Origin of the sequence: Methylobacterium sp. BTF04, assembly GCF_010692745.1 — a bacterium.
Lineage (GTDB): Bacteria > Pseudomonadota > Alphaproteobacteria > Rhizobiales > Beijerinckiaceae > Methylobacterium.
Genome location: NZ_JAAHTB010000016.1, coordinates 1 through 103303 on the forward strand (window position 1 = coordinate 1; position 103303 = coordinate 103303).

Sequence of the window (103303 nt, forward strand, 5' to 3'; positions counted from 1 at the left end):
TCATAACCTGAAGGTCACAGGTTCAAATCCTGTCCCCGCAACCAAAACTACAGACTAGACCAAACCACACACACAAACGGCGGAGCCTCCAAGCTCCGCCGTTTTTGCGTTCTGAGGCGTGCCGCTCACCCGAATCGCGTCACGCTCCGGAATGCGCGTCGATGTAATGCCCCAATGCGCTCGCGGCGTTGAGCATGTGGGCGCGCATCCGGCGTGCGGCGGCCTCGCCGTCTCCCTCGGCGATGGCGGCCAGGATCTCGCCGTGCTCGGCGCGGGAGCGGCGGATGCGGTCGCCGTGGCGCAGCTGTGTGCGGCGAAACCCCGAGAGGCGGGTGCGCAAGGCCAGCGCCTGTTCCAGCAGGAAGCCGTTATGGGTCGCGCCGTAAAGCGCCTCGTGGAAACTGCGGTTGAGCGAATCGTAGGCGTCGAAATCGCCGGCTTCCACGGGAGTCCCGGAGCGGTCGTGGAGATCGATCAGGGCGCTGCGCTCCAGCGGAGTCATCCGGTAGGTGGCGAGACGCACGCACATCGCCTCGAATTCGGCGGTGGCTTCGAACATGTCCATGACCCGCTCCGGCGTCATGCGGGTGACGACGACGCCCCGCCGCGGGCGCAGCTCCACGAGGCCGTTGAAGGCGAGCTGGCGCAGGGCCTCCCGCACCGGCGTACGCGAGGCCCCGAAGCGATCGGCCAGATCCTGTTCGTCGAGGGCGGTGCCGGCACTCAGCGTGCCGGCCGCGATCTCGTCGGTGAGCGCATTGCGGATCTGGTCGGAGAGGAGTTCGCGCTCCGCCACGTGTTCGTCCACCACACTCTCCCCTGCCGATCCCTGTCCAGAGGCTGGACGGATGACGCCCCCGGTCTCATCCCACGATGGCCCGCACGATCAGGTAGAACAGCGACGGGCCGACGAGACAGCCGATGCCGGTGTGGAAGGTCGCCGTCAATGCGCCGTACGGCACCAGCTTCGGATCGGTGGCGGCCAGGCCTCCGGCGACTCCGCTCACGGTGCCCATCAGGCCGCCGAAGGCCATGGCCGAGCGCGGGTTGTCGAGGCCGATGAGCTTGGCCACCAGCGGCGTTCCCACCATCACCATCACCGCCTTGGTGACACCGGTGGCGATCGAGAGCGCCATCACGGCAGAATCGGCGCCGAGCGCCGCCCCGGTCACCGGGCCGACGATGTAGGTGACCGCCCCGGCGCCGATGGTCGTGATGCTGACGGCGTCGGTATAGCCGAAGGCCACCGCGGTGAGGGCCCCGACCACGAACGGGATGATGGTGCCGAGCGCCAGCGCCACCACGCCGAGCAGCCCGGCGCGTTTCGCTTCCACCACGTCGACCTCGAAGGCGGTGGCGACGATGGCGAAATCGCGCAGCATCGCCCCGCCCATCAGGCCGATTCCGGCAAAGACCGGCAGGTCGGCGACCCCCTTCTTGCCGCCGGTATAGAGGCCGGCGACGTAGGCGAGCACCAGCCCGAGCACGATGGCGATGGCCGAGCCGTGGACGCGGCCGGCGGTGAGCGTCTTTCCCGCGAAGTTCGAGATCAGCATCAGCGCCCCGACCACCGCGAAGGCGGCCACCAGGCTCTGTTCGACGAAGACGTGTTCGATCATGTGCAGCATGGGATCACGCCTTTGTGCCGGGACGGGAATGCGGGGCGGAGAGGGGCCGCGGCGCGGGCGCCGGTGTGTCGTCGATGTCGCCGGCGATCACCGCGCCGCCGTGCCGGACCTGCTCGCTCGCCTCCGCCTCCTCCCGGCGGCCGAACCGACCGAGCAGGGCCACGCAGCCAAAGCACAGCAGGAGCGAGACCGTGGCGGCGATGAGCACGATCGGGCCGCCGCGCACCGCCGCCACCACGTTCTGCTGCGCCGCCATGGCGACCACGATGGGGATGTACATGGTCGACCAGAACTCGACCCCGAGCTTCACCCCGTGGCCGAGCTTTCCCTTGGCGACGAGCCAGGACCGGGCGGCGATGAGCAGGATCATGGCGAGCCCCACCCCGCCGACATTGGCCTTCACCCCGAGGGCGACGCCCAGGAGATCGCCGAGGAACACCCCGATCAGGGTGCAGAGGGCCAGCAGCGCGACGCCGAAGATCGTCATCGTCCCGCCTCCCCTGTACGCAGTCGGGTGGCGTGGGGCGGGCTCTCGTATGCGCAGGCCATCTGGTGGCTCCTTCCCGTGTTCGGCGATTCGTTTTTTATTTCGTTCAGTATACCCAGGATTGACATTTCCGCAATTCGGAATACCAAAAGACCCAGAATTGCGGCTCGCGGATATCGAGTCGGGCAAACCACGCGTTCGGCGCATACGGGCCGGAGCGTCAGCGCGAGGAGCGGATCGGATGACCGATTGGCGTCAGGAACGGACCGCCCGCGATGCGCGCATCGCGCGGGCCGGCCCGCATGCGGACGGCAAGGTGGTGCCGGCGGCTAAAGCCGTGGATCTCCTGGAGGCGATCCTCCAGCCCGGTGACCGGGTCTGTCTCGAGGGCGACAACCAGAAGCAGGCCGATTGCCTCGCCCGCGCCTTGAGCGCCTGCGATCCGGCCCGCGTCCACGACCTGCACATGGTCCAGTCCGGCATCGTGCTGCCGGAGCATCTCGATGTCTTCGAGCAGGGGATCGCCCGGCGGCTCGACTATTCCTATTCCGGTCCGCAGGGCGCGCGCATCGCCAAGATGCTCTACGGCGGACAGATCGAGCTCGGGGCGGTGCACACCTACCTCGAACTCTTCGCGCGCTACTTCATCGACCTGACGCCCAACGTGGCGCTCATCGCCGGCGTCAGCGCCGACCGGGACGGCAACCTCTATACCGGCCCCAATACCGAGGACACGCCCACCGTGGTGGAGGCGACGGCCTTCAAGAACGGGGTCGTGGTTGCCCAGGTCAATGCGATCGTCGACAAGGTCCCCCGCGTCGACATCCCCGGCGACCGGATCGATTTCGTGGTGGAGGCCGACCGGCCGTTCTACGTAGAGCCTCTGTTCACCCGCGATCCCGCTGCCGTCACCGAGACGCAGATCCTGATGGCCATGATGGCGATCAAGGGGATCTATGCCGAGTACGGCATCCGCCGGCTCAACCACGGCATCGGGTTCGGGACCGCCGCCATCGAATTGTTGTTGCCGACCTATGCCGAGCGGCTCGGCCTCAAGGGCCGGATCGCCACCCATTGGGCGCTCAATCCGCATCCGAGCCTGATCCCGGCCATCGAATCGGGCTGGGTGAAACAGATCCACTGCTTCGGCTCGGAAGTCGGCATGGACCGCTACATCCGCGCGCGGCCGGACGTGTTCTTCACCGGATCGGACGGCAGCCTGCGTTCCAACCGCGCCTTCTGCCAGACGGCGGGGCTCTATGCCTGCGACCTGTTCATCGGCTCGACCCTGCAGATCGATCTCCAGGGCCATTCCTCCACCGTCACCACCAACCGGGTGGCGGGCTTCGGCGGCGCGCCGAACATGGGCTCGGACCCGCACGGACGGCGCCACCCCTCCGATACCTGGATGAAGGCCGGCCGCGAGGCCGGGGGCGAGGGCGATCCGGCCCTGCGGCGCGGGCGCAAGCTCGTGGTGCAGCTCGTCGAGACCTTCGGCGACAAGCTGGTGCCGGCCTTCGTCGAGAAGCTCGATGCCCTCGAACTCGCCCGCAAGCTCAAGCTCGAACTCGCGCCCGTCATGATCTACGCCGACGACGTCACCCACATCGTCACCGAGGAGGGTATCGCCAACCTGCTGCTGTGCCGGACGCTGGACGAGCGCGAGCAGGCGATCCGCGGGGTGGCCGGCTATACCGAGGTCGGGCGCGGGCGGGACAAGGCGATGGTGGAGCGCCTGCGCCAGCGCGGCATCATCCGGCGTCCCGAGGATCTCGGCATCGAACCGCTGGACGCCGACCGCTCGCTCCTGGCGGCCAAATCGATCAAGGATCTCGTGCACTGGTCGGGCGGCCTCTACGAGCCGCCGGCCAAATTCCGGAACTGGTGAGGGATTGTCGCGATGGAAAAGCTGAACTTTCGCCATTCCACCACCCAGGCCCTCCCCGGCACGCGCCGTCAGGCGATCGTCGGTGTCGTGGCCTCCGGCAATCTCGAAGTGCTGCTCGAACGCAGCCTGCCGCCCGACGAGTTCACGGTGGAAATCGATACGGCGATCGACGGCTTCGGCGATGTCTGGGAGGCGGTGGTGGCCGATTTCGTCGATCGCCGGCAGCCGGGAGGGCTGCGCATCACCATCAACGACGGGGGCGCCCGCCCCGATACCGTCGCCCTGCGCCTGGCCCAGGGCGCGCGCCTGATGGAGGCGATGTGATGGCCCTGAAACCCGTCACCTTCTCCGCCGACCCGGGCGACCAGAGCTGGTACGAGGCGAGTGCCCGCGCCCGCCTCGCCGGCCTCCTCGACGCCGAGTCCTTCCAGGAGTTCATCGGCCCCGAGCAGCGGATGATGAGCCCGCACCTGCCGCTGTTCGATCTGCCGCGCGCCTTCGATGACGGCATGATCGTCGGGCGCGGCCGCCTCGACGGGCAGGCGGTGCTGGCCGCCGCCCAGGAGGGCCGCTTCATGGGCGGCGCCTTCGGCGAAATCCACGGCGCCAAGCTCGTCGGCCTGCTGCGGGCCGCGCTCGCCGAGGCCCCCGCCGCCTTGCTGATCCTGTTCGATACCGGCGGCGTCCGGCTGCAGGAGGCCAATGCCGGCGAGACCGCCATCGCCGAGGTGATGCGGGCCATCGCCCAGGTGCGGGCCGCCGGGATTCCGGTGATCGGTCTCATCGGCGGCCGCGCCGGCTGCTACGGCGGCGGCGGCCTCATCGCCGGCACCTGTTCGCGGCTGGTGGTCTCGGAGAGCGGGCGCATCAGCGTCTCCGGCCCCGAGGTGATCGAGACCAACAAGGGCGCGGAGGAATTCGATTCGCGGGACCGGGCGCTGGTCTGGCGCACCATGGGCGGCAAGCATCGCCGGTTGCTCGGAGGCGCCGACGCCTTCGTGGGCGACACCATCGGGGCGTTTCGCGATGCGGCGCTCACCCAGATCGCCAAGGCCCCGGCCTTCGACCTCGCGACGCTGGAGGCGGAACAGGCACGGCTCGAGGCACGTCTCGCGCGTTTCGGCGATTGTCACGACGCCACCGAGGTCTGGGGCCGGCTCGGCGTCAACGACCCCGACGCGGTACCGGGGATGACCACCGAGGCGTTCGACGCGCTCCTCGCCCGCTTGCCGGAGGCACCCCATGACGCTCGCTGAGATCCTGACCTCGCTGTTTCCCGACGGCCATGAGGTCGGCGTCGCCGACGGTCTCGTCGCCGGCCATGGCCCGTTCGACGGCAAGTCCCTCGCGGTGATCGGCATCGACGGCAACACCCCCTTGGGGATCGAGGGCGCCTGCACCCTCGCCGGCCACGTCCTCGCCGTGGTGCGGGCGGGGGGCGATACGCCGATCCTCGTCGTGGTCGATTCCGACAGCCAGCGCATGAGCCGCCGCGACGAGCTTCTGGGGCTCAACGAATACCTCGCCCATCTCGCCAAGGCGCTGCTCCTCGCCGATGCGAGCGGGCATCCCACCGTCGGGCTCGTCTACGGGCACACGGCGGCGGGCGCCTTCATCGCCACGGCCCTCGCCACCCGCGTGCTCGCCGCCCTGCCCGGTGCCCATCCGAGCGTGATGGACCTGCCATCGGTGGCCCGCGTCACCAAGCTGCCGCTCGACAAGCTCGAGGCCATGGCCAAGACCACCTCGGTTTTTGCGCCGGGGCTCGACAACATGGTCAAGGCCGGCGCCGTCCATGCGGTGCTCGATCCGGAGACGCCCCTCGGGCCCCAGATCGCGGCGCTGATCGCCGGGATCGCCCCCGACGACGTGCGCGACACCCTCGGCCGCGATCGCGCCGGCCGGCCGCAGGCCCACGCCATCGCCGCACGGGTGATGCGGGAAGCCCATGGTGGCTGAAGCCGGATGTCGGCGTCACGACCTCCTCGACGTGGCGCCGGAGGCATGGGCGGCGCTTCTCGCCACGCGCCCCGACCTCGACGGCGTGCCGCATCTCGCCGGATGGGCGCGGGCCGGCCGGCCGGTGATCCTGCGCCGGCGCGGCCCGGGCGAGGCCGCCGCCGCCCTCCCCGTCGGCCTTCCACTGCCGCCGGGCGACGGCAAGCGCCGCATCGGATTCCTGCTGGAGCCCGGGAGCGCCACCCCGCGCCCGCCCGTGACCCTCGCGGCCGCGCGCCGTGCGGTCCCGGATGCGTGGCAGCCGACCTGCGACGCGCTGATCGCGCTCGGGGCCGCGCACGGCATCGCTCCGTGCGTGTTCGGCGGGTTGCTGTGGCAGGCGCTCACCGGCCTGCCCTACCTGACCGGGGCGTCCGACCTCGACCTGCTCTGGCCGGTGACCGACGCCGTCGATCGCCGCCTGCTCACCGCCCTGGCGGAGATCGAGGCGCGTGCCCCCATGCGCCTCGATGGCGAGATCGTCCTGCCGGACGGATTCGGTCTCAACTGGCGCGAAATCCACGCCGCCGAGGCGGGTGGACCGGTTCTCGCCAGGAGCGTTGAGCGGATGGACTTGCGCGCACTGGTGGTCGGCCCCGACGATCGCCTCGTTTTCGCGCGCGCTGGCGCATGAACGCCCTCGCCCAAACCCGCCGGTCGCTCGACCCGGACGATCAGGCGCTTCGCATTGCGCGTCTCGCCGCCGAGGCCCTGCGGGGCGAACTCGCGACCTATCCCAAGCCCGGCCTCGTCAGCCACGTCGACCGCGGCAGCCATGCGGACATGGATGCGGACACGTTCCGCCGGAGTGCCGCCGCCCTGGAGCCGTATTTCGCCGACCTCGCCCGCGCGGGCGCCGGAGGGGCCGCGATGCCGGCCCTGCGCCGGATCGGCCTCGACGCGGAGGCCGCCATGCGGGCGGCGACGGGGGGCGTGAACACCCATCGCGGCGCGATCTTCGGCCTCGGCCTGCTCAGCGCCGCCGCCGGCGCCCTCCCCGGCTTGCCGCGCCCCGGTGCGCTCGGCGACCGCGTGCGCACCCGCTATGGGGCAGACATCCTGGACGGCCCGGTGCTGCTGCATGCCCCCGGCGCCCGGGCGCGCCGCCGTCACGGCGTCGGCGGCGCCCCGGCGGAGGCCGCGGCCGGGTTCCCCACCCTCTACCGCGTCGGGCTGCCGGCCCTGCGCCGGGGGCGCGTCCTGCGGCCCGACGACGAGGAGGCCGCGCGGGTCGAGGCCTGCCTCGCCCTGATCGCGCATCTGGAGGACACCAACCTGCTGCATCGCGGCGGCGTCGAAGGCTTCGCCTTCGCCCGCGCGGCAGCGGCGCGGTTCATCGCCGAGGGCGGCATCGCGCGCGACGACTGGCGTGCCCGGGCGACAGCGCTGCACCACGCCTTCGTCGCCCGGCGACTCAGCCCCGGCGGGGCGGCCGACCTCCTGGCCATGACCCTGTTCGTCGACGGGATCGAGGGGTCGCCATGACCCTCGCGGTCCTGCTGTCCGGCCAGGGCGGCCAGCATCCGGAGATGTTCGCGCTCACCGCCGATCATCCGCCGGCGCAGGCGATCTTCGCCGCCGCCACCCCGCTCCTCGGACAGGACCCGCGCGATTTCGCCCGCGCCGGCGGCCCGGCGCTCCACGTCAACCGCGCCGGCCAGATCCTCTGCTGCGTGGCCGGGCTCGCCGCCTGGACCCTGGTCGCGGAGGCGCAGGGCGCCCGGATCGTGCTGGCCGGCTACAGCATCGGCGACCTCGCCGCCTGGGGCTGCGCCGGGCGCTTCAGCCCCGCCACCCTTCTGGCCCTCGCCGCCGCCAGGGCCGAGGCGATGGATGCGGCGGTCGGCCCCGGCTACGGCCTCGCGGGGATTCGCGGATTGCCCGCCGACCGGGTCGCCGCGATGGCGCAGGCCCGCTCGTGCCATCTCGCCATCCGCAATGCCGCCGACAGCGTCGTGGTCGGCGGTCCCGACGCGGCCCTCGAACCGCTCTGCCGGGAGGCGATGGCGGCGGGTGCCGCGCGGGCGGTGGTTCTGCCGGTGCACATCCCCTCGCATACCCCGCTCCTGGCGGAGGCCGCCGCGCGGTTTCGCGCGCAGCTCGCCGCCGCCGAGGCGGTCGCGCCGGCGCGCCCTGCCCCGCGCCTTCTCAGCGGCCTCGACGGGGCGCCGGTCTTCGACTTGGCGGCGGGTCTCGACAAGCTCGCCGGCCAGATCGCGCAGACCATCGACTGGGCCGCCTGCCTCACCGGCGTGCGCGAATACGGCGCCACCCGCGTGCTCGAACTCGGCCCCGGCCATGCCCTGGCGACCATGGCCCGCGACGCCCTGCCCGGCGTGCCGGTCCACGCGGTGGAAGACTTTCGCTCCGTGGCCGGCGTCGCGCGCTGGCTCGCCGGGCCGGACTAGGATCGGCTGCTACGGCATCCGGTGGGCGGCGAGCGCGGCGCGATCGCCGATCTCGATCACGCCGCGGCGGAGCACCACCAGGCCGGCATCGGCCCATTCGCCGAGCATCCGGCTCACGACTTCGCGGACGCTGCCGACGTCGGAGGCGAGCTGCTGGTGGGTCTTGACCACCCGCCCCTGCCCGTCCGCCTCGATCAGCAGCCGCCGGGCGAGGCGCTGTTCGAGGGGCGCGAAGGCCACCTCTTCGATCAACGTGAGCAGGCTCGCCAGGAGCCGCGTGTAATCGTCGAGGACGAAGTCGCGAAACGCCGTGCTCTCGCGCATGAGCTGGCGGAAGGTGTCGCTCGGCAGTGCCGCGAGTTCGGTGCGGTCCTCGGCGATGCTCTCGGCCGGGAAGTTGCCGCCCGACAGCAGGCACTGGGTGGTGAGCACGCAGGTGTCGCCGCCGCCGACCTTGTAGATCAGCATCTCGCGGCCGCTCTCCGAGGTGCGGAACACCCGGGTCCGGCCGTCGATGCACATCAGGTAGTTCGCACAGGGGCCCTGGAGCGCATACGCGACGGCGCCGGCCTCGAGCTGGACGAAATGCACCGTCCCGCGCGCGATCTGAAGATGCGCGGCGCTGAAACCGGCGATGAGCGGAAACCGCTCGATCCAGCGCTCGATCGTGTGGCGCGTGCTCATGGGCTGTCCCGTCTCCTCGCACCCGGTGGTCGTGAGATGCCGCCGTGGTGTCGTTCGCTCGCGTGGTCTCGCGCGCGCGGTTCCCTGTGCGCACGAATTCGTCATCGGTGACCTGGGTCACAGACGCGGTCCGCACGATATCATAAGCTTCGTCTAAAGAGCCGCTGCGAACGCCGGATTGGGGCGATCGTCAAGACGGCTCGTACGTCAGCGAGGAGACAGCGCCCATGCGGATATCACGCCACACCACCGCCCTGACACTGGGTGCCGTCCTCTCGGCCATGGTCGTGGGCGGCCACGCCCAAGCCGCTGCCGGCGACGACGAGACCGAGCGCGCCGCGCGCTGGACGGAGCTACAGCAATCGATCTTCGGCGACCGCAAGGTCGAGACCGGCCCGGCGCTGGTGACGATGGACCTGCCGGATCGGGCGAGCGACGCCTCCCTGGTCCCGCTGACCCTGACGATGCCGGGCAAGGACAAGATCCAGGGCCTCTATCTCGTCATCGACGACAACCCGGCGCCCCTGGCCGCCCACTTCGTCTTCGGCCCGGCCGCCGACCCCGACACGCTGAAGATGCGGGTCCGGGTCAACACCTACACCAACATCCACGCGGTGGCCGAGACCAAGGATGGCCGCCTCGTCGAATCCGCCAAGTTCGTCAAGGCCTCCGGCGGCTGCTCGGCGCCCATGGGCATGAGCGACCAGGAAGCGATGCAGGGCATGGGCGACATGCGGATGAAGTTCGCCGATTCCAAGCCCGGCAAGCCGATCGAGGCGACGCTGATGATCCGCCACCCGAACTTCAGCGGCATGCAGATGAACCAGGTCAGCCGCGACTACACGCCCGCGCGCTACATCAACAAGATCGCCGTCACCTATGGCGACAAGAGCGTCTTCACCATGGACGGCGATATCTCGATCTCCGCCAACCCGGTGATCAACTTCGCGATGCTGCCCGAGGGCAAGGGCCCGATCAAGGTGGTGGCCGGCGACAACCAGGGTGGACGCTGGGAGCACAGCTTCGACGCGCCGGCGGCGAGCAACTGAGTCCATCACCATGCGCCGCTCCCCCCTCGCCCTCCCGCTTGTAGCCCTGGCCGCGTTGGTCCTCGGGGCGGCGGCCCCCGCCGATTCGCCGGTCAACGTGCCCGAGCCCGCCGGCTACTGGGAGGGCGCGCTCAACGGCTACACGCCGAAAACCCTGGCAGGGGCCGGACTGGTCGATGCGGCGGGGCTGGCGGCGCTGATCGCGGCGGAGAAGCCCGTCCTCCTCGACGTGTCGGAGGCCGACCGCAGGCCGCCGGACATGGCGCCGGGCCGGATCTGGCTGCCGGTCCATCGCGACATTCCCGGAAGCGTCTGGCTGCCAGGCGCCGGGGAGGGCGTGTTGTCTCCGGCTTTGGAGGCCGCCCTGACGGCGCGGATCACCGCCCTCACCGGCGGCGACCGCGACCGCCCGGTGGTCGCCTATTGCCACCCGGATTGCTGGGGCAGCTGGAACCTCGGCAAGCGCCTCGTCCGGCTCGGCTATCGCCGCGTGTCGTGGTTCCCGGAGGGGATCGAGGGTTGGCAAGATGGCCGCGAAGATGGCCGCGATACGGCGACGATCCGCGCGGATGCCGAGTGGTCCGCCGCGCGCAAGGCCTCTGCCGGACGGTAACTTCCGGCGCTCCCGATCGAACTGGATTTCATGATGATGCTCCGCCGCTCCCTCCTCGCGCTCGTCGCCCTCGCTCCCTTGAGCCTCGCCGCCCCGGCTCTGGCCGGGGAATCCGTGCCCTACACCCCCGAAGCCTTCGCGGCGGCGCAGAAGGCCGGCAAGCCGATCCTCGTCGAGGTCAGCGCGCCGTGGTGCCCGATCTGCAAGACGCAGAAGCCGATCCTGTCGAAGCTGTCGGCCGATCCGCGCTTCAAGGAGCTGCAGATCTTCGACATCGACTTCGACAGCCAGAAGGACGCCCTGCGCACCTTCAACGCCCGGATGCAGAGCACCCTGATCGCCTTCAAGGGGGCCACCGAGACCGGCCGGTCCGTGGGCGAGACGCAACCGGAATGGATCGAGGGCCTCGTCGAGAAGGCGCTCTGAGGCCGTCGCGATGGGCGCCAGTCTCGGCCTCGCCTTCCTCGCCGGCATCCTCTCGGTGCTCTCGCCGTGCGTGCTGCCGTTGCTGCCGCTTGTGCTCGGTGCCGCCGCCTCCGAGCATCGGTTCGGGCCGGCGGCGCTGGCCGGAGGGCTGGCGCTCTCCTTCATGGTGATCGGGCTGTTCGTCGCCACGGTGGGCTTTGCCATCGGGCTCGACACCGACATCTTCCGCACCGTCGCGGCGATCCTGCTGGTGCTGCTCGGCCTGGTGCTGATCGTCCCGGTGGCCCAGACCCGGCTCGCGGTGGCCGCCGGCCCGATGAGCAACTGGGCCGAGACGCGGTTCGGCGGGTTCTCCACCACGGGGCTGCCGGGCCAGTTCGGCGTCGGCCTGCTCCTCGGCGCGGTCTGGAGCCCCTGCGTCGGCCCGACCCTGGGCGCCGCCTCGCTGCTCGCCGCGCAGGGACGCGATCTCGGCGTCGTCGCGCTGACGATGGTGCTGTTCGGCCTCGGCGCCGCCCTGCCGCTCCTCGTCCTCGGCACGCTGTCCCGCGAGGTGATGGTGCGCTGGCGCAACCGGATGATGGGCCTCGGCAAGGGTCTGAAGGCCGGGCTCGGCCTGATCCTGGTGGCAACCGGAGCCGCCATCCTGCTCGGCGCCGACAAGGCGCTGGAGACCGCCCTGGTCAACGCCTCGCCCGACTGGCTGACGCACCTGACGACGCGGTTCTGAGGCCATTTTCGTTGGGTTGGAGCCGAGTGGTCCCACCCATGGCCTCGTCCTGAGGCGCCGCAGCGCAGCGGAGGCTTTGAGGGAGGGCTCCGGGGATCACGGAGCGCACTAAGCCCTCCTTCGCGGCCGCTGACCCGGCGCCTCAGAATGCGGTGGCGGGTGGGACCGCGCCGCTTCGATCGGACACGAAAAAGCCCGCTAAGTCATTGACCGAGCGGGCTGAAGACGTTGGCTGGGGGACGAGGACCCGAAGCGCCTATCCGAAAACCCTAGACTTTCCAATGCCCTAGCGTTGCCCGATTTGGACCTGTGGGTACATTGTGGACCGGCGTCGTGGACCCGTCAACGGCCTCCGAATGCCCTTACGGTCAGGGGTTCGTCATCGGTGACATCCTGGCCGGGTTTCAACTGATTCCTACTTCCGGCGATGCGATAGCCCATCTTTAGAAGCCCCGAAGGCCCCATGCGTCCAAGGTCCGGGCGTTGAAAGAGAAGCTCCAAGGCGGCTTCGATCGCGGCGATGCGCTCCGGCGCTCCCTTAGCTTCTGCCTCCCAACCTTGGCGGAATGCGCGATCAGCAACCGTGTGAACGGAGATTAGCGTTGCGAGGCGGCGCTCGGCCTTCGAGGAGACAAGGTTTGCAGCCTCCATATCAGCCTCTGCCTTGGCCTTCCGCCCTTTTAGGTCTGTGCCAATTCTTTGGTGCCGCTCGGCTGCTCCGGTCATCCATGCCATGAGCCCTCGCCAACCCGATTTCGGCGGAGCACTAAACAGGTGGCATTTGAGTTCGACAATTGCGGGGGTCACGGCAGCACGGAAAGGGGCCGCAGCCTTTTCGGCACGTTCGAGGGCTGCTCTTGCCGCCTTCAAGTCCTCGGGTTCAGCGAGCGTCGCTGATTGCGCCATGACGCGAGCATAAGCTGCGTTGTCTCTCAGTTGGACTAACGCGTCTCTGGCGTGCTCCTCGTTAGGGCAGGTCAACTTGCGGGACTGATGGACAAGGTCGCAGAGGTTAGAAATGTGGGCCGGGCGATGGAGGGAAATCACCATCCCGATTTCTAACGCCTGATTACCAAGGCTCAGCCTTTCACGGCCGCCTTCAACGCCTGTTCGAGGCTGGGTTGGTCCATCCGGGAATGAAGCCCTTCGATGCTCGTCCGAAGTGCCTCCTGGCTGGTCAGGACGTTGCGCAACAGGTCGAGGATCATCGTGACCGGACTGTCCTCGGGCTCCGAACCCTGGGCTTGGTCGGCCAAGCCCTTCAGCGGCTCCAGTTGCCGCAGGATGTTCTCGGTGTTCCTGTGGATCGCCTGTTCGATGGTCATTCTGGGGCGAGGTGGCGACGTTCCTGCGGTCGGAGCCGTCGTCGATGGCGTTGACTGGTTGGTCATCTTGCTTCCCCATTCGTGAAAGAACGTCCACCTTCCGGGACTTTGTCAGCCGGGCAAGCGAGCCCACAAAATCGCCATCCCGAGTGACGACCTTCAGGACCCCTGCCTTGGTGGCGGCATCAATGAACAGGCCATGACGGCCGATGGCGAGTTCGAAATTTGATCGGGTATCGGTGGAGCGCCATGCCACGGCGACGGCTTCACGGGCCGCTGGAAGGTCGATGCCCAGCCGCCTCGCTTGATGGTGCGCCGAGTGCGTGAACGCCTGTCGAGGCACCGTTCCGGGCTCTGGGAAGGCTTGGTCGAGTGCGTTCGCGGCGTCGCCATGTCCGTCCCGGCGAAGGGCGGCTAGGACTGCCTTGTGATGGGCGCCATGTACGAAAGGATGGCCCCAGCCGTGTTCACAGAGCCGGGCAACCTTTTCCTGACGCGGAAACGAGTGGGCGGAGGATAAGCCCTTGCCAGTTCCGGGATCAGCCTCCGGCACCAACGCGTGCAGGTGACGGTCGAATGCTGTGTCGGATACCCTGGACTTACGGTGTTCGATGACCACTGCGGTTTCAGGGTCGAACCCGAATTCCGCCCCGAGGCGGTCCACGACGGCCAGCATGGCGTCGGTCCCAACCGCCTGACCTGGCGCGATGATCCAGTGGCGGACCGCGTATTCACGGGAGAGGCGGCGAGCGTCCAGAAACGCATCGGCAACGTCCTGCTCGGTACCACGCAGCACGTTGACGGTTTCGTTCTCGTCACCTCGCCAGAGGTGATCCTGAAGGCGGCCGCGCGAGCCGCCGCGCGTCTTGACCCGGAAAGCTTTGAGGATCATCGCGCCACCTCACCCGACACTGAGATGACGGCTGAGGATCGCCTGCATGGCGGCGGCGGCCTGTCCAAGGCGACGGGCGTCCTCCCGGCTGAGCCCGCCATCGGCGGCATCGTTCGCGACGCTCGCCACGGCGTTGGCGTAACGCCGTAGAGCGGTTAGGTCGGCGCGGGTAGTAATCGGATCAACGCCCATAACCGCTTGGTCGCATGCCCGACGCATGAAGGCCGAGAGATTGCCCCCAACCTGGCCTGCGGCGGCCAAGTAGGTGGACTTGCGGCGCTCCGAGAGACGCACCTTCGCGATCGTATCGTGAGCCATGATGCCTTGCTCCTGGGGGTTGCACAGGGGGGCGGAGCCCCCCTTGCCCAGGCTGCCGTCCTACGGACGGCATGGCTGGCACCCTCTCAGCCTGTTTCGATGCCTGGTCTTCAATATGATCGACGCGAACGATTCGGTCGCAAGAGGCGTGTGGACACAAGACGACGGGCGACATCGGGCGAACCCTTCGGTTGTGCCGTTGTCCGCAGGCCTTCTATGGTGTTCCAGTGGACGGAAACGGTCGTGACGGAAGCGGCGGCGCAGGCGTGGGCATGGTCGAGGCGTTCATTAAGCGTTGGCAGGGGCGAGAGGGGGGGCAGGAGCGGGCCAACTATGGTCTGTTCCTATCGGAACTCTGCGACGTCCTAGACGTGCCGCGCCCCGATCCCGCCGGAGCAACGACGGAAGGCAACGACTACGTTTTCGAGCGCGGCGTCCGTGAGCCGAACGGTGACGGCACTTATACGAACCGGCGCATCGACCTATACAAACGCGGCGCATTCATCCTGGAAGCGAAGCAATCTCGGCAGGTTGGCGGCTCAAAGGAGGTTCCCGGTGCCGGGGCGGTGAAGGAGCCTGCGCCTCGGGGACGCCGTGGTGCCGAACGTGCCTGGGACGTTCTGATGCTGAATGCCCGTCGACAGGCTGAAGGCTACGCTCGGTCCCTTCCCTCGGATCACCCCTGGCCGCCTATCATCCTGGTCTGCGATGTCGGCAACGTCATTGAGGTCTTCGCCGACTTCTCCGGGCAGGGACGCAACTACAGCCAGTTTCCTGACCGCCAAGGCTTCAGGGTGTATCTAGAAGATCTCCGTCGCCCTGAAATCCGGGAACGCTTGCGAGCCGTGTGGCTCGACCCTCACTCCCTGGACCCGGCGCGCCAGAGTGCCCGCGTCACGCGAGAGGTCGCCAAACGCCTTGCTGCCGTCTCCCGAGCGCTCGAAGGACGGCACGACCCGGAAGAGGTGGCCATGTTCCTCATGCGTTGCCTGTTCACGATGTTCGCGGAGGATGTGTCGCTGCTCCCAGAGCGCTCCTTCCGCGATCTTCTCGCACGGTGCGAGGCCGATCCGTCCAAGCTCCAACCTCTCGTCGGACAGCTATGGGAGGCTATGGATGGAGGCGGCTACGCCTATGGCATCGAAGCCCAGGTCCGCCGTTTTAACGGCGAGTTCTTCAAGCGCCGCACCGTCCTTCCGCTGGGACCTGAGGAAATCAGGAACCTGAAGGAAGCCGCCGACGCGAACTGGAAGGAAGTCGAGCCGGCGATTTTCGGGACGCTGCTCGAACAAGCTTTATCGGATCGTGAGCGGGCCAAGCTGGGGGCGCATTACACGCCACGGGCATATGTCGAACGGCTGGTGGTCGCCACGGTGATCGAACCCCTACGAAGCGATTGGGCGACGGTACTGTCCACTGCGGAACGGCAGAAGGCTGAGGGACGCACCAAGGATGCGATTGCAACCGTACAAAAGTTCCAAAACGGAATCTGCGCAACCCGAATTTTCGATCCGGCATGCGGAACGGGCAACTTCTTGTACGTCGCCTTGGAACTGGTGAAGCGCCTCGAAGGCGAGGTTCTGGAGGCCCTCGCTGACCTTGGGGGCCAGGAGGCCCTATCGGGCCTGGAAGGGTCCACTGTGGACCCGCATCAGTTCCTCGGCCTGGAGTTGAACCCACGGGCGGCGGCCATCGCTGAACTAGTTCTGTGGATCGGCTTCCTGCAATGGCACTTTCGCACCAAGGGGGCCGCCCCATCTGACCCCATCCTCAAGGCGTTTCGCAACGTGCGGGGGGCCTTCGACGCGGTGCTCGACAGCCACCGTGAACTTAGGAAGGACGAGGCTGGTAAGCCGTTGAGCCGCCTGGACCCTGACGGCGAGCGGGAGCCCGTTTACGTCTATCGAAACCCGCGCCGCCCGGATTGGCCCACGGCTGAGTTCATCGTAGGCAACCCACCGTTCATCGGTGGCAAAGACCTCCGGATGCGCCTGGGAGACGCCTACACCGAAGCCCTCTGGGCAGCGCATCCGAAGATGCCCGAGAGCGCCGATTTCGTGATGTTTTGGTGGGATCGCGCGGCGGAACTTCTCACCCGCAAGGGGACCGCCCTACGTCGATTCGGATTCGTGACGACGAATTCGATCAGCCAAGTTTTCCAGCGGAGGGTTATGGAACGGCACCTTAATGCCAAGCGACCCATCTCCCTTGTTATGGCGGTCGCAGACCATCCCTGGACGAAAGCGACACGTGACGCAGCAGCGGTACGGATTGCCATGACGGTGGCAGAGGCAGGTCGGCAGGAAGGCACTTTGCACGAAGTCGTGCGAGAAACAGGCCTCGACACTGACCAGCCGGTGGTCGATCTCGACGAGCGATATGGGACGATCAATTCTGACTTGACCGTGGGCGCCGATGTAACCCTTGCGCTGCCGCTACGCAGCAACGAGGCCATTTGCTCTCCGGGGGTTAAGCTCCATGGTGCAGGTTTCATAGTTTCTCCCGAGATCGCGAGAAAACTTGGACTAGGTAGGCGGCCCGGTCTTGACCGGCATATACGTCAATATCGCAACGGCCGTGACCTTACATCTCGGCCTCGGGATGTAATGGTCATCGATTTATTTGGTCTCTCCATCGAAGAGGTGCGTTCGCGCTTTCCTGAGGTCTATCAGCACGTCTTGGTTACGGTAAAGCCCGATCGGGAGAAACAGTTTGCTAGGTCGCCAACAAAAGACGCAGAGGCTTATCTTCGAATGTGGTGGCTTTTTGGGAAGCCTCGCCAAGAGTTGCGGCCGGCCCTGGAAAATCTTGCCCGCTATGTAGTTACAGTAGAGACTACTAAACACCGGGTATTTCAGTTCCTAGATGCTACTATTCTGCCAGACAACATGCTGGTAGCTGTCGGAACAGACAATGCCTTTCATCTCGGGGTGCTATCGTCACGGTTCCACGTGGTTTGGACCCTAGCGCAAGGTGGAACATTAGAGGATCGACCGCGCTACTCGAAATCGCGTTGCTTCGACCCCTTCCCCTTCCCAGATGCAACCCCGACGCAGGTGGATCGCATCAGGCAGGCGGCGGAGGCCTTAGATGCGCACCGCAAGGAACGGCAGTCCCTTTTCCCAACCGTCAGCCTGACGGATGCCTACAACGTCCTGGCCAAGCTACGAAAGGGTGCCACGCCCTCGACCCTGGACGGTGTGGACCAAGGCATCCTCGATAAGGCCCTGGTTCTCATCTTGCGCGAGTTGCACGATGAACTCGATGCAGCCGTCGCAGCCTCCTATGGCTGGCCCCTGGACATGACAGGGGACCAGCTTCTCGGGCGCCTGGTGGCCCTCAACAAGGGGCGAGCCGCCGCTGAGAGGCGGGGCGAAGTGCAGTGGCTCCGTCCCGCATTCCAGATTCCCCGCCTCGGATCCCCGACACAGAAATTGGGTGTCCAGATCGAAGCGGAGCTGTCGATGGCGGAAGAGGCGACCGGGCGGCCGACGTTTCCCACGGACGATATGGCCCAAACCGCTGCCGTCATGGCGGCACTCGCTGTCGCGCCCGCCGCTATTGGAGCCTCGGACATCGCGGGTGGGTTCCGACGCGCCAAGCGGGTGGTGGAGCGTATCGAGGCCGTTCTGTCCTCCCTGGCGCGCATGGGCTTCATCGCGTCTCCTGACGGTGGGCGCTCCTATGTCCTCCGCCGGGCGGCCTAATCAAAGCAAGCCCCGTCCGCGTCGCTAGATGTCACTCGGCAGTTGGGGTTTGGGCAACATTGATTGCGAGACGCCCAATGTGACGCTTGCAACTTTCTATCGGTACCTCGATCCTCTTGTCACGCAATCGACCGTTTGGGTGACGCGATGATCATTGGCTACGCGAGAGTTTCGAAGGCGGACGGTTCGCAGTCCATCGACCTCCAACTCGATGCCCTTAAGGCGGAGGGCGTCCTAGAACGGGATGTCTACATCGACAAGGCATCGGGAAGCCGCGATGATAGGCCGGGGCTTGAAGCCTGCCTGAAGGCCCTTCGGGAAGGCGATACGATTCTGGTATGGAAGCTGGATCGCCTCGGCCGTGATCTGCGGCACCTCGTCAATATCGTCCACGACCTCAACGGGCGCGGTGTAGGGCTTCGTGTCATCACGGGCCATGGTGCGGCCATCGACACGACCACACCAGCCGGTAAGCTCGTCTTCTCGATCTTCGCGGCCCTGGCCGAGTTCGAACGGGCGCTCATCATCGAAAGGACCAACGCGGGTTTGACCGCTGCCCGGGCACGGGGGCGAGTAGGAGGGCGACGGTTCAAGGTCACCCCCTCCATGGTGCGCCGTGCGGAGGCGGCGATGGGTAAACCGGGGACCAACGTCGCGGATCTCTGCGCCGAGCTCGGGATCACGCGACAGACCCTCTACCGCCTCGTCGGGCCTGATGGTGGCATCCGGCCCGATGGGGAGAGGATCGTGGGGGGCGGGGTTAGCCGCCGCCTCCAAGGCACGGGAAACGGCGCGTAGACGGTTCTCCTCGAAGCGGCGAATGCGCCTGACGATTGGCCCCCTTGGCTGTTCATGCAGGCCCTCGATCCCTGCTACGGGCTTCCTGGCAGACGGCCAAGCCTTTCCCCACCAGGCGAGCTTACGGGCAGGGATGCGGTCCCGGCTCAACTTGGCCTTTCTCACCTGGGCAGTCCCCTCCTTGCGGGACCCTGCTTCCGAGCAAAGGGGCTTTGCAGCTTCTTGGTGTGCGAACGGATTGATAGGCGCTAGAGTTGTATTCTGAGTTGTGGCCACAATTGCTGAGGGCGAGGTAACGAGCCCTTCGCGCGCGCGAGCGGGATCGTCGATCACGGCCTTGAGAGAATTTGCGCAGGAGGTCGATCCAGAAGCCGAAGGATGGCATTCGACGAGCAGGCAACGTCGCTCACGCTTGTGACGGGTCGTTCGTACAATCGCCAGCACTTGGTCGCCCATGGGGCTCCTAGGGCCATCGTAGGCCGTCTCAGAGCGATGAGCGCGCCTCCTAGCTTTCTCCTCTCTGAGGTGTGGGTCCGCGAGAAGGCTGGCCTCCTTGGCGGCGTCTTCCTCAGCTTTCCTAAATTTCGCGAATTCGCCTCCCGTGCGGACGAGATGTGCCTTCGACAAGGTCAATTGCCATGTCGCGGTAAACGCATCTTCAGGCCAATTGATGAAATCATTAGTATCTATAATTCCAGATAAAGCGTAATTCGCGCAAGCCATGGGATCGATTATGGGTTCCCCGACAACATATACTTTAGAAAATGCTTTATTAATTTTGCTTTGTACATAGTCGAGATTATCTTTTTCTACACGACATATGATATGGGCATGAAGATCAATCAAATGTGTTGACCAATCATATCTAATTTGTATTACTATTAGATATATTTCTATAAAATCGGAATTCCTCAATAAGGAAAACTCGATATTCATCCTTCGATTAAATCTTTTTAATTCTTCCTTCAATTTCTTTGGATCAGCTTTTCGGTCTTGAATTCCGAAATTCCAAGAATAACAATTAGAGAAATCTCGAGATTTCGAAAACATTTCAAAAGACTCAAGCATTTCGATGCGACGTTTACGGGCCTTGCTTGGAAAACATCTTGAGCCGCGCAGTGGCCTTCCAATACGAAATATTTCCCCTGGATTATCATCAATCGTATACAGATACCGTTCGAATTCCGAGGCATAAGGTGTATCGCCTGAGGCTAAGACACGCTTGGCAATCGCCTCTGTTACGGAGGCTCCGCCGTGGGATGTGAAGGGGAACTCTAGGTCTGCCAAGCCGGGCGATGGTAAGAGCCCATCAGTCATTGCCGGCTCCTGTCCTGGCCCCTGGTGCGACGGGATGAGTGCTTGCCCGTCGATAGGCTCTCGTTTGGGGCGGACGGTTCACGGCCTTGCGCTTCTCCCGTTCGGCTAGACCAACGGCCTCAGCGATGATCTTAGCGGCATTGGGAGCCCGCCCCCCTCTAGGTCCGTCGTAAGCGAGGCTTGAAAGGTCCATGGGGATCGGTACGGATTCGATAGCCGCCTTGAGATTCTCGATGTAGATAAGCTTGGTGTAGCGGTCTCGTTCGCTCTTGCGTGTTTCGGAGTGGTGACCGGTCAGTTCGTCTGCGAACCCTAAGTTCATGCCCTGGACGTTGCTGATCGCGGTTGAAAAGTTGCCTCGCATAGAATGGAAATCCATACGAGGAACGTAGACCCCGACGTCCTGACGATACCGCGTGAACCATCCGCTGAAGGTTGGAGCCCTCTTCCCCGTCTGCGGGTCCGGGAGAAGCTCAGGGAATAAAGGTGCATCAGTATCGCGACCATGCACTCGGTATTCCAGAAATCCGAGGCGCAATAGCGCTTCCGGGAGAGGGATGTCGCGCTCGCTGCCGTCCGTTTTTGATCCTGTGATCGAGAGGATCGGGGTCAGGGTCCCGTTCCCACTTGGCAGTTGGACGAACGAGATGTCGCCAACACTCCTCGCGCAAAGCTCGTTTTCTCGGGCTCCCGTCAGCAGGCCCATGATCGTCACCCAAAAGCGGGCATCGCGAATGATAAGGTCGCCGGGTGTAGAGCGCCGGTGAATGGACAGGCATCCCGTGAAGAGCGGTGAGGCAAACAGTTTGGCTGTTAGATCCTCGGACCAGATAAGACGCTCGCTTCTTGCCTTTCGCCCACGCTTTCTCTTCCCTCTAAATCCAAGAAATGGATTTTCGGTAGATTTTTCGACCTTACCAAATATCGATAGATACGACCAGTATTGTTCAAAAAAGTTGAAATGCTTGTCTGCTGTTTTTGGCGATATCCTTTGAAGATTTTTATCATCCTTCGTAAGTGCAATAACATCAATAGGCATCATTTTATGCCATGGCTTTGCTTGCGCATATTTTGGTGGCAAGCTCAATATCTGACTTCGAAATGTCCCAGCGAGATCGCGCGTCATAGACGATAGCTGAGGGTTACCAATTAGATCCTCGAACAACCTACGGGTCGAAGGTGCGTCGGCAACGGTCTCCGTTCCCCAGGCCTTCTCGGCCACCTTGCTGGCTGCGAAGTCGTCCCACCAGGTCAGGAAAGGCTTGGTACCGTTCCCAACGGCAAGATAATCAGCAACGGCAGGCGGCGGCGGCGGCGCGGGCGGCGGGGGCGGGGGCGTCACGTCAGGGAGAAGGCGCTCAATAGGTGCCAGGTCGCCGTTCTCGGCTCGGGTCATCTCCTTCTGGACCGTCAACCATCCTCGAAGCGCGAGCGAGGCCACATGACGTCCAAGGACGCTATCTTGAGCTACGCCTGGGGCTGCGGCACTGATCGCGGATGCGACGATGGGATCGAACTTTGCCTTAGCCCCAGGAGCCAATCCCGTCAGTGCCGCTCTCACATCCAGAGCCTCGGCGGGACGTGCAACATGCTGGGCTACAAAACGGAGTAGGCCGTCGAGGCTAAGCGCATCCTCGGGCAACATGCGGGCTGCCTCGTCAGGATCGAGGAAGGCAGTGCCATTCATGGCGATACGCGTTTCCCAGCGGGTCGAGCATGTATCTACCCAGCCCGAAATCCGGCGGCGGATATCGACCACGGAGGTCGAGAGAGTTAGGTCGGTCATCAGGGCGTCCGCGGCGAGACGCACGATTCGGGCACGCTGCAGGGCAGTAGCACGCGAATTCGTGGCGAGGTTCACCACAAGTTCGCCCGGAACCTTGAAAGTCGAAAGCGTTTTCGGAAGCCGCATCCGAAATCGGTAGCGGTCGCCTCGTCGCTGAAGGTAGTGCCCGTGACCGACCGCGCGCATCATGTGGACCACTTATGTGGACCATCTGCGGGCTGAGGCGGGGTGCCTCCGCTAAGGGTTTTTCGGGCCTACGGTTTCCTGACAAGTGGCTGGGGGACGAGGATTCGAACCTCGACTAGAGGAGTCAGAGTCCACTGTTCTACCGTTAAACTATCCCCCAAAATCCCCAGGATCACCAGGGACTTGGAACGGGTGCGACGCGGCCCGACCCGTGCGTTGCGCGGGGCGATCCGGTGCCGGTCCGTCCGGTGGAGGGGCGATAGCATGGACATCCGGCAGCATGCAACCCTCCCGTTGCAGCGCCGTCACGCGGAGGCCAGCATGGCGAGCGGGGGCGGGGCGATGGAGGTGTCATCCCCGGCCGGGGTCGCTAAGGATGGTCTCGCACCGACCCGAGGACTCGAATGCCGATCGACAGCGCACGCCCCGCACAACGCCATGCGGATCTCGGTCCCGCTTTCTACGATGTCGTCGCGCCCGCGCGCTTTCCCGAGACCGTCCTGCGCTACCGCAACGCCGCGTGGGCGGCGCGCGTCGGCCTCGACACGCTGACGCCGGAGGAATGGCTGGCGCATTTCGGCCGGTTCGAGCCGCTGCCCGGGAGCTTTCCCGCGCCGCTGGCCTTGCGCTACCACGGCCACCAGTTCCGCTCGTACAATCCGGATCTCGGCGACGGCCGCGGCTTCCTGTTCGCGCAGGTGCACGACCTCCTGGACGGGCGCCTGCTCGATCTCGGCACCAAGGGCAGCGGGCGCACCCCGTGGTCGCGCACCGCCGATGGGCGCCTCACCCTGAAGGGCGGCGTGCGCGAGGTGCTGGCCACCGCGATGCTCGAAGCGCTCGGGGTCTACACCTCGAAGACCTTCAGCCTGATCGAGACCGGCGAAGCGCTGGAGCGCGGCGACGAGCCCTCCCCCACCCGCTCGGCGGTGCTGGTGCGGCTCAGCCACTCGCATCTGCGCATCGGCAGCTTCCAGCGCTTCCTGGCCCTGGACGAGCCCGACAACATCCTCCGGCTGATGGATCACACCATCCGCACCCATATGCCCGACCTCTGGCGGGACGACGTCCCGGCCCGCGCCACCGCCTTTATGGAAGAGGTTTGCCGGCGCGTGGCCCGCACCGGCGCGCAGTGGATGGCGGCCGGATTCGTTCACGGGGTGCTCAACACCGACAACATCAACGTCACCGGCGAGAGCTTCGATTACGGCCCGTGGCGCTTCGTGCCGGTCAACGATCCGGCCTTCACCGCCGCCTATTTCGACGTGCAGGGGCTCTACAGCTTCGGGCGCCAGCCCGAGACCCTGTTCTGGAACCTGAGCAGGCTCGCCGAATGCCTGGCGCCGCTGGCGCCGCAAGCGGCCCTCGAGGCGGCGCTCAAGCAGTTCGGCCCGAGCCTGCAGGAGGCCTTCGCCGACGCAATCCTGGGCCGGCTCGGCCTCGTCCGGACCGACGACGAGGCGCCGCACCGCTTCGTGGCGGCGTTCTGGGGCTTCCTCGCCCGCAGCGGGGCGCCGTTCGAGCAGACCTTCTTCGACTGGTATGGCGGTCTCGCCAGCGCCGAGCGCGCGGCGCGCAGCCCCTCGGCGGCATTCTACGCCTCCGAGGCCTTCGCCCCGGTGCGGGCGAGCCTGGAGGGGCTCACCCCCGTGGATGCCGGGCGCCTCGCGCATCCCTATTTTGCCGGCGACCGGCCCTGCACGATGCTCATCGAGGAAGTCGAGGCGCTGTGGGCCCCGATCGCGGAGCGGGACGATTGGTCGGCCTTCACCGACACCCTCGCGCACATCGAAGCCATGGCGGAGGCCTATGGCACCCGCCCGGCAGCGCCGAACGGATCATCGCGTGAGGAGTGAGGTGTCGTCTTCCTTGGCGAGTTTCAGCAGGTTTTGGCCGTAGGCGGTCTTGGCGAAGAGGTTGCCGCGGGCGATGAGCTGGTCCTTGCCGATGAAGCCCTGGAGATAGGCGATCTCCTCCAGGCAGGCCACCTGCAATCCCTGCCGGTGCTGGAGGGTCCGCACGAACTCGGCCGCCTCGAGCAGGCTGTCATGGGTGCCGGTGTCGAGCCAGGCGTAGCCGCGCGACATCCGCTCCACATGGAGCTGGCCGCGCTGGAGATAGACCTCGTTGACGCTGGTGATCTCGAGTTCGCCGCGCGGCGACGGGGTCACCGCGGCGGCGATGTCGAGCACCTGGTTGTCGTAGAAGTACAGGCCCGTCACCGCCCAGGGGCTCTCGGGCTCGGGCGGCTTCTCCACGAGGCGGAGCGGGCGCCCGTCCTTGTCGAGGGTCACCACGCCGTAGGCCGACGGATTGTCCACGTGGTAGGCGAACACCGTCGCGCCCGACGTGCGGGTGCGGGCGCGGGCGAGCAGGTCGCTCATCCCGGAGCCGAAGAACAGGTTGTCGCCCAGCACCAGGGCGACGTCGTCGATGCCGACGAAGTCGCGCCCGATCACGAAGGCCTGGGCGAGGCCCTCGGGCCGCGGCTGCACCGCGTAGGAAAACTGCAGCCCGAATTGCTCGCCGGTGCCGAACAGGCGCTTGTAGTTGTCGAGATGCTCAGGCGACGAGATGATCAAAATTTCGCGGATGCCGGCCAGCATCAGCACCGAGACCGGATAGTAGATCATCGGCTTGTCGTAGACCGGCAGCAGCTGCTTGTTGATCGACAGCGTCGCCGGGTGCAGCCGGGTGCCGGAGCCTCCGGCCAGAACGATGCCCTTCATGCCCGTGTCTCTTTCTGTTCGTGAATCGGCCCGACCAGGCGGTCGAGCAGGTCTTCGAGGGCCTCCTCCCACGGACGGGGTCTGAGGCCGTAGGCCTGCGTCAGGCTTGCGGTGGAGAGCTGCGAGTTGGCCGGGCGCCGGGCCGGGGTCGGGTAGGCGCTGGTGGGGATGCCGTCGACGGACACACTGCGTCCGCCGCGGCGGGCCGCGCCCGCCACGATGGCCCGGGCGAAGCCGCACCAGGTGGTGGCGCCGGCATTGACGTAATGGTGCGTGCCGGTGGCCCCCTCGGGTTCGCGCACGAGACGCTGGGCGATGGTGGCGAGCCCGTGGGCGAGATCGGCTGCGAAGGTCGGGCAGCCGTGCTGGTCGTCGACCACCGTGAGCGTGTCGCGTTCGGCCGAGAGCCGCAGCATCGTCTTCACGAAGTTGCCCCGGTCCGGGCTCACCACCCAGGCGGTGCGGATGATGGCGTGGCGCGGGTTGGCGGTGCGCACGGCGATCTCGCCCGCCGCCTTGCTACCGCCGTAGACGCTCTGCGGATTTACCGGCGCGTCCGGCGCATAGGCGCCCGACCCCGTTCCGTCGAAGACGTAGTCGGTGGAGACGTGGACGAGGGGGATCCCGGCCTTGGCCGTCTCGGCCGCGAGGATGGCCGGAGCCAACGCGTTGAGCGCCCAGGCCGTGGCGACCTCGCTCTCGGCCTTGTCGACGGCGGTGTAGGCGGCGGTGTTGATCACGGCGGCGTAGGAGCGCTCGGCCAGCGCCCGCGCCACCGCCGCCGCGTCGGTGATGTCGAGGGCGTCGCGCGAAGGCGCGTGCAGGCGCACCCCGGGCTCCCACAGTCCGGGGGCCTGCAGCGCGGTGCCGACCTGACCGGCGCCCCCGAGGATCAGGATATCCATCTCAGGACGCGGCCTTGGCGGCGCCGAGGCCGAGGCGCTCGCCGGTGTAGCGGCCCTCGCGGATCGGGCGCCACCACGCCTCGTTGTCGAGGTACCAGCGCACCGTCTCCTCCAGCGCCTGCTCGAAATCCTTCGTCGGCGTCCACTCGACCTCGGCCTCGGCCTTGGACGGGTCGATGGCGTAGCGCCGGTCGTGGCCGGGACGGTCGGCGACGTAGGTGATCAGACGGGCGTGCGGCGCCTGCTCCGGCCGCAGCCGGTCGAAGGCGGCGCAGAGCGCGTGGACCACCGCGAGGTTGTTGCGCACCGAGCGGCCGCCGAGCAGGTAGGTCTCGCCGAGGCGCCCCTTCTGCAGCACCGCCACGAGGCCGCGGGCATGGTCCTCCACGTGGATCCAGTCGCGCTCGTTGAGGCCGTCGCCGTAGACCGGCAGCGGCTTGCCCTCCAGGGCGTTGAGGATCATCAGCGGGATCAGCTTCTCGGGGAAGTGGCGCGGCCCGTAATTGTTCGAGCAGTTCGTCACCAGCACCGGCAGGCCGTAGGTCTCGTGCCAGGCGCGGGCGAGATGGTCTGAGGCGGCCTTCGAGGCGGAATAGGGCGAGCGCGGATCGTAGCGGCTGTCCTCGGTGAAGAACGCATCCGGCGGCAGCGAGCCGTAGACCTCGTCCGTCGAGACGTGGAGGAAGCGGAACGCCGCCTTGGCGTCGCCGGCGAGCCCGTCCCAGTAGGTCCGGGCGCCGTCGAGCATCACCTGGGTGCCGACCACGTTGGTGCGGATGAACGCGCCCGGATCGGTGATCGAGCGGTCGACATGGCTCTCGGCGGCCAGATGCATCACCGCGTCCGGCCGGAACGCGGCATAGAGCGCGTGGACCGATTCGGGATCGCAGATATCGGCCTCGACGAGGCGATGGCGCGGGTCGTCCGCCAGCGGCTGCAGCGAGATCGGATTGGCCGCATAGGTCAGCGCATCGAGCGTCGCCACCTCGTGCCCGAGATCCTGCACCAGGTGCAGAACGAGGGCCGAGCCGATGAAGCCGCAGCCTCCGGTCACCAGGATGCGCATGCGTGTCCTCTCTGTCAGGGCGATGGGCGTGGTCACGGCGACGGACCCGGTGGTCGTCTCCATGGGGTGCCGACCGGAAGCCGGACGGCCCATCGATTCAGTCGTGGTCGAATCCCGGTCCGATCAGAAGACGTAACCGAGTGCGTTCAGGCGTGGCGCCGCCTTGTCCTTGTCCGACAGCATCGCCTGCGCCGCGTCGACGGGCCAGGCGATGGCGAGATCGGGGTCGTTCCAGAGCAGGTTGCGATCGTGCGCCGCGCTGTAATAGGCCGACACCTTGTACGCCACCATCGTGTCGGGTTCCAGGGTGCAGAAGCCGTGCGCGAAGCCGACGGGGACGTAGAGCTGCTCGGCCGTTTGCGCATCGAGGCGCACGGCCACGTGGCGACCATAGGTCGGCGAGCCCTGCCGCAGGTCCACGGCGACATCCAGGATGGCGCCGGACAGCACGCGCACCAGCTTGGCCTGGGCCGCGGGAGCGAGCTGGAAATGCAATCCGCGCAGGGTCCCGGCCTGGGCGGAGAACGACTGGTTGTCCTGAATGAAGGTATCGGCGATCCCGCCCGCCATCAGGGCATCGGCGCGATAGGTCTCGGAAAACCAGCCGCGATCGTCACCGAAGCGCTTGGGGACCACGCGCTTGACCGCGGGGATCTCCGTCCCGATCACCTGCATGTGCGCTGCACCTTCCGAGTTCGGCCTACCATGAGCGGCGCCCCAGGAGCGGCGCGTCAAGGGCGGCGCGTCAGGACCTGGATTTGCCGCTTTAAGGGAAGGCTTCCGGCCGTATGTCAAGGGTTGGGGCTGGCTTTTGCGAAGCACCGATTACGCAGCGCCTGTCCGGGCAAATCCGGGATGCGGCCCTGTTTCCGACACATGCGGCGGTAGTTTGCCTGTACGGCAGCGCACCATGAGTGCCGGGAAGTCACGATGAGCGAGATCAGGATCACGGCGGGGACATGGGACGCGGAGCCGGCCGCCTATGCGGAGGGTCTCCTGCGCCTGCCGAACGGCAACATTCTCGGGGTCGAGGATCTGTCGGACCTGTCCGTCACGGACAACCCCGAGACGGGTCCGCAGCGCCGCGTGGCGGTGGTGCGCGGCCTGCGTTCGGCCCTGAGCGCGGTGGGTCCCCTGCCCCGACCGCTCAACCTCGCCGCGTCGTTCGTCGGGCTCGGCCTCGGCGTCATCGGCGGCGACGTCCAGGCCGGCGTGTCGCTGCAGGCCCGCTTCCCCGACGGGACCCGCGTCGTGATCGTCGCCGATCCGGCCACCGCCGCTCAGATGATGCGCGACCGCGAGGTGATCCGGCTCGCCGCCCTGCGGCGGACGGCCATTCCGCCGGCTCCGGTGGTCCTGGCCCTCCCCGCCCCCGAACCCGAGCAGGCCGCGGAGCGGGCCCTGACCTCGATCTTCGAGTACGAGAAGCGCAAGGGCCGGCTCCGCCGCCTCGCCATCGCCAAGGCGCCGGGCGAGAGCGAGTGCTGAAAATCCGACGGATCGTACCCACCCGAAATGTCCGAGACGGGTAGCAACCGGGTCTTGGGGTTCGCCCCGAAGCGGACGTTCCGCCTCCGACCCGGTTTGGTCGAAGCAGGCAACGCGCTCGCTTCCTGAAAGCGGACACCAGCGACGAGACGCGCAGCGGTGTCGTCCGCAGGTCGCGAAACCGCTTCACGCACTTGCGTGATTTCTTTGGCGAAAAAATGCGAAACGCCTCTAGACGACCGGTCTAATTCAAGCTATCTCATCGTCATGGCACGCGTCACCGCACATACCGACACCCGCCAGGGGATCCTCGACACCGCCTACGGTCTTGTCGGCGCGAAGGGGTTCTCCGGTGTCGGGCTCAATGAGATCCTCACCACGGCCGGCGTGCCGAAGGGGTCGTTCTACCACTACTTCGGCTCCAAGGAGGCTTTCGGAGAGGCTCTCTTGGCGGACTACTTCGCAAGCTATCTCGCTGACCTTGATACGACGCTTGCCGAGCCTGGGTTGAACCATGCCGAGCGCCTGATGAATTACTGGCGCAAGTGGCAGGCGACGCAAGGGAGCATCGAATACCAGCGCAAGTGCCTTGCGGTAAAGCTCGCGGCGGAGGTCTCGGACCTATCCGAGGCGATGCGCCTCGCCCTCAAGGGCGGCACCGCTGCGATCATCGAACGGCTGTCGCGATCCATCGCGGCGGGCGTGACGGAGGGCTCGCTCACGATCGAGAGCGAGCCGCATACGACCGCCGAGGACCTGTATCACGTCTGGCTCGGTGCGAGCCTGATGGCCAAGATTGTCCGCACCGACGCACCGTTCGAGGCTGCGATAGGGACGACCCGGCGCATCCTCGGTCTCGCGTCACACTGATCAACCCAGTTCCGACGTTGCCGCCAACGACCATTCGTTTCGTTTAGAATTGAGACGACCGGTCTACTCGAAGCTTGAGCCTACCCATCCCCTGGGTCCGTGGGGGAATAGCAGCCCGACGGAGAGAACCGATGCCCCACCCCAAAAAGACATCCGTGGCCGCTACCCTCAGCGTCGCCGGACTGATGGCGCTCCTCACTCCGGCAAAAGCGACGGCGCAGGAGCGGATCACCCTGGAGACCATCGGCGCGGTCCGCATGGCCCGGGTCGACGAAGTTCGCGGTGCGAACCCCGGCTTTCACCCCGCGCGAACGTCACTGGCGCGCGACCCAGCCGCGGGACGGACCGCGAACCCCCGATAAAGCCGATCCGCCGACCTCAAGCCGGCGCAAGCGAACGGTCCGAAACTCAAGTCTGTCCACTCACCCAAACGAAAAACCCGGAGAACGACGATGAAGATCCTGATGGTGCTGACCTCGCACGACCGGCTCGGCGACACCGGCCGGAAGACCGGCTTCTGGCTGGAGGAACTCGCGGCCCCCTACTACGTGTTCAAGGACGCCGGCGCGGAGGTGGTCCTGGTATCGCCCAAGGGCGGCCGCCCGCCGCTCGACCCGAAAAGCGCCGAGCGGAGCTTCCAGACCGACACGACGCGTCGCTTCGAAGCCGACGCGGCGGCCATGGCGGTGCTGGCCGAGACGGGCCGGCTCGACGCCGTCGGCCACGAGGGCTTCGACGCCGTCTTCTATCCCGGCGGACACGGGCCCCTTTGGGACCTCGCCGAGGACCCGGCCTCGATCAGGCTGATCGAGACGACGCTCGGCGCCGGCAAGCCCCTCGCCCTGGTCTGTCACGCCCCCGGCGTCCTGCGCCACGCCAAGGCGCCCGACGGGAAGCCGCTGGTCGAAGGCCGGAACGTCACCGGCTTCACCAACACCGAGGAGGAGGCCGTCGGTCTCACCCAGGTGGTTCCGTTCCTGGTCGAGGACGAGCTCAAGCAGAACGGAGGCCTCTATGCCAAGGGTGCCGACTGGGGACCCTTCGTCGTGACGGACGGCCTGCTCATCACCGGCCAGAACCCGGCTTCCTCCGGCCCCGCAGCCGAGCGTCTCGTCGCACACCTCGCGAGTCGCTGAGGACGCGGGCGCTCCCGGCGCCCGCACCCGACTGCCCGCCCAACCCATGATCGTCGCCCGGCCGAGCGAGGGCGATCCGCACGCATCGGCGACCTCGAAGGATCCGAGCCCATGACCACCGACATCATTTTCTCGGACGCGACCCGGCTCGCCGACTTGATCCGCACCCGGCAGGTCTCGCCGGTCGAGGTCGTGCAGGCGCACCTCGACCGCATCGCGGCGGTGGACCCTAAGGTCAACGCCATCGTCACCGTCGCCGAAGGGGCGCTCGCCGCGGCGAAGGACGCGGAGGCGGCCGTCATGGCGGGTAAGGCACTCGGACCGCTCCACGGCGTGCCCTTCACCGTGAAGGACTCCATCGACACCCAGGGCGTGATGACCCAGCGCGGCTCGCCCATCTTCAAGGGCCGCACCCCCGACACCGACGCGACCAGCGTCTCTCGCATGAAGAAGGCCGGCGGCATCCTGCTCGCCAAGACAAACCTTCCCGAATTCTCCTACTGGATCGAGAGCGACAACCTGCTCTCCGGCCGCTCGAACAACCCCTGGAACCTTGAGCGCACACCCGGCGGGTCGAGCGGCGGCGAGTCGGCGGCCATCGCGGCGGGCATGTCACCCCTCGGTCTCGGTACCGACCTTGCCATCTCGGTGCGTGGGCCGGCCGCTCAGACCGGCATCGTCTCGCTGAAGGCGACCCACGGGCGCGTTCCGATGACCGGCATCTGGCCGCGCGCCCCCCGACGCTTCTGGCATGTCGGTCCGATGGCGCGCTCGATCCGCGATCTCGCGCTCGCCTTCTCGCAACTGGCCGGCCCCGACGGCCTGGACGGCTTCGCGACCAGCGCCGTCCCGTTCGACGCCGGCTTTGGCACTGCGCCGGACCGCAAGCTCCGCGTCGGCTGGATGATCGGGCCGGGCTTCGGCCCCATCGACACGGAGGTCGCGGCGACGGTTCGCGCGGCGGCCGAGGCCCTCAAGGGCGAGGGTCACCACGTGGAGGAGGTACGCATCCCGGCGCTGGAGCGCGACTTCGCCCTCGACGTGTTCAACAAGCTCCACATCATGGAGATGAAGCCCGCCTTCAGGGAGGCGATTGCCGGCCGTCCCGAGGACGAGATCTACAAGATGGCCAGGACCATGCTGTCGCTGCCCGACACGTCGATGGAGGACTACGTCGCGGCCGAGCAGGCGGCCGAGCGGCTCCGGGACGGCTATGCCGCCTACTTCCGAGACCACGACGTCCTCCTGACCCCGGTGCTGCCGATCCCGGCCCACAAGCACGGCATCGAGGAACTCGTCGTCAACGGCGAGACCGTCGACCTGACCTACCTCCAGGGCGCCACCGTACCTCTCAACGTGACGGGCCTGCCGGGCCTGTCGATGCGCTTCGGGACGAGCCGCGAGGGTCTGCCAATCAACGTGCAGCTGGTAGGCAGCTGGCAGGCGGAGACTACGATCCTGCACGCCGCCTCGGTGCTGGAGGGCGTGAGCCCGGTCCGCGACCTGCACGCAAGCCTCTGACAGGAAGGACCTGCCGGGGAGCGCTACTCTTTGCCCGGCCATGAGAGGACGTCGAATGGCTGAAGTGAGAACGTAGCGGCCAACCTTCGCTTCCCGAGTAAACGCCCGCCTCTTGTGTTTTGTTTTCCGAGACCGGACCGGCAGAAATCCACCCAACTCGGTCGTCCTCTCTGTTCGGCTAAGTGGCCTGAAAGCGGCCCTTCCCAAGGCGTGGGCAGCATCCGTTAGATTTAGACCACGCGACGCTCAGCGCGTTCTCCTCCGGCTTCGTTCGCACCGATGACGCTCACGTTCCCTTAGGGCTCGTTCGCGTCGCTGACGCTCAAGTTCGGTATCATGGCGCAAACGCCACAAGCGCTCCGAAGGGGTCGCTTCCACCTCAACGGCCTCAAGTCAGGTCGGAGGTTCGGTCGTGAGGGTCGCGGCGCGGTGCGCGCTAAATCAATGTGTGAGATCTCTTTACTTGGGGAAAATACGCCAAGCCGGCTCTACGACAATCCAAATAATGTCATCGCTCGGCAACAAAGGGCAGGTCGCAAGCCCAACATCGTTTTCGCCGATCCCCTGTCTTAGCCCATCTGTTAGCGATAAAAACGGAGTGTCCGGTCTATCGCTTATTGGCTTTTCAAAAGCAGCAGCCTCATCTTCTGACATTTTTTTTGATAGGACGACAACGCCTCCAAGGCCAACGCACCGCGCAATATCGCTAGTGCACTGACTCAGACGGATGGTTCAGGGGATCGGCTGACAGCCGCGAGGATGTCGGTGGCTGGCTTGGTCCAGACGAAGGGTTTGGCGTTCCGGTTGTGCTCGGCGATATAGCGTTTGATCGCTGCTTGCAGGTCGACGACGCCGGTGAAGGAGCCTCGCCGCAGCCGACGACGGGTCAGCGCTGAGAAGAAGCCCTCAACGGCGTTGAGCCAGGAGGCTGAGGTCGGAGTGAAGTGGAAGGTCCAGCGCGGGTGCCGGGCGAGCCAAGCGCGTACCTTCGGATGTTTGTGGGTGGCGACGTTGTCGAGGATCGCGTGGATCGCCTTGCCGGGCGGGACAGTGGCCTCGACGGCGTTGAGGAACCGGATGAACTCACCGTTCCGGTGGCGCTGCATGCAGCGGCCGAGCACGGTGCCCGCCAGGACGTCGAGGGCGGCAAACAGCGTCGTGGTGCCGTGACGGGTATAGTCGTGGGTCTGGGCGAGGGGATGGCCTGGGGCGAGCGGACGGTCAGGGCGGGTTCGCTCCAGTGCCTGGATCTGGCTCTTCTCATCGAGGGACAGCACCACCGCATGGTCGGGTGGAGCCATGTAGAGGCCGACGACATCCTCGACCTTGGCGGCGAAGGCGGGATCGCGCGAGCGCTTGAACGTGCGCAGTCGATGCGGCTGGAGGCGGTGAGCGTCCCAGATCCGTTGCACGGCGCGCAACGAGATCCCGACAGCGCGGGCCACGGCACGGCCGGTCCAGTGCGTGACCTCGCCCGGCGGCTCCGAGCAGGTCAGCGCCAGCACCTCGGCCACCGTCTCGGTCGAATGGGGCGGCGTGCCGGGCGGACGCGTCTTGTCGCGCAGCAGACCTTCGACGCCCGCCTCGGCGTAGCGCCGCTGCCAGCGCCATACGGCCGGGCGACTGACGCCCGCCCGCCGAGCGACGTCTTGGACACTCAAGCGCTCGGCCGAGAGCAGGACGATGCGGGCGCGCTGAGTGTGTTTGAGCGGGCGGGAGCGGTCGCTGGCAATCGCAGCCAACCGTGCCGCGCAGGTCGCATCGAGGAGCACGCATACCGTCTGAGCCATCGCCCAGACTCGCACGTCTCATCGTACGCGTGAATCCTCTGTCCGCGTCACTGCACTAGGCGTTTCTCCTGGCATTGTCAGCGGCCAACCCGCTCGCGTTAGGGCGCCAGAGATTTGCAGCGATAAGAACGATGAGTCAGGGTCTCTTTCCCGCCATGATAAAACAATCTGTTTCTTAGGGGTGTCCTTTATTCGCTTAAGAAAAAGCTCTTCTCTAAGCTGGCGTGGGTTCAATTTTTGTCGCATTTCTTCTAGCTTTAACTCAGCGGTAGCCGTCCGTTCGTTGGACGCTGCTGCTCTTTCGTTGGCTTTTGCAGTCTCTGCTTCAAGCGCAGCCGATCGCTCTCCAGCGCTAGACTTATATTCCTCAAGTTCTCGCTTGGAATTTTCATTTTCAGAGCGTGTTAGTAATACTACGGATCTTGTAGTCCAAACTACAGCGACAGCGGCAAGCGCTGCGACCGTGAGAGATACAAGCATTAGCTGTTCCCAAGAGCGCAGATCTATGCCAAACACCGTCAGCCTCTCTCTCTTGGACGAGCTACTTTTTCTGATTTGCAGATTATCTGTCTTAGGCATTATCGTTGCCCCGCTTGCGATCTCTGTACGTAACAAAGAGCGTCATTATTAGGCCGACGAGATAAAGCTTTGGTCACAAGCTTGATAGATCTATTGCCTCGCATTCTAGCGCCGTCAGACTCGCTAAAAAAAATGTTGCGGCAAATGTGCCGCGGCTGAGTTTATTGGCGATTGATGCTTCCGTTTCTTTCAATCCGTGCGCCTCAAGGCGCCTCGCAAGCTCGGCGTAGCTCACCTCAGCCCGCTTCAACTCGGCTTTGAGGAACCGTTTCACCCGGTCCTCCCACGTCGTCGCTTTTTCAGCCATGCCGCGCCTCTTTTCTGAGCCTGCTTCCTATCATATCTGAGATTTTCCTGTTGCAAAAGGCAGCCCATATCATCTCAAATATGCGATATAGATCGCGGATATGACATGGCACAGCACTTTCTCCTCTCCGTCCGCGCCAAGACCCTGAGCCTCGCTCAGGTCATGCGGATGACGGACGACCAGGCCGAGGCGACGTTCCGCATGGTCCGTTGGCCCGAGACCAAGGGCGCCCCGGTGTGCAGCCACTGCGGCGGTCTGAACGCCTACGATTGCCGCCGCCCGAACGGCGCCCCGCGCTTCCGCTGCCGAGCCTGCCGCAAGGACTTCTCCATCACGTCGGGCACGCTGTTCGCCTCGCATAAGCTCCCGCTGCGCGGCTACCTCGCGGCCATCGCCATCTTCGTCAACGAGGTGAAGGGCAAGAGCGCCCTGGCCCTCACGCGCGATCTCGGCGTCCCCTACAAGTGTGCCTTCGTGCTGTGCCACAAGCTGCGCGAGGCGATGGCGGTTGAGATGAAGGGCCGTGTCGTCGGCGGCGAGGGCAAGACGGTGGAGGTCGATGGGGGCTACTTCGGCGGGTACATCAAGCCTGCCAACTACAAGGCCAACCGCGTTGATCGCCGGCTCGCCCGCAACCAGAACGGCAAGCGCGAGTGCGTCGTCATCGTGCGCGAGCGCGGCGGCAACTCGGTTCCGGCCGTGTTCCGCACCGAGGGCGCCGCGCTCTCTTTCATCAAGGCACGCGTCGCTAAGGGCACCGTCGTTCACGCCGACGAGGCGTCATCCTGGGATGCGCTCCACGCTCAGTACGAGGTCAAACGCATCAATCACCAGCAGGCTTACAGCGAGGCCGGCGCCTGCACGAACATGGCCGAGGAGTACTTCTCCCGCCTCCGTCGCGCTGAGGCCGGGCATCACCACCACATCGCGGGCGTGTACCTCCTCCGCTACGCTCAGGAGGCGTCATGGCGCGAGGATCACCGCCGGGAGGCCAGCGGCGCTCAGTACGAGCGCGTCGCCGAGCTGGCAATGAAGCGCGGCCCGTCCGTGGATTTCTGCGGCTACTGGCAGCGGCACCTAAAAGCCGCGTAAATACGGCATCAATATCACTGATACCGTCGCGCCCAGAAAAAAGCGCGACGTATCAATCATTTCATGCGCAAGGGAAAGTGTCAATGTCTATGAGCTAGCCCCTGCCGTGATCAGCGCCGCTCCTAGAAATACATATCGATAAACAATATAGGTAATAACAGCTCCAGCAAGAAGGTGCCCAAACCACCATGAATTTACAAACAAAAACGTTTTAAATCTATACCAAGTCTTGTGGGGAAACTGCCAACTCCAAGGATATTCCCTTGGGAAGAGATGCGGCTTATGGACTATTTCTCTATAGAAATCGACGTTGTCGTGATTGATAGGGCACTCATCAAGCGCGCTCTGATAATTTTTCTGTAACTCTTCAAGTCTAACACGTGCATTATCAACGCTGCCTTCAACATCAATGTTCTTCAATTCGTAATTTATTGTCGCTATTTTTCTTGCGCATTGATGCAATAACTCTCCTTGATGATAAAAGTTTTGCGACCCATCTAACAAAGAGGTAAATATGACAAAAACCGACAATACCACTGAGCATGCTAGCAAGATTTGATTTTGAGATTGCTCTAGCTTTAGTATGTTTGGTATAAGAGATAGCGCTATCACATACAACGAAAGTAGAGATACTATATACGAAGACCCTCTCTGTCGCCCTGCCAACCGTAGATTTGCCTGAAATCGGACGTCGCGGGTAATCTCAGCGCTTCGCTTGAAATCTTTTAAAGCAGATTTTAAAGCCTCATCTGACATCGCGTGCTCCCGACTATTTCCTCAGACAAATAGCCGTCTTTTTGCCAGTTTCAACCGTGCAACTGTCTGGCGCCCTTACTAGCGTCCACTCTGGTAGGAACGAATAAGACTAAGCTCGCACCCACCCCTTCAACTCCCCCTCAAGCGGCGCCTCCCGTGCGTGCTCGCCCTGCTTGAGCTTCCACAGGCAGGCGCCGACCCGCTTCCGTATCATCTGCAACATGGTCGGATCGTCGGGGTTGAGCCCGCGCGCCGTCATCACCGTTCGGGCGATGTCTCGGGAGGTCACAGGGCCTTCCGCGAGCCGTAGAGCGCCCATGACGTGCCGCATCATCTCGCCCCGGAAGGCGGCGTGACGGGGCGGGTACTGGCGGTTCGGGATCGCTCCCGTGTCCGCGTCCGAATCAAAGATGCGAATGGCCGCGTCTATCGCATCCAGGTCCGTGACGAGCTTCCGTAGCTCCATCTGCGTGTGTTCGATCTGGCCGGCGATCTCGGCCCGCTTGCGGACTAAGCCCCGCAGCACATGTTCGTTTTTCATGGCCCCGAGATGGGGCTAAGGTGCTGAGAACGCTTGTGGCGTTTGCGCCCTAATACCGCTCAAGTTCCCTCAGGTTTCATTCGCGTCGATGACGCTCACGTGGGCCGCCACCACTTTCCAGCCGTCCGGCAACCGGACCCAGGTCTGGCTCTGGCGGCCGATTCGGCCGGGGGCGCCGGCGCGGGTGAACAGCGTCATCGCCACCGCCGTATCGCGCCCGTAGGTGGTGATCACCGTGTCCCGCAGCGTGCGCTCCAAGCCCACGGCCGAGCGGCCGCGGCGGAAGGCGCGGATCGCGTCCATCCCGTAGAGGTTCTCGGCGGCTCCGTACCGGATGGTGCGGGGATCGTCGTGGAACAGCGCCTCCAGCGTCGCCACGTCGTTGCCGATCAGGGCCGCCTCATAGGTACGAAACACCGCCTCCACTTCGGCCTTCACCGCCGCCGCGTCGATCTCCATTCCCGTCTCCTGGTCCGGCCCGCTCACAGCCGCGCCACCGGCGCATGCACGATTCCGTCGCGCTCCAGGCGGCGCGCCACCCGCAACGCCAGATCCTCGCGCCAAGGCGCCGCGATCACCTGCACGCCGAGGGGCAAGCCGGCGTCGAGCCAGACCGGGACCGCCACCACCGGCAGGCCGATGAACGAGATCGGCTGCGTGAACACGCCGACATTGGCCCGCACCGGCAGGGTGACCCCGTCGAGGACGAAGTCTGTCTGGCCGGAGGCCGGCGCCCGGCACGGCGTCGCCGGGGCCAGGATGACGTCGACGTCGCGAAACAGCTCCAGCACCGCCGCCCGGTACCAGCGCCGGAAGCGCTGCGCCCGCTCGATGAAGGGCGCGGGGATCATCGCCCCGGCGATGAGCCGATCCCGCACCGCCGGGTCGAAATCGGCGGCGCGGCTGCGCAGGCGGTCGAGATGCAGCGCCGCCCCTTCCGCCGCGGTGATCAGATAGGCCGCCGCACGGGCCCGCGCCGCCTCCGGGAGCTCGACCCGGTCGCTGCAGCCGAGCGCCCGCGCGACCACCTCCACCGCGAGAAACGCCTCCGGATCGCCGCCGCGGGAAAAGTAGCCGCCGGCCACCGCGATGCGCAGGCCGTCGAGGCCGGCCTCCAGCGTGGCGGTCACCGGTTCGGGGGGGCGCGCCGTCGCCGCCGGATCATCGGCATCCGGCCCCTGCATCGCGTCGTAGCCGAGGGCGAGGTCGGTGACGCTGCGGGCGAGCGGCCCGAGATGATCGAAGCTGCTGACGAAGGGGAAGCTTCCCGCCCGCGTCAGCCGCCCATAGGTGGGCTTGAGGCCGAAGCAGCCGCAGAAGGCGGCCGGCACCCGGATCGAGCCGTTGGTGTCGGAGCCGAGCGCGATCGGCACGAGGCCCGCCGCCACCGCGCCGCCGGAGCCCCCCGACGAGCCCCCCGACATGTGGCCGAGCGCGTGCGGGTTGCGCGTCGCGCCGTCGTGGATGTTCTCACCGGTGAAGTCGTAGGCGTACTCGCCCATGTTGAGGCCGCCGACCAGGATCGCCCCCGCCGCCTCCATCCGGCGGATCAGGGCGCCGTCGCGCAGGGCCGGGGGGCGGTCGCGGTTGATCTTCGATCCCGCCCGCGTCGGCAGGCCCTCGATGTCGAACAGGTTTTTCACCGCGAACGGCACCCCGGCGAGCGGCCCGAGCGTCTCGCCCCGCGCCCGGGCCGCATCCTGCGCCGCGGCGCGGGCGCCGGCCCGCTCGGGCAGCACGTCGGTGAACGCGTTCACGGCGGGATCGACCCGCCCGATCCGCGCCAGGGTCGCCGCCACCGTGGCGGCGGCGCTGGTGGTCCCGTCCCGGAAGGCGGCGGCCAAAGCCGCGGCGGTCAGGGTGGCCGGATCATGCATCGGGTTCACGCGGTGTAGACCGGGGCCGGCTCGGCCGCGTCGGGGAGGGGAAAGCCGCCGACGAGGTCCGCCGCGGCGCACAGGACGCTGAGGTTGCTGCCGATGGCGCCGATCCAGGCGGGATCGAGGGGGATGGCCAGCAGCGCGGCCGCGGCGGTGATATAGGCGTCGGGGCCGGTGGCCGGCGGTGGAGCGTTGGTCTCCGACATGGGCTGTCCTTCTATTCGGCCGGCATGGCGGCGTGTGCCGGTGCCGGCTTCGGCGCTTCGGCGGTGGCCGTGCGCGAGGCCGCATAGAGCAGACCCGCCACCATCAGGTAGGCAAGCGCCAGGCCGGGCGTCACCGCGAGGCCGACGGCCGGTCCGTGCATGAAGCCGAAGAAGGTCAGCACCGCGCCGGCGGCGGAAAACGCGGCGGCCTTGGCGAAATCGCGCTCGATGATGAACACCGCGATCGCTCCGAGGATCAATCCGCCGAGGATCGCCCCCTCGCCCAGCACCCCGAGGCCCGCATAGAGCACGCCGGCCTGCCCGAGCTTGTCGAGCCCCACCGCCGCCGCGCTGGTGCCGGCGGCTCCGAGCGCTCCGTCGATGAGGGTCTTGCCCCAGGCGGCCAGATGCGGCGCGAAGGCGAGCACGATCGCCGGGGCATGGGAATGGGGCGTCTCCTGGAACGCCTGCGCCCCGATCAGCATGCCGATGTAGAGCAGGATCGGCGCGATCGCGACCACCGGCACCAGGCTCGACAGCAGCGAGATCAGGTTGAACCAGGCGAGCAGCAGGATCACCGCGCCGGTGGCGAAGGAATAGCCGATGCGGCCTCCCATCGCCTTCCAGCCGGGGTGGCCGATATAGACCGCGTTGATGAACGGGTTGCCCATCAGGCAGCCGATCAGGCTCACCACTCCGTCCGCGGTGAGCACGCGGGTGGTGGGATAGGGGTCGCCCGCCACCTCGGCGCTCTCGACGTTGTCCATGGCCTCGACGAGGTCGTAGATGCCGAACGGGATCGCGGTGACGAGGATGATCCCGATGAATTCGAAGCCGGCGAAGACGTGGCCGACCGCCGGCAGCGGCACCGAGAACCCGACGCCCTGGAGCGCCGCGGCGAGACCGGGCCCGCTGACGCCGCCCATGTCCAGGCCGAAGATCTTGGCGCCCCACGCCACCCCCATGCCGAACAGGATGGCGACGAGGCCCGCCGGCAGGCGGCCGGGGTAGCGCAGGCCGCCGAACCACGCGAGCAGGATGATCGCGAACGACACCACCCCGATCACCGGCGTGGTGATGAGTTCGAGCGCCGGACGCATGGCGATGAAGGTCACCGAGACCCCGGCTAGGGTGCCGAGCAGGGCGGCACGCGGGGTGATCCGCCGGATCAGGGGCGCCGCGAACCCGCCGATCATCAGGATGAAGCTCTGGATGAACACCCAGGCGAGCCCCGCTTCCCAGGCCTTGATCGGATCGCCGGTGGCGAGCTTGATCGGCAGCATGATCACGAACACGACGATGAACATGTGCGGCACGCTGATGCCCGAGGGCAGCGCGCAGACGTCGTCGCGCCCGGTGGCCGCGGCGAGCCGGTAGGCCAGCCAGCCGTAATACGCGGTGGAGAGGCACAGCATCAGCCCCACCGCGGGCAGGATGCGCCCGAAGGTGATGGCGTCGGGCATGCCCAGCACGAAGCGCAACAGGCCGGTGAGCACCAGCAGGTTGACGAGGATGTTGGTGCCGAAGCCGAAGAAGGCGTTCCAGTCGCCCGGCACCCAGAGGCTGGGCGGCAAGCCCTTGCCGATCCCCGCCGCCGGCCGTGTCCCGTGTGCTCCCGCCGCCATGCTCGTGCTCCTCGTATCCGGTGGTGCCGCTCCCGCGCTCTCGCGAAATCCGTGTGTTTTGCAACCCTGCGTCAGGCGTGGGCCCGGAGGGCCTCCACCACGGGACCCGAGGCCGAGACCCAGCCGAAGATGCCGCCCTGGGCCGCGATCATCGCGAGCCCGACCCGGTGGAATTCGGGGAAGTAGGAGGCGCAGCAATCGGCCAGCGCGACGCAGCGGTAGCCGCGATCGTTGCCCTCCCGGATCGTGGTGTGGACGCAGACCTCGGTGGTGACGCCGCAGACCAGCAGCGTGGCGATGCCGCGCTCGGCCAGGATCGCGCCGAGGTCGGTGGCGTAGAACGCACCCTTTCCGGGCTTGTCGATCACCACTTCGCCCGGCAGCGGCGCCAGGGCCGCCACGATGGCGTGGCCCGGCTCGCCGCGGATCAGGATGCGGCCCATCGGCCCCGGCGCGCCGATCCGCGCAGTGGGCTCGCCGCGCTCCAGCTTGGCCGGCGGCGCATCGGACAGATCGGGCCTGTGGCCTTCGCGTGTATGCACCACCAGGAGGCCCGCGTCCCGGCAGGCGGCCAGCACCGCCTGCGTCGGTGGCACCGCTGCGGCGAGCAGGGAGACGTCGTTGCCCAGCGTCTCGCCGAAGCCGCCCGGCTCGAGGAAGTCGCGCTGCATGTCGATGATCACCAGCGCCGTGCTCGCCGGATCGAAACCGACCTCTGCGGGCTCGGCCGCGATGGACAGCGTCAGGCTGGGTCTTGTCATTGCCGGAGCACCGGGCGCAGGAGATCGCGCGGTCGGCGGGTACGGCGTGGATGTCGCCCCGGTCGCGAATCTGTCCCGATCATGTATGCAAGGACCGCTATTCACACGCCCAAATTATGCGCGCGCGTGCACCCTTGTGTGGCAAGATGGGTCTTGCGTGGCAGGTTGGGATTTACGTGGCAGGCTGGAGCGTTCCTGCGCGGTCTCAGCGTCGCTGCCGCTCCAGGCGGGCTGGGCCCGCGATCCGGCTGGTGGGCTCGCCGCCGCGCCGTCCGCGCGCGGCCTCCTTGGCTCCCTGACGATCCTTGGCCGCCTGGCGATCCTGGGCCGGTGTGGCGTCCATGGCCTCGAACGCGTCCTCGACGATGCTCATGTGGATCAGCATGGCCGCGTTCGCCGCCGCCGCGTCCCGCGCCAGCACCGCGCGCACCACCGCGCCGTGCTCGGCATGCGAGCGGTGCAGGCGGCCGGGGGCGCGGAATTGCGCCCGCCGGAACGGCGTCAGCCGGCGCCGCAGCGAAACCGCGATCTCCTCGACCACGCTGTTATGGGCACCCGCATAGAGCGCGTCGTGGAACGCCTGGTTGGCGTTGGCATAGCCGTCGCGGTCGGCCGCATCGGCGAGCAGGCCCATGGCGTCGTGCAGGTTCTGGAGGCCGGCCCGCTCGCTCGGCGTCATGCTCAAGGTCGCCAACCGCGCGCAGGTGGCCTCGATCTCGCCCATGGCGATGAACAGCATGTCGAGTTCGTCCGGCGTGATCGTCCGCACCGTGGCCCCGGTGCGCGGACGCAGGTCGATCAGCCCGGTCCCGCTGAGCAGGCGCAGCGCGTCGCGCACCGGCGTGCGCGAGACGCCGAAGCGCTTGGCCAGGATCTGCTCGTCGAGATGGAGGCCCGGCGGGAGGGTACCGGTGAGGATGTCGTTGGCGATCTGCTCCGCCAGGCTTTCGGCACGGGTTTGGGAGGCGGCCACCGTCATCTCGGTCTGGAGAGCACCACCGGTCGGGAGCGACCGGTGGCGTGCCGTCATCGTAGAGCCGAGATCAGGCGGTGCCGCAACGCCCTCCTTCCGGGATTTCGATCACACTCCGGTGGCGGCGGTCGGCCGCGAGCCCAACGCCTCCCTCCTGCCGTCGGTCCCGTCCTGAGGGTGGCCGGAGCCGATCCGGCATCGTGCCTGCCGGGGACGTAAAGACCCGGCGTGTTCGTGTTCGTGATCGCGGTCCGGGTCCGCGCCGCCCGCTTCGACGACCGGATTCATGCGGCACGGAGGCGTTCGGACCGGCCTCGACTGACCGTGGCCCGCGGCCTCCAAAGCGCCGGAGCGCGTCCTCCGAGTGTTGCACAATTGTGTCGCGGCCGGCCCACCGATGGGATTGGCCTCGCCCTGGCATATCGGTTGCTCGCTCGGAACCCAGACGGGCGTGCAAGCCCATGGGGGACGCTATGACGATCACGACGTATGTACGACCGCTCGCCGCGGCCGCCATTCTCGGCTGCATTGCTGCCTCTTTGAGCTGCACTGCCTCGGGGCCCGCCTTCGCGGCCGATCTGGCCAAGGACAAGGACAAGGCTCCGGTCGTTCCGGCCGAGGCGCCGGTGTCGTTCTTCCTCTTCGCCGATACGCAGATCAGTTATCGCTACCAGTTCCCGTCGGCGAACCCGGGCAGCCAGATCCAAAAGGCCGATGGCAGCTTCCGCAACCGCGATGCGCCCAAGCAGATCCTCAACATCTCGCATGCGGATGCCTGGGCCTACGGGACCAACTTCTTCTCCCTCGACATCCTCAAGTCCGGCTCGCAATTCCCGGCCGGCACCACCAACCCGCCGGGCAGCGTCGCCGCGCCGTTCTTCGAGAGCTACGGCAACACCGAGGCCTATGGCCTCTATCGCGGCACGCTCAGCCTGAACGCGCTGCTGGGCACCAAGGCCTTCGCGATCCCGGGCGTGATCAAGGACATATCGCTGTCCTACGGCTTCGATGCCAACGCCCAGAACGACGCCTTCGGCTCGAAGAAGCGTGACGTGGTCGGCGGCCTGAACTTCGCCGCCGACGTGCCGGTCGGCTTCCTCAACGTGTCGGCGCACGCCTACAAGGAGTGGAATCGGAACGGCTTCAACATCCAGCCCGACCGCGACCAGAGCTTCGACACCGTTCCGGAATTCGAGATCGTCTACAACTTTCCGCTCGCCTTCACCGGCCTGCCGCTCAGCATCGCGGGCTTCAACAACATCGTGCTGCCCAAGGGCCGCGGCGTCAGGAACCCGGGCGACTTCGCCTTCAATCCTCAGCGCGGCCTCGAATTCCTGTCGCGCACCAACCTGGTGCTCGATGTCGGCAAGCTCATCTACGATCAGCCCAACCGGGTCGATGCCTTCATCGGCTTCCAGTACTGGCTGAACAAGTTCGGCAACGTCGAGACCGCGACCTTCAAGGGCACCGAGGAGAAGAGCTTCCTCGCGGGCTTCGCCTTCCACGTCTTCTGAGATCCGCCGGCCGGATCGCCGCCCGGCCGTCGCCTGCGAATCACCGAGAAAGCGAGGAGCCGCATGGTCGACGCCGGAACGTCCAAGCGCCTGTGGATCAAGACGCCGATGGCCATCCTCGCCGAGGGGGCCGCCGGCGGGATCGTGGTCGAGGGCACCCGCATCGTCGAGCGCGTCGGCGCCGGGCGCCAGCCCTCCGCGCCGGTGGACGACGTGTTCGACGCCAGCCGCCACGTGGTGATCCCCGGCCTCGTCAACACCCACCACCACTTCTTCCAGACCCTGACCCGCGCCCACCCGTTGGCGATCAACAAGCCGCTGTTTCCGTGGCTGCAATCGCTCTACACGGTGTGGGACAAGATCACCCCGGACGCGTTCCGGCTCGCCACGCGGCTGGCCTATACCGAGCTCCTGCTCTCGGGTTGCACCACGGCGGGGGACCACCACTACCTCTTCCCCAAGGGCCTCGAATCCTCCGTCGACATCCAGGTCGAGGAGGCCGGTCCGCTCGGCATCCGCGCCTTCGTCACCCGCGGCTCGATGAGCCTGTCCGTGCGCGACGGTGGCCTGCCGCCCGAATGCCTGACCCAGGACGACGACACGATCCTGGCCGACAGCGAGCGCGTGCTGCGGCTGTTCCACGACCCGAAGCCCGGCGCGATGGTGCAGATCGGGCTCGCTCCGTGCTCGCCCTTCAACGTGACGAAGCGCCTGATGCGCGAGAGCGCGGCCCTGGCCGAAGCCCATGATTGCCGCCTGCACACCCATCTGGGCGAGACGCTGGACGAGGACCGCTACTGCCTCGAAATGTTCGGCCAGCGCCCGGTGGACTACCTCGAAGAGGTCGGCTGGATGTCGTCGCGAACCTGGCTCGCCCACGGCATCCACTTCAACGATGACGAGGTGGCGCGCCTCGGCAAGGCCGGCGTCGGGGTCTGCCATTGCCCGACCTCGAACATGACCCTGGCCTCCGGCCAGTGCCGCACCTGCGAACTCGAGGCCGCCGGCAGCCCGGTGGGCCTGGGGGTCGACGGCTCGGCCTCCAACGACAATTCCAACCTGATGGAGGGCGTGCGCCACGCCCTGATGATCAACCGCCTGACCTACGGCGCGGAGAAGGTCACCCATCTCGACGCCCTGCGCTGGGCGACGGAGGGCTCGGCCGCCTGCCTCGGGCGCACCGATATCGGCCGCATCGCGGATGGCTGCGAAGCCGATCTCGCCCTGTTCACCCTCGACGAGCTGCGCTTCTCCGGTGCGCACGACCCGCTCGCCGCCCTGGTGCTGTGCGGCGCCTACAAGGCCGACCGGGTGATGGTCGCGGGCGCGTGGCGCGTCGTCGACGGCCAGCCGCTCGGCATCGAGACCGGCCAGTTGCGCGAGGCCCATACCAAGCTCGCCCACGCGCTGTTCGGGGCGCTGTGATGGCGGCGCCGGGCCGGTCCGATCCGGCATCGTCCGAGGCCGTCGGGGTGTTTTGGAATCCGACACCGTCCGGGTCGCGGATGCACCGGAGCCGGCTGGCATGACCGACATCGCCCCCCGCCCTCAGCCGGAAGGCCCCACGCCCCTGTTCGGGGCCTACGGCATCGTCAAGCGCTTCGGCGACTTCAAGGCCAATGACGGTATCGATCTCGAAATCCGGGCCGGCGAGATTCATGCCCTGCTCGGCGAGAACGGGGCCGGCAAGTCGACCCTGATGAAGATCCTCTACGGGCTTCTCGAGCCCACCGAGGGGGTCGTCACCCATCGCGGCGACATCGTGCGGCTCGGCAACCCCGAGGCCGCCCGCGCGCTCGGCATCGGCATGGTGTTCCAGCATTTCTCCCTGTGCGAGAACCTGACGGTGGCCGAGAACATCGCCCTCGTCATGCCGAAATCCCTGAGCGGGCGGGACCTGAAGGCGCGCATCGCCGAGGTCGGGACTACCTACGGCTTGCATCTCGACCCCGACCGGCCGGTCTGGTCGCTCTCCGCCGGCGAGCGCCAGCGCATCGAGATCACCCGCTGCCTGCTGCAGGACCCGAGCCTCGTCATCCTCGACGAGCCGACCTCCGTGCTCACGCCCGGCGAGGCCGAGCTGCTGTTCACGGTGCTGGAGCGTTTGCGCGACGAGGGGCGCGCCCTCCTCTACATCTCGCACCGCCTCGACGAGGTGCGCCGGCTCTGCTCGCGCGCCACCATCCTGCGCGGCGGCAAGGTGGTGGGCGCCTGCGATCCGCGCCAGGAGAGCGCGCGCTCGCTCGCCGCGATGATGGTCGGCGCCCAGGTCGGCGAGGTGAAGCCGGCGACGGGGGCCGCGCCGGGGCGTCCGCGCCTCGTGCTGAACGGCCTCACCCTTCCCGCCCCCGGCCTGCACGGCACGGCTCTGCACGCGCTCACCCTCACGGTGTCGGGCGGCGAGATCGTCGGGATCGCGGGGATTGCCGGCAACGGTCAGGCCGAGCTGTTCGACGCCCTCTCCGGCGAGGCCTTGGCGCCGCAGGCCGGCATGGTCGTGTTCGACGGCGGCGATGCCGGGCGCCTCGGCATCACCGCCCGCCGCCGCCGCGGCGCCGGCTTCGTGCCGGAGGAGCGCAACGGCCACGGGGCCGCGCCCACGCTCAGCCTGTCCGACAACGCGATCCTGTCGCGCCACGCCACGGCGGGCCTCAGCCGCTTCGGCTTCCTGCGCGGCGCTGCCGCGAAACGCCTCGCCCAGACCGTCATCGCGGCGTTCGACGTGCGCAAGGCCGGCCCCGATCCGGCCGCCGGCACCCTGTCGGGGGGCAACCTGCAGAAATTCCTGGTCGGGCGCGAGATCCTGGCCGAACCCGGCATCCTCGTGGTCAACCAGCCGACCTGGGGCGTCGACGCGCTCGCCGCCGCCCATATCCGCCAGGCCCTCCTCGATCTCGCCGGCCGGGGCGCCGCCGTGCTGGTGATCAGCCAGGACCTCGACGAGTTGTTCGAGATCGCCGGCCGGATCGCCGTGCTGCATGACGGCACGCTCTCGAAGGCCATCCCCGCCGGCGAGACCAGCCGCGAAAGCGTCGGCCTGCTCATGGGCGGTTCGCAGACCCCTCCGCCTGCCTCCGCAACCGTCACAGCGGGCCCCGCCCATGCGCATTGATCTCAGCCCCCGCGCCAATCGTTCGCCCGCGATGGACGCGCTCTCGCCGGTGCTGGCCTTCGCGGTGGCGGTCGCCATCGGTGGAATCGTGGTGGCGGCCATGGGACGCTCGCCGGCGGCGGCGTTTGTCACCTATTTCGTTGCACCCTTGAGTGAAGTGTGGTCGCTGCAGGAGGTGGCGCTGAAGGCCGCGCCCCTCGCCCTCATCGCCACCGGCCTCGCCTTCTGCTTTCGCGCCAATATCTGGAATATCGGGGCGGAAGGGCAGTTCGTGGTCGGCGGCCTGTTTGGTGGCTGGATCGGCGTCGCCACCCACGGGATGACGGGCAACACCCTCTGGGTGCTGCCGCTGATGCTCGTCGTCGGCACCCTGGCCGGGATGATCTACGCGTTGATTCCGGGCCTGCTCAAGGTCTGGCTCGGAGTCTCCGAGATCCTCACCAGCCTGATGCTGGTCTATGTCGCCGAACTGCTGCTCGACTACATGGCGCGGGGGCCGTTGCGCGATCCGGCCGGCTTCAACTTCCCTCAGAGCGTCACCTTCGACGATGCCGCCCGCCTTCCCTACCTGATGGAGGGCGACACCCTGCATGCCGGGGTGGTCGTCGCCCTCGCCGCGGTGGTGATCGCCACGCTGGTCCTCGCCCGCACCCTGTTCGGCTTCACCGTGCGGGTGGTGGGGGCGAGCCCGCGCGCGGCGCGTTTCGCCGGGTTCAGCGATGCGCGCCTGACGCTGGCGGTCTTCGCGGTGTCGGGCGGCGCTGCCGGGCTCGCCGGTATCGCCGAGGTGGCGGGCAAGATCGGTCAGCTCCAGCCCTCGATTTCGCCGGGCTACGGCTTCACCGCGATCATCGTCGCGTTTCTCGGCCGGCTCTCCCCGGTGGGCATACTCGTGGCGGCGCTCGTCATCGCGCTCACCACCATCGGCGGCGAGGGCGCGCAGATCGACCTCAAGCTGCCCCTCGATCTCACCCGCGCCTTCCAGGGGCTGCTGCTCGCCCTGGTGCTCGGGGCCGACGCCCTGTCGCGCTACCGCGTTCGCTTCGTACCGGGAGTCACCACATGAGCCTCGACGTGATGGAGATGGTGCTCGTCACCATCATCGCCGCGGCCACGCCGCTGATGATCGCCGCGCTCGGCGAACTCGTGGCCGAGCGCGCCGGGGTGCTCAACCTCGGCGTCGAGGGCATGATGGTGCTGGGCGCGGCCACCGGCTTCGCGGTGGCGGTCGAGACCGGATCGACCCTGACGGGGGCCATCGCCGGGGCCGGGGCGGGCGTCGCGCTCGCGGCCCTGTTCGGCATCCTCACGGTGGTTCTGAGCGCCAACCAGGTCGCCTCGGGGCTCGCCATGACGATCCTCGGGCTCGGCCTCTCGGGCCTCGTCGGGGCGTCCTATGTCGGCCTCAAGCGCGATCCGGCGCCGCATCTCGACGTTCCCGGTCTCACCGGGCTTCCGGGTATCGGCCGCCTCGTCTTCGGGCAGGACGGCTTCGTGTATTTCGGGCTGTTTCTCGTGGCCGCCGTCTGGTGGTTCCTGTGGCGCACCCGCGCCGGCCTCGTGCTGCGCGCCATCGGCGACGACCACACCGCCACCCACGCGCTCGGCCTCAAGGTCCGCAAGGTGCGCTTTCTCGCGGTGTTGTTCGGGGGCGCCTGCGCCGGACTGGCCGGCGCCTACCTGTCGCTCGCCTACACCCCGTTCTGGGCCCCGGCGATGACCGCGGGGCGCGGCTGGATCGCGTTGGCGCTGGTGGTCTTCGCGTCCTGGCGCCCGTTGCGGGTGCTGGCCGGGGCGCTGCTGTTCGGCGGCGCCACCGTGCTCCAGCTCCACGCCCAGGCCGCCGGGATCGGCCTGCCGGGCCAGGCGCTCTCGGCGCTGCCCTACCTCGCCACCATCCTGGCCCTGGTCTTGCTCTCCCTGGGCAAGCGCCAGGGCGGTTCGCTCGCCCCTGCCGCGCTCGGCCGGGTCTTCACCCCGCACCGTTGATCGCGAGCCCTCGCAAGGAAAACCGGAACGATGCGGATCATTTACGGCGCCCTGCTGGCGGCCTTCGCGCTGGGGCTCGGTTCGGCGCAGGCCGATGACAAGCCGAAGGCGGGCGAGAAGCTGAAGGTGGGCTTCGTCTATGTCGGCCCGGTGGCCGATTACGGCTACTCGTTCCAGCACGACCAGAGCCGCAAGGCGCTGGCGGCGGCGCTCGGCGACAAGGTCGAGACCAGCTTCCTCGAGAACGTGCCGGAGGCCGACAGCGAGCGCTCCATCGAGAGTCTTGCTCGCTCCGGCCACGCGCTGATCTTCACCACCTCGTTCGGCTTCATGGAGCCGACCCTGAAGGTCGCCAAGAAATTCCCCAAGCTGAAGTTCGAGCACGCCACCGGCTACAAGCGCAGCCCCAACGTCTCGACCTATTCGGCCCGGTTCTACGAAGGGCGCTACATCTGCGGTGAGATCGCCGGAAAGCTCTCCAAGACCGGGACGCTGGGCTACATCGCCTCGTTCCCGATTCCCGAGGTGGTGAGCGGCATCAACGCTTTCATGCTCGGCGCCCAGTCGGTGAACCCGAACATCAAGCTCAAGATCGTCTGGGTGAACACTTGGTTCGATCCGGGCAAGGAGGCCGAGGCCGCCAAGGCGCTGCTCGCCCAGGGCGCCGATATCCTGTCCCAGCACACCGACTCGGCCGCGCCGCTGCAGGAAGCCGAGAAACAGGGAAAACTCGGCTTCGGCCAGTCTTCCGACCAGATGCGCTTCGCTCCCAAGGCGCAGCTCACCTCCATCGTCGACGATTGGGACGGCTACGTGATCGGCGAAGCCAAGGCCGTTCTCGACGGCACCTGGAAGAGCCACGACACCTGGGGCGGCATTAAGGACGGGATGGTCGTCCTCGCCCCCTTCGCCAACATGCCCGACGACGTGAAGGCCAAGGCCGAGGCCACCAAGAAGGCGATCGCCGACGGGACGCTGGTTCCGTTCCACGGACCCGTGACCAAGCAGGACGGCACCGTGATGGTGAAGGCCGGCGAGAACGCCCCCGATCCGATGATCTTAGGCATGAACTGGTACGTGAAGGGTATCGACGACACGCTGCCGCAATAGGCGCAACCCGTCTGTGACCTCAGCGGTGGGATGCGTGTCCGTGACCCGCATCCCGCCGCAAACGGCTGAATCGATTCACTGACGCAGGGCGGGCGGCGGCATCGGTGCGTCTGGCGCCGGCGGCACCCGCTCCACCGGAATCCCCTCGGCGGGCGGGACCGCGATGGCATCGCCGCTGCGAATGGCCTCGGCCTCGTTGCGAGCGCCGGCGCGGCCTTCGGTACCACCCGGCGCGGTGGCGGATTCCATGCCGGCGGGCGCTCCGGTGCCTTGCGCGAAAGCGGGGCCTGCGAGCCCGGCCGCAAGGCCTGCGGCAACGAGGAGGCGGGTTCTGAGGCGGGTCATCGGCGTCGTCTCCAGAAGAGGGCGTTGGATTTGAAACGCGGATCAGCGGTGTCGGCGGTGGTGCATCATCCGGTGACGCTGGCGATGGTGCCGCATGGCGGCCCGCCCGCGCAGGCCGCCGGGGGCAGTGACGCGGGCCTGGCCAGCCGGTGCCGTCAGTGATTGTGCCCGGGCCGGCGCCGACGGGAGGAAAACGAACAGCCCGGCGGACAGAACGGCCGCCGCCAGAAGCCTCGCCGACAGGGCGGTGGCTGGGATACGATGCATCGACACATGTCCTCCTGCGGGCTTTTCTGCCCCCAGCGAGCCCCGCAAGGCATATGCCGCCCGACGCCCTCAGGTTGCGTGCGGCCGCCCCGAAAGGCCGTCGGCGACGAGGCGCCGCAGGGTGGCGAGGAGGACTTGGGCGCCGGCCTCGATGTCCGCGGCGCTCGCGAACTCGTCCGGATGGTGGCTGACGCCGCCACGGCAGCGCACGAACAGCATGGCGATGGGGGCGACGGGCGCGATCGCCATGCCGTCATGTCCGGCCCCGCTCGGCAGGCGGAACACCGGATACCCTTCGGCGACGATCCCCTCGGCGAGGCGCGCCATGAGGGCGGGGTCGCAGGGCGCGCTTGCCGCATCGTGGGTCACCACGCGCTCGAGGGTCAGGCCGCGCGCTTCTGCGATCTCGGAGAAGGTGACGGCGAGGTCGGCCAGCGCGATGCGGCGCTGGCGATCTTCGGGCGCCCGAAGGTCGAGGCTGAAGCCGACGCGGCCCGGGATGACGTTCACGGCGCCCGATGCGACCTGGATCGTCCCCACCGTGCCGACGAGGCCCGGCTCGGGCGTGCAACGCGCTTCCACCGCGAGGATGCAGGCGGCGGCGCCCGCGAGCGCGTCGCGCCGCCCCGCCATCGCCACGGTGCCGGCATGACCCGCTTCGCCGGTGAGCGTCACCGCCAGCCGGGTCGCTCCGCTGATCGCCGTGACGAGACCGACGGGTAGCCCGGCCCGTTCGAGGGCCGGGCCCTGCTCGATATGCAGTTCGAGATAGGCCAGGATAGCGCCGGCCGGCCGCGCCGCCCTGCCGATCGCGGCCGGATCGAAACCGGCGGCGTGAAGGGCTTCCCGGACCGTGATCTCGTCCGCGTCGGTACGGTCGAGGACGTCGGGGGCGAGCGCGCCGGTGAGCGCCTGGCTGCCGATGAGGGTGGTGGCGAAGCGTGTGCCCTCTTCGTCGGCAAAGCCCACCACCTCGATGGCGAAGGGCAGCGTCACGCCCTCGCGCATCAGGGCCGCGACGCAGGCGATGCCAGTCACCACCCCGAGGGGACCGTCGAACCGCCCGGCATCGCGCACGGTGTCGAGATGCGACCCGATCATCAGGGCCGGGCCGCCGGGGACGGGCCCCTCGATCCGGCCGATCACGTTGCCGACGGCATCGATCCGCGCGCTCATGCCGGCCTCGCGCATCCAGCCGAGGACGAGCGCACTGGCGCGCGCCTGTTCGGGGCTGAGGTAGACGCGGGTGATCGCCCCTGCCTCGGCGCTGATCGCCGCGAGGGCGTCGAGCCGTGCCACGATGCGGGGGGCGAGCGCGTCCTGGGGCATGTCCTTCACCGGGATGTCGCTCAAGGGTTGCTTTTCCGTATTCAGGTTCGGCCCGCGCGGGGTGCGCCCTCACTCTATCGTGCCCGTCCGGACGAGGAAATCGTCCGGCTCAGGCCGGCTCCCGGTCGAGGATCCCGAATGCGTCTCAACTGCCGCGATAGGTCTGGTAGCTCCATGGGCTCGCAACCAGCGGGACGTGGTAATGCCCCTCCGGATCGGCGATTCCGAACCGGATCGCGACGATGTCGAGAAAGGGCGGTTCCGGCAGGCCCGGATGCGTGGCGCGGAAATGGTCGCCGATGTGGAAGCGCAGTTCGTAGGCCCCGATCGGGACCGGGCGCCCGCCGATGAGCGGCGCGTCGGTGCGCCCGTCCGCGTTGGTGACGGCGCGCGCCACCACGACGGCGTGGGTGTCGGAGACCCATTCGAGGAGCGTGACGGCGATGCCGGCCGCCGGGCGTCCCGCCACCGTGTCGAGGACGTGGGTGGACAGGCGCCCCGTGGTCTTCAGCCCGCCCTCCCCCGTCACCAGCGCGTCGAGGCGGATCGCGGCGATCCGGAAGACTTCCGCGAGGGCCGTCGCCCGCTCCGTGGCCGGATCGGAGGCGAGGCGGGCCTCGAAGGTGGACAGCAGCGAGGCGCGGCCGTGGCGCTTGACGCACAGGATGAAGGGCAGTCCGAACCGGTCGCGATAGGCCGCGTTCAGGGCCTCGAACCGGGCATATTCGGCTTCCGAAAGCCGATCGAGGCCGGCGGCCGCCTGCTCGGCGATGGAATCGAGGGCGATGGCGCCATCGCGGGCGGCGCGCCCGGCCAGCTCGGGATGGTTCGCCAGCAGGGCGTGCCGGTCGGCGTCCGAGGCGGCCTCCACCGCGGCTCGCATCGCCTCGGCCAGGGCCGCGACGGTGGCGAACGGGCGCGCCTCCACCGCACGTTCGGCGACCCAGGGCGCATGCTCGAACACACCGCCGAGGGCTGCGACGAAATCGGGACGCGAGGCCTCGTTCAGGGCGGCGAGGGACGGCATGCTGAGCCTTCTCCGGTGATCGGGGACGCGATCTCCTGCCATAGCAGGCAACGGGCCAGATCACGCCCCTCGCCCGCGCGGGCCCGGGCCGGTATGGTCGGGCTCCAGCGAGGCTCCAAGCGACATGATCCAGAAGACCCACCTTTCTCCCGACGCGACCATCGCCGACGTGGTGGCCGATCTGGAGGACGCCGAGGAATACCTCCGCCGGGTGCTCGGCAACATGCGCTTCTGCCAGAAGCGGCATGGCGACGCCCACCTGCGCATCGGCGTCACCGGCAAGCGTAATCCGGGAAAGGGCCTCGCCCCGTCCTACCGCATCGACTATTCGGCGGCCGCCGTCGATGGGGCCGCGCCGGAACTGGCGATCTACAACGGGTTCGGCGGCACCTCGCACAGCGCCTTCACCCCCACCAACGTCCGCGAGACCAACTGGAGCCGCGGCCACGCGACGATCCAGGAGGTGCAGAAGCTCTATGACGCCCTGCGCCGCCCGAAGGCGAGCGCGTCCTAGAGGTCCCGTCCAAGCTGCGTACCGGCCCGCGAGGGCTGGCACGTCGTTTGCGGCGTCGGCGCCGTAGGACCGTTGCCGGTTCGAACGACGAGGGGTCGACGCGTGGATCATCGCTCTCCCAGCCAAGCGGCCGATCCGCATCCGGGCGGCGTTCCTACCGATGACGGGCCAGCCACCGCCCCCGTGGCCAAGGTCGCACCCGCCGCCCTCGGCCTCCTCGGATTGCAGCACGTTCTGGTGATGTATGCCGGTGCCGTGGCGGTGCCGCTCATCGTCGGGCGCGCGCTCAAGCTCTCACCCGAACAGGTCGCCTTGCTGGTGAGCGCCGACCTGTTCGCCTGCGGCCTCGCGACCCTCGTCCAGAGCTGGGGCCTGCCGGGCATCGGCATCCGCATGCCGGTGATGATGGGCGTCACCTTCGCGGCGGTCACGCCGATGATCGCCATGGGCACCAACCCCGCGCTCGGTCTCGCCGGCATCTACGGCGCGGTGATCGTCGCCGGGCTGTTCGCCCTCATCGCCGCGCCCCTCGTCGGGCGCCTGCTGCCCCTGTTCCCGCCGGTGGTGACCGGTACCGTGATCCTCGTCATCGGGATCTCGCTGATGCGGGTAGGGGTGAACTGGGCGGCCGGCGGCATCGGCAACCCGAATTACGGGGCGCTGCTGTACCTCGGCATCGCGCTGTTCGTCCTCCTCGTGATTCTGTCCCTCACCCGCTACAGCCGCGGCTTCGTCGCCTCCGCTTCGGTGCTCATCGGCATCGTGGTCGGCATGGTGGTCGCCGGGTTCTTCGGCCTCGTCGACCTGTCGCGCGTCGCCTCCGCCCCGTGGTTCGATGTGGTCCGACCCTTCGCCTTCGGCTGGCCGAAATTCGATCTCGTGGCCGGCCTGACCCTGTGCCTCGTGATGGTGGTGGTGATGATCGAATCCACCGGCATGTTCCTGGCGCTGGCCGAAATCACCGGCGAGACCGTGGATGAGAAGCGCCTGGTTCGGGGCCTGCGCGCCGATGGCCTCGGCACGGTGCTGGGCGGCGTGTTCAACACCTTCCCGTACACCTCGTTCTCGCAGAATATCGGCCTCGTCGGCGTCACCGGCATCCGCTCGCGCTACGTCACCGTGGTCGGCGGCTTCGTGATGCTGGGGCTCGGGCTGGTGCCGAAGCTCGCCGCTTTGGTGGAAGCGGTGCCGCAATGCGTGCTCGGCGGCGCCGGGCTCGTGATGTTCGGGATGGTGGCGGCCACTGGTGCGCGCATCCTCGGCGCGGTGGATTTCGCCGGCAACCGCAACAATCTGTTCGTCGTCGCCGTCTCCGTCGGCTTTGGTCTGATCCCCCTGGTGGCACCGGCCTTCTTCAAGCAGATGCCGGACGTTCTGCACCCGCTGCTCGAATCCGGCATCCTGCTGGCCGCTTTGTCGTCCGTGGCGCTCAACCTCTTCTTCAACGGACTCGGCAGCGCCGACAGCGCTCGCGCCGAGGCCACACGCCTCGCCCACGCCGCCGAGGCGTGACCGGCACAACACGGGGAGACACCCAATCATGGCCCTGACGACGGGAAGCTACGGCAAGGGCCGCGTCCGCGTTCTGCGGCTGGCGCGCGGCGGCGACCACCACACCGTGCGGGAGCTGACCGTGAAGGTGATGCTGGAGGGCGATTTTTCCGCGGCCTGGACCAGCGGAGACAACCGCACGGTCATCGCCACCGACAGCATCAAGAATATCGTCAACATCACCGCAGCCAAGCACGTCGAGGCGGGCAACGAGGCCTTCGTCGGTCACGTCGCGGCGCTGTTCCTGGAACGCTATGCCCAGGTGAGCGCCGTCACCGTGGAGGCGCTGGAGACCCGCTGGCTGCGCCGGACCATCGGCGGCGCCCCGCACGCCCACACCTTCACCCTCGACGGCAACGGCCAACCGTTCGTCCGGGTGGCGGCGGATCGCGGCGGTTCGGTGCTGCAATCGGGCCTGCGGGGCTACACCCTGATGAAGACCACCGCCTCGGGATGGGTGGATTTCGTCGACGACGAATATCGCACCCTGCCCGATACCTCCGACCGGATCTGCGCCACCAGCATGGACGCGACCTGGACCTGGGCTATGGCGCCGGCCGACTACGACGAGGCCAACGCGCGCGTCCTCGACACGCTGATCACGGTGTTCGGCACCACCTACAGCGCTGGCGTTCAGGACAGCATGTTCCGGATGGGTGAGGCGGTGCTCGGCGCCTTGCCCGAGATCGCCGAGATCGGGTTCGCCATGCCCAACAAGCACTACATCCCGATGAATCTGACGGCCTTCGGGATCGCCAACGACGGCAGCGTCTTCCTGCCCACGGACGATCCGCACGGGCAGATCGAGGCCACCATCGGCCGCACCGGCTGAGTTCCAAGCCGGCGCAAGATCAGATCGTGCGCGGGGCGTCCGTCATCTTGGCACTGCGCGCTGTCCCCTTGCGCCAACTCTTGAGCCGGTTTCCAAATCTTTACCATCGCTCGTCGACGGGTGGAGGACCTCGGGGAAGGCGCGTGCTGCGGCGCACAAGGCTTGCCGCGCTTGTCGGCCTCCGTTTTTCTGCCTAAGACAGTGGCGTTTTTATAAGTATTTGATTTTATGTAATTATCTACAATGCCGAACGCGCTAAATTATGAATAGGCCTTATTTTTAGGCACGCACCGATGCTATGTCATAGCTCCCTTGCACAGGGTGGCGGCAATGTGTGTTGTTTTTTAAAGCATAGGGGCTCAATTCGACATCACACGGTTGGATTTCGCGACACGTCGCACCGACCAGATCGAATGTGGAGTTTCCGATGATCGTCCGTATCGCAACGCACTCTATCGCCCTCGCCTTCGGTGTGCTGGCGACCGCCGGCATCGCCAGCGTCCTCGGGTTCTCGGTGACGCCCGCGATGGCCCAGAGCTACACCGCCCCGGCCGGCATCCCCGCGGCGGTCGCTCCGGGCGGCCTCGAAGGCCGCGCTGCCGGCGTGAACCGGTTCGATGCCACGTCCGGTCGTGGTGCCGTCTTCGCCCCGCGCACGGGCGACGCACGGGAGATCACCACCGGTTCGGTGCGCCGCTCCAGCGCGAAGACCGCCTGGTAATTGCCGAACAGCATTCCGTGATGGAAAAGGCCGGCGCCCATCAGGGCGCCGGCCTTTTTCGTGCCCAATGCTCAGACTCCGCGATCAGGCGGCAGCCTCGCGCGGGACCGCCGCCGCGAGCGGCAGCGTGTGGTAGCGCCGATCGGCATAGAGCAGCCCATCGCCGTCGCCGGCCTCGGCCAGCGCGACCACCTCGCAGAACAGCACGTCGTGGGTGGCCACCGCATGCCGCCCGACGATGCGGCAATCGAAGGCGATGAGCGCCCCATCGAGAACCGGAGCCCCGGTGACCAGGCGATGCCAGGCGGCGGTGGCGAAGCGCTCGTCCATCGGGATCCGTCCGCCGAAGGCACTGGCGACGTCGGTCTGATGCGCGCCCAGCGTGTTGATGCACAGGGTGTCGTTGGCGCTCACCGCGGCATAGGCCGACGAGCTGCGGTTGATGCAGACGAGGAGGGTCGGCGGTCCGTCGCTGACGCTGCACACCGCCGATGCCGTGAAGCCAGAGCGCCCCCCCGGCCCGTCCGTGGTCACGAGATGCACGGCGCTGGCGATCTGCGCCATGGCGGCGCGGTAGGCACCGGCTTCGACCGGCATCATCTCAGGTTCGGTCATGCCGGGCCTTTGTCTCTCAGCTCTATCGATCGAGGAACGCGAGCAGCGTCCGGTTGAAGGCGTCCGCCTGTGTCACGCTGTGCGCGTGGCCCCCGCTCGGCATGCGGTCGAGCGTTGCGTTCGGCAAACCCGCCGCGAGGCGTTCCGAACACAGATAGGGCACCAGGACGTCGTCGTCCGCCGCCATCACCAGGGTTTCGGTGGCGATGCTCCTGAGATGGGGTGTGAGGTCGAACCCTTCCAGCGCCGCGATCCGCGCCAGCACGTTGGACGACCCCGGAAAATGCGCCAGCGCATGGGCCTCGTCGGCGGCCACCCGCTCCGCGTTCTCCGACAGCCAGGGCGCCGGATACAGGAAGATCGCCTGCGCCTTGACGTAGGCTTCCGCACCGACCTGCGTAAGCAGAGCCTTGCGGGCGGAAAAGCAACGCCGCGTCGCCGAATCCGCACGGGCCCATCCGTTGACCACCACGAGGCGTTCGACACGCTCGGGATCGGTGCGGGCGAGTTCGAGGCTGATCAGGCCGCCGAGCGCGTGGCCGACGATGGCGCAGGTGCCGGTGTCGCTCGCATTCATCACGGCGAGCAGGTCGCGCGCCATCGCGGTGATGTCGTGCCCCGGCTCCAGCGTGTCCGGCGAGCGCCCGGTGCCGCGATGATCGTAGGTGACGACGCGGAAGCGCTCGCCCAGGGCGTCCATCTGCGGTGCGAAATAGCTGCTCGACCCGCCGAGTCCCGGCGACAGCAGGACTGTCCGGGTGCCCGCGCCCCGGACCGCGTGGTGGATCGGCGCGGCCATGCTCAGACCTTGTCCAGATGGGCGATGGTGGCGATCTCCACCAGGGCGTCGGGCTTCACCAGGCCACACTGGATACAGTAGCGCGCCGGCTTCTCGCCGGGGAAGTATTCGGCATAGACCGCGTTGATCGCGGCGTAGTCGGCCCAATCCTTGAGGAAGACGTGGTTGAAGGTCACGTCGTCCATGGTGCCGCCCGCGGCGGTGACGACGCCCTTGATCGTCTCTAGAACGTGCCGGGTCTGCGCGGTGGCGTCGCCGATATGGACGACGTTGGCCTCCGCATCGAGCGGCAGCGTGCCCGAGACGTAGAGCACGCCGTCGGCCAGCGTACCGGGAACGTAGGGCGCCAGCGGCTTGCCGGTGCCGGGCGGGATCACGACGGTTTTGGGCATGCTGTACGTTTCCTCTCGGTCTGTGCGAACTGCGAACGGGAAACTGCCGGCCTCAGTCCGGCGCTCCGGGACGACCGAAGCGTGATGCTCCGCCAGAGCGTCATTCCGCCGCCATGGCGTCTCGTCCATTCAAAGCCGCTTCGAACGCGGCCACGTCCGAGACCCAGCCGAAGAAGGTCTCGATGTTGGCGAGCGCCCCGGCCTGCAGGGCGGGCGGGCCGGCCTGATGGGTCGCGTCGGCGAGGACGATGCCGAAATATTCGAGGAAGAAGCCGTCGCGCAGGGTCGATTCCACGCAGACGTTGGTGGCGATGCCGGTGAAGACCAGCGTGCGGATGCCACGGGCCCGCAACGTGCTGTCGAGGGCGGTGTTATAGAAGCCGCTGTAGCGGGGTTTCGGCATGACGATGTCGCCGGGTTCCGGCGTCAGCGCGTCGACGAGGGCGTAGTCCCAGGTCCCCTTGGCGAGCAGGGTGCCGGTGAGGGCGGGCCGCTTGCGCATGGTCTTGAGGGCGTTCGACTTGTGCCAGTTCGGCGAGCCGGGGCCGCCGGCCTCGACATAGTCGGAATCCCAGCCGTTCTGGAGCCAGATGATGGTGAGGCCAGCCGTACGCGCAGCCGTCACTGCGCGGGCGATCCGCTCGACCACCGGCCCGGTGGCCGAGACGTCGAAGCCAGCGAGATCGAGATAGCCGCCCTTGGTGGTGTAGGCGTTCTGCATGTCGACGACGATGAGCGCGGTGGCGCCGGCATCGAAGGCGATGGGCTCCGGCGCGGCCGGCAGGGTGATGGCGCCGTGGCGGCCTTGCGGATCGTGATAGCCTGCGGGCGTGTCCATCACGCCACCTCTGCCAGCGGTTCGGCGACGATATGGGCCCGGCTCTTCATCAGCGGCTGGATGCGGGTGCCATAATCGTCGAGACCTTTCAGGAAGTCGTCGAACACCAGCAGCACGCCTTCCGTGCCCGGCACGGTGGCGACCTCGTCGAGCATCTGCGCCACCTCGGCGAAGGAGCCGACGAGGGTACCCATGTTGATGTTCACCGCCGAGGTCGGGTCCACCATCTGGCGGACATTGGTGTCGGCGCCCGATTTGGTATCGGCTGCGCCCTGTAGCCCGAGCCACGCGATCGCCTCAGCATCGGCGCCGGCCTTGTAATGTTCCCACTTGGCGCGGGCGGCCTCACCGGTCTCGTCGGCGATCAGCATGAACAGCACGTAGGAGGACACGGCGCGGCCGGTCGCGGCCTTGGCGGCCTCGAGGCGCTCCACCGTAGGGGCGAAGGCGGTCGGCGTGTTGACGCCCTTGCCGAAGCAGAAATTGTAGTCGGCATACTTGGCGGTGAATTCCATGCCGGCGGCGGACTGGCCGGCGCAGATGATCTTCATGTCCGCCTGCGGCCGGGGCGAAAGGCGGCAATCGTCCATCTGGAAGAACTCACCCTTCCTGTCGCAGATTCCGGTCTCCCACAGATCGCGCAGCACCTGGGCGTATTCGGACAGGTACTCGTAGCGCCGGCCGAAATACGCGTCGCCGGGCCACAGGCCCATCTGCGAATATTCCGGCTTCTGCCAGCCGGTGACGAGGTTGAGGCCGAAGCGCCCGTTCGAGATCGAGTCGATGGTGGAGGCCATGCGGGCGGTGATCGCCGGGGGCATGCACAGGGTCGCGGCGGTGGCGAACAGCTTGATCTTGCTGGTGACCGCGGCGAGCCCCGCCATCAGCGTGAAGGATTCGAGGTTGTGGTCCCAGAACTCGGTCTTGCCGCCAAAGCCCCGTAGCTTGATCATCGACAGGGCGAAGTCGAGGCCATAGCCCTCGGCTTTCAGGACCACCTGCTTGTTCAGTTCGAAGCTCGGTTTGTATTGCGGCGCATTCTCCGAGAGGAGCCAGCCGTTGTTTCCGATCGGGATAAAGACGCCGACATTCATGGCAACCTCGCATGTGGGGCGAGACCTTCGCGGGGAAGGGCTCGGGTCCTGACGGGATCGGAGCGGAGACTGTCTTGGCCTCCTGTATCATCGGACGATATCCAGTCAGACCAAATGGTCAAACTATCGATCGCCAATTTTGACCGATTGCACAAAGTCTCTTCGGTTTGCCCAACGGTCGGGCTGCGTTTGCTCATCCGGAGAGCGAAAAATCGCCGAGTCGCAGGGCGTCGGCGGGTAGTGGACCGAGGGGATGCCCTGGCGCGACTCACCGCAAGCCCAAACCCGCCAGAATCATCGCTTGGGTGTTCGCCACGGTGCTTTCGAAGAAATCCGGATCGTGCAGGCTCCTACCGGTCACGGCATCCACCTGCACGGCGAAGTCGGCATAGTGCTGGGTGATCGCCCAGATCGAGAAGATGAGATGGTGAGGGTCGTGCGCGCCGATGCGCCCATCGGCGATCCAGCCGCGGATGATCGCCGCCTTGGTCTCGACGAGGTCGCGCAAGGGGCCTTCCAGTTCAGGCCGTAGCAGCGGCGCGCCCTGGACGATTTCGAGGCAGAACAGCCGCGAGGCCTGGGGCGCATCGCGCGACAGGGTGAGCTTGGCGCGGATGTAGGCCTTGAACGCCTCGGCCGGCTCGCTGTCGGCGTCGAGGGATTGCAGCGGGTCGAGCCAGATTGCGAGCACCCGCCGCAGCACCGCGACGTAGAGCTCCTCTTTCGAGGGGAAGTAGTAGAGCAGATTGGTCTTCGACAGACCGGCCCGCTCGGCGAGGCGGTCGACGCTCGCCCCATGCAGGCCGAATGCCGCGAAGATCTCCAGCCCTGCATCGAGGATCGCCGCGCGCCGGGCTTCGCCGTCCTTGCGGCGGCGGCGCTCGGGCGGTTTGGGTGCGGTCAGGGCCACGAGATGCAGATCCTCCCGTCGCGCCGCTTGGACGGACGCTGATCCGGTGCCTGATTCATCGTGTGGGCGAAGGGGCGGGTCAATCGGTGGCGGGATACGGCGATGCGCGCAGATCGGGAATCAGCGCCATTGCGTCATCCCAGGGCGCCGGAGACGCGCCAGGGATACGGACGCACAGGGAGCCGGATCCATCCGTGCCATCGGGTGGGGTGAGGGAGAGGCAGACTCTCTTGGCCGGGGGAACGACCGTGTTCGTCGGGAAAGCAACTATTCCAACGCGCCGACGGCCGCCTCGACGGCCGCGATGATGGCGCCCGAGCGCAGCAGCGCTAGCGCGTCCACCATCTCGGTTTGGTACCAGCGGTCGCCGTCGAGTGCCGGCGGGATCACGGCGCGGATCGCGTCGAGAGCCGCCTGCGTGCCCTTGCCGATCGGATGGTCCCTGGCGACGTCCGCCACCAGGGTCAGGGCTTGCGCGGCCATCAGGAATTCGCCGGCGACGATCTGCTCGGCATTCTCCACGATGGTGCGGGCCTTGCGGCCACACCAGGTCGAGTTCGAGACGTGGTCTTCGGCGTTGGACTTGCCCGGAATCGAATCCACCGAGCCGGGGCTCGACAGGGTCCGGTTCTCCATCACCAGGGCCGAGAGCGTGCATTGCACGGTGGCGAACCCGGTGTTGAGGCCCTTCTTGCCGGCCAGAAGATTGCGCGGCAGGCCATAGCTCAGCGTCGGGTCGATGAGGCGGAACAGGCGCCGCTCCGAGATCGAGCCCAGATCGGTGACGACGATGGAGAGCAGGTCCATGGCCTGGGCCACGTATTGCCCGTGGAAATGGCCGCCCGAGATGCAGGCATAGCCGCCCTCGCCGTCGTCGAAGATCAGCGGGTTGTCGGTGGCCGAGTTGATCTCGGTGCCGATGATGCCGCCGATATAGTCCAGGGCCTCGCGCACCGGCCCGTGGACCTGGGGCGCGCAGCGCAGGGAATAGACGTCCTGCACCCGGGGCGCGGGGGCGGTGCCGGGCGCGCGCGCCTCGTCCGGGAACACGGTGTGGCGGGCGGCCTCGGTGCAGCGGAGCGAGCCGTCGAGCAGCCGCAGAACGTTGCGGGCGGTGGCCGCCTGGCCCTTGTGGGGGCGGGCCGCATGCAGGCGCGGATCGAACGCCTTGGTCTCGCAGCGCATGCATTCGAGGCTCAGGGACAGCGCGATGTCGGCATGCTTGAGCAGCTTTTTCGCGTCCTCCAGGGCCAGCACCCCGAGCGCCAGCGAAACCGTGGAGCCGTTGATCAGCGCCGAGGCGTCCTTGGCTTCGAGGGGGAATTCGGGCTCCATCCCGGCAAGCGCGAGAGCCTCGCGCGCCGGCATGCGCCGACCTTCGTAGAACATCTCGGCCTCGGCGAACCCGCAGATCGCCCCGGCGAGATGGGCCAGCGGTGCGAGATCGCCCGATGCGCCCACCGATCCCTTCTGCGGGATCACCGGCACGAGCCCAGCATTGAGGCAGGCGAGGAGCCGCTCGACCACGGCGACGCGTGGTCCCGAATAGTTCGACGCGAAGGCGTTGGCGCGCAGCAGCATGGTGGCGCGCGCGACCTCGGGGTCGAACGGCTCGCCGACTCCGGTGGCATGGGCATAGACCGAGCGGCGCTGATACTCCTCCATGTCGGACATCAGCACGCGCCGGTCCTTGAACAGGCCGACGCCGGTGTTGAACGAGTACATCAGCGGCGCGTCGTCGTTCATGAAATTGGCGTCGATATAGGCGCGGGCGGCCTCCAGGCGCGCGCGGGCGCCTGCCTCCAGGGCGACTTCGGCGCGGGCACCGGTGGCGTCGGGACGGGCGACGGCCATGACGTCCGCGGGCTGGAAGGTCCGGCCATCGATGGTGAGGGTCGTCATGGGGGCTCTCCGGGCTGTGCGGGGCGTGGGTGAGCAGGAATCGGGCCGTCAGGCCGGCGGATGGTGCGCGACCCAATGCTCGGCGATGTCGATCCGGCGCGCGATCCAGACATGCTCGTGGGCCGCCATATGGTCGAGGAAGCGGATCAGCGCTCCGATCCGCCCCGGCCGGCCGATGAGGCGGCAATGCAGGCCCACCGACATCATCTTCGGCGCGGTCTCGCCTTCGGCGTAGAGCGCGTCGAAGGTGTCGCGCAGGTAGGTGAAGAAGTGGTCGCCGGTGTTGAACCCCTGCAGGGCGACGCAGCGCATGTCGTTGGTATCGAGGGTGTAGGGCACTACGAGGCCGCGCCCGCTCGGCTCCGCGATCCAGTACGGCAGGTCGTCGGCGTAGGAATCGGCCAGGTAGGTGAAGCCGGCCTCAACCCCGAGGTCGAGGGTGTGGGGCGAGGACCGCCCCGTGTACCAGCCCCTGGGCCGTTCGCCGGTGATCTCGGTGTGGATTCGGATCGCCTCCTCCATGTGCGCCTTCTCCTGCGCACGGGTGAAGTCGCGATAATCGATCCACTTGAGGCCGTGGCAGGCGATCTCCCAATCGGCCTCCTTCATCGCGGCGGCGACGTCCGGGTGGCGGGCGAGCGCCGTGGCGACACCGAACACCGTGACGGGAATGTTTCGCGCTTGGAACAGGCGCCAAAGCCTCCAGAACGCGGCACGCGAGCCGTATTCGAACAGCGATTCCATGCTCATGTGGCGCTGGCCCGGCCAGGGCTGGGCACCCACGAGTTCCGACAGGAACGCCTCCGAGGCCGGATCGCCGTGCAGGATGCAGTTCTCGCCGCCCTCCTCGTAATTCAGCACGATCTGCACCGCGATCCGTGCGCCGTTCGGCCAATGCGGATGGGGCGGGTTACGGCCGTAGCCGACGAGATCGCGGGGATAGGGCACGGCACCTGCCTTGGAATTCGGATCGGGCATGCGTCGCTGTTCGGACGATGCGCGCCGTCCTGTCAACCGAACCCACGCGTCGCCGGTACTCGCGATGCCCGTGCCGGCACTTCGGATACCCGTGCCGGCACTTGTCATGTTCGTGCCAGCACTTGCGCTGCCCGCGCCGGAATGCATCGATGCCGGCCGCGCCGTTCGCGCACGGTCCTTGCCTTTCGCTCCGGCTGCCCGCGCCCAACCCCGAGGTCTTCCCCGTGCTCCTGACCCCTCGCGAAAAGGACAAGCTCCTCCTCGCCATGGCCGCCCAGGTCGCCCGCAACCGGCTGAGCCGGGGCGTGAAGCTGAACTATCCCGAGGCCGTGGCGCTGATCAGCGATTACGTGGTCGAGGGGGCCCGCGACGGCCGTTCGGTCTCGGAGCTGATGCAGGCCGGCGGCCACGTGTTGACCGCCGACCAGTGCATGGACGGCATTCCCGAGATGATCCACGACATCCAGGTCGAGGCGACGTTTCCGGACGGCACCAAGCTCGTCACGGTGCATCATCCGATCCGCGGCGCGGCATCGGTGGAGGTGCCGGGTACGGTGACGACGCTTCCGGGCGACATCGTCTTCAACGACGGCGCCCCGCGCACCGTCCTGGCGGTGGCCAATGTCGGCGATCGGCCGATCCAGGTCGGCTCGCACTACCATTTCTACGAGGTGAACCCCGGCCTGACCTTCGATCGCGAAAAGGCACGGGGCCAGCGCCTCGACATCGCGCCGGGCACGGCGGTGCGGTTCGAGCCCGGAGCCACGCGCGAGGTCGCACTGGTGCCGCTCCTCGGCGCGCGGACGGTCTATGGGTTCCGCGGCGAAGTGATGGGCGCGCTCTGATGCCTTACGCGATGCTATGACGTTAGGTGATCTCAAGGCAGTCAGGAGCGCGGGATGCAGCGGTTTGCCATGACCGTGACCTCCAAGGGCCAAGGGACGCTGCCGGCCGAAGACAGGCGGGTGATCGGACATCTCGACCGACAGGCAGGTGCGGCCACGACCCTGACCTTCGATCGGCGGGCGGCGTCCGCGCCGTGCTTCTCGCCTATGACAGCCTGACGGGAGGCGAGCCACGCCCATGACCAACACCCCACGTCCCGCCTCCCTCCCCCGTGCCGCCTATGCCGACATGTTCGGCCCCACCACCGGCGACCGCATTCGCCTCGCCGACACCTCCCTCGTCATCGAGGTGGAGCGCGACCACACCACCTATGGCGAGGAGGTGAAGTTCGGCGGCGGCAAGGTCATTCGCGATGGGATGGGGCAATCGCAGGTGACGAACCAGGATGGTGCGGTGGACACCGTCATCACCAACGCCGTGGTCCTCGACCATTGGGGCGTGGTGAAATGCGACGTCGGCATCGTGAAGGGCCGGATCTTCAAGCTCGGTAAGGCCGGCAACCCCGACATCCAGCCGGGCGTCGACATCATCGTCGGACCCGGCACGGAAGTGATCGCCGGGGAGGGAAAAATCCTCACGGCGGGCGGGTTCGACAGCCACATCCACTACATCTGCCCGCAGCAGATCGAGGAGGCGTTGTGCTCCGGCGTCACCACCATGCTGGGCGGCGGCACCGGACCGGCGCACGGCACCTTCGCCACCACCTGCACCCCGGGCCCGTGGCATCTCGCCCGGATGATCGAGGCCGCCGACAGCTTTCCGATGAACCTCGCCTTCGCCGGCAAGGGCAACGCCTCGCGGCCCGAGAGCCTGATCGAGATGGTCCGCGCCGGGGCCTGCGCGCTCAAGCTCCACGAGGATTGGGGCACCACGCCCCAGGCCATCGACACCTGCCTCAGCGTCGCCGACCTGCACGACGTGCAGGTGATGATCCACTCCGACACGCTCAACGAATCTGGCTTCGTCGAGGACACGATCCGCGCCTTCGCGGGGCGGACCATCCACGCCTTCCACACCGAGGGCGCGGGAGGCGGCCACGCCCCCGACATCATGAAGGTGGCGGGGCTGATGAACGTGCTGCCCTCCTCCACCAACCCGACGCGACCGTATACGAGGAACACCATCGACGAGCATCTCGACATGCTCATGGTCTGCCATCACCTCGATCCGGCGATCCCCGAGGATCTGGCCTTCGCCGAGAGCCGCATCCGCAAGGAGACCATCGCGGCCGAGGACATCCTGCACGATATCGGTGCGCTCTCGATGATGTCGTCGGACAGCCAGGCCATGGGCCGGGTCGGCGAGGTCGTCATCCGCACCTGGCAGACGGCGGACAAGATGAAGCGTCAGCGCGGCAGCCTGCCGGGCGACGGCTCCGGCAACGACAACCTGCGCGCCCGCCGCTACATCGCGAAATACACCATCAACCCGGCCATCGCGCATGGCGTCTCGGCCCATGTCGGCTCGGTGGAACCCGGAAAACTCGCCGATCTGGTTCTCTGGACTCCGGCCTTCTTCGGGGTGAAGCCCGATTGCGTCATCAAGGGCGGCATGATCGCCACGGCGCCGATGGGCGATCCCAACGCCTCGATCCCGACCCCGCAGCCGGTGCATTACCGTCCGATGTTCGGGGCCATCGGCCGCTCGCCCTTCGCAACCGCACTGACCTTCGTGTCGAAGGCGGCGATCGAGGATGGGCTGGGCGAGAGGCTCGGAGTGCAGAAGCGGCTGGTAGCCGTCGAGAACGTGCGCGGCGGCATCTCGAAGAAGAGCATGATCCTCAACGACGCCACCCCGGTCATCGAGATCGATCCCGAGACCTACGACGTCCGCGCCGACGGCGAGCTGCTGGTCTGCGAGCCCGCCGAGGTGCTGCCGATGGCGCAGCGGTATTTCCTGTTTTGAGGTAGGATGCGATTCAACGTCAGCGGAGGCCGCATGTCCAACGCCGCATTGAACCCGCCCTCGACTCCGGATCTCTACGACGCCGACCTGTATCTCTGGACGCAGGGACAGGCCGCCTTGTTGCGCGCCGGTCGCTGGCAGGAAGTCGACTGGCCGCGGCTCGCGGAGGAAATCGAAAGCGTGGGTGGGTCGCAAAAATCCGAAATTCGAAATCGTCTGATCATCGTGCTGCAACACTTGCTGAAGTGGGAGTTTCAACCCCGGAAGCGCAAGTATGGCTGGCGATCGTCCATCGTTGAGCAGCGGCTGCAGATCGAGGGCCTCCTCGACCTCAGTCCCAGCCTCACGGCATGGCCCGAGACGGCGCTCGACAAGGCGTATCGCATCGCACGGACGCGCGCCGCCGAGGAAACGGGCGTGGACGAGCGCAGCCTTCCCGAGGCCTGCCCCTACAGTCTGGAGCAGATCATGGACCACCGTTTCTATCCGGGAATCGTCGAGTCCGACATCGTCTGACGATCTCCGCCACCGTCACGAACCAACCGGGATATCGTTTCTGCGTATGATCCGTGCCACGAGAGTTCTCCGCCGAAACGCCCTTTTCGGCGAGATCGTCGACCGCATCGTCCTCGACCATGGCGACCGGCACCGTCGGCGCATGGCGATGCGGGGCGTCGGCGGCCTGGCGTTCCTGCTCGATCTGGCCGAGCCCACTGTGCTCGACGACGGCGACGCGCTGGTGCTGCAGGACGGCCGCCTGATCTGGGTCGAGGCCGCGCCCGAGCGCCTGCTCGCGATCCGTGCGGAAAGCGACCATGCGTTGAAGCGCCTGATCTGGCATATCGGCAACCGGCACATCCCGGCCGAGATCGACGCCGACGCGGTCTACATCGCGTTCGATCACGTGCTCGCCGAGATGGTGCGGGGCCTGGGCGGGAGTGCCGAGCCGGTGGAACGGCCGTTCCGCCCCGAGGGCGGCGCCTATGCGGGCGAGGCCGCCGGCCATCATCACCACGGGCACCACCACGACCACGATCATCCGCACCCCCATGATTGACGCCCTGCGCCTGATGGCGTGGCTGTCGCCGGGCTATCCGGTGGGGGCCTATGCCTATTCGCACGGGCTCGAATGGGCGGTGGAATGCGGCGACGTCCACGATGAGGCCTCGCTGACCACATGGCTCGCCGACGTGCTGGAGCGCGGATCGTGCCGCAACGACCTGATCTTCGCCGCCCACGCCCACGCGGCGGCCCTGGCCGGGGATCACGAGGCGCTCACCAACCTCAACGATCTCGCCCTGGCGCTGGCGCCCTCGCGCGAGTTGCGCCTGGAGACGAGCCAGCAGGGACGCAGCTTCCTCGACGTCACCCGCGCCGCCTGGGGCAACGACGTCCTGGCGCAGCTCGGGGACGCGCTCACCGACGCCGTCGCCTATCCGGTCGCCGTCGGGCTGGCGGCCGGCGCGCATCGGATGGCCCTGGCGCCGGTGCTCGCCGGCTTCGGCCTCGCCTTCTTGCAGAACCTCGTCTCGGCCGCCCTGCGCTGCGCGCCCATCGGACAGAGCGCCGGCACGCGGGTGATCGCGGCCCTCACGCCGAAGGTCGACGCACTCGCCGCCACCGTGCCGGTCCTGAGCCTCGACGATCTCGGCAGCGCGACCCTGCGCCTCGATCTCGGTTCGTTCCGACACGAGACCCAGTATTCCCGGATTTTCCGCTCCTAGGACCCGCCCATGACCGCCTCCACCGGCCCCTCTCCGAATGGTCGCTCTCCGAACGGTCCCTTGCGCGTCGGCATCGGCGGCCCCGTCGGCTCCGGCAAGACCGCCCTGATGGAGCAGCTCTGCAAGCGGTTGCGCGACCGGTTCGAGATCTGCGCGATCACCAACGACATCTACACCAAGGAGGATGCGCGCATCCTCACCGTGGCCGGCGCGCTCCCCGAAGAGCGGATCATGGGGGTCGAGACCGGGGGCTGCCCGCACACGGCGATCCGCGAGGACGCCTCGATCAACCTCGCGGCGGTGGCCGAGATGCGCCGGCGCTTTCCCAAGCTCGATCTCATCCTGATCGAATCGGGGGGCGACAACCTTGCCGCCACCTTCTCGCCGGAACTCGCGGACCTCACCCTCTACGTCATCGACGTCGGCGGCGGCGAGAAGATCCCCCGCAAGGGCGGCCCCGGCATCACCCGCTCGGACCTCCTCATCGTCAACAAGACCGACCTCGCACCGCTGGTCGGCGCCGACCTTGGGGTGATGGAAGCCGACACCAAGCGGATGCGCGGCGCGCGCCCTTACGTGTTCTCGTCCCTGCGCGACGGGCACGGTGCCGACGCGGTGGCCCGCTTCGTGGTCGAGGCCGGCGGGCTCGCCTGATCCCATGTCGGGCCCGGTCCGCGAGGTCTTCCTCGCCTTCCTCAAATTGGGCCTGACCGCGTTCGGCGGCCCCGTCGCCCATCTCGGCTACTTTCGCGAGGCCTTCGTGCATCGCCGGCGCTGGATCAACGAGGCGGGCTATGCCGACCTCGTCGCCCTGTGCCAGTTCCTGCCCGGACCGGCCTCAAGCCAGGTCGGATTCGCCCTCGGCACAATCCGGGCCGGCGGTCTCGCGGGCGGTCTTGCGGCGTTTGCCGGCTTCACCCTCCCCTCCGCGCTGATCCTGATCGCCGTCGCGTATGGGGCCGGCATGACCGCCGGGCCGGTGGCGTCCGGCCTCGTCCATGGCCTGAAGCTCGTGGCCGTGGCGGTGGTGGCCCAGGCGGTATGGGGCATGGCCCGGACCCTGGCGCCGGACCGTGTCCGCGCCGGGATCGCCCTCGGCGCCCTGTGGCTCGTGATCCTCGCTCCCACGGCGCTCGGGCAGGTCGGCGCGATCCTGTTCGGCGCCGGCGCCGGCCTCGTCCTGTGCCGGGGGGCGGCTGGCGTGAGCGTCGGCCGCCTTACCGTTCCGATCTCGCGCCGCGCCGGCACCGTGGCCCTGGTGGCGTTCGCCGTCCTCCTCGGCGGGCTCCCGGTTCTGGCCGCCACTGCGCACTGGCACGGGTTCGCATTGGTCGATGCGTTCTATCGGGCCGGCGCCCTCGTCTTCGGCGGCGGCCACGTGGTGCTGCCGCTCCTGCGCGCCGGCCTCGTCGATCCGGGGTGGCTGAGCGCAGACGCGTTCCTTGCCGGCTACGGCGCGGCGCAGGCAGTGCCGGGGCCGCTCTTCAGCGTTGCGGCCTATCTCGGCGTGGTGCTCGGGCCGACGCCGCACGGGCTGCTGGGTGCCGGTCTCGCCCTCGCGGCGATGTTCCTGCCGGGGCTTCTGCTGGTCTATGGCGCCTTGCCGTTCTGGGACGGCCTGCGCCGGCGGCCCCTGGCCCAGGCGGCTTTGCGCGGCGGCAACGCGGCGGTGGTCGGGCTCTTGGGCGCTGCGCTCTACGATCCGGTCTGGACCAGTGCCATCGGCGACGCCCGCGACCTCGCCATGGCCGCCACTGCCTTCGTGCTCCTGACCGCAGGTGGGGTCCCGCCCTGGATCGTCGTCGGGCTCACGGCTTTGGGCGGCCTCGCCCTCACGCTGTGAGCGACGGTCAGATGCCCGCGTACCAGGGGAAGCCGAGTTCGGCGACCATGCTGCCGCGGCCCTTGCCGTAGCCGTCGACGCCCTCGACCGCCTCGATGGAGGCGATGTATTTCAGGCTCTTGTAGCCGAGCTGGCGCTCCACCCGCAGGCGCAACGGCGCGCCGTGCGATATCGGCAGGTCGGCGCCGTTCATGCCGTAGGCGAGGATCGTTTGCGGATGAAGTGCGTCGAACAGGTCGTAGGAATCCCACCAGCCGTCGACGCTGCGGATGACGATGAAGCGCGCCTGCGGCTTCAGCCCGACCGTGGCGAGGAGGTGGGCGAGCGGCACGCCGGTCCATTCGGCGATGGCCGACCAGCCCTGCTCGCAGCTGTGCAATGTCACCTGGGTGCGCGTCGGCATCGCCTTCAGCGCGGCCAGCGAGAAGAGGCCGGGCCGCTCGACGAGTCCGGTCACCGGCAGGTGCCAATCGGCGAAGCCGAGGGCCTTCGAGCGCCGGTATCCGGCATCGTCCGGATCGGTGGTGTTGATGGTCGGGAAGACGGCCGAGATCGCCGACCGGTCGAACTCGCGCACCAGCGGCTGCCGGCGCAGGAGCCAGCGCTGGACCGCGAAGGTGAGCCCGTTGCTCCAGTCGTACGGGGTGGCGAGATGCGACAGGGCCGGTGCGTCGCAGCCCCCCACGAGACCGGCCCCGGCCAGCGTCACCGAACCGGTGAGGAGGCGACGGCGCGACAGGTCACGCATCGGGTGTCTCCGGGTGTTCGGGGCCTGCCGGCGGGACGACGAAGCGCCCTGTGATCATCGACCGCATCAGGTTGGCGGCCCCGCCGACGAAGACCTGGGCGACATGGACGAGAAGGAACAGGACCAGGAGGCTCGCGGCGATGAAATGGAGCGTGCGGGCCGATTGCCTGCCGCCGAACAGGGTGAAGAGTTCCGGAAAGGCGGTGGTGAAGCCGGGCGACATCGTCAGCCCGGTGAGCACCATCAGGGGGAACAGCAGCAGGATCACGGCGAGATAGGCGATTTTCTGCAGGGCGTTGTACCGCAGGGTCTCGCGCCCGCGGGGCCGGCGCAGGCGGGCATGGTCGGCGATTTCGCGGCCGAGATGGGCGGGCGCCAGTTGGTCGCGATCCGGCACGAGGGCCCGGACGATGTGGCCGCTTCGCAGAGACAGGACGAGGTAGGCGAGCCCGTTGAGGACCAGAACCCAGGCCGCCAGGAAATGCAGGTTGCGGCCCCAGCCGGTCTGCTCGAGGTTCACCGGCAGGGGCAGTTCGAACGCGGCGGGGGCGCCGAGAGTGCCTGTCTCGCCCCAGAACAGGCGCGGCAGGGCGAGCAGGATCGCGGTGCCGCTCACCAGAAGGGCGAGGAACGCGGCGGCGTTCAGCCAATGGGTCAGGCGCACCCACACGCGATGCCGGATCACGGTCTCGCGGGGCGCGCCTCCGGTCATGGCGCTGCTACGGAGCCCACGGCGCGCAGCACATCGAGGCGATAGAGCGGGGTGCGGCCCTGGTGGCGAATGGCGAGGCTGTCGGCGCCAAGCGCGATCACCGCCTCGGCGGCCTCGTCGCCGCTCAACGGATAGTGCGTGTCGCCGGTCCAGTGCACGAGGACGAGGTCTCCTCCGGGATTCAAGGCCGTGCGGAGATGGCCCACGAGGGCGGCGATGTCGTCCCGGCCGAGGTAGTACACCACCTCCGACAACACGATCAGGTCGAACCGGCCCTCCGGCCAATGCGCCGGCACCGCGCCTTGGGCAAAGCGCACGTGGGGCAGGTCGGCGCAGCGCTCCCGGGCGGCGTCGAGGGCGCTCTCCGCCACGTCGACGGACAGCAGGCTGGTGCAGCGGCTCGCCAATCGCCGGGTTAGCACGCCGATGGAGCAGCCGATCTCCAGGGCCTGCGCGTAGGTCGCGCGCGGCAGGCTCGCCAGGGTGGCGTCGTACTTGGCATGCTCGTAGGGGCTCGTGGCGAAGCGCCACGGGTCCGGGTCGGACGCGTAGAGTTCCGTGAAATAGCGCGGCGTGAGCGAGCCGATATGGCGGTTCATGAGGCGTGGACCGGATGCTGGGGCACGAGGGTGTCGTCGGGGTCGTGCCAGAGCGCTTCGGCGGGACGGGCATCGGCAAGAACGTAGGCGGCCGCATGGGTCAGCGCCCGGTCGGGGCCGGGCTGGCGCAGGTAGGTGGCCAGATCGCGCGACAACCGCTCCAGCGGATGGGTCTGCAGGAAGCCGGCGAGGCCCACCGAGCGCTGCGCGCGCTCCAGGACGTCGAGTCCGGCCCGCTCCACCGCGAGGCGGGCGAGATTGACATAGGCGATCACCCGGTCCGGCTCCGCATCGGGGTCGCTGGCGAGGGCGGCGGCGTGGCTCACGAACAGCCGCGCTGTCTCCACCGCGATGGCCGCCTCGCCGAGGCGGGCCGCCTGGTGCGGATCGGACCCGCGCCCGGTGGCGCCGAGATGCGCCCGCAAGACGTCGAACACCGCTTCGATGCCGCCGAGCTGGACGGCGGCGAAGCGCCAAGCGCCGCCGGAAAAGTGCGGCTCGCGAAAGTAATCGTCGGCCTCGCCGACCGCGGCTCCGAGCCCGACGGGGAGGCCGGAGAAGTCGAGGATTCCGGAGGTCGAGGCGCGCATGCCTTGCGCGCACCACGACGACAGGTCGGCCCGGGTTCCGGGGGCGAGGTCGATCACCAGCATCTGCTGGCGCCCGTCCGGTCGGCGTGCGGTGACGAGGGGGCGGGTCACCGACCCGGCCCCGGACGCGAAGGATTTGACGCCCGCGAGGCGGCACGCGTCGCCCTCCCCCGCCAGGACGAGTCCGCCGTCCTGCGGCTGGGTGTTCCAGACCCCGAACAGGTGTCCGGCACGGACATCCGCGGCAAGGCGGTCGCGGACGGGATCGGACGCGAAGCGCAGGATCAGCGACAGGGCGTTGACGTGGCCCTCGTAGAGCCGTCCGAGCGCGAGGCTGCCGCGGCCGACATGGGCCAGCACATCGAGGAGCACCGGCGCCATCGCCGGCGTATCGAGGTCCGCACCGCCGAGTGCCACGGGGAGCGGGGCCGCCAGCAGGCCCGCCTCGTGGCAATGGACGACGTCCTCGCCCGGAAAACCGCCATCACGATCGAGGGCGCCTGCCCGCTCGGCCGCGCGGCGCGAGACAGCGCGCGCCGCGGCTCGCACGCGCGCGGAGGTTGTTGCGATTCGATTCTGGACGACGAAGTTCATCGCTAGGAAGATGGAACACGATGGCGCGATCGCCAGTCGCTCCGGGCACGTTGCCCCCGTTAAACACACGTCTTCATCGGGATTGTTGTGGGCGGGGGCGCCCCGGTCGCCGGGTCGCGGGCTACGCGCGGCGGTGGCGGCGCGGGGCGGTGTCGGCGCGGGGCGGCAGGATGCGCAGATCGCGCAGCATGTCGATGGCGGCGGAAGACAGTGTCACGACGGAGAAGGCGGCGACGGCAACGATGAGGGCGGCACCCACCAAGCTTTTGGCGGTCTCGATATCCACGGGCTGAGGTCCTGATCAACGGTCTTTGGAGAGATACGGCTCGGATTGCTTCGAGAAGCGATGAAAGCCGTGAACGTCTCCTTAAATTGGTCTCCGTATCGCCTCCGCGCCAGGACGATCTGCGCGACGCTGCCATGCGCCTCGTCCTGGCTGCTGCGTGTGCCGCCGCACTGCAAGGCGGGGGGCGTGCGGCGGCGGGTTTCTCAGCTCCAGGCGTGGAAGGGCGGCTTGACGCCGTTCAGCGCGTGGTTGCCGACGATGGCGTATTTCCAGCGTACCGGGTCGTGCAGGGTGTGGGTTCGGGCGTTGCGCCAATGCCGGTCGAGGTTGTGCTCTGCCAGCGTCGAGCGGGTGCCGGCGAGCTCGAACAGGGTGTTGGTGGCCGCCAGCGCCACTTCGGTGGTGAGCACCTTCGATTCGGCCACCGCGAGCTGGGCCGCCGCGACGCTGTCGGCGTCGGGCGCGGCCACCGCCGCGTCGAGGGCGAGGCCCGCCCGCTCGAGGAGCGCTTCGGCCGCATGCAGCCGGATGGTGAGATCGCCGACGATCCGGATGGTGTGGGGATCGTCGGAGGCCCGCTCCAGGCCGCTGTCGATCCAGGGGCGCGACTTGGTACGGACGAAGTCGATGGTCTCGGCGAGCGCGGCCTTCGCGATCCCGGCATCGATGGCCGCCTGGATGATCTGGAAGATCGCCCCGTTCACGCTCGGGCGCTCATAGCCCTGCCACGCCGGCACGAGATGGGATTTCTCCACCCGCACGCCGTCGAGGATTACCGTGCCGCTCGCGGTGGTGCGCTGGCCGAAGCTCGACCAGTCGTCGACGACCGTGAGGCCCGGCGCGTTGCGCTCGGCGATCGCGTACCAGGGCCGGTTCTCCGCATCCACCGCGACGATGGGCACGAGATGGGCCAGTAGCGCCCCGGTCGCGTAGAACTTGCGGCCATGGACGACGACATGGTCGCCGTGGTCGACGAAATGCGTCTTGAAATCGGCGGCGCGCGGCGTGCCGCTCTCCGAGAAGGCGTTGCCGAAGCGGGTGCCGGCCAGCACCTTGCCGAACAGCAGCCGCTTCTGCGCCGCGTCGGAGACGGTTGCGATGGCCGCGACGATGCCGAGGTGGTTCTGCGCGATCTGGCCGATCGACGGATCGGCCGCCGAGACGATGGCGATGACCTGGGCCAGGGTTCTGTAGGAGACCTGCGGCCCGCCATAGGCTTTCGGGACGTTGATCGACCACAGCCCGCTCTGCGAGAAGGCGTCGACCTCGGCGAAGGGGCGACGTCCCGTGCGGTCCCGCTCGGCCGCGTCGATGCCGATCTCCGCGGCCAGCGCATGGGCGACGCGGATGGCCTCGGCGTCGTCGCGGATGATGTGGGCCGGCTCCGGGATTTGGACCGGACCGGGGGCCCCTTTCGGCACGCGGTAGGTTTCGAGCGCGCTGGCGCTGACGGCGATGTTCATCGGGCTTCTCCGAAAGTGAGTGTCAGGGGCGCCGGCCTTCCGGTCCGCGACCGCATCCTGAGGCGATCCGGCCGGCGATCTCGGAGCCCAGAGGGTCGTCGTCTCTCAGGCGGCCTCGGCCCTGCGCTCGCGCGCCGCCTCCAGCGCCCGCACCCGCGGGATGATGTGCGCACCGAAATACGCGACCTCTTCCTGGAAGTGCAGGAAGGCGAGGAGCGCCAGATCCACCCCGGCATCCTTCAGCGCGACGATGCGCTCGGCGATCTGATCGGGGGTACCGATGAGGTTGGTCTTGAAGCCGTCATTGTACTGGACGAGGTCGGTGAGGGTCGATTTCGTCCAGTTGCCCTCCCCCTCCGGCGAGGCCTTGCCGGCGTTCTTCACCTCGTGGCCGAATGCCTTCACCGCCTCCGGGTCGGCATTGTCGATGATCTCCTGGAGAACGGCGCGGGCCTCCGCCTCGGTGTCGCGGGCGATGACGAAGGCGTTGACGCCGACCTTCACCGCATGGCCGTTGGCCTGTGCCTTGGCCTGGATGTCGTCGACCTGGGCCTTGATGCCCTCCGGCGTGTTGCCGTTGGTGAAGTACCAATCCGACACCCGGGCGGCCATGTCGCGCGCCGCCCGCGACGAGCCGCCCTGGAAGATCTCCGGGTGCGGGTCGGCCGGCTTCGGCTTGAGGGTGTAGTTGGTGTAGCGATAGAAATCGCCGCGAAAGGTGAAGTTGTCCTGCGTCCAGATTCCGCGCAACGCGCTGATGAATTCTTCCGAGCGGCGGTAGCGCTCGTCGTGGTCGAGCCAGGGCTCGCCGATGGCGCGGAACTCGCCCGAGAACCAGCCCGAGACCACGTTGATGGCGATGCGCCCTTCGCTGAGCTGGCTGATCGTCGCGATCTGCTTGGCGGCGATGGTCGGATTCCATGGTCCCGGCAGCAGGGCGGCGATGACCTTGAGCCTCGTGGTCACGGCGAGAAGGGCGTGGCTGAAGGCCACCGATTCATGCTGGAATTCCGCGCCGTACCCTGCGGTGAAGCGGATCTGGGTCAGCGCATAGTCGAACCCGGCGGCTTCCGCGATCTGGGCGAGGCGCCGATTGTAGTCGGCGTCCCAACTGGTCCGCTGGGCGATCTTGCTGATGACGAGGCCGCCCGAGACGTTGGGCACCCAATAGGCGAACCGGATCGGCGCGGCGGTTGTGGAGGCAGGCGATTTGAAGCTCATGAGGTTTTCCGCGCGTGACGACGGTACCCGGGAGACATCCGTCTCTCGGGTACGGTCTTGTGAAGATGATTTTCGGGACTATAGCGGTGTCGGTCTCAGAATGATTTGAATACAATTCGATATCGGGTCGATTTCGAACCAATTCATCGCTCAGACCCAAGCATCTCGCGATCTTCGACTGGCGTCAAAGGAAGCGAATATCTTTTTCACGCAGGAATGAGAAAGCTCATTCTCCCAACCCGTGGGCGCGCCGGGAGAATGCTGTCCTGATGCGGATTCTACGGTCGGCCCGGTCCACGCGGCGATGCGCGCCATCGTGGCGAATCAGCCCACATTCGCGCTGCGGCGGACGCACGGAGGAGCGCTGCTCGTTCCACTCCGCGAGACGGCCGACGGAGCGGGGGTCCTCAAAAATTGGGTGTCGTTCGCCTTCGCGCATCATTTCTGAGCAGGCGAGTGAGTGCGCAATGAGCACATCTCGCAAATTATCGGCAAGTCGTCGCCAGAACAAAAAATGGCGTTGCCCGCGGCAACTGGTCCTTTAAGGACACGTTAACCGGTCGATCTTACGACTGGATCATCGCGCATTTGAAAGCCGAAGCTCACAGTATCGGTTGTTCCAGGAAACACACGCATGACGGCCTCGCTCCGCCAACCGCTCGTCCTTCTCCTCGCCGGGGATGAGCTGACCCGCAGCATCACGACGAGCTGCCTGGAGATGTCGGGCTACGACGTGGTGAGTGCGCGGACGGCCGGTGAGATCGAGACCCTGCTGCTCGATCAGAGCGACCGCCGGGTCGACGTCCTGGTGACCGATGCCGATGTCCGCGACACGGTGGACGGACTCTCACTCGCCACGGTGGCGCGGTGCCTCGATCCGGAGGTGGGGGTCGTCTACACGGCGCGGGCGCCCCGCACGATTCCCGATGGCGAGAAGGTGGCCGGTGCACCCTGCCTGCGCACGCCCTACCATGCGCACCAACTCGTCAGCCTCATCGCCGGACTTCCCAGCGCCAAGGCCGCGATGTCGATGGTTGCCCGCGCCGCAGCCTGATCCGCGCGTGGGTTACGAAACGCGTCGCACCTAATCAGGAATCGCGAAACCGATCGATTGGCAGACGATGGCCACCACGGTGAGCGCGAAGGCGGCCTGTTCGGGCCTGCTCAGCCGCCCGAGCCACCCCAGCATCGGGCGCCGCGCACGTGGCTGCCGACCGAGCTGCAGATCGTCTTCGTAGCGTGAGATCAGGTTGGCGATCGTCGGGATCGCTGCGATTGCGAGCCAGGCCCACAATATAAGCGCGGCAACGCCCAAAAATTCGCCGCTATACGTGAAGCCGGCATCCACCATCGCATCCTCGACTGATCGGAGCACCTGCGTTGCACGGTACGCGCAACGCGAATGCACGGACAGTGCTGCCCAGGTTCCAACTCCGCCGGCCGTGACAGCTTTGTGTCGTGGCGCACCCGGGCGGCGGTGGCGGCTTTAACGACGCTTGGCCCGGTCGTGCATCAGGTTGAGGACGAGCGCGGTCCAGCCGGTCTGGTGCGAAGCCCCGAGGCCGCGGCCGGTATCGCCATCGAAGAACTCGTGGAACAGCAGCGCATCCTCCGCGCCCTCCTCAGTGGGCGCGCGCGCAGCGCCCTGGTAGGGCCGGTGACCCTCCGCATCCTTGGTGAACAGCGCGATCAAGCGGTCCTCCAGCGCGTCGGCGATGGCGTTCAAGGTCAGCTGCGTTCCCGAGCCGGTGGGATACTCCACGAAGAAATCGTCGCCGTAATAGGAGTGGAAGCGTCGGAGCGCCTCGATGATCAGGTAGTTCATCGGCATCCACACCGGCCCACGCCAGTTCGAGTTGCCGCCGAACATGTTCGAGGACGAATCGGCCGGGTCGTACCGGACGGTGAAAGAGGCGCCGAGCTCGTTGAGGGAGAACGGGTGCTCCTGATGCGCCTTCGACAACGAGCGCACGCCATAGGGCGAGAGGAACTCGGCTTCGTCGAGCATGCGGTGCAGGAGCGCCTTCATGCGGTGGCCGCGCAGGAGCGAGAGCAGCTTGCGGTCGCCGACACCGCCCTCGGTCCAGCGCGACACGAGGCGGGCGAGGTGCGGCCGGTTCTCGAGCAGCCAGTTCATCCGCCGCGCGAAATCGGGCAGCCGCTGCAGCAGCGTTGGATCGATCACCTCCACGGCGAAGAGCGGGATCAGGCCCACCATGGAGCGGACCCGCAAGGGGATCATGCGCCCGTCCGGCATGTCGACCTCGTCGTAGTAGAACTGATCCTCCTCGTCCCACAGCCCGAAGCCTTCGCCGCCCATGTCGGTCATCGCCTCGGCGATGAGCAGGAAATGCTCGAAGAATTTCGAGGCGGTGCTTTCGTAGACGTCGTTGTGCCGGGCGAGTTCGAGGGCGATGCGCATCATGTTGAGCGCGTACATCGCCATCCAGGCGGTGCCGTCGGCCTGATGCACCATGCCGAAGCCGGGCGGCGGGCGCGAGCGATCGAACACCCCGACATTGTCGAGGCCGAGGAACCCGCCCTGGAAGACGTTGCGCCCCTGGGCGTCCTTGCGGTTCACCCACCAGGTGAAGTTGATCAGGAGCTTGTGGAACACCCCCTCCAGGAAGGCGAGGTCGCCGCGCCCGCCGCGCCGCTCCCGGTCGATCTCGAACACCCGGTAGGTGGCCCAGGCATGCACCGGCGGATTGGTATCGCCGAACTCCCACTCGTAGGCGGGAAGCTGGCCGTTGGGGTGCATGTACCATTCACGGGTGAGCAGCAGGAGCTGGCTCTTGGCAAATTCCGGGTCCAGCAGGGCGAGCGGCAGGCAGTGGAAGGCCAGATCCCAGGCCGCGAACCACGGATATTCCCACTTGTCCGGCATGGAGAGCACGTCGGCGCTGGCGAAATGGCGCCAGACCGTGTTGCGGCCGTCCTTGCGCTCGGCGGGCGGGGTCGGTTGCGACGGGTCGCCCTTGAGCCATTGGCGCACGTCGTAGCGGTAGAGTTGCTTCGACCAGATCAGGCCCGCCGAAGCCTGGCGGAAGATCAGCCGGCGGTCGGCATCGTCGATGCCGTCCTGCAGGCTGTCGTAGAACGCGTCGGCCTCCGCCACGCGCTGCTGCAGCAGGACGCCGTCGCCATCGACCGCGCGACGATCCGAGCCGGCATGGAGCCGCAGGCGGATCGTCGCCGTCTCGCCGGGCGCGAGGCGGAAGTGGTAATGGAGGCCGAGCTTCGTCCCCGACACCGTCGAGACCGCCGAGCGGTCGCCGTCGACGATCGCGGCGTTGAGCCCGTCCTTGAACGGACCCGCCGCGTCCGGCTGGCCGCCGTGCAGGCGGAGATTCGTGTCGTTCTCGCAGAACAGCAGGTCCGGCGCCCCGTCGTGACTGAGCCGGTATCGCCCGAGCTTCGGGTGATGGCAGACGGCCCCCCCCTCCGGGCAGATCGCGAGATGGGGGCGGACGTCGCCGGAGGGTTCGCGCCACGACCAGGTATTGCGGAACCAGAGTTGCGGGACGAGGTGCAGATCGGCCGTCTCCGGCCCGAGATTCCGAGCGGTGACGTGCATGTGGATGTCGTCCACATCCGCCTTGGCGTACTCGACCGTGACATCGAAAGAGCGATTGCCGTCGAAAGCGCCCGTATCGGCGAGCTCGTATTCCGGCTCGGTGCGGCCACGCCGCAGGCCCTCCGCCAGAAGATCGGCATACGGGAAGGCGGCCTGCGGGTAGCGATAGAGGAACTTGAGGTAGGCGTGGCTCGGGACCGCGTCGAGGTAGTGGTAGACCTCCTTGACGTCCTCGCCGTGATTGCCCTCCTCGTTGGTGAGGCCGAACAGGCGCTCCTTCAGGATGCGGTCGCGCCCGTTCCAGAGCGCCAGCGACAGGCACAGCAGCCCCTGGTTGTCGCTGATTCCGCCAAGGCCGTCCTCGCCCCAGCGATAGGCGCGCGAGCGCGCGTCCTCGTGCGGCAGGAACCGCCAGGCGTTTCCATCCCGGCTGTAATCTTCCCGGACGGTGCCCCATTGCCGCTCGCTGAGGTAGGGCCCCCAGAGCGACCAGGCCCGCGCCCCCCGTCCCTGCTCGACGACGCGCCGCCGCTCGGCCCAAGGATCGATCTCGTCCACGGTTGTTCCTTTATCCATCGGTCTCATCGGATCGACGGTTTCGATCTCGCCAGCAATGCCTGCGCCAAGCCGCCTCGTGCGCCGACGCCTGCGGGGGAATGCCCGACCCCGGACCGCGCTCGCTTGTCGGGCTTGTGCGGAAGCGGATGTCCCTCGCGTCATGGCGTGTACAGGGCCGACGTCGAAAGTCGATCTGATCCGACCCCATCGCTCAGGCCGCTGCAGCCGGACACGAGGCCTCGCCGCGCGAGCATGACGAGGACATCCGCGCGTTCGTGTAACGGGCAGCCCGCAACCAGGAATGCGCCGCCTCGACGGCGGCCTTTGGGGGGGGCGGCCAGACCTCAGGCGACGTGGACCGTGCCGAGGAATCGGAGATTTCGGCACCGCTCCCGGCGGAATCGACCCGACCGGACCGGAAAATCGATTGACGTGATAATGACCATTCACTATCACGGTGGCTATTGGAACTCCGCGACGCTTCCTGTCGTGGCGCCACCCGGGAATGCCGGGGCCTCTCCTGATCGTCGCGGAGGCCCAGGCAAGATCGCTTCACGTTTCCGTCGCCGCTGGTCGTTGCGGTAAGGCGGGTCAAGAATTCAGTCTTGCGGGAGCGTCTGTCGATCATGATGAGGTCTTGAGCATGAGCGCTTCTGCAAGCCCCAAAACGATGGTGCCTCAGAAATTTTCGGTGCGCCAGGACCAGATCCTGGATGCCGCCCAGACGTGCTTCATTCGGAACGGATACTATCGTTCGACAATGCAAGACATTGCCAGGGAAGCGGCAATGAGCTCTCCAAACATCTATCGCTATTTTGTATCGAAGGAAGCCGTCCTGATCTCGATGGCGGACCGGGAACGCCAAAGAAGTACGGATCGCATCGCGCAGTTCGAGGAGATCGGCGACAAGCGTTCTGCTCTGATGCGGATCATCGCGTATTACCATCTGGAAATCTCGCGCGAGGCTGCCATCCTGCGTCTCGAATTATGGTCCGAGTCCACGCGCAATACGCAAGTGGGCGCCATCATCCGGGAGCGTGAGAACAAAGGCAGGGCTTGGTTCATCGATGCGCTGGCATCGCTCGAGAAATCGCCGGACTGCGATCCACTGGTTCTCTTCGAGGCGATCAGCGCTCTGTTGAAGGGAATCATCGTCAGCCGTGCCGTCTTGGACGATTTCGACGCTGCGCCGGCCATAGCCCAACTCTATGCTTTGCTCGACGCCGGCCTCGCTGGACGAATACCGACGATTCCCCGACCCGATCACATCGCCGTCGGATAACTTTCCTCATCGTGCGGGCGAGGCCGGCCGCACCACGTCGATCCCGCTGAGCCCCGTGTCGTCACCCCCGGTCCAGATCGGATTCGGGGAGACCGGTCGGCTGCCTTATCCGAAAGGAGAACCCGAGCGATGACCATGGTAGTTCCGCGCCTCGTCACGGCCGCGCTCGTCGCCCTGACGGTTCATGTCGCCGTCGAGTCGACCTCGGCCCGGGCCGCCGATCCGACCGGAACCTGGCTGACCGAGGATGGCCGTGCGCGCGTCCGCACCGAACGGTGCGGTCCCCAGGACAAGCATCTCTGCGGCTATATCGTCTGGGCAAAGCCGTCGCCCGACAGAGAAAAGCCGCGCACCGACGCCGAGAATCCCGACGCACGGAAGCGTGACAGGCTCGTTCTCGGACATCAGATGATCCTCGGACTAAAGGCCGACAAGGACAATCATTACGGCGGCAAGATCTACAATGCCGACGACGGCAAGCAGTACGACGTCACGATCTGGAGCGAGAAATCCAGCGAATTGTCCGTCGAAGGATGCATGCTGGCGGTCTTGTGCGGAAGTCAGACCTGGCATCGGGTCGCCGACGTCCTGCCCGGTCAACTCCTCGGTCTGACCGACGAGACGAATGGCCCGCACGCGGATCGCGAGTGGGCATCGAAGCGCCCGACGACGACGGGGAGCACCACCCCCAGAAACGATGCCGCACTCGCATCGCAGGCCGAACCGCGCCGATAGGTCGACGCTCGGCGTCCCACGTCATTCCAGATCCGTGTGGCCTGTAACCGGGCCCGCGGTGGAACCGGTCGGTCGGAGCGGAAACGCCCCCTATCCGCACTGACCGACCGGTTTCTCAAGTCATCGTCTCCGTCGCGCGATGTCGAACGATGCTGTTCCCGTTCGCGTCCTGCGCGAACACCCTATCGATGCGGTCACGCGGCCGGTCGTCAAGTCAAGGCAGCGATGCGATGAGCGAGAACGACGATGTTGGCGCGAAGACTTGCGCTCCACTGGTGCGCTGTGTTGGTCGGGCGCTGATCCTTGCGCCATTGGGGCTCTCGGCCGGCTGCCAGGAAACCTACCTGCACCGCGCGGGGTCGCTGCAATCGTATACGAACCTGAAGCCGTCCAACGGACTGATCACCAAGGCGCTCGTCCATGTCGATGTGCCGGCGGTCAAGGCGGCGCGCAGCGTCCGGGTGGTGCCGACGGTGTTCTCCAGTAAAGCTTTGGAGGTTCCTCTCACCCAGGACCAACGCAAGCTGGTGACCAACGCCATCGACCGTGCCCTCTGCACCGATCTCAGCGCGCGCTTTGAGATGGTGGGCGCCGGGCAACCCGCCGATCTCACGGTGCATGCCGTCGTCGGCAACCTCGAAGTCACCGACAAGGTCTATGCGGGCGTCTCCAAGGGCCTTGGATTCGCACCCATGGCCTTCGGCGCAAGCGGACCCGTCCCACGCCTTCCCCTCGGTCTCGGAAGTCTCTCCGTCGAGGCGGAAGCACGGGACGCCAGGGGCGCCCAGAAAGCCGCGATGGTTTGGGCCCGTGGCGCCGAAATCATGGCATCGGCGGCGACCGTGTCCGAAATCGGCGACGCCTATACCCTCGCGGGCAAGTTCGGGGAGGATTTCAGCGATCTCCTCGTCGATGGCGAAAGCCCGTTCGGGCGCATGGGCTCCTGGCCGTCTTCGGACAAGATGGGCCGTGCTCTCGGAATGGCGCCCAAATACTCGGTCTGTGACGCCTTCGGCCGAAGCCCCGGCCTCGCCGGCGCCGTAGCGAGCAATCTCGGATTGCCGCCCGAGTGGAGCGACGACGGAGCCAAACCCGCGCAGTAGGGCCGACGCGAGCGACTGTCCTTCCCACAGCCGCACCCGTTGTCAGCCTTTGGTGACAGCCCCCGATCGCTCAGCAGCCTCGATTCCCAATCCCTCCCGGTGAACCGAGGCGCGCTCGGGCCCCTACGGACGGCGCGCCAGATCCGCGAGCAGGCTCGATGCCACCACCACCTTCGACACCGTCAAGCCCGAAGAGGCGATGGCCTCCACCGCGGCGCGGATGCGCGTGAGCGTCGGTCCGCGGGCCTCGCTCCAGACGGCCACCGCGTCGGGGCCGGCGCCGACATCGCCCACCACCTCCGCGGTCAATCCGCGATGGGCGGTGGAGATGCCGGCCAGCGCCCGCTCCAGGGCCACGCGGTCGAAGGTGTCCGCCACCGGAACCTGGCGCACGGACGCCACGAAGTCGTCGAGGCCGAAGGCATGCTCGATGGCGAAATGCGTCGCCGCGATTTCCGGCACCGAATGGCCGTCTGTTTCGGCGATGCGCACGATGTCGGGGGCCGAGACCAGGGCCTTGAGCGAGGCGAGGCGCCGGGCCGCCTCGTCGGCCATCCCGCGTCCGGTGAGGTCGAGGCGGCGGGCCTCGATCTCGGCGACGAGACCAGGGTCGAGGACGCGCGGCAGCGCTTCCAGCACCGCGGTGACGCCCTCGCGGTAGCGCGCGACGATGGGTGAGATGCCGCCGGTCAGGTCGAGGTTGCGGATGAACCAGACGATGCGGTTGGAGAGCAGGTCCTGCACCTCGGCGTAGAGGCCGAGCTGGTCCTGACCGGAAATTCTCTCCTGGCCGGGCACTCGCGCGTCGAGGCCGTCGATGGCGAGATTCAGCTCCATCAGGCCGAACGCATCGCGGGTGATGGCGTAGGCCTTGGCGATGGTGGCCGCATCCGCGCCGGTCTCGTCGACGAGACGGGTCACCAGCGCCGGGCCGCCGCGATTGACGATGATGTTGGAGAGCGCCGTGGCGATGATCTCGCGGCGCAGGCGGTGGCCCTTCACCGTGTCGGGGAAGCGGCGCTTGAGGGCCGCCGGGAAGTAGCGCTGCAACTCGCGGTCGAAATACGGGTCGTCGGGCACCGTCCCGGCGAGCAGCGCGTCGTAGAGCGAGATCTTGGCATAGGCGAGCAGCACCGCGTATTCCGGCCGCGTCAGGCCCTCGCCCTTGCGCAGGCGCTCGGTGAGGGTGGCGTCGTCGGGCAGGTATTCCACGCTGCGGTCGAGGCGGCCTTCGGCTTCGAGCGACTGCATCACCCGCATGGCGAACCCGGTCTCGCCGGCACCGCGCCGCAGGGCCAGCGACAGGGCCAGCGTCTGGAGCTGGTTGTTGCGCAGCACCAGAGCCGCGACCTCGTCGGTCATCGCCACGAGCAGTGCGTTGCGGGCCGGCCCGTCGAGGCGGCCGTCGCGTTCGGGCACCATCAGGGCGATCTTGATGTTCACTTCGACGTCGGAGGTGTTCACGCCGGCCGAGTTGTCGATGGCGTCGGTGTTGAGCCGGATGCCGGCCCGCGCCGCCTCGATGCGCCCGCGCTGGGTCAGGCCGAGATTGGCACCCTCTCCCACCGCCTTGGCGCGCAGCATCGTTCCGGTGATGCGCACCGCATCGTTGGCGCGGTCGCCGGCCTCCTCGTCGGTCTCCGTGGTGGCGCGCACATAGGTGCCGATGCCGCCGAACCACAGCAGGTCCACGGGTGCCTTCAGGATCGCCTGCATCAGGTCTGCGGGCGTGGCCTCGGCCTGATCGAAGCCGAGGGCCGCCCGGATCTGGGGCGAGAGCGGGATGGTCTTGAGGGAGCGCGAAAACACCCCGCCGCCGGGCGAGATCAGGCTCGTATCGTAATCGCCCCAGGAGGAGCGGGCGAGGGCGAACAGGCGCTTGCGCTCGGCAAAGCTCGACGCGGCGTCGGGATCGGGATCGAGGAAGATGTCGCGGTGGTCGAAGGCGGCGACCAGCTTCAGGCTCTGCGACAGCAGCATCCCGTTGCCGAAGACGTCGCCCGACATGTCGCCGACGCCCACCACGGTGACAGGGTCGGTCTGTGTGTCGACGTCGATCTCGCGAAAGTGGCGCTTGACCGCTTCCCAGGCGCCGCGTGCGGTGATGCCCATGGCCTTGTGGTCGTAGCCCTGGCTGCCGCCGGAGGCGAAGGCGTCGCCGAGCCAGTGGCCGCGCTCGATCGACAGCGCGTTGGCGATGTCGGAGAAGGTCGCGGTGCCCTTGTCGGCGGCCACCACCAGATAGGCGTCGTCGGGATCGTGCCGCACGGTATCGGCCGGCGGCACGATGCCGTCGCCGACGATGTTGTCGGTGAGTTCGAGAAGGGTGCGGATGAAGAGCCGGTAGCTTTCGGTGCCCTCGGTGAGCCAGGCCTGCCGGTCGGAGGCCGGCGGCAGGCGCTTGGGGAAGAACCCGCCCTTGGCGCCCACCGGTACGATGACGGCGTTCTTGACCTGCTGCGCTTTGACCAGCCCGAGGATCTCGGTGCGGAAATCCTCCGGCCGGTCCGACCAGCGCAATCCCCCGCGGGCGACGTAGCCGTAGCGGAGGTGGAGGCCCTCGACGCGGGGCGAATAGACGAAGATCTCGAAGAACGGCCGCGGCAGCGGCATGCCCGAAACCCTGGCGCAGGCGAATTTGAACGAGATCGTCTCGCGGGCGAGCCCGTCCGCGCCGGTCTGGTAGAAGTTGGTCCGGATCGCCGCTTCCACGAGATTGACGAAGCGCCGCAGGATGCGGTCGTCGTCGAGGCTGGTGACGCCGGAGAGCGCCGTCTCGATCTCGGCGCGGATCTCCGCCTGCGCCGCGTCCCGGTCACCGCTCGCGGCCGGGTCGAACCGGGCATGGAACAGGGCGACGATGCGGGCGGTGAGCGCCGCGTGCCGGCTGAGCGTCGCGGCGAGGTAGTCCTGGCCGTAGCGGATGCGCAGCTGGCGCAGGTAGCGTCCGAGGGCGCGCATCAGGGCCGCGTCGCGCCAGGGCAGCGCCACTTCGAGGACGAGGCGGTTATACCCGTCGGATTCGCCCCGGCCCTCCGAGAGGGCGAGGAGCGCGCCTTCCAGCGGCGCTTCCACCGTGGCGAGATCGATGGGCTCGCCGCCGGCACGCTCCAGCAGCATGTCGTGGAGCCAGACCTGCGCCGGTGTGCCTGGCGGCAGGACCCGGTAGGTGCGCTCGTTGATGACGCGAAAGCCGAGATTCTCCAGAGCCGGCACCCGGTCGGAGAGGGGCAGCGCGGCGCCCCGCGAAAACACCTTGAGGCGCGTCTGCGAGGCCGGATCGGCGTCGCGGCGGCCGAAGCTGGCGGCGCGCGGATCGGCCTCGCTCAGGCGCTCGAGGATCGCCACGTCGGCGACGGCGACCTGCGGCGTGAAGTTCTCGCGGTAGCTCACCGAGAAGGCCTCGGCGTAGCGGGTGGCGAGGGCGCCGGCATCGGGGCCGGGCATCGCCTCGGAGATGGCCTCGCGCAAGTCGTCGCCCCAGGTGCGCACGATGCCGGTGACGCCCGCCTCCAAGGCCACCGGATCGCGCTCGGGCGTGTGCTTGCCGGAGAATCCGATGATGTAATGCGTCCGCGCCAACGGACCTTCCGGGAAGTCCGGATAGGCGGCGGAGAAGCGGCCCTCGTAGGCCTCGGCCAGATAGGCGCCGATGCGGGCCCGCACGGTAGAATCGTAGCGGTCCTTGGGCACGTAGACGAGGAGCGAGACGAAGCGGCCGAAACGGTCGGGCCGCGACAGCACCCGGACGCGCGGCCGGTCGGCGAGGTTGATGATGGCGAGGGCGAACCGGTGCAGCCGGTCGATGTCGATCTGGAACAGGTCGTCGCGCGGATAGGTCTCCAGCACGTCGATCAGGGTGCGGCCGGCATGGCTCGTGGGGTCGAGTCCGGCGCGGGCGGCGACCTCGGCCACCTTGCGGCGGAGATACGGCACCTCGCGGGCCGGGCTGCTATAGGCGGTGGCGGCGAACAGGCCGACGATCCGCATCTCGCCCGCCAGCGTTCCCGACTCCGAGAAGAGCTTCACGGCGATGTAATCGAGATGCACCGGGCGGTGCACCCGCGAGCGCTGGCTCGCCTTGGTGACGATCAGCGCCTGCGGCGTGTCGAGGAAAGCGGCGATCTCGGGCGCCATCTCGGAAAAGCTCTGGCCGAGGCGGGAATCGGCGGCCTCGGCCGGCCGCAGCAGCCCGAGAGCGGTGCCGGCGAAATCCGTCCCCTGCCCGTCGATGAGGCGTGCCGCGATTCCGAGCGGGGTGAAATGGCCGTCGCGCAGCCAGGCGAGCAAAGCATGCGCCTCCTCGACCTCGGCGGCCGGCAGGGTCAGGTTGGTGCCGGCATAGAGCGCGATCAGCCGGTCGATCACCCCGAACATGGCGGCCTGGTCGTCGGTGGCCGCCACCACGTCGGCGTAGACGCGGGCGAGGCCGTCACGGAGCCGGGCCCGCGCCGCGTCGTCGTCGAGGCGATCGAGCTGGATATGGATGAAGCTCTCGCGGCGCAGGTCGCCATGCGCGTCCGCCGTGGTCTCACCGACCACGCGGGTCAGGTGGCCGTGGCCGTCGCGCTCCACCCCCAGGATCGGATGGGCGACGAGGATCGGCGTCAGGCCCTGGAGCGTCAGTTCCGCCAGGGTGGACGAGAGCAGGAACGGGCGGTTGTCGTTGACGACCTCGAGGATCGTCAGATCCCGGTTGCGACCGTCGCGTGTCGCGGTGACGTCGGAGAGCCGCACGGATGCGGATCCTTCGCTGCCGCGGGGTACCGCGAGAGTGGCCCGCGCCGCGATGGCGAGGGCGGCCAGCGCGTCGGGGGCGTAGGCGACGAGGTCTTCCGGGGGCACCCGGCCGAACAGGTCGCGGACGAAGCCGCTCGGCTCGCCGCGTCCCTCGACCAGGGCGGCGGCGGCGTCGATCAGGCCTGTCCGCGACGCCTTCTCCGCCTGGGAGGTCAGGGCCGTCGTTGCGTCCAATACCATGCGAATCCCCATCGGAGGCGGCATCGAGGTCCCGCTGGCGACGCAGGACGGCCTGTCCTACGCGATTCGCCCCGCCCTACGGCACCCCAATTCCCCCCGGCGATCGAATAACGCGACAGCCCATCGACGGATTGTCATCGGCTCAAGGCCGGTATGAGCCCGATTCTTGCATGTGCTGAAGCGCTGCATCAGCCAGACTGCCTGGGACTAGACCAAGGCCGAAGCGCGCTCCTGTATACAAGCTGGGGTGTAGACCTGGGCCGCTTGGCTCAAGCCAACTGGCGGAGTGTAGGCCACGCTGTGGCTTCGATGCTGTGTCATGGGCTTTCGTCCTTCGAAAGCCCGGCTGCCCGGTCAATTCCCGGTTGACGCTGCCGTCCCTGCGCCCCAACCACCACCCGGTGGAGAATGTCTGGCGGATCATGTCCGTCGGGCTGCGCGGATGCACCTATCGGTCATGATCGACGCCGATCGCTACAAGCTGCCGCGATCGGACCGCACGGGCGCGGTCCGATCGTTGGTCTCGCCGGCCGCCGCGGTTTGAGGTGCCAAACCGCGCAAGGCGGCTCACAAGGATCCTGGTCCCTTCGCGAATCCGCCCAGGGTAAAGAGATCGATGGAGAGCTTCGTACCGACCACGAAGGCATTCGGCGTCGGCTTGGGCCGGAACGGGAACCGCGTATTGTCCGGGTTGACGATGTATTGCAGGTTGGGCATCAGCCGGATCGCCGGCGTGACCTGAATGCCGTAGTTCACCTCCAGCATGACCTGTTGGGTGGCTATGTCGCGGGAATCCAAGCCGAGCGAGGCACGGGCCGCCCGTACGTTGGCGAGTCCGACCGACGAGAACTTCTGGGTCGAGACCACGAAGCCCAGAGTGTCATAGGGCCGGCTCGGGAAGGTTCCGAGCAGTGCCGCGCCGCCCGCCAGGTAGTAGTCGTTGATCTGCCGCCCGTCTGTGCCCTTGATGGCGACGCCGAAAAGCGTGAGCCCTTGCTGTGCCGTCGGGTCCGGACGCCAGACCATCTGGTCGAAGCGTGCGTAGACGAGCGAACGGCCGAATTGCGTGAGGCGATCGAGGCCACTGAACAGGGCGGCCCCCCTCCGGGTATCGAGGACGGGGTCGGCGTAATCCGACCGATCGACGACGCCACCGATATTGTAGTTGCGCGGCAGGACGTCGTTGGCGAAAGTCGTTGAGTAGCCGATCTCGTAGGGAAGCGTGACACCGGTGGCGCCCCGGGTCGACCAGTCGACGCCATTGTCGGTCGGGCGCTGGGTGTACGGGTTCACCTCGTAGACGCCGCCGTGAACGAAGATCTTGTCCGTGAGCCACACCTTGGCATGCGCGCCCCAGGTCGAGATTGGCCAGAATCCGAGATTGGTGATCTTGAACGCGGACGTCGGACCACCGCAGGTCGCGTTGGTCTGGAAGTTGCAGTAGAGCGACGAGCTCAAGAAGTTCGGGTTGGTCGAGAGCCGTCCGAACTCGATATCGAGCTTGTTGTCGAACAGCTTCTGTTGATAGCTGAGCAGGGTCAGTCGTGCGGTCTGACCGCCGCCGAAGATTTCCTGCACGCTGGTATTGTTGCCGATGAAGTCGTTCGAGAGGCTGCGCCCGTGACGCTGCGACACCACCACGTGGAATGAGCCCCCATCGACACCGGCCAGCCTCTGCATATCGCCGTCGATGCCGAGATACGCTTGGCTGGCATAGGCCGATCCTTGTCTCATGCCGCCGACCGGGTTGAACGCGCTCTGCCCGGTGTAGTTCGCGACGAAGCTCAGTCCGTTGCCGAGGTCGAGGACGCCGGCAGGAATCGACGGGGGGCTTCCGGCCGCGCCGAGCACCTCGGCCGCCTCCGCTGCGCTTTCACCTCCGGCCGCCGGCATCGCCGAGGCACGGGCGCTTCGTGGCTGGACCGTCCGACGCAGCGGGCGGACGACCGGGTCGGCCGCCACGCTTTCCAGCGTCGCCGTGCCGGGCGGAGGGGCCGTCTGGGCGACGCCGCCACCGCTGACGAGTGCCATCGGAATAACGAAAAGCGCGATTTTCGTGACGTTGGTGCTGGTTCTCATGACTGACCCCCCTGAGTTCCCGTGCCCGGCCATCACTCGGCCGAACTTCCTAGACTGGAAACTTTTCTTATTTTTGGTTTGTTTATGCTTAAAATCCTAGTATCGGCACTGCCGAATGCCGATCCGGCGGCGGCCGACCGTCTTCACGGCAGGACACGCACCGTTTCAAAGGAGCTTTGGGGCACTTCGCGAAGTGCTCGGTTCTGAGGACCTTCCCATCGCGTCGGACGACGCCGTGGGAAGGTCCTGAGTCGCTCTCACCGCCTCAGCCGATCCGATCGCAGGCGGCGAGAGGCGGCGGTCAGGCTTTGAAGCGGAAGGCCTCGAGCGTTTCGGGCTTCATCGCGATCGAGAAGCCCGGCAGCACGGGTGGCATGTAGGCTGCGTTCACGATCAGGCAGGGATCGAGGAAATGCTCATGCAGGTGGTCGATGTATTCGATCACTCTGCCGTCCCGAGTGCCGGAAACCGCCACGTAATCGATCATCGAGAGATGCTGCACGTATTCGCATAGGCCGACACCGCCGGCATGTGGCCAGACCGGCAGATCGAACTTGGCCGCGATCAGCAGCACCGACAGGACCTCGTTCAGGCCACCCATGCGGCAGGAATCCACCTGCACGATATCGATCGCCTCCCCGGCGATGAACTGCTTGAACATGATCCGGTTCTGGCACATCTCGCCGGTGGCGACCTTCACCGGGGCAATGGCGGAGCGGATCTTGCGGTGCCCCGCGATATCGTCGGGGCTGGTCGGCTCCTCGATGAAGAAGGGCTTGGCGAAGGCGAGCTGCTTCACCCAATCGATCGCCTGATCGACGTCCCAGACCTGGTTGGCGTCGATCATCAGATAGCGGTCGGGGCCCATTACTTCGCGGGCGATGGTCAACCGGCGAATATCGTCCTCCAGGTTGCGGCCGACCTTCATCTTGATGTGGTTGAAGCCCTCTGCGATGGCCTCCTCACACAGGCGACGCAACTTGGCGTCATCGTAGCCGAGCCATCCTGCGGAGGTCGTGTAGCAGGGGTAGCCTTCCGTCTCGAGGACGGCGATGCGCTCCGCCTTGCCCGGCTCCGCCTTGCGCAGAATCGCGATCGCCTCGTCGCGGGTCAGCACGTCGGTCAGGTAGCGATAATCGACGATGTCGGCGATCTCCTCCGGAGCCATGTCCGCGACGAGGCGCCAGACCGGCTTGCCGGCCTGCTTTGCGAGCAGGTCCCACACGGCGTTGACGACGGCCCCCGTCGCCAAGTGCATGGCGCCCTTGTCGGGGCCGATCCAGCGCAGCTGGCTGTCGCCGGTGAGGTGCCGCCAGTAGCGCCCGGGCGCGGCGAGAACGGCATCGAGATCCGTGCCGACAACGAGGTGTCGCATGGCGCTGATCGCGAGGCAGCAGATGTCGTTGCCGCGCCCGTTGGTGAAGGTGAGCCCGTGCCCCTCGAGACCGGGCTCATCGGTCTCCAGGATCACGTAGGCGGCGGAGTAATCCGGGTCGAGATTCATCGCATCCGACCCGTCGAGCGATTCCGAGGTCGGGAAGCGCAGATCGATGACGCGCATATCGGTGATTTTAGTCATTCTCGTCTCTCGGTAAGGGCGTCTTCGACCGGAATGCTCCGGCCCGGACGGGAAACAACGATGGTCGAGGCGATCCGCGCGGGTGGCGGCTCGCAGGCCGCGCGGGCAGCCGAACGCGGAACCGCTCAGGCCTCCGCGGCGAAAAGCTGCTTTTGCGAGCCGAGACCTTCGATACCGAGCTCGACCACGTCGCCGGGCTTGAGGTAGCGGGGCGGCCGCATGCCGAGGCCGACACCGGGCGGTGTGCCGGTGGAGATGATGTCGCCAGGGTGCAGCGACATGAACTGGCTCAGGTGGGAGATCAGGGCGGCGACGCCGAAGACCATGGTGTCGGTCGAGCCGCGCTGCATGGTCTCGCCGTTGACGCTCAGCCACATCGCGAGCGTCTGGGGATCACCGACCTCGTCCGTGGTGACGAGCCAGGGGCCGATCGGTCCGAAGGTGTCGCAGGACTTGCCCTTGGTCCACTGACCTGAGCGCTCGATCTGGAACGCACGCTCGGAGACGTCGTGGATCACGCAGTAACCGGCCACGTAATCGAGCGCTTCGGCTTCCGACACGTACTTGGCGCGACGCCCGATGACGACGCCGAGTTCCACCTCCCAATCGGTCTTCTCGGACCCTCGCGGTATGAGGACCGTGTCGTTCGGACCGACGATGGCGGAGGTCGCCTTCATGAAGATGACCGGCTCGGGCGGCACGGGTAGGCCGGATTCAGCGGCGTGATCCGAGAAGTTGAGGCCGATGCAGATGAACTTGCCGGTGCCGGCGACGCAGGGGCCGAGGCGCGGCGTCCCGGGAACGCGGGCAAGCGTGGCGACGTCGAGGGCCGCGAGTTTGGCGAGCGCTGCGGGATCGAGGGCGTCCCCGGCGAGGTCGGCGACATGGCCGGACAGGTCGCGGAGCTGGCCGGCGTCGTCGAGGAGGCCGGGCCTCTCGTGTCCGTGCTCACCGTAGCGAAGGAGTTTCATCGTGGCGGCTTTCCGTAGGAGTGCGGGTCAGATCGTCCAGCCGCCGTCGATGGCGACGGCTTGGCCCGTGGTGTAGGTCGCACCGGCGAGGTAGACGACGAGATCGGCGATCTCCTCCGGAGTCCCGAGGCGGCCGATTGGCTGGCGGGCGATGAAGGCCGTGCGGGCCTGGGCGTAGTCGCCCTGCGCGCGCATCCGTTCTTGCAGCGAGGGGCTCTCCACCGTGCCGGGGCAGATCGCGTTGCAGCGGATGTTCTGGGCGACGTAGTCGGCCGCGACCGCTTTGGTCAGGCCGATCACCGCCGCCTTGGTCAGCCCGTAGGCGAAACGGTTCGGAACACCCTTCATCGAGGAGGCGACCGAGGCCATGTTGACGATGGCGCCGTCGCGGCGCTCCAGCATACCGGGTAGGACCGCCCGGATCGTGCGGACCATCGCCCTGACGTTGAGATCGAGGGCGAGGTCGAGATCGGCCTCGCGCATCTCCAGGATGCTGCCGGCGTGAACCACGCCGGCGCAGTTGAACAGAACGTCGACGGCGCCGATCCGATCGACCAGCGCGGTCACGCCGGCATCGCTCCGAACGTCGAGGGTCGCCGTAGTGACCCCGGCCGTCTCGGACAGTTCGGCAAGCGCGGCCGCGTTGATGTCGGTGGCGTAGACCTGTGCCCCGGCTCGGGCGAAGGCCAGGACGCTTGCTCGGCCGATGCCCTGGGCCGCCGCCGTGATCAGAACCGTCTTTCCTGCAAGGTGTGTCATCTCTAAACCTGATCGTTGCTGGTTTCGTCGATGGGAGGACGTCTCAATCGAGGTGGAAGACTTCTTCCAGCGGAACCCACCATTCGCCGTCCACGCGGCTGTCCATCGGGCGCTGGCACGGACCGGTCAGCCTCCACCAGGCAGCATTGGTCTCGTCCGTGGCGATCCGCGCCATGTCGGCCTCGAAATCGGTGCCGTGGTATTCCCAGGTGCCGAAAAGCAGATTCTCCGGCTCTCTCAGGAAGATCGTGTAGTTCCGGATGTTGCAGCGCCCGAGCAGGTCGAGGATTTCCGGCCAGACGGCGGCATGAAGCTGCCGATAGGTCTCCACCGCACCGGGGCTCACCCCGATCATCATCGCCATCCGTCGCATCGCGCCCCTCCCTCATCGGTCCGCCCCCAGGTCAGGCAGGCGGTAAATGGCGGCGGCGTTCTCGCCGAAGACGGCATCGTGGTGCGCGGGCGGGACGATCGTCCGGCACAGGTCGAGCCAATCGGGATATGTGCCGGCGAGGTTCAGCACCGGCCAGTCGCTTCCCCAGATCAGCCGGTCCGGGCCGAACAGCGAGACGAGCGCGTCCGCGTAGCGACGCACCGCCACGCCGCTTCCGTCGGCCTCGGTGAGCAAGCCCGAGAGCTTGCAGGCGACGTTGGGCCGCGCCGCGAGATCGCCCATCGCCCGGTGCCAGTCATCGAACCGGCGCTCCTCGCGGATCGCCGGCTTCGCACCGTGATCGATGACGATGCGCAGGTCCGGATGACGCTCGGCGACGGCGAGGAGATGCGGGAGATGCCGGGGGAGCACGAGGGCATCGAAGGTCAGATCGTGCGCGATCATCGCCGCGAGGGCCGGCGCGAGGGCCCGATCGTCGACCCAGGCGACGTCCGCGATGTCCTGCAGCATCGGCCGCAGGCCCTTGAGGTTCGGATCGCGCGCCAACCGTGCGATCGCCGTCGGCGCCTCGGGCGCCTTGAGGTCGGTCCAGCCGACCACGCCCTTGATGAAGGGGTGCTGCGCCGCCAGCGCGAGCATGAAGGCGGTGTCCGCCTCGCGGTCCAGGCTCTGTACCAGAACGGTGGCGTCGATGCCGGCATCGGCCAGGAGGGGAGCGAGGTCGTCGGGACCGAAGTCCCGATGCAGCACGGCAAGGTCTGCCGGCGGCCATGACCCGGACCGATCCGCGATCCGCCAAAAGTGCTGGTGAGCGTCGATACGCATCGTTCGCCCTCCTCAGGCCGGGACCGGAGCGTCTTCGGAGATCAGGCCGGAGGCCTTCAGCCGATTCCAGAAGCCGGAGGGGATCGGTTCCTCGAACCAAGCGACGTTGGCCCGGACCTGCTCGGCGGTGCGCGCCCCGGAGACGACCGCGAGCGTGGCCGGATGCGCCAGCGGGAACTGGAGCGCCGCCGCCTGCAGCGGCACGTTCTCGGCGGCGCAGACAGCCCGCAGACGATCGACCCGGGCGACGATCTCGGGGGAGGCGTCGCCGTAGTTGAACTGATTTCCGCCGGCGAGGATGCCGGAATTGAAGACGCCGGCCACCACGATGCCGACGCCGCGCCGGGCGCACGTATCCATGAGGCCGAGGCTGCCCTGTTCGAGCAGGGTGTAGCGCCCCGCCAGCATGCAGATGTCGAGATCGGCGACGTCGAGCGCCTCGGCGACGACCTCCCACTCGTTGACGCCGAGGCCGATCGCCTTGACCGCCCCTTCCGTACGCAACCGGACCAGGGCATCGAAGCCGCCGCCCGCATTGAGCTGATCCCAGTAATGGGCTTGGCGGTCGCCGTGCGTGACGCGGCCGATATCGTGCACGTAGAGAAGATCGGGACGCAGGATGCCGAGGCGCTGCTGGCTCGCCTCGAAGCTGCGCATGACGCCGTCGTAGGTGTAGTCGTAGACGGGACGGAACGGCAGCGGTGCGATGTAACCGTCCTCTTCGGGGCCCACGGTCGGGTCCGGCGTCATGACTCGGCCGACCTTGGTGCTGACGCTGTATTCATCGCGCGGCAATTCGGTCAGCATGGTGCCGAGACGGCGTTCCGAGCGGGTGAAACCGTAGAAGGGGGCGGTATCGAAGTATCGGATCCCGGCATCCCGCGCGGCTTGGAAAGCGCCCAGCGCTTCCGCGTAAGTCGTGACCCGGTAGAGGTTCCCCATCTGTGCACAGCCGAGTCCCAGCGCGCTGACGGCGACCTGGCTACGGGCATGGGTGCGGAGGGTGGCGGCCTGCATGATGGATGTTCCGGCGAGCGGGCAGGCGCGGCATCGGCCGCGTCCGCGATCTTCAAAGGTCAGTATTCGAAGGTCAGTAGAGGACGTTCTTTGCCTCGGGACGGGCGATATTGTCCTTCGTCACCAGAACCGTCCCCGTATCGATCGTCTTCTCGAACGGTTGCTTCCTCAGGATCTTGGAGATTGTCGCGACGCCTTGCTCGCCCATCTGGAACGAGCCCTGCACCACGATCCCCGCCAGGGTGGAATCCTTGACGAATTCCTGCAGGTCCTGATTGCCGTCGAAGCCGACGGCGACCACCTTGTCGGCCCTGCCGGATTGCTTGAGCGCGCGGCCCATGCCCACGGCGGTCGGCTCGTTCGCGCCGAAGATGCCCTTCAGATCGGCGTTCGAAGCCAGGACGTCGGTGGTCTGGTTGAGAGCGGTGGCCATCTGGGATTGCGAGTAGAACGGCCCGACGATCCGCAGCTTCGAATTGGCCTTGACGTAGTCGATGAATCCACCGACCCGGCCGATCTCCGATCCGGCGCCCGCGACGTAGGACATCACGGCGATCTTGCCTTCGGTCCCTGTCTTCGCGATCAGGGCCTTCGCCGCGAGCTCGCCGGCTTTCCGGTTGTCCGTGGCGAGGTATGACAGTTGATAGCGCTCCGCGCCCGGAGTCAGCGCGGAGTCGATGATCACCACCGGGATGCGCGCCTCCCAGGCTTTCTTGACGGCCGGCACCAGCGCATCCGGATCGCAGGGGGCCAGCACGATCCCCGAGACGCCGCGGTTCACGGCGTTCTCGACCATGTTCACCTGATCGGCGACGGCCGATTCGGAAGCGGGGCCCTGGAAGGTCAGGGTGTTGCCGCCGCCGTCGGTCTTCATGGCGGCTTCGGCACCCTTCTGAACGTTCTGCCAGAAGGTGGAATTGACGGTCTTGACGATGATGGCGATCTCGCCGGCCTTGGCCGGACCGATCGTCAGCATTGCTGCGGATGCCAACAGTGCGACAACGAATTCTTTCATGACGTGACTATCCCCCTGAACGAGACGCCGGTGTTCCGGTCGCCGGTTTGAAAATGATCGGCACCCAGCGGTGACGGCTTGCGTGCCGCCGTGGGCGTGTCAGCGACGGTTGCGCAGTTGGTCGATCCAGACGGTCAGCAGGATGACGAGGCCGATGATGATCTGCTGCGTGAAGGCGGAGACGCCATTCATGTTGAGGCCGTTGCGCAGGATGCCGATCACGAAGGCCCCGATCGCCGTGCCCGAGATCGTCCCGACGCCGCCGACGAGCGAAGTGCCGCCGATCACAGCGCTCGCGATGGCGTCGAGCTCGTACATCACGCCTTCATTTGGCTGCGCGGTGACGAGGCGGGACATCAACACACAGCCCGTCAGGCCCGCGAGCGTCCCCGAGATCACGTAGGTGAGGGTCACGATGCGGGAGACGTCGACCCCGGACAGACGCGCCGCCTCCGTGTTGGAACCGACCGCGTAGACGTGCCGTCCGAACACGGTGCGCGTCAGAACGAAGGCGGCGGCGAGGGCAATCACCGTCATGAGGACGACCGGATAGGGGATGCCCGGGAAGGTCACGGTCGGAAAACCGTCATCCCCGATCGTCACCATGCGGAAGAGCGCGCCGTTGCCGAGCTCTCCGAACGCGTCCCCCAGACCCGAGACCGCCCGGGCCCCGGTGATCTGCAGGGCGAGCCCGCGGGCGACCAGCATCGTGCCGAGGGTGGCGATGAAGGGCGGCAGGCGCATCCGTGTGACGAGGATGCCGTTGACGAGGCCGCAGAGCGCCCCGGTCAGGATGCCGACGCCCATGCCGAGGGGCACCGCAAAGCCCAGCTCCTTCACGCACAGGGCCGCCACGACCCCGGACAGGGCCAGCACGGACCCGACCGAGAGGTCGATGCCGCCGGTGATGATGACGTAGGTGGCTCCGATGCCGAGGAGGCCGATCGAGGTGACCTGAAGGGCGATCGTCATCCCGTTGTTGACGCTGAAGAAGGCCGGGCTCGCCAACGCGAAGACGACGATCAGGACGAGGAGGCTGCCGAGCGCGGCGAATTTCTGGATGATGTCCTTCTGTCGGTCGCTCAGTCGGCGGCCCGTCGTGACGAAGGAGGGAATGAGCGTTGCGCGCATGTCAGACCCGCTCTCCGCAACCCGAGGCGTAGTGCATGATGTCTTCCTGGCCGATCCGGGCGGTCTCCAGCACCCTCGTGATCCGACCCTGGTGGAAGACCGCCACGCGGTCGGTCATGCCGAGGATCTCGGGAAGTTCGGAGCTGATCAGAACGACCCCGACGCCCTTTGCCGCAAGTTCATCCATGATCCTGTAGATCGCGAACTTCGCACCGACATCGATACCGCGGGTCGGCTCGTCGAAGAAGATCAGTTTCGATTGTCGAAAAAGCCATTTTCCGATGACGATCTTCTGCTGATTTCCACCCGAGAGCAGTCGAACCGGCTGCCGCGGAGAGGGCGTCTTGATCGCCAGCAAATCGATGTAGTGGCGGACGACGTCGGCTTCCTTGGACCGATCGATGATCCCGGCACCGTTGGCGACGCCGGCCACGTCCGCGAGGGTCAGGTTCGCATCGACCGGCATGCCGACCGCGAGGCCCTGCGCCTTGCGGTCTTCGGACAGGTACGCGATTCCGGCCGCGATCGCGTCGCGCGGATCCCGGATCCGCAGATCGCATCCCTCGAAGGTGATCGTGCCGGCATCGAACGGATCTGCGCCGAAGATTGCCCGCGCCACCTCCGTGCGCCCCGCGCCCATCAGGCCGGCAAAGCCCAGGATCTCGCCGCGCCGCAGGTCGAAGCTGACATCCGAGAATGCGCCCCGCCGGGTCAGCCCGGTCACCGACAGGATCGTCTCGTCGGACGGCGTCGAAGTCCGCTCGGGGAACTTCTTGTCGAGGGGACGGCCGACCATCTTCGAGACGATCGCGTCCACGGTGGTGGCGGCGAAATCCTCGGTCGAGACGTGGCGGCCATCGCGCAGCACCGTCACGCGGTCGACGATCGCCTTCAACTCGTCCAGGCGGTGGGAGATGTAGAGGATCCCGACGCCGGCGGCCTGCAGGTCGCGGATGACCCGAAAAAGGATCGTCGTTTCCTGCTCGGTCAGGGACGATGTCGGCTCATCCATGATGAGCACATCGGCATTCAGGGACAGGGCCTTGGCGATCTCGACCATCTGGCACTGCGCGACGGACAGGGTCCGGACGGAGCAGCCGGGATCGATCGTGACGCCGAGGCGATCGAGCAGGCGTTGCGCGTCGGCCTTGAGCTTTCTCCGATCGATCAGCGGTCCACGTCGTGGCTCGCGAGCAAGGAAGATGTTCTCCGCCACCGACAGGTGAGGGACCAGGTTCAATTCCTGGTGGATCATCGCGATGCCGGACGCCTCGGCTTCCAGGGGCGATGAGAAGCGGCGCTCGACGCCTTTGTAGATGATCCTGCCGGATGTCGGCTTGTGCACGCCGCTGATGATCTTCATCAGCGTGGACTTGCCCGCGCCGTTCTCGCCGCAGACCGCATGTACCTCGCCGGGCCGCAGATCGAAGCTCACATCGGCGAGCGCGGTGACGCCGGGAAACGCCTTCGTGATACTTTCGAGGGCCAAGACGGTGTCGGCACGAAGCGCTGGCGCTTGCCAGCACCCTTCCGACGTTTCACCGTCTCGGCCTTGGCGCAGCACCGCGCCTCCTCCGCCTTCGAACACGACAGCGGCCCTCCCTATGGGCTTTTGATTATGATCCGATGGATAGCAGACTTCAGAAATTGGTCAAGCCAATTTCTAAGGTCGATCGGAAAAACCCCACTTTTCAGAAAAAATCTCTGCAAAACCGGTCTTCCTGGCAAAGAACCGCAAGATTTTGTGTGAAAGCGAGTTTTATTGGTCATGCCAATTATAAGACCCGATGCGAATACCGACCGCCCGCCCGAACGCAGGCTCTATCAACTGGTGGCCGATCGGCTACGCGCCCTGATCCAAGAGGGAAACTTCAGAATCGGCGATCGTCTACCGTCGGAGCGGGAACTCGCGCTGCAGCTCGGCGTCTCGCGCCCCTCTCTGCGCGAGGCGCTGATCGCACTCGAAATCGAAGGCGCGGTCGAGGTCCGCATGGGGTCCGGCATCTACGTGCTGTCGATCACGGAACAGCGTTCGCTCCCCATCGGCTCGATCGGGGAAAGTCCTGTCGAACTGATGCAGGCACGCGCCGTCGTGGAGGGCGCCGTCATTCTCATGGCGGCACCCCGGATGACCCCCGAAGTCTTCGCATCCTTGCGAAAGTCCCTCGACGACATGCGAATCTCGATTGCGGAGGGGACCAAGCCCCTCGATGACGACCGGCGATTTCATTTGACGATCGCGAAGCATGCCGGAAACGGCGTGCTGTCCCGTATGGTGCGCGACCTCTTCGACGAGCGACACAGCCCCCTCTCCGCCAAATTCCGGCATCGGTTCGAAACGGTGGCCGGATGGAAGCTCGCCCTCTCCGAACACGAGACCATCCTGTCGGCGCTCGAGGCGGGAGATCCGTTACTGGCGCAGGCGATGATGCATGTGCATATCGCGCAGTCGGGACTCCGATGGCTGGGGAGCGACGATCGCTGAGGATTGCCGTCTGTTTCGCAAACTCGAGATCAGGCCATAGTTTAAGAGACTCTGGCTTGTCCGACACAGCAGTCGCGCAACGGATGTGAAGAAATCGCAAGATCGACGCCCGCACCTGGTGGCGGGCACGAGATCGATATCCCGTACCTTGCAGAGCCAAATCGCCTCAAGTTGCGGTTTCTCGAGGCGTCCGAGTGTGCGCAGGGCCGCGAAGCTATGCACGAGGTTCTTTGAGGGACCAGAACGTCTACTTCGCGGAGCTTGGCGACAATCTCTTCAGCCGTATGATCCTTCCGTCCCATGACGACATTCCCGACGAGGCTGAAAGCCATACTTGAGGGAGGACCACTTTTGAGGAGGCGGGTCAGTTGTCGTAGCACCTCCATTCCTCGATGCGCTCTCGGGCATCGGCCAGTGACAGGAACCGAGAGGCGTTCAGGCACTCCGCCCGTAGGCGGCCGTTGAACGACTCGATTGTTGCCGGTGTCGGTCGGATTGCCCGGTCGGGAGAAATCGATCTCGGCCCCGTTCACGTAGGCCCACTGTTCGAGCATCCGCCCGGCAAACTCGCTGGCGCGGTCCTTCGGTTCCGATCCATGATCCAGAGGCATGACATCCACCCTCCTTCAAGGTTCAGGATGCCCGAAAAACTTGCGTTCAGCGCGGACCAGTTTTGCAGGGTCAGGGTCAGAGTCGCCGTTCTCCGACCTACGCTGATAGCGCCCATCCAGATCGAACAACCGTGGCTGACCCATCCGAGCCTCGCCCAATGCCGACGGCATCGAAGAATCACGATGAGGCTCTGTACGGAAGGAGTATTTCGAGGTGGTCGCTCGCTGCGCGCTGGGTTCAATGGCTGTTTTGCTGAAGATCTCCAATGGAACCGGTAAGTTTGAATATTGACTCGGCCGCCTCGAATTTAATGGCTGTAAAAAGCGATACAATACAATCTATGTCGTCGTCGTGCTGCCGCCCAAAATGTTATTATAAGCGATTCCGTTTTGACGAGGGGCGCGGCCATGCCATCTTGGAAGCTTAAAGCTGTTGCTCAGCGAGCCATCGGCGTTCTTCCGTTTCCTCACTTCTGGAATGGAATCTTGCAGAAGCGCGTCGCGCACTCGGTCGGGCTCGGCGATGGCCTCTTCTTCGACCGGCTCGATAAGGCCTGCAGGCATCTCAACAACTTTCGCGACGGCCCAGATCAGGGCGGACTGCCCTCTAGGGCTGTCGAGATCGGCACAGGCTGGTTCCCGATCGTCCCGATCGCCCTCTGGCTTTGCGGTGTCGGCACTGTCGAGACCTACGACCTGAGCCGTCACGCCACCGACACCCGCCTTTCCCAGACGATCGAACACTTCATCATCGCATGGAAAAACGGGCGGCTCGCCCGCGCATTGCCTGACCTTGACCGCGATCGCATCTCGCGGCTGAAGCGCATGGCGCAGAACAGGATTCCGTCCGAACTCGTGGAAGGTCTTGCGGAACTCGGGATCCACTATGCCATCGCGCCGATCGGACCCGAACGGATTCCGCGTGGAAGTGTCGACTTGGTATTCAGCACCGCCGTCCTCGAATACCTGCCCTATCCCGCCCTCGTCGGCCTCCTGCGCGAGTGCTGCGACAGCCTTTCGCCGAAGGGCGTCGTGAGCCATTGGGTCGACCTGTCCGACGAGTACGCCTACTTCGACAGGGACATCACACCGTTCAACTTCCTACGGTTTTCGGACCGGGCCTGGAGGCTGATCAATAACCCCATCATCCCACTCAGCCGCCTGAGACTGGACGAATACCGCCGCGCCTGTAAAGGGCGGACCAATTTCAGGCCGCTGCGGCGGAGTAAAACCAGGCCAGTGGCGGCCGGCTGCTTGAACGATGAAGGGGCCCGATCGGGCCCCTTCATCGTTCGTCGCCGACCATG

Annotated in this window: 96 protein-coding genes, 1 tRNA gene and 2 pseudogenes; 44 read left to right on the plus strand and 55 right to left on the minus strand. The window is 67.1% G+C overall.

Annotated elements, in window-relative coordinates; all coding sequences use genetic code 11:
- Nucleotides 1–139: 139 nt before the first annotated feature.
- Genes G3T14_RS11655 through madL form a run of 3 tightly spaced genes read right to left on the minus strand, consistent with a single transcriptional unit; the run spans nucleotide 140 to nucleotide 2115 of the window.
- A complete protein-coding gene (locus tag G3T14_RS11655) occupies nucleotides 140–808 on the minus strand; it encodes a GntR family transcriptional regulator (protein ID WP_348645261.1) in 669 nt (222 codons plus the stop codon).
- A 55-nt stretch (nucleotides 809–863) separates the two neighbouring features.
- On the minus strand, nucleotides 864–1628 hold the full coding sequence (gene madM, locus G3T14_RS11660) for a malonate transporter subunit MadM (protein ID WP_163642721.1): 765 nt from the start codon (nucleotides 1626–1628) through the stop codon (nucleotides 864–866).
- Between the two features lie 4 nt (nucleotides 1629–1632).
- Nucleotides 1633–2115 (minus strand): malonate transporter subunit MadL, encoded by a 483-nt coding sequence (gene madL, locus G3T14_RS11665; protein ID WP_163642722.1) that lies wholly within the window; start codon nucleotides 2113–2115, stop codon nucleotides 1633–1635.
- A 241-nt stretch (nucleotides 2116–2356) separates the two neighbouring features.
- On the opposite strand from madL, the gene mdcA reads away from it, so the two are divergent.
- From mdcA to G3T14_RS11700, 7 genes are read left to right on the plus strand one after another with little or no spacing between them, the layout of a single operon-like run.
- Nucleotides 2357–4003 (plus strand): malonate decarboxylase subunit alpha, encoded by a 1647-nt coding sequence (gene mdcA, locus G3T14_RS11670; protein ID WP_163642723.1) that lies wholly within the window; start codon nucleotides 2357–2359, stop codon nucleotides 4001–4003.
- Between the two features lie 12 nt (nucleotides 4004–4015).
- Nucleotides 4016–4327, plus strand: coding sequence for a malonate decarboxylase acyl carrier protein (gene mdcC / locus G3T14_RS11675; protein ID WP_163642724.1), 312 nt, complete (start codon nucleotides 4016–4018; stop codon nucleotides 4325–4327).
- Nucleotides 4327–5259, plus strand: coding sequence for a biotin-independent malonate decarboxylase subunit beta (locus tag G3T14_RS11680; RefSeq protein ID WP_163642725.1), 933 nt, complete (start codon nucleotides 4327–4329; stop codon nucleotides 5257–5259). The genes mdcC and G3T14_RS11680 overlap by 1 nt, the downstream gene beginning before the upstream one ends.
- Nucleotides 5246–5962, plus strand: coding sequence for a biotin-independent malonate decarboxylase subunit gamma (gene mdcE / locus G3T14_RS11685; protein WP_163642726.1), 717 nt, complete (start codon nucleotides 5246–5248; stop codon nucleotides 5960–5962). Before G3T14_RS11680 ends, mdcE begins: the two co-directional genes overlap by 14 nt.
- Complete coding sequence (mdcG, locus tag G3T14_RS11690; protein WP_163642809.1) at nucleotides 5955–6635, plus strand: malonate decarboxylase holo-[acyl-carrier-protein] synthase; 681 nt, start codon at nucleotides 5955–5957, stop codon at nucleotides 6633–6635. Before mdcE ends, mdcG begins: the two co-directional genes overlap by 8 nt.
- Nucleotides 6632–7486 (plus strand): triphosphoribosyl-dephospho-CoA synthase MdcB, encoded by an 855-nt coding sequence (gene mdcB, locus G3T14_RS11695; RefSeq protein WP_163642727.1) that lies wholly within the window; start codon nucleotides 6632–6634, stop codon nucleotides 7484–7486. The genes mdcG and mdcB overlap by 4 nt, the downstream gene beginning before the upstream one ends.
- A complete protein-coding gene (locus tag G3T14_RS11700; protein WP_163642728.1) occupies nucleotides 7483–8409 on the plus strand; it encodes an acyl transferase in 927 nt (308 codons plus the stop codon). Before mdcB ends, G3T14_RS11700 begins: the two co-directional genes overlap by 4 nt.
- A gap of 9 nt (nucleotides 8410–8418) precedes the next feature.
- Here the strand turns inward: G3T14_RS11700 and G3T14_RS11705 are convergent, their stop codons facing one another.
- Nucleotides 8419–9093, minus strand: coding sequence for a Crp/Fnr family transcriptional regulator (locus G3T14_RS11705; RefSeq protein ID WP_163642729.1), 675 nt, complete (start codon nucleotides 9091–9093; stop codon nucleotides 8419–8421).
- Nucleotides 9094–9374: 281 nt separating this feature from the next.
- On the opposite strand from G3T14_RS11705, the gene G3T14_RS11710 reads away from it, so the two are divergent.
- From G3T14_RS11710 to G3T14_RS11725, 4 genes are read left to right on the plus strand one after another with little or no spacing between them, the layout of a single operon-like run.
- On the plus strand, nucleotides 9375–10142 hold the full coding sequence (locus G3T14_RS11710) for a quinoprotein dehydrogenase-associated SoxYZ-like carrier (RefSeq protein ID WP_246733267.1): 768 nt from the start codon (nucleotides 9375–9377) through the stop codon (nucleotides 10140–10142).
- A gap of 10 nt (nucleotides 10143–10152) precedes the next feature.
- Complete coding sequence (locus tag G3T14_RS11715; protein ID WP_163642731.1) at nucleotides 10153–10755, plus strand: rhodanese-like domain-containing protein; 603 nt, start codon at nucleotides 10153–10155, stop codon at nucleotides 10753–10755.
- Nucleotides 10756–10788: 33 nt separating this feature from the next.
- Complete coding sequence (locus tag G3T14_RS11720; RefSeq protein ID WP_163642810.1) at nucleotides 10789–11181, plus strand: thioredoxin family protein; 393 nt, start codon at nucleotides 10789–10791, stop codon at nucleotides 11179–11181.
- Between the two features lie 10 nt (nucleotides 11182–11191).
- The gene (locus G3T14_RS11725) at nucleotides 11192–11911 is read left to right on the plus strand and encodes a cytochrome c biogenesis protein CcdA (protein WP_163642732.1); all 720 of its coding nucleotides are present in this window, start codon (nucleotides 11192–11194) and stop codon (nucleotides 11909–11911) included.
- A gap of 342 nt (nucleotides 11912–12253) precedes the next feature.
- On the opposite strand, the gene G3T14_RS11730 is transcribed toward G3T14_RS11725, so the two are convergent.
- Both G3T14_RS11730 and G3T14_RS11735 read right to left on the minus strand, forming a co-directional pair.
- A complete protein-coding gene (locus G3T14_RS11730) occupies nucleotides 12254–14128 on the minus strand; it encodes a hypothetical protein (RefSeq protein WP_163642733.1) in 1875 nt (624 codons plus the stop codon).
- A 9-nt stretch (nucleotides 14129–14137) separates the two neighbouring features.
- On the minus strand, nucleotides 14138–14446 hold the full coding sequence (locus tag G3T14_RS11735) for a hypothetical protein (RefSeq protein ID WP_163642734.1): 309 nt from the start codon (nucleotides 14444–14446) through the stop codon (nucleotides 14138–14140).
- Nucleotides 14447–14718: 272 nt separating this feature from the next.
- On the opposite strand from G3T14_RS11735, the gene G3T14_RS11740 reads away from it, so the two are divergent.
- Nucleotides 14719–18153, plus strand: coding sequence for a DNA methyltransferase (locus tag G3T14_RS11740; RefSeq protein ID WP_163642735.1), 3435 nt, complete (start codon nucleotides 14719–14721; stop codon nucleotides 18151–18153).
- A gap of 147 nt (nucleotides 18154–18300) precedes the next feature.
- Entirely contained in the window at nucleotides 18301–18951 is a 651-nt protein-coding gene (locus G3T14_RS11745) for a recombinase family protein (protein ID WP_163642736.1), read from the plus strand.
- A 1309-nt stretch (nucleotides 18952–20260) separates the two neighbouring features.
- On the opposite strand, the gene G3T14_RS11750 is transcribed toward G3T14_RS11745, so the two are convergent.
- Complete coding sequence (locus G3T14_RS11750; RefSeq protein WP_163642737.1) at nucleotides 20261–22054, minus strand: tyrosine-type recombinase/integrase; 1794 nt, start codon at nucleotides 22052–22054, stop codon at nucleotides 20261–20263.
- Between the two features lie 272 nt (nucleotides 22055–22326).
- Nucleotides 22327–22400 (minus strand) — tRNA-Gln (locus G3T14_RS11755).
- Between the two features lie 244 nt (nucleotides 22401–22644).
- Here G3T14_RS11755 and G3T14_RS11760 point away from each other — a divergent pair.
- Nucleotides 22645–24096 carry a protein adenylyltransferase SelO gene (locus G3T14_RS11760; RefSeq protein WP_163642738.1) on the plus strand — a complete coding sequence of 484 codons (1452 nt, stop codon included), beginning with the start codon at nucleotides 22645–22647 and terminating at the stop codon, nucleotides 24094–24096.
- Here the strand turns inward: G3T14_RS11760 and rfbA are convergent.
- From rfbA to rfbC, 4 genes are all read right to left on the minus strand, one after another.
- Nucleotides 24079–24969: a glucose-1-phosphate thymidylyltransferase RfbA gene (rfbA, locus tag G3T14_RS11765; RefSeq protein WP_163642739.1), complete on the minus strand. Its 891-nt coding sequence runs from the start codon at nucleotides 24967–24969 to the stop codon at nucleotides 24079–24081. The two genes, G3T14_RS11760 and rfbA, sit on opposite strands and share 18 nt — an antisense overlap.
- The gene (gene rfbD, locus G3T14_RS11770) at nucleotides 24966–25874 is read right to left on the minus strand and encodes a dTDP-4-dehydrorhamnose reductase (RefSeq protein WP_163642740.1); all 909 of its coding nucleotides are present in this window, start codon (nucleotides 25872–25874) and stop codon (nucleotides 24966–24968) included. Before rfbD ends, rfbA begins: the two co-directional genes overlap by 4 nt.
- Nucleotide 25875: 1 nt before the next feature.
- Entirely contained in the window at nucleotides 25876–26940 is a 1065-nt protein-coding gene (gene rfbB, locus G3T14_RS11775) for a dTDP-glucose 4,6-dehydratase (protein ID WP_163642811.1), read from the minus strand.
- 123 nt (nucleotides 26941–27063) lie between these two features.
- Nucleotides 27064–27615, minus strand: a complete 552-nt coding sequence (gene rfbC / locus G3T14_RS11780; protein WP_163642741.1) for a dTDP-4-dehydrorhamnose 3,5-epimerase — start codon at nucleotides 27613–27615, stop codon at nucleotides 27064–27066.
- 255 nt (nucleotides 27616–27870) lie between these two features.
- Between rfbC and G3T14_RS11785 the strand changes: the two genes are divergently transcribed.
- From G3T14_RS11785 to G3T14_RS11805, 5 genes are all read left to right on the plus strand, one after another.
- Nucleotides 27871–28428 (plus strand): hypothetical protein, encoded by a 558-nt coding sequence (locus G3T14_RS11785; RefSeq protein WP_163642742.1) that lies wholly within the window; start codon nucleotides 27871–27873, stop codon nucleotides 28426–28428.
- 267 nt (nucleotides 28429–28695) lie between these two features.
- A complete protein-coding gene (locus G3T14_RS11790) occupies nucleotides 28696–29298 on the plus strand; it encodes a TetR/AcrR family transcriptional regulator (RefSeq protein ID WP_163642743.1) in 603 nt (200 codons plus the stop codon).
- A 131-nt stretch (nucleotides 29299–29429) separates the two neighbouring features.
- Entirely contained in the window at nucleotides 29430–29660 is a 231-nt protein-coding gene (locus tag G3T14_RS11795) for a hypothetical protein (RefSeq protein WP_163642744.1), read from the plus strand.
- A 90-nt stretch (nucleotides 29661–29750) separates the two neighbouring features.
- Nucleotides 29751–30434, plus strand: coding sequence for a type 1 glutamine amidotransferase domain-containing protein (locus G3T14_RS11800; RefSeq protein ID WP_163642745.1), 684 nt, complete (start codon nucleotides 29751–29753; stop codon nucleotides 30432–30434).
- A gap of 111 nt (nucleotides 30435–30545) precedes the next feature.
- The gene (locus G3T14_RS11805; protein ID WP_163642746.1) at nucleotides 30546–31955 is read left to right on the plus strand and encodes an amidase; all 1410 of its coding nucleotides are present in this window, start codon (nucleotides 30546–30548) and stop codon (nucleotides 31953–31955) included.
- Between the two features lie 719 nt (nucleotides 31956–32674).
- Here G3T14_RS11805 and G3T14_RS11810 read toward each other — a convergent pair.
- Together G3T14_RS11810 and G3T14_RS11815 are read right to left on the minus strand one after the other, a co-directional pair.
- Nucleotides 32675–33745 carry an IS630 family transposase gene (locus G3T14_RS11810; RefSeq protein WP_163642747.1) on the minus strand — a complete coding sequence of 357 codons (1071 nt, stop codon included), beginning with the start codon at nucleotides 33743–33745 and terminating at the stop codon, nucleotides 32675–32677.
- A 652-nt stretch (nucleotides 33746–34397) separates the two neighbouring features.
- Complete coding sequence (locus tag G3T14_RS11815; protein WP_163642748.1) at nucleotides 34398–34631, minus strand: DUF6471 domain-containing protein; 234 nt, start codon at nucleotides 34629–34631, stop codon at nucleotides 34398–34400.
- A 105-nt stretch (nucleotides 34632–34736) separates the two neighbouring features.
- Between G3T14_RS11815 and G3T14_RS11820 the strand changes: the two genes are divergently transcribed.
- Entirely contained in the window at nucleotides 34737–35723 is a 987-nt protein-coding gene (locus G3T14_RS11820; protein WP_163642749.1) for an IS1595 family transposase, read from the plus strand.
- Nucleotides 35724–35810: 87 nt separating this feature from the next.
- On the opposite strand, the gene G3T14_RS11825 is transcribed toward G3T14_RS11820, so the two are convergent.
- The 8 genes from G3T14_RS11825 to G3T14_RS11860 form a co-directional block, all read right to left on the minus strand.
- Nucleotides 35811–36479 carry an SLATT domain-containing protein gene (locus G3T14_RS11825; RefSeq protein WP_163642750.1) on the minus strand — a complete coding sequence of 223 codons (669 nt, stop codon included), beginning with the start codon at nucleotides 36477–36479 and terminating at the stop codon, nucleotides 35811–35813.
- A 109-nt stretch (nucleotides 36480–36588) separates the two neighbouring features.
- Nucleotides 36589–37020 (minus strand): hypothetical protein, encoded by a 432-nt coding sequence (locus tag G3T14_RS11830; RefSeq protein WP_163642751.1) that lies wholly within the window; start codon nucleotides 37018–37020, stop codon nucleotides 36589–36591.
- A 69-nt stretch (nucleotides 37021–37089) separates the two neighbouring features.
- Nucleotides 37090–37479, minus strand: a complete 390-nt coding sequence (hpxZ, locus tag G3T14_RS11835; protein ID WP_163642752.1) for an oxalurate catabolism protein HpxZ — start codon at nucleotides 37477–37479, stop codon at nucleotides 37090–37092.
- A gap of 23 nt (nucleotides 37480–37502) precedes the next feature.
- Nucleotides 37503–38897, minus strand: a complete 1395-nt coding sequence (locus tag G3T14_RS11840; protein ID WP_163642753.1) for an AtzE family amidohydrolase — start codon at nucleotides 38895–38897, stop codon at nucleotides 37503–37505.
- A 5-nt stretch (nucleotides 38898–38902) separates the two neighbouring features.
- Nucleotides 38903–39106 carry a DUF4089 domain-containing protein gene (locus G3T14_RS11845; RefSeq protein ID WP_163642754.1) on the minus strand — a complete coding sequence of 68 codons (204 nt, stop codon included), beginning with the start codon at nucleotides 39104–39106 and terminating at the stop codon, nucleotides 38903–38905.
- Nucleotides 39107–39117: 11 nt separating this feature from the next.
- Nucleotides 39118–40731 (minus strand): regulator, encoded by a 1614-nt coding sequence (locus G3T14_RS11850; protein WP_163642755.1) that lies wholly within the window; start codon nucleotides 40729–40731, stop codon nucleotides 39118–39120.
- A 71-nt stretch (nucleotides 40732–40802) separates the two neighbouring features.
- Nucleotides 40803–41492, minus strand: coding sequence for an isochorismatase family cysteine hydrolase (locus G3T14_RS11855; protein WP_163642756.1), 690 nt, complete (start codon nucleotides 41490–41492; stop codon nucleotides 40803–40805).
- 205 nt (nucleotides 41493–41697) lie between these two features.
- Nucleotides 41698–42465 carry a GntR family transcriptional regulator gene (locus G3T14_RS11860; RefSeq protein WP_163642757.1) on the minus strand — a complete coding sequence of 256 codons (768 nt, stop codon included), beginning with the start codon at nucleotides 42463–42465 and terminating at the stop codon, nucleotides 41698–41700.
- A 473-nt stretch (nucleotides 42466–42938) separates the two neighbouring features.
- On the opposite strand from G3T14_RS11860, the gene G3T14_RS11865 reads away from it, so the two are divergent.
- The 6 genes from G3T14_RS11865 (at nucleotide 42939) to G3T14_RS11890 (ending at nucleotide 50190) form a co-directional block, all read left to right on the plus strand.
- On the plus strand, nucleotides 42939–43979 hold the full coding sequence (locus G3T14_RS11865) for a hypothetical protein (protein WP_246733263.1): 1041 nt from the start codon (nucleotides 42939–42941) through the stop codon (nucleotides 43977–43979).
- Between the two features lie 63 nt (nucleotides 43980–44042).
- Nucleotides 44043–45404 carry an 8-oxoguanine deaminase gene (locus G3T14_RS11870; RefSeq protein WP_163642758.1) on the plus strand — a complete coding sequence of 454 codons (1362 nt, stop codon included), beginning with the start codon at nucleotides 44043–44045 and terminating at the stop codon, nucleotides 45402–45404.
- Between the two features lie 100 nt (nucleotides 45405–45504).
- The gene (locus G3T14_RS11875) at nucleotides 45505–47091 is read left to right on the plus strand and encodes an ABC transporter ATP-binding protein (RefSeq protein WP_163642759.1); all 1587 of its coding nucleotides are present in this window, start codon (nucleotides 45505–45507) and stop codon (nucleotides 47089–47091) included.
- Complete coding sequence (locus G3T14_RS11880; RefSeq protein WP_163642760.1) at nucleotides 47081–48157, plus strand: ABC transporter permease; 1077 nt, start codon at nucleotides 47081–47083, stop codon at nucleotides 48155–48157. The genes G3T14_RS11875 and G3T14_RS11880 overlap by 11 nt, the downstream gene beginning before the upstream one ends.
- Nucleotides 48154–49080 carry an ABC transporter permease gene (locus tag G3T14_RS11885; RefSeq protein ID WP_163642761.1) on the plus strand — a complete coding sequence of 309 codons (927 nt, stop codon included), beginning with the start codon at nucleotides 48154–48156 and terminating at the stop codon, nucleotides 49078–49080. Before G3T14_RS11880 ends, G3T14_RS11885 begins: the two co-directional genes overlap by 4 nt.
- A gap of 30 nt (nucleotides 49081–49110) precedes the next feature.
- Entirely contained in the window at nucleotides 49111–50190 is a 1080-nt protein-coding gene (locus tag G3T14_RS11890) for a BMP family ABC transporter substrate-binding protein (RefSeq protein WP_163642762.1), read from the plus strand.
- A gap of 75 nt (nucleotides 50191–50265) precedes the next feature.
- Here the strand turns inward: G3T14_RS11890 and G3T14_RS11895 are convergent, their stop codons facing one another.
- The 4 genes from G3T14_RS11895 to uraD form a co-directional block, all read right to left on the minus strand.
- Nucleotides 50266–50535, minus strand: a complete 270-nt coding sequence (locus G3T14_RS11895; RefSeq protein WP_163642763.1) for a hypothetical protein — start codon at nucleotides 50533–50535, stop codon at nucleotides 50266–50268.
- A gap of 42 nt (nucleotides 50536–50577) precedes the next feature.
- Nucleotides 50578–50802, minus strand: coding sequence for a hypothetical protein (locus G3T14_RS11900; protein ID WP_163642718.1), 225 nt, complete (start codon nucleotides 50800–50802; stop codon nucleotides 50578–50580).
- 69 nt (nucleotides 50803–50871) lie between these two features.
- Nucleotides 50872–52155, minus strand: coding sequence for an allantoate amidohydrolase (locus G3T14_RS11905; protein ID WP_348645262.1), 1284 nt, complete (start codon nucleotides 52153–52155; stop codon nucleotides 50872–50874).
- A gap of 121 nt (nucleotides 52156–52276) precedes the next feature.
- Nucleotides 52277–53158, minus strand: a complete 882-nt coding sequence (gene uraD, locus G3T14_RS11910; protein ID WP_163642764.1) for a 2-oxo-4-hydroxy-4-carboxy-5-ureidoimidazoline decarboxylase — start codon at nucleotides 53156–53158, stop codon at nucleotides 52277–52279.
- A gap of 124 nt (nucleotides 53159–53282) precedes the next feature.
- Here uraD and G3T14_RS11915 point away from each other — a divergent pair, with 124 nt between their 5' ends.
- The 4 genes from G3T14_RS11915 (at nucleotide 53283) to G3T14_RS11930 (ending at nucleotide 56776) form a co-directional block, all read left to right on the plus strand.
- Nucleotides 53283–53672 carry a hypothetical protein gene (locus G3T14_RS11915; RefSeq protein ID WP_163642765.1) on the plus strand — a complete coding sequence of 130 codons (390 nt, stop codon included), beginning with the start codon at nucleotides 53283–53285 and terminating at the stop codon, nucleotides 53670–53672.
- A gap of 183 nt (nucleotides 53673–53855) precedes the next feature.
- Nucleotides 53856–55184 (plus strand): nucleobase:cation symporter-2 family protein, encoded by a 1329-nt coding sequence (locus tag G3T14_RS11920; RefSeq protein ID WP_348645263.1) that lies wholly within the window; start codon nucleotides 53856–53858, stop codon nucleotides 55182–55184.
- Between the two features lie 28 nt (nucleotides 55185–55212).
- Nucleotides 55213–56055 (plus strand): factor-independent urate hydroxylase, encoded by an 843-nt coding sequence (gene pucL / locus G3T14_RS11925; RefSeq protein WP_163642767.1) that lies wholly within the window; start codon nucleotides 55213–55215, stop codon nucleotides 56053–56055.
- Between the two features lie 427 nt (nucleotides 56056–56482).
- On the plus strand, nucleotides 56483–56776 hold the full coding sequence (locus tag G3T14_RS11930) for a hypothetical protein (protein ID WP_163642719.1): 294 nt from the start codon (nucleotides 56483–56485) through the stop codon (nucleotides 56774–56776).
- 84 nt (nucleotides 56777–56860) lie between these two features.
- Here G3T14_RS11930 and G3T14_RS11935 read toward each other — a convergent pair whose 3' ends face one another.
- From G3T14_RS11935 to puuE, 8 genes and pseudogenes are all read right to left on the minus strand, one after another.
- Nucleotides 56861–57391 carry a flavin reductase gene (locus tag G3T14_RS11935; RefSeq protein ID WP_163642768.1) on the minus strand — a complete coding sequence of 177 codons (531 nt, stop codon included), beginning with the start codon at nucleotides 57389–57391 and terminating at the stop codon, nucleotides 56861–56863.
- 22 nt (nucleotides 57392–57413) lie between these two features.
- Nucleotides 57414–58190 (minus strand): pyrimidine utilization protein D, encoded by a 777-nt coding sequence (gene rutD / locus G3T14_RS11940; RefSeq protein ID WP_163642769.1) that lies wholly within the window; start codon nucleotides 58188–58190, stop codon nucleotides 57414–57416.
- A gap of 2 nt (nucleotides 58191–58192) precedes the next feature.
- A complete protein-coding gene (rutC, locus tag G3T14_RS11945) occupies nucleotides 58193–58582 on the minus strand; it encodes a pyrimidine utilization protein C (protein ID WP_163642770.1) in 390 nt (129 codons plus the stop codon).
- A 100-nt stretch (nucleotides 58583–58682) separates the two neighbouring features.
- Nucleotides 58683–59420: a pyrimidine utilization protein B gene (rutB, locus tag G3T14_RS11950; protein WP_163642771.1), complete on the minus strand. Its 738-nt coding sequence runs from the start codon at nucleotides 59418–59420 to the stop codon at nucleotides 58683–58685.
- Nucleotides 59420–60514, minus strand: a complete 1095-nt coding sequence (rutA, locus tag G3T14_RS11955) for a pyrimidine utilization protein A (RefSeq protein ID WP_163642772.1) — start codon at nucleotides 60512–60514, stop codon at nucleotides 59420–59422. Before rutA ends, rutB begins: the two co-directional genes overlap by 1 nt.
- Before the next feature lie 268 nt (nucleotides 60515–60782).
- The gene (gene rutR / locus G3T14_RS11960) at nucleotides 60783–61424 is read right to left on the minus strand and encodes an HTH-type transcriptional regulator RutR (protein ID WP_163642773.1); all 642 of its coding nucleotides are present in this window, start codon (nucleotides 61422–61424) and stop codon (nucleotides 60783–60785) included.
- Between the two features lie 267 nt (nucleotides 61425–61691).
- Nucleotides 61692–63326 carry an aromatic amino acid ammonia-lyase gene (locus tag G3T14_RS11965; protein WP_163642774.1) on the minus strand — a complete coding sequence of 545 codons (1635 nt, stop codon included), beginning with the start codon at nucleotides 63324–63326 and terminating at the stop codon, nucleotides 61692–61694.
- A gap of 51 nt (nucleotides 63327–63377) precedes the next feature.
- Nucleotides 63378–64274 (minus strand): annotated as a pseudogene (gene puuE, locus G3T14_RS11970) (allantoinase PuuE); the annotation flags it as partial.
- A 254-nt stretch (nucleotides 64275–64528) separates the two neighbouring features.
- On the opposite strand from puuE, the gene G3T14_RS11975 reads away from it, so the two are divergent.
- From G3T14_RS11975 to chrA, 8 genes are read left to right on the plus strand one after another with little or no spacing between them, the layout of a single operon-like run.
- Nucleotides 64529–65149: an urease subunit gamma gene (locus G3T14_RS11975; RefSeq protein WP_163642776.1), complete on the plus strand. Its 621-nt coding sequence runs from the start codon at nucleotides 64529–64531 to the stop codon at nucleotides 65147–65149.
- Nucleotides 65150–65203: 54 nt separating this feature from the next.
- Complete coding sequence (locus tag G3T14_RS11980; RefSeq protein ID WP_163642777.1) at nucleotides 65204–65368, plus strand: AbrB/MazE/SpoVT family DNA-binding domain-containing protein; 165 nt, start codon at nucleotides 65204–65206, stop codon at nucleotides 65366–65368.
- Between the two features lie 19 nt (nucleotides 65369–65387).
- Nucleotides 65388–67115, plus strand: coding sequence for an urease subunit alpha (gene ureC / locus G3T14_RS11985; RefSeq protein WP_163642778.1), 1728 nt, complete (start codon nucleotides 65388–65390; stop codon nucleotides 67113–67115).
- A 33-nt stretch (nucleotides 67116–67148) separates the two neighbouring features.
- The gene (locus G3T14_RS11990) at nucleotides 67149–67631 is read left to right on the plus strand and encodes a DUF29 domain-containing protein (protein WP_163642779.1); all 483 of its coding nucleotides are present in this window, start codon (nucleotides 67149–67151) and stop codon (nucleotides 67629–67631) included.
- A 46-nt stretch (nucleotides 67632–67677) separates the two neighbouring features.
- Nucleotides 67678–68172 (plus strand): urease accessory protein UreE, encoded by a 495-nt coding sequence (locus G3T14_RS11995; RefSeq protein WP_163642780.1) that lies wholly within the window; start codon nucleotides 67678–67680, stop codon nucleotides 68170–68172.
- A complete protein-coding gene (locus G3T14_RS12000) occupies nucleotides 68165–68839 on the plus strand; it encodes an urease accessory protein UreF (RefSeq protein WP_163642781.1) in 675 nt (224 codons plus the stop codon). The genes G3T14_RS11995 and G3T14_RS12000 overlap by 8 nt, the downstream gene beginning before the upstream one ends.
- A gap of 9 nt (nucleotides 68840–68848) precedes the next feature.
- Nucleotides 68849–69493 carry an urease accessory protein UreG gene (ureG, locus tag G3T14_RS12005; protein WP_163642782.1) on the plus strand — a complete coding sequence of 215 codons (645 nt, stop codon included), beginning with the start codon at nucleotides 68849–68851 and terminating at the stop codon, nucleotides 69491–69493.
- A gap of 4 nt (nucleotides 69494–69497) precedes the next feature.
- On the plus strand, nucleotides 69498–70682 hold the full coding sequence (gene chrA / locus G3T14_RS12010) for a chromate efflux transporter (protein WP_163642783.1): 1185 nt from the start codon (nucleotides 69498–69500) through the stop codon (nucleotides 70680–70682).
- 7 nt (nucleotides 70683–70689) lie between these two features.
- Here the strand turns inward: chrA and G3T14_RS12015 are convergent, their stop codons facing one another.
- From G3T14_RS12015 to sfnG, 7 genes are all read right to left on the minus strand, one after another.
- Nucleotides 70690–71430 carry a molybdopterin-dependent oxidoreductase gene (locus tag G3T14_RS12015; RefSeq protein WP_163642784.1) on the minus strand — a complete coding sequence of 247 codons (741 nt, stop codon included), beginning with the start codon at nucleotides 71428–71430 and terminating at the stop codon, nucleotides 70690–70692.
- Nucleotides 71423–72142 carry a cytochrome b/b6 domain-containing protein gene (locus tag G3T14_RS12020; RefSeq protein ID WP_163642785.1) on the minus strand — a complete coding sequence of 240 codons (720 nt, stop codon included), beginning with the start codon at nucleotides 72140–72142 and terminating at the stop codon, nucleotides 71423–71425. The genes G3T14_RS12015 and G3T14_RS12020 overlap by 8 nt, the downstream gene beginning before the upstream one ends.
- A complete protein-coding gene (locus G3T14_RS12025) occupies nucleotides 72139–72741 on the minus strand; it encodes an SAM-dependent methyltransferase (protein WP_163642786.1) in 603 nt (200 codons plus the stop codon). The genes G3T14_RS12020 and G3T14_RS12025 overlap by 4 nt, the downstream gene beginning before the upstream one ends.
- A complete protein-coding gene (locus G3T14_RS12030; RefSeq protein ID WP_163642787.1) occupies nucleotides 72738–73925 on the minus strand; it encodes an acyl-CoA dehydrogenase family protein in 1188 nt (395 codons plus the stop codon). Before G3T14_RS12030 ends, G3T14_RS12025 begins: the two co-directional genes overlap by 4 nt.
- A 121-nt stretch (nucleotides 73926–74046) precedes the next feature.
- Nucleotides 74047–74211: a hypothetical protein gene (locus tag G3T14_RS12035; RefSeq protein ID WP_163642788.1), complete on the minus strand. Its 165-nt coding sequence runs from the start codon at nucleotides 74209–74211 to the stop codon at nucleotides 74047–74049.
- A 203-nt stretch (nucleotides 74212–74414) separates the two neighbouring features.
- Entirely contained in the window at nucleotides 74415–75674 is a 1260-nt protein-coding gene (locus tag G3T14_RS12040; protein ID WP_163642789.1) for an SfnB family sulfur acquisition oxidoreductase, read from the minus strand.
- A 105-nt stretch (nucleotides 75675–75779) separates the two neighbouring features.
- A complete protein-coding gene (gene sfnG, locus G3T14_RS12045; RefSeq protein ID WP_163642790.1) occupies nucleotides 75780–76895 on the minus strand; it encodes a dimethylsulfone monooxygenase SfnG in 1116 nt (371 codons plus the stop codon).
- A 634-nt stretch (nucleotides 76896–77529) separates the two neighbouring features.
- Here sfnG and G3T14_RS12050 point away from each other — a divergent pair.
- Nucleotides 77530–77949, plus strand: a complete 420-nt coding sequence (locus tag G3T14_RS12050; RefSeq protein ID WP_163642791.1) for a response regulator — start codon at nucleotides 77530–77532, stop codon at nucleotides 77947–77949.
- 30 nt (nucleotides 77950–77979) lie between these two features.
- On the opposite strand, the gene G3T14_RS12055 is transcribed toward G3T14_RS12050, so the two are convergent.
- Complete coding sequence (locus G3T14_RS12055; protein WP_163642792.1) at nucleotides 77980–78246, minus strand: hypothetical protein; 267 nt, start codon at nucleotides 78244–78246, stop codon at nucleotides 77980–77982.
- 135 nt (nucleotides 78247–78381) lie between these two features.
- On the minus strand, nucleotides 78382–81048 hold the full coding sequence (locus G3T14_RS12060; protein WP_204262815.1) for a glucosidase: 2667 nt from the start codon (nucleotides 81046–81048) through the stop codon (nucleotides 78382–78384).
- Between the two features lie 625 nt (nucleotides 81049–81673).
- On the opposite strand from G3T14_RS12060, the gene G3T14_RS12065 reads away from it, so the two are divergent.
- The 3 genes from G3T14_RS12065 to G3T14_RS12075 all read left to right on the plus strand — a co-directional run bounded on the left by G3T14_RS12065 (nucleotide 81674) and on the right by G3T14_RS12075 (nucleotide 84150).
- Nucleotides 81674–82312, plus strand: coding sequence for a TetR/AcrR family transcriptional regulator (locus G3T14_RS12065; RefSeq protein ID WP_163642794.1), 639 nt, complete (start codon nucleotides 81674–81676; stop codon nucleotides 82310–82312).
- A 129-nt stretch (nucleotides 82313–82441) separates the two neighbouring features.
- Nucleotides 82442–83047: a DUF2147 domain-containing protein gene (locus G3T14_RS12070; protein ID WP_163642795.1), complete on the plus strand. Its 606-nt coding sequence runs from the start codon at nucleotides 82442–82444 to the stop codon at nucleotides 83045–83047.
- A gap of 230 nt (nucleotides 83048–83277) precedes the next feature.
- Complete coding sequence (locus G3T14_RS12075; protein ID WP_163642796.1) at nucleotides 83278–84150, plus strand: DUF3313 domain-containing protein; 873 nt, start codon at nucleotides 83278–83280, stop codon at nucleotides 84148–84150.
- A gap of 123 nt (nucleotides 84151–84273) precedes the next feature.
- Here the strand turns inward: G3T14_RS12075 and G3T14_RS12080 are convergent, their stop codons facing one another.
- The 11 genes from G3T14_RS12080 to G3T14_RS12130 all read right to left on the minus strand — a co-directional run bounded on the left by G3T14_RS12080 (nucleotide 84274) and on the right by G3T14_RS12130 (nucleotide 100389).
- Nucleotides 84274–89130, minus strand: coding sequence for an NAD-glutamate dehydrogenase (locus G3T14_RS12080; RefSeq protein ID WP_163642797.1), 4857 nt, complete (start codon nucleotides 89128–89130; stop codon nucleotides 84274–84276).
- 567 nt (nucleotides 89131–89697) lie between these two features.
- Nucleotides 89698–91161 carry a carbohydrate porin gene (locus G3T14_RS12085; protein WP_163642798.1) on the minus strand — a complete coding sequence of 488 codons (1464 nt, stop codon included), beginning with the start codon at nucleotides 91159–91161 and terminating at the stop codon, nucleotides 89698–89700.
- Between the two features lie 349 nt (nucleotides 91162–91510).
- Nucleotides 91511–92788: an L-fuconate dehydratase gene (locus tag G3T14_RS12090; RefSeq protein WP_163642799.1), complete on the minus strand. Its 1278-nt coding sequence runs from the start codon at nucleotides 92786–92788 to the stop codon at nucleotides 91511–91513.
- 125 nt (nucleotides 92789–92913) lie between these two features.
- Nucleotides 92914–93759 (minus strand): fumarylacetoacetate hydrolase family protein, encoded by an 846-nt coding sequence (locus G3T14_RS12095; RefSeq protein ID WP_163642800.1) that lies wholly within the window; start codon nucleotides 93757–93759, stop codon nucleotides 92914–92916.
- 27 nt (nucleotides 93760–93786) lie between these two features.
- Nucleotides 93787–94518, minus strand: coding sequence for an SDR family oxidoreductase (locus G3T14_RS12100; RefSeq protein ID WP_163642801.1), 732 nt, complete (start codon nucleotides 94516–94518; stop codon nucleotides 93787–93789).
- Between the two features lie 43 nt (nucleotides 94519–94561).
- Nucleotides 94562–94891 carry an L-rhamnose mutarotase gene (locus G3T14_RS12105; RefSeq protein ID WP_163642802.1) on the minus strand — a complete coding sequence of 110 codons (330 nt, stop codon included), beginning with the start codon at nucleotides 94889–94891 and terminating at the stop codon, nucleotides 94562–94564.
- A gap of 12 nt (nucleotides 94892–94903) precedes the next feature.
- A complete protein-coding gene (locus G3T14_RS12110; protein WP_163642803.1) occupies nucleotides 94904–95737 on the minus strand; it encodes an amidohydrolase family protein in 834 nt (277 codons plus the stop codon).
- A gap of 12 nt (nucleotides 95738–95749) precedes the next feature.
- The gene (locus G3T14_RS12115; RefSeq protein WP_163642804.1) at nucleotides 95750–96754 is read right to left on the minus strand and encodes an aldo/keto reductase; all 1005 of its coding nucleotides are present in this window, start codon (nucleotides 96752–96754) and stop codon (nucleotides 95750–95752) included.
- Between the two features lie 73 nt (nucleotides 96755–96827).
- On the minus strand, nucleotides 96828–97769 hold the full coding sequence (locus tag G3T14_RS12120; RefSeq protein ID WP_163642805.1) for an ABC transporter substrate-binding protein: 942 nt from the start codon (nucleotides 97767–97769) through the stop codon (nucleotides 96828–96830).
- A gap of 99 nt (nucleotides 97770–97868) precedes the next feature.
- Nucleotides 97869–98900, minus strand: a complete 1032-nt coding sequence (locus tag G3T14_RS12125; RefSeq protein ID WP_163642806.1) for an ABC transporter permease — start codon at nucleotides 98898–98900, stop codon at nucleotides 97869–97871.
- 1 nt (nucleotide 98901) lies between these two features.
- Entirely contained in the window at nucleotides 98902–100389 is a 1488-nt protein-coding gene (locus tag G3T14_RS12130; RefSeq protein WP_246733265.1) for a sugar ABC transporter ATP-binding protein, read from the minus strand.
- Nucleotides 100390–100668: 279 nt separating this feature from the next.
- Between G3T14_RS12130 and G3T14_RS12135 the strand changes: the two genes are divergently transcribed.
- Complete coding sequence (locus G3T14_RS12135) at nucleotides 100669–101385, plus strand: FadR/GntR family transcriptional regulator (RefSeq protein ID WP_163642807.1); 717 nt, start codon at nucleotides 100669–100671, stop codon at nucleotides 101383–101385.
- A gap of 373 nt (nucleotides 101386–101758) precedes the next feature.
- Here G3T14_RS12135 and G3T14_RS12140 read toward each other — a convergent pair.
- A pseudogene (locus G3T14_RS12140) lies at nucleotides 101759–101957 on the minus strand (transposase); the annotation flags it as partial.
- A gap of 525 nt (nucleotides 101958–102482) precedes the next feature.
- On the opposite strand from G3T14_RS12140, the gene G3T14_RS12145 reads away from it, so the two are divergent.
- Nucleotides 102483–103303, plus strand: an 821-nt coding sequence (locus G3T14_RS12145; protein WP_163642808.1) for a class I SAM-dependent methyltransferase, incomplete at its 3' end; no start/stop codon positions are given.

Coding starts and splice junctions, on each gene's coding strand:
- G3T14_RS11845 (WP_163642754.1), bottom strand. CDS start 39,106: ATGTCGGAGACCAACGCTCCACCGCCGGCCACCGGCCCCGACGCCTAT.
- chrA (WP_163642783.1), top strand. CDS start 69,498: ATGTCGGGCCCGGTCCGCGAGGTCTTCCTCGCCTTCCTCAAATTGGGC.
- rfbB (WP_163642811.1), bottom strand. CDS start 26,940: ATGCGCATCCTGGTGACCGGAGGCTGCGGCTTCATCGGCTCGGCCCTC.
- G3T14_RS11740 (WP_163642735.1), top strand. CDS start 14,719: ATGGTCGAGGCGTTCATTAAGCGTTGGCAGGGGCGAGAGGGGGGGCAG.
- G3T14_RS11810 (WP_163642747.1), bottom strand. CDS start 33,745: ATGGCTCAGACGGTATGCGTGCTCCTCGATGCGACCTGCGCGGCACGG.
- G3T14_RS11820 (WP_163642749.1), top strand. CDS start 34,737: ATGGCACAGCACTTTCTCCTCTCCGTCCGCGCCAAGACCCTGAGCCTC.
- G3T14_RS11785 (WP_163642742.1), top strand. CDS start 27,871: ATGAGCGAGATCAGGATCACGGCGGGGACATGGGACGCGGAGCCGGCC.
- pucL (WP_163642767.1), top strand. CDS start 55,213: ATGGCCCTGACGACGGGAAGCTACGGCAAGGGCCGCGTCCGCGTTCTG.
- G3T14_RS11885 (WP_163642761.1), top strand. CDS start 48,154: ATGAGCCTCGACGTGATGGAGATGGTGCTCGTCACCATCATCGCCGCG.
- G3T14_RS11865 (WP_246733263.1), top strand. CDS start 42,939: ATGACGATCACGACGTATGTACGACCGCTCGCCGCGGCCGCCATTCTC.
- G3T14_RS11750 (WP_163642737.1), bottom strand. CDS start 22,054: ATGACCGACCTAACTCTCTCGACCTCCGTGGTCGATATCCGCCGCCGG.
- madM (WP_163642721.1), bottom strand. CDS start 1,628: ATGCTGCACATGATCGAACACGTCTTCGTCGAACAGAGCCTGGTGGCC.
- G3T14_RS11965 (WP_163642774.1), bottom strand. CDS start 63,326: ATGACGACCCTCACCATCGATGGCCGGACCTTCCAGCCCGCGGACGTC.
- G3T14_RS12050 (WP_163642791.1), top strand. CDS start 77,530: ATGACGGCCTCGCTCCGCCAACCGCTCGTCCTTCTCCTCGCCGGGGAT.
- G3T14_RS12065 (WP_163642794.1), top strand. CDS start 81,674: ATGAGCGCTTCTGCAAGCCCCAAAACGATGGTGCCTCAGAAATTTTCG.
- G3T14_RS12105 (WP_163642802.1), bottom strand. CDS start 94,891: ATGCGACGGATGGCGATGATGATCGGGGTGAGCCCCGGTGCGGTGGAG.
- mdcC (WP_163642724.1), top strand. CDS start 4,016: ATGGAAAAGCTGAACTTTCGCCATTCCACCACCCAGGCCCTCCCCGGC.
- G3T14_RS11735 (WP_163642734.1), bottom strand. CDS start 14,446: ATGGCTCACGATACGATCGCGAAGGTGCGTCTCTCGGAGCGCCGCAAG.
- rfbC (WP_163642741.1), bottom strand. CDS start 27,615: ATGCAGGTGATCGGGACGGAGATCCCCGCGGTCAAGCGCGTGGTCCCC.
- G3T14_RS11760 (WP_163642738.1), top strand. CDS start 22,645: ATGCCGATCGACAGCGCACGCCCCGCACAACGCCATGCGGATCTCGGT.
- mdcE (WP_163642726.1), top strand. CDS start 5,246: ATGACGCTCGCTGAGATCCTGACCTCGCTGTTTCCCGACGGCCATGAG.
- G3T14_RS11745 (WP_163642736.1), top strand. CDS start 18,301: ATGATCATTGGCTACGCGAGAGTTTCGAAGGCGGACGGTTCGCAGTCC.
- G3T14_RS11935 (WP_163642768.1), bottom strand. CDS start 57,391: ATGACCGAACCTGAGATGATGCCGGTCGAAGCCGGTGCCTACCGCGCC.
- madL (WP_163642722.1), bottom strand. CDS start 2,115: ATGACGATCTTCGGCGTCGCGCTGCTGGCCCTCTGCACCCTGATCGGG.
- G3T14_RS12080 (WP_163642797.1), bottom strand. CDS start 89,130: ATGGTATTGGACGCAACGACGGCCCTGACCTCCCAGGCGGAGAAGGCG.
- G3T14_RS12115 (WP_163642804.1), bottom strand. CDS start 96,754: ATGCAGGCCGCCACCCTCCGCACCCATGCCCGTAGCCAGGTCGCCGTC.
- G3T14_RS11805 (WP_163642746.1), top strand. CDS start 30,546: ATGACCACCGACATCATTTTCTCGGACGCGACCCGGCTCGCCGACTTG.
- G3T14_RS11725 (WP_163642732.1), top strand. CDS start 11,192: ATGGGCGCCAGTCTCGGCCTCGCCTTCCTCGCCGGCATCCTCTCGGTG.
- G3T14_RS11800 (WP_163642745.1), top strand. CDS start 29,751: ATGAAGATCCTGATGGTGCTGACCTCGCACGACCGGCTCGGCGACACC.
- G3T14_RS11875 (WP_163642759.1), top strand. CDS start 45,505: ATGACCGACATCGCCCCCCGCCCTCAGCCGGAAGGCCCCACGCCCCTG.
- G3T14_RS11825 (WP_163642750.1), bottom strand. CDS start 36,479: ATGTCAGATGAGGCTTTAAAATCTGCTTTAAAAGATTTCAAGCGAAGC.
- G3T14_RS12060 (WP_204262815.1), bottom strand. CDS start 81,048: ATGGATAAAGGAACAACCGTGGACGAGATCGATCCTTGGGCCGAGCGG.
- G3T14_RS11790 (WP_163642743.1), top strand. CDS start 28,696: ATGGCACGCGTCACCGCACATACCGACACCCGCCAGGGGATCCTCGAC.
- G3T14_RS11895 (WP_163642763.1), bottom strand. CDS start 50,535: ATGACCCGCCTCAGAACCCGCCTCCTCGTTGCCGCAGGCCTTGCGGCC.
- G3T14_RS11930 (WP_163642719.1), top strand. CDS start 56,483: ATGATCGTCCGTATCGCAACGCACTCTATCGCCCTCGCCTTCGGTGTG.
- G3T14_RS12110 (WP_163642803.1), bottom strand. CDS start 95,737: ATGCGTATCGACGCTCACCAGCACTTTTGGCGGATCGCGGATCGGTCC.
- G3T14_RS12000 (WP_163642781.1), top strand. CDS start 68,165: ATGATTGACGCCCTGCGCCTGATGGCGTGGCTGTCGCCGGGCTATCCG.
- uraD (WP_163642764.1), bottom strand. CDS start 53,158: ATGCCGTCCCTCGCCGCCCTGAACGAGGCCTCGCGTCCCGATTTCGTC.
- G3T14_RS11900 (WP_163642718.1), bottom strand. CDS start 50,802: ATGCATCGTATCCCAGCCACCGCCCTGTCGGCGAGGCTTCTGGCGGCG.
- rutC (WP_163642770.1), bottom strand. CDS start 58,582: ATGCCCAAAACCGTCGTGATCCCGCCCGGCACCGGCAAGCCGCTGGCG.
- G3T14_RS11995 (WP_163642780.1), top strand. CDS start 67,678: ATGATCCGTGCCACGAGAGTTCTCCGCCGAAACGCCCTTTTCGGCGAG.
- G3T14_RS12030 (WP_163642787.1), bottom strand. CDS start 73,925: ATGAACTTCGTCGTCCAGAATCGAATCGCAACAACCTCCGCGCGCGTG.
- G3T14_RS12120 (WP_163642805.1), bottom strand. CDS start 97,769: ATGAAAGAATTCGTTGTCGCACTGTTGGCATCCGCAGCAATGCTGACG.
- G3T14_RS12075 (WP_163642796.1), top strand. CDS start 83,278: ATGAGCGAGAACGACGATGTTGGCGCGAAGACTTGCGCTCCACTGGTG.
- G3T14_RS12020 (WP_163642785.1), bottom strand. CDS start 72,142: ATGACCGGAGGCGCGCCCCGCGAGACCGTGATCCGGCATCGCGTGTGG.
- mdcA (WP_163642723.1), top strand. CDS start 2,357: ATGACCGATTGGCGTCAGGAACGGACCGCCCGCGATGCGCGCATCGCG.
- G3T14_RS12055 (WP_163642792.1), bottom strand. CDS start 78,246: ATGGTGGATGCCGGCTTCACGTATAGCGGCGAATTTTTGGGCGTTGCC.
- G3T14_RS11730 (WP_163642733.1), bottom strand. CDS start 14,128: ATGATCCTCAAAGCTTTCCGGGTCAAGACGCGCGGCGGCTCGCGCGGC.
- G3T14_RS11830 (WP_163642751.1), bottom strand. CDS start 37,020: ATGAAAAACGAACATGTGCTGCGGGGCTTAGTCCGCAAGCGGGCCGAG.
- G3T14_RS12095 (WP_163642800.1), bottom strand. CDS start 93,759: ATGAAACTCCTTCGCTACGGTGAGCACGGACACGAGAGGCCCGGCCTC.
- G3T14_RS12125 (WP_163642806.1), bottom strand. CDS start 98,900: ATGCGCGCAACGCTCATTCCCTCCTTCGTCACGACGGGCCGCCGACTG.
- ureC (WP_163642778.1), top strand. CDS start 65,388: ATGACCAACACCCCACGTCCCGCCTCCCTCCCCCGTGCCGCCTATGCC.
- G3T14_RS12070 (WP_163642795.1), top strand. CDS start 82,442: ATGACCATGGTAGTTCCGCGCCTCGTCACGGCCGCGCTCGTCGCCCTG.
- G3T14_RS11715 (WP_163642731.1), top strand. CDS start 10,153: ATGCGCCGCTCCCCCCTCGCCCTCCCGCTTGTAGCCCTGGCCGCGTTG.
- G3T14_RS12040 (WP_163642789.1), bottom strand. CDS start 75,674: ATGAACATCGCCGTCAGCGCCAGCGCGCTCGAAACCTACCGCGTGCCG.
- mdcB (WP_163642727.1), top strand. CDS start 6,632: ATGAACGCCCTCGCCCAAACCCGCCGGTCGCTCGACCCGGACGATCAG.
- G3T14_RS11840 (WP_163642753.1), bottom strand. CDS start 38,897: ATGCATGATCCGGCCACCCTGACCGCCGCGGCTTTGGCCGCCGCCTTC.
- G3T14_RS11710 (WP_246733267.1), top strand. CDS start 9,375: ATGGTCGTGGGCGGCCACGCCCAAGCCGCTGCCGGCGACGACGAGACC.
- G3T14_RS11680 (WP_163642725.1), top strand. CDS start 4,327: ATGGCCCTGAAACCCGTCACCTTCTCCGCCGACCCGGGCGACCAGAGC.
- rutA (WP_163642772.1), bottom strand. CDS start 60,514: ATGAATGTCGGCGTCTTTATCCCGATCGGAAACAACGGCTGGCTCCTC.
- G3T14_RS11855 (WP_163642756.1), bottom strand. CDS start 41,492: ATGACAAGACCCAGCCTGACGCTGTCCATCGCGGCCGAGCCCGCAGAG.
- G3T14_RS11915 (WP_163642765.1), top strand. CDS start 53,283: ATGATCCAGAAGACCCACCTTTCTCCCGACGCGACCATCGCCGACGTG.
- G3T14_RS12090 (WP_163642799.1), bottom strand. CDS start 92,788: ATGACTAAAATCACCGATATGCGCGTCATCGATCTGCGCTTCCCGACC.
- G3T14_RS11815 (WP_163642748.1), bottom strand. CDS start 34,631: ATGGCTGAAAAAGCGACGACGTGGGAGGACCGGGTGAAACGGTTCCTC.
- G3T14_RS11850 (WP_163642755.1), bottom strand. CDS start 40,731: ATGGCGGCGGGAGCACACGGGACACGGCCGGCGGCGGGGATCGGCAAG.
- G3T14_RS12135 (WP_163642807.1), top strand. CDS start 100,669: ATGCCAATTATAAGACCCGATGCGAATACCGACCGCCCGCCCGAACGC.
- rutB (WP_163642771.1), bottom strand. CDS start 59,420: ATGGACACGCCCGCAGGCTATCACGATCCGCAAGGCCGCCACGGCGCC.
- sfnG (WP_163642790.1), bottom strand. CDS start 76,895: ATGAGCTTCAAATCGCCTGCCTCCACAACCGCCGCGCCGATCCGGTTC.
- G3T14_RS11980 (WP_163642777.1), top strand. CDS start 65,204: ATGCAGCGGTTTGCCATGACCGTGACCTCCAAGGGCCAAGGGACGCTG.
- G3T14_RS12085 (WP_163642798.1), bottom strand. CDS start 91,161: ATGGCACTCGTCAGCGGTGGCGGCGTCGCCCAGACGGCCCCTCCGCCC.
- G3T14_RS11705 (WP_163642729.1), bottom strand. CDS start 9,093: ATGAGCACGCGCCACACGATCGAGCGCTGGATCGAGCGGTTTCCGCTC.
- G3T14_RS11870 (WP_163642758.1), top strand. CDS start 44,043: ATGGTCGACGCCGGAACGTCCAAGCGCCTGTGGATCAAGACGCCGATG.
- G3T14_RS12100 (WP_163642801.1), bottom strand. CDS start 94,518: ATGACACACCTTGCAGGAAAGACGGTTCTGATCACGGCGGCGGCCCAG.
- rutD (WP_163642769.1), bottom strand. CDS start 58,190: ATGGCCGCGCCGATCCACCACGCGGTCCGGGGCGCGGGCACCCGGACA.
- G3T14_RS11990 (WP_163642779.1), top strand. CDS start 67,149: ATGTCCAACGCCGCATTGAACCCGCCCTCGACTCCGGATCTCTACGAC.
- G3T14_RS12015 (WP_163642784.1), bottom strand. CDS start 71,430: ATGCGTGACCTGTCGCGCCGTCGCCTCCTCACCGGTTCGGTGACGCTG.
- hpxZ (WP_163642752.1), bottom strand. CDS start 37,479: ATGGAGATCGACGCGGCGGCGGTGAAGGCCGAAGTGGAGGCGGTGTTT.
- G3T14_RS11795 (WP_163642744.1), top strand. CDS start 29,430: ATGCCCCACCCCAAAAAGACATCCGTGGCCGCTACCCTCAGCGTCGCC.
- rfbA (WP_163642739.1), bottom strand. CDS start 24,969: ATGAAGGGCATCGTTCTGGCCGGAGGCTCCGGCACCCGGCTGCACCCG.
- ureG (WP_163642782.1), top strand. CDS start 68,849: ATGACCGCCTCCACCGGCCCCTCTCCGAATGGTCGCTCTCCGAACGGT.
- G3T14_RS11890 (WP_163642762.1), top strand. CDS start 49,111: ATGCGGATCATTTACGGCGCCCTGCTGGCGGCCTTCGCGCTGGGGCTC.
- G3T14_RS11880 (WP_163642760.1), top strand. CDS start 47,081: ATGCGCATTGATCTCAGCCCCCGCGCCAATCGTTCGCCCGCGATGGAC.
- G3T14_RS11720 (WP_163642810.1), top strand. CDS start 10,789: ATGATGCTCCGCCGCTCCCTCCTCGCGCTCGTCGCCCTCGCTCCCTTG.
- G3T14_RS11700 (WP_163642728.1), top strand. CDS start 7,483: ATGACCCTCGCGGTCCTGCTGTCCGGCCAGGGCGGCCAGCATCCGGAG.
- rfbD (WP_163642740.1), bottom strand. CDS start 25,874: ATGGATATCCTGATCCTCGGGGGCGCCGGTCAGGTCGGCACCGCGCTG.
- G3T14_RS12025 (WP_163642786.1), bottom strand. CDS start 72,741: ATGAACCGCCATATCGGCTCGCTCACGCCGCGCTATTTCACGGAACTC.